This window comes from Caulobacter sp. P1_D6 (assembly GCF_056406095.1).
In genome coordinates this window covers 1-112,093 of record NZ_JBFUAW010000001.1, presented here as the reverse complement: position 1 = coordinate 112,093, position 112,093 = coordinate 1, and the positions used below count along the sequence as shown (strand labels likewise).

General features: G+C 68.7%; 97 protein-coding genes, 2 tRNA genes and 2 pseudogenes (1 of these 101 cut by a window edge). 55 read left to right on the top strand and 46 right to left on the bottom strand.

Annotated elements, in window-relative coordinates; genetic code table 11:
- Both AC1DYP_RS00505 and AC1DYP_RS00500 read right to left on the bottom strand, forming a co-directional pair.
- Positions 1–3,392, bottom strand: the 5' portion of a protein-coding gene (locus AC1DYP_RS00505) for a LamG-like jellyroll fold domain-containing protein (protein ID WP_477044651.1). It extends 2,692 nt beyond the left edge of the window; 3,392 of the gene's 6,084 nt are visible here — the first part of the coding sequence; its start codon is at positions 3,390–3,392; the stop codon falls past the left edge of the window.
- A 512-nt stretch (positions 3,393–3,904) separates the two neighbouring features.
- A complete protein-coding gene (locus tag AC1DYP_RS00500; RefSeq protein WP_477044650.1) occupies positions 3,905–4,555 on the bottom strand; it encodes a Crp/Fnr family transcriptional regulator in 651 nt (216 codons plus the stop codon).
- A 136-nt stretch (positions 4,556–4,691) separates the two neighbouring features.
- On the opposite strand from AC1DYP_RS00500, the gene AC1DYP_RS00495 reads away from it, so the two are divergent.
- The 6 genes from AC1DYP_RS00495 (at position 4,692) to dusA (ending at position 11,285) form a co-directional block, all read left to right on the top strand.
- Positions 4,692–6,755: a TIR domain-containing protein gene (locus AC1DYP_RS00495; RefSeq protein WP_477044649.1), complete on the top strand. Its 2,064-nt coding sequence runs from the start codon at positions 4,692–4,694 to the stop codon at positions 6,753–6,755.
- A complete protein-coding gene (locus AC1DYP_RS00490; RefSeq protein WP_477033360.1) occupies positions 6,752–7,150 on the top strand; it encodes a hypothetical protein in 399 nt (132 codons plus the stop codon). The genes AC1DYP_RS00495 and AC1DYP_RS00490 overlap by 4 nt, the downstream gene beginning before the upstream one ends.
- Positions 7,147–8,928, top strand: a complete 1,782-nt coding sequence (locus AC1DYP_RS00485; RefSeq protein ID WP_477044703.1) for a tetratricopeptide repeat-containing protein — start codon at positions 7,147–7,149, stop codon at positions 8,926–8,928. The genes AC1DYP_RS00490 and AC1DYP_RS00485 overlap by 4 nt, the downstream gene beginning before the upstream one ends.
- A 307-nt stretch (positions 8,929–9,235) precedes the next feature.
- Complete coding sequence (locus AC1DYP_RS00480) at positions 9,236–9,457, top strand: hypothetical protein (RefSeq protein WP_477033358.1); 222 nt, start codon at positions 9,236–9,238, stop codon at positions 9,455–9,457.
- Complete coding sequence (locus AC1DYP_RS00475; protein WP_477044648.1) at positions 9,450–9,845, top strand: hypothetical protein; 396 nt, start codon at positions 9,450–9,452, stop codon at positions 9,843–9,845. Before AC1DYP_RS00480 ends, AC1DYP_RS00475 begins: the two co-directional genes overlap by 8 nt.
- Positions 9,846–10,280: 435 nt before the next feature.
- Complete coding sequence (gene dusA, locus AC1DYP_RS00470; protein ID WP_477044647.1) at positions 10,281–11,285, top strand: tRNA dihydrouridine(20/20a) synthase DusA; 1,005 nt, start codon at positions 10,281–10,283, stop codon at positions 11,283–11,285.
- A 59-nt stretch (positions 11,286–11,344) separates the two neighbouring features.
- Here the strand turns inward: dusA and AC1DYP_RS00465 are convergent, their stop codons facing one another.
- Entirely contained in the window at positions 11,345–11,845 is a 501-nt protein-coding gene (locus AC1DYP_RS00465) for a TIGR02281 family clan AA aspartic protease (protein WP_477044646.1), read from the bottom strand.
- A gap of 275 nt (positions 11,846–12,120) precedes the next feature.
- Between AC1DYP_RS00465 and AC1DYP_RS00460 the strand changes: the two genes are divergently transcribed.
- Positions 12,121–12,480 carry a hypothetical protein gene (locus tag AC1DYP_RS00460; RefSeq protein ID WP_477044645.1) on the top strand — a complete coding sequence of 120 codons (360 nt, stop codon included), beginning with the start codon at positions 12,121–12,123 and terminating at the stop codon, positions 12,478–12,480.
- Positions 12,481–12,487: 7 nt separating this feature from the next.
- Here AC1DYP_RS00460 and AC1DYP_RS00455 read toward each other — a convergent pair whose 3' ends face one another.
- Positions 12,488–12,745 (bottom strand): DUF1289 domain-containing protein, encoded by a 258-nt coding sequence (locus AC1DYP_RS00455; RefSeq protein WP_477044644.1) that lies wholly within the window; start codon positions 12,743–12,745, stop codon positions 12,488–12,490.
- Between the two features lie 106 nt (positions 12,746–12,851).
- Between AC1DYP_RS00455 and AC1DYP_RS00450 the strand changes: the two genes are divergently transcribed.
- The 6 genes and pseudogenes from AC1DYP_RS00450 to AC1DYP_RS00425 all read left to right on the top strand — a co-directional run bounded on the left by AC1DYP_RS00450 (position 12,852) and on the right by AC1DYP_RS00425 (position 17,667).
- A complete protein-coding gene (locus tag AC1DYP_RS00450; protein WP_477044643.1) occupies positions 12,852–13,208 on the top strand; it encodes a hypothetical protein in 357 nt (118 codons plus the stop codon).
- A gap of 51 nt (positions 13,209–13,259) precedes the next feature.
- Complete coding sequence (locus AC1DYP_RS00445; RefSeq protein WP_477044642.1) at positions 13,260–14,162, top strand: nicotinate-nucleotide--dimethylbenzimidazole phosphoribosyltransferase; 903 nt, start codon at positions 13,260–13,262, stop codon at positions 14,160–14,162.
- 126 nt (positions 14,163–14,288) lie between these two features.
- Complete coding sequence (locus tag AC1DYP_RS00440; RefSeq protein ID WP_477044641.1) at positions 14,289–15,503, top strand: acyl-CoA dehydrogenase family protein; 1,215 nt, start codon at positions 14,289–14,291, stop codon at positions 15,501–15,503.
- A gap of 114 nt (positions 15,504–15,617) precedes the next feature.
- The gene (locus tag AC1DYP_RS00435; RefSeq protein ID WP_477044640.1) at positions 15,618–16,775 is read left to right on the top strand and encodes an acyl-CoA dehydrogenase family protein; all 1,158 of its coding nucleotides are present in this window, start codon (positions 15,618–15,620) and stop codon (positions 16,773–16,775) included.
- 148 nt (positions 16,776–16,923) lie between these two features.
- Positions 16,924–17,460, top strand: a complete 537-nt coding sequence (locus AC1DYP_RS00430) for a hypothetical protein (RefSeq protein WP_477044639.1) — start codon at positions 16,924–16,926, stop codon at positions 17,458–17,460.
- Between the two features lie 68 nt (positions 17,461–17,528).
- Positions 17,529–17,667 (top strand): annotated as a pseudogene (locus AC1DYP_RS00425) (hypothetical protein).
- A gap of 43 nt (positions 17,668–17,710) precedes the next feature.
- Here AC1DYP_RS00425 and AC1DYP_RS00420 read toward each other — a convergent pair.
- The 3 genes and pseudogenes from AC1DYP_RS00420 to AC1DYP_RS00410 form a co-directional block, all read right to left on the bottom strand.
- Positions 17,711–18,703: pseudogene (locus AC1DYP_RS00420) on the bottom strand (beta-1,6-N-acetylglucosaminyltransferase); the annotation flags it as partial.
- A 453-nt stretch (positions 18,704–19,156) separates the two neighbouring features.
- Positions 19,157–19,471, bottom strand: coding sequence for a DUF8200 family protein (locus tag AC1DYP_RS00415; protein ID WP_477033348.1), 315 nt, complete (start codon positions 19,469–19,471; stop codon positions 19,157–19,159).
- Between the two features lie 72 nt (positions 19,472–19,543).
- Complete coding sequence (locus AC1DYP_RS00410; RefSeq protein ID WP_477044702.1) at positions 19,544–20,185, bottom strand: LOG family protein; 642 nt, start codon at positions 20,183–20,185, stop codon at positions 19,544–19,546.
- A gap of 118 nt (positions 20,186–20,303) precedes the next feature.
- Here AC1DYP_RS00410 and AC1DYP_RS00405 point away from each other — a divergent pair, with 118 nt between their 5' ends.
- The 4 genes from AC1DYP_RS00405 to AC1DYP_RS00390 all read left to right on the top strand — a co-directional run bounded on the left by AC1DYP_RS00405 (position 20,304) and on the right by AC1DYP_RS00390 (position 23,770).
- Positions 20,304–21,137 carry a hypothetical protein gene (locus tag AC1DYP_RS00405; protein ID WP_477044638.1) on the top strand — a complete coding sequence of 278 codons (834 nt, stop codon included), beginning with the start codon at positions 20,304–20,306 and terminating at the stop codon, positions 21,135–21,137.
- 5 nt (positions 21,138–21,142) lie between these two features.
- Complete coding sequence (locus AC1DYP_RS00400) at positions 21,143–23,002, top strand: ABCB family ABC transporter ATP-binding protein/permease (RefSeq protein ID WP_477044637.1); 1,860 nt, start codon at positions 21,143–21,145, stop codon at positions 23,000–23,002.
- 55 nt (positions 23,003–23,057) lie between these two features.
- On the top strand, positions 23,058–23,237 hold the full coding sequence (locus tag AC1DYP_RS00395; RefSeq protein WP_477033345.1) for a hypothetical protein: 180 nt from the start codon (positions 23,058–23,060) through the stop codon (positions 23,235–23,237).
- A gap of 95 nt (positions 23,238–23,332) precedes the next feature.
- Positions 23,333–23,770 carry a VOC family protein gene (locus tag AC1DYP_RS00390; protein ID WP_477033344.1) on the top strand — a complete coding sequence of 146 codons (438 nt, stop codon included), beginning with the start codon at positions 23,333–23,335 and terminating at the stop codon, positions 23,768–23,770.
- Positions 23,771–23,779: 9 nt separating this feature from the next.
- Here the strand turns inward: AC1DYP_RS00390 and AC1DYP_RS00385 are convergent, their stop codons facing one another.
- Both AC1DYP_RS00385 and AC1DYP_RS00380 read right to left on the bottom strand, forming a co-directional pair.
- Positions 23,780–24,214, bottom strand: a complete 435-nt coding sequence (locus tag AC1DYP_RS00385) for a hypothetical protein (RefSeq protein WP_477033343.1) — start codon at positions 24,212–24,214, stop codon at positions 23,780–23,782.
- A gap of 105 nt (positions 24,215–24,319) precedes the next feature.
- Positions 24,320–25,396, bottom strand: a complete 1,077-nt coding sequence (locus tag AC1DYP_RS00380) for an alkene reductase (protein WP_477044636.1) — start codon at positions 25,394–25,396, stop codon at positions 24,320–24,322.
- A 176-nt stretch (positions 25,397–25,572) separates the two neighbouring features.
- On the opposite strand from AC1DYP_RS00380, the gene AC1DYP_RS00375 reads away from it, so the two are divergent.
- The 3 genes from AC1DYP_RS00375 (at position 25,573) to AC1DYP_RS00365 (ending at position 26,994) form a co-directional block, all read left to right on the top strand.
- Positions 25,573–25,776, top strand: coding sequence for a hypothetical protein (locus AC1DYP_RS00375; RefSeq protein ID WP_477033341.1), 204 nt, complete (start codon positions 25,573–25,575; stop codon positions 25,774–25,776).
- 5 nt (positions 25,777–25,781) lie between these two features.
- Positions 25,782–25,988, top strand: a complete 207-nt coding sequence (locus AC1DYP_RS00370; RefSeq protein WP_477044635.1) for a DUF6582 domain-containing protein — start codon at positions 25,782–25,784, stop codon at positions 25,986–25,988.
- 64 nt (positions 25,989–26,052) lie between these two features.
- On the top strand, positions 26,053–26,994 hold the full coding sequence (locus AC1DYP_RS00365; RefSeq protein ID WP_477044634.1) for a DUF808 domain-containing protein: 942 nt from the start codon (positions 26,053–26,055) through the stop codon (positions 26,992–26,994).
- Between the two features lie 33 nt (positions 26,995–27,027).
- Here AC1DYP_RS00365 and AC1DYP_RS00360 read toward each other — a convergent pair whose 3' ends face one another.
- From AC1DYP_RS00360 to AC1DYP_RS00345, 4 genes are all read right to left on the bottom strand, one after another.
- A complete protein-coding gene (locus tag AC1DYP_RS00360) occupies positions 27,028–27,618 on the bottom strand; it encodes a sigma-70 family RNA polymerase sigma factor (RefSeq protein ID WP_477033338.1) in 591 nt (196 codons plus the stop codon).
- 82 nt (positions 27,619–27,700) lie between these two features.
- Positions 27,701–28,348 (bottom strand): DsbA family oxidoreductase, encoded by a 648-nt coding sequence (locus AC1DYP_RS00355; protein WP_477044633.1) that lies wholly within the window; start codon positions 28,346–28,348, stop codon positions 27,701–27,703.
- A 69-nt stretch (positions 28,349–28,417) separates the two neighbouring features.
- Entirely contained in the window at positions 28,418–29,494 is a 1,077-nt protein-coding gene (locus tag AC1DYP_RS00350; RefSeq protein ID WP_477044632.1) for a tartrate dehydrogenase, read from the bottom strand.
- Positions 29,495–29,754: 260 nt separating this feature from the next.
- Entirely contained in the window at positions 29,755–30,525 is a 771-nt protein-coding gene (locus tag AC1DYP_RS00345; protein ID WP_477044631.1) for a GntR family transcriptional regulator, read from the bottom strand.
- A 146-nt stretch (positions 30,526–30,671) separates the two neighbouring features.
- Here AC1DYP_RS00345 and AC1DYP_RS00340 point away from each other — a divergent pair, with 146 nt between their 5' ends.
- Complete coding sequence (locus tag AC1DYP_RS00340) at positions 30,672–32,009, top strand: CitMHS family transporter (RefSeq protein WP_477044630.1); 1,338 nt, start codon at positions 30,672–30,674, stop codon at positions 32,007–32,009.
- Positions 32,010–32,190: 181 nt separating this feature from the next.
- Here the strand turns inward: AC1DYP_RS00340 and AC1DYP_RS00335 are convergent, their stop codons facing one another.
- Both AC1DYP_RS00335 and AC1DYP_RS00330 read right to left on the bottom strand, forming a co-directional pair.
- A complete protein-coding gene (locus tag AC1DYP_RS00335; protein WP_477044629.1) occupies positions 32,191–33,114 on the bottom strand; it encodes a LysR family transcriptional regulator in 924 nt (307 codons plus the stop codon).
- Between the two features lie 13 nt (positions 33,115–33,127).
- Positions 33,128–34,132 carry a phosphoglycerate dehydrogenase gene (locus AC1DYP_RS00330; RefSeq protein WP_477044628.1) on the bottom strand — a complete coding sequence of 335 codons (1,005 nt, stop codon included), beginning with the start codon at positions 34,130–34,132 and terminating at the stop codon, positions 33,128–33,130.
- Between the two features lie 284 nt (positions 34,133–34,416).
- Between AC1DYP_RS00330 and AC1DYP_RS00325 the strand changes: the two genes are divergently transcribed.
- Genes AC1DYP_RS00325 through AC1DYP_RS00305 form a run of 5 tightly spaced genes read left to right on the top strand, consistent with a single transcriptional unit; the run spans position 34,417 to position 39,165 of the window.
- Positions 34,417–35,802 (top strand): acyclic terpene utilization AtuA family protein, encoded by a 1,386-nt coding sequence (locus AC1DYP_RS00325; protein WP_477044627.1) that lies wholly within the window; start codon positions 34,417–34,419, stop codon positions 35,800–35,802.
- Positions 35,802–36,110, top strand: coding sequence for a DUF4387 domain-containing protein (locus tag AC1DYP_RS00320; protein ID WP_477044626.1), 309 nt, complete (start codon positions 35,802–35,804; stop codon positions 36,108–36,110). The genes AC1DYP_RS00325 and AC1DYP_RS00320 overlap by 1 nt, the downstream gene beginning before the upstream one ends.
- A 12-nt stretch (positions 36,111–36,122) precedes the next feature.
- The gene (locus AC1DYP_RS00315; protein ID WP_477044625.1) at positions 36,123–36,884 is read left to right on the top strand and encodes a class II aldolase/adducin family protein; all 762 of its coding nucleotides are present in this window, start codon (positions 36,123–36,125) and stop codon (positions 36,882–36,884) included.
- Positions 36,856–37,959 (top strand): AbrB family transcriptional regulator, encoded by a 1,104-nt coding sequence (locus AC1DYP_RS00310; protein ID WP_477044701.1) that lies wholly within the window; start codon positions 36,856–36,858, stop codon positions 37,957–37,959. The genes AC1DYP_RS00315 and AC1DYP_RS00310 overlap by 29 nt, the downstream gene beginning before the upstream one ends.
- A 45-nt stretch (positions 37,960–38,004) precedes the next feature.
- The gene (locus tag AC1DYP_RS00305; protein ID WP_477044624.1) at positions 38,005–39,165 is read left to right on the top strand and encodes an alpha-hydroxy-acid oxidizing protein; all 1,161 of its coding nucleotides are present in this window, start codon (positions 38,005–38,007) and stop codon (positions 39,163–39,165) included.
- A gap of 59 nt (positions 39,166–39,224) precedes the next feature.
- Here AC1DYP_RS00305 and AC1DYP_RS00300 read toward each other — a convergent pair whose 3' ends face one another.
- The gene (locus tag AC1DYP_RS00300; RefSeq protein ID WP_477044623.1) at positions 39,225–40,022 is read right to left on the bottom strand and encodes a MipA/OmpV family protein; all 798 of its coding nucleotides are present in this window, start codon (positions 40,020–40,022) and stop codon (positions 39,225–39,227) included.
- A 309-nt stretch (positions 40,023–40,331) separates the two neighbouring features.
- Here AC1DYP_RS00300 and AC1DYP_RS00295 point away from each other — a divergent pair, with 309 nt between their 5' ends.
- The 4 genes from AC1DYP_RS00295 (at position 40,332) to AC1DYP_RS00280 (ending at position 45,702) form a co-directional block, all read left to right on the top strand.
- Positions 40,332–42,497, top strand: a complete 2,166-nt coding sequence (locus AC1DYP_RS00295; RefSeq protein WP_477044622.1) for a TonB-dependent receptor — start codon at positions 40,332–40,334, stop codon at positions 42,495–42,497.
- Positions 42,498–42,938: 441 nt separating this feature from the next.
- The gene (locus AC1DYP_RS00290; RefSeq protein WP_477044621.1) at positions 42,939–44,048 is read left to right on the top strand and encodes a putative urea ABC transporter substrate-binding protein; all 1,110 of its coding nucleotides are present in this window, start codon (positions 42,939–42,941) and stop codon (positions 44,046–44,048) included.
- Between the two features lie 72 nt (positions 44,049–44,120).
- Entirely contained in the window at positions 44,121–44,939 is an 819-nt protein-coding gene (locus tag AC1DYP_RS00285) for an ABC transporter permease (protein ID WP_477033323.1), read from the top strand.
- Between the two features lies 1 nt (position 44,940).
- Complete coding sequence (locus AC1DYP_RS00280; protein ID WP_477033322.1) at positions 44,941–45,702, top strand: ABC transporter ATP-binding protein; 762 nt, start codon at positions 44,941–44,943, stop codon at positions 45,700–45,702.
- Between the two features lie 4 nt (positions 45,703–45,706).
- Here the strand turns inward: AC1DYP_RS00280 and AC1DYP_RS00275 are convergent, their stop codons facing one another.
- The 9 genes from AC1DYP_RS00275 to AC1DYP_RS00235 form a co-directional block, all read right to left on the bottom strand.
- Positions 45,707–46,030, bottom strand: a complete 324-nt coding sequence (locus AC1DYP_RS00275; protein ID WP_477044620.1) for a DUF3892 domain-containing protein — start codon at positions 46,028–46,030, stop codon at positions 45,707–45,709.
- A gap of 180 nt (positions 46,031–46,210) precedes the next feature.
- The gene (atzF, locus tag AC1DYP_RS00270) at positions 46,211–48,076 is read right to left on the bottom strand and encodes an allophanate hydrolase (protein ID WP_477044619.1); all 1,866 of its coding nucleotides are present in this window, start codon (positions 48,074–48,076) and stop codon (positions 46,211–46,213) included.
- The gene (uca, locus tag AC1DYP_RS00265; RefSeq protein WP_477044618.1) at positions 48,073–51,714 is read right to left on the bottom strand and encodes an urea carboxylase; all 3,642 of its coding nucleotides are present in this window, start codon (positions 51,712–51,714) and stop codon (positions 48,073–48,075) included. The genes atzF and uca overlap by 4 nt, the downstream gene beginning before the upstream one ends.
- 7 nt (positions 51,715–51,721) lie before the next feature.
- Complete coding sequence (locus tag AC1DYP_RS00260) at positions 51,722–52,351, bottom strand: urea amidolyase associated protein UAAP2 (protein WP_477044617.1); 630 nt, start codon at positions 52,349–52,351, stop codon at positions 51,722–51,724.
- A 7-nt stretch (positions 52,352–52,358) separates the two neighbouring features.
- Complete coding sequence (locus AC1DYP_RS00255; protein WP_477044616.1) at positions 52,359–53,183, bottom strand: urea amidolyase associated protein UAAP1; 825 nt, start codon at positions 53,181–53,183, stop codon at positions 52,359–52,361.
- Entirely contained in the window at positions 53,183–53,653 is a 471-nt protein-coding gene (locus tag AC1DYP_RS00250; protein ID WP_477033316.1) for a CopG family ribbon-helix-helix protein, read from the bottom strand. The genes AC1DYP_RS00255 and AC1DYP_RS00250 overlap by 1 nt, the downstream gene beginning before the upstream one ends.
- A 241-nt stretch (positions 53,654–53,894) precedes the next feature.
- Positions 53,895–53,969: transfer RNA gene (locus tag AC1DYP_RS00245), tRNA-Asn, on the bottom strand.
- A 206-nt stretch (positions 53,970–54,175) separates the two neighbouring features.
- On the bottom strand, positions 54,176–56,428 hold the full coding sequence (locus tag AC1DYP_RS00240) for a beta-glucosidase (RefSeq protein ID WP_477044615.1): 2,253 nt from the start codon (positions 56,426–56,428) through the stop codon (positions 54,176–54,178).
- A 61-nt stretch (positions 56,429–56,489) separates the two neighbouring features.
- Positions 56,490–57,512 (bottom strand): LacI family DNA-binding transcriptional regulator, encoded by a 1,023-nt coding sequence (locus tag AC1DYP_RS00235; protein ID WP_477044614.1) that lies wholly within the window; start codon positions 57,510–57,512, stop codon positions 56,490–56,492.
- A gap of 676 nt (positions 57,513–58,188) precedes the next feature.
- Between AC1DYP_RS00235 and AC1DYP_RS00230 the strand changes: the two genes are divergently transcribed.
- The 3 genes from AC1DYP_RS00230 to AC1DYP_RS00220 all read left to right on the top strand — a co-directional run bounded on the left by AC1DYP_RS00230 (position 58,189) and on the right by AC1DYP_RS00220 (position 64,463).
- Complete coding sequence (locus AC1DYP_RS00230) at positions 58,189–61,248, top strand: TonB-dependent receptor (RefSeq protein WP_477044700.1); 3,060 nt, start codon at positions 58,189–58,191, stop codon at positions 61,246–61,248.
- A 162-nt stretch (positions 61,249–61,410) separates the two neighbouring features.
- The gene (locus AC1DYP_RS00225; RefSeq protein WP_477044699.1) at positions 61,411–62,937 is read left to right on the top strand and encodes a tryptophan halogenase family protein; all 1,527 of its coding nucleotides are present in this window, start codon (positions 61,411–61,413) and stop codon (positions 62,935–62,937) included.
- Between the two features lie 11 nt (positions 62,938–62,948).
- Positions 62,949–64,463: a tryptophan halogenase family protein gene (locus AC1DYP_RS00220; RefSeq protein ID WP_477044613.1), complete on the top strand. Its 1,515-nt coding sequence runs from the start codon at positions 62,949–62,951 to the stop codon at positions 64,461–64,463.
- On the opposite strand, the gene AC1DYP_RS00215 is transcribed toward AC1DYP_RS00220, so the two are convergent.
- The 4 genes from AC1DYP_RS00215 to AC1DYP_RS00200 are packed head-to-tail and all read right to left on the bottom strand — an operon-like array spanning position 64,460 to position 66,937.
- Positions 64,460–65,149 (bottom strand): class I SAM-dependent methyltransferase, encoded by a 690-nt coding sequence (locus tag AC1DYP_RS00215; protein WP_477044612.1) that lies wholly within the window; start codon positions 65,147–65,149, stop codon positions 64,460–64,462. The genes AC1DYP_RS00220 and AC1DYP_RS00215 overlap by 4 nt on opposite strands.
- Entirely contained in the window at positions 65,149–66,057 is a 909-nt protein-coding gene (locus tag AC1DYP_RS00210; RefSeq protein WP_477044611.1) for an NAD(P)/FAD-dependent oxidoreductase, read from the bottom strand. Before AC1DYP_RS00210 ends, AC1DYP_RS00215 begins: the two co-directional genes overlap by 1 nt.
- Positions 66,050–66,511: an Rrf2 family transcriptional regulator gene (locus tag AC1DYP_RS00205; RefSeq protein WP_477044610.1), complete on the bottom strand. Its 462-nt coding sequence runs from the start codon at positions 66,509–66,511 to the stop codon at positions 66,050–66,052. Before AC1DYP_RS00205 ends, AC1DYP_RS00210 begins: the two co-directional genes overlap by 8 nt.
- Positions 66,512–66,568: 57 nt before the next feature.
- Positions 66,569–66,937, bottom strand: coding sequence for a hypothetical protein (locus AC1DYP_RS00200; protein WP_477044609.1), 369 nt, complete (start codon positions 66,935–66,937; stop codon positions 66,569–66,571).
- A 265-nt stretch (positions 66,938–67,202) separates the two neighbouring features.
- Between AC1DYP_RS00200 and AC1DYP_RS00195 the strand changes: the two genes are divergently transcribed.
- The 7 genes from AC1DYP_RS00195 (at position 67,203) to AC1DYP_RS00165 (ending at position 75,493) form a co-directional block, all read left to right on the top strand.
- Positions 67,203–68,582 carry a DUF6880 family protein gene (locus AC1DYP_RS00195; RefSeq protein ID WP_477044608.1) on the top strand — a complete coding sequence of 460 codons (1,380 nt, stop codon included), beginning with the start codon at positions 67,203–67,205 and terminating at the stop codon, positions 68,580–68,582.
- Between the two features lie 54 nt (positions 68,583–68,636).
- Complete coding sequence (locus tag AC1DYP_RS00190) at positions 68,637–69,143, top strand: hypothetical protein (RefSeq protein ID WP_477044607.1); 507 nt, start codon at positions 68,637–68,639, stop codon at positions 69,141–69,143.
- An 83-nt stretch (positions 69,144–69,226) separates the two neighbouring features.
- The gene (locus AC1DYP_RS00185; RefSeq protein WP_477044606.1) at positions 69,227–69,799 is read left to right on the top strand and encodes a protein-L-isoaspartate O-methyltransferase family protein; all 573 of its coding nucleotides are present in this window, start codon (positions 69,227–69,229) and stop codon (positions 69,797–69,799) included.
- A 141-nt stretch (positions 69,800–69,940) separates the two neighbouring features.
- Entirely contained in the window at positions 69,941–71,431 is a 1,491-nt protein-coding gene (locus tag AC1DYP_RS00180) for a TolC family outer membrane protein (RefSeq protein WP_477033305.1), read from the top strand.
- 117 nt (positions 71,432–71,548) lie between these two features.
- Positions 71,549–72,082, top strand: coding sequence for a pole-organizing protein PopZ (popZ, locus tag AC1DYP_RS00175; protein ID WP_477033304.1), 534 nt, complete (start codon positions 71,549–71,551; stop codon positions 72,080–72,082).
- 149 nt (positions 72,083–72,231) lie between these two features.
- Positions 72,232–74,955 carry a valine--tRNA ligase gene (locus AC1DYP_RS00170; RefSeq protein ID WP_477044605.1) on the top strand — a complete coding sequence of 908 codons (2,724 nt, stop codon included), beginning with the start codon at positions 72,232–72,234 and terminating at the stop codon, positions 74,953–74,955.
- 73 nt (positions 74,956–75,028) lie between these two features.
- Positions 75,029–75,493, top strand: coding sequence for a hypothetical protein (locus AC1DYP_RS00165; protein WP_477044604.1), 465 nt, complete (start codon positions 75,029–75,031; stop codon positions 75,491–75,493).
- A 24-nt stretch (positions 75,494–75,517) separates the two neighbouring features.
- On the opposite strand, the gene AC1DYP_RS00160 is transcribed toward AC1DYP_RS00165, so the two are convergent.
- From AC1DYP_RS00160 to AC1DYP_RS00150, 3 genes are all read right to left on the bottom strand, one after another.
- The gene (locus tag AC1DYP_RS00160) at positions 75,518–75,883 is read right to left on the bottom strand and encodes a hypothetical protein (protein WP_477033301.1); all 366 of its coding nucleotides are present in this window, start codon (positions 75,881–75,883) and stop codon (positions 75,518–75,520) included.
- 115 nt (positions 75,884–75,998) lie between these two features.
- On the bottom strand, positions 75,999–76,679 hold the full coding sequence (locus tag AC1DYP_RS00155; protein ID WP_477044603.1) for a hypothetical protein: 681 nt from the start codon (positions 76,677–76,679) through the stop codon (positions 75,999–76,001).
- Positions 76,680–76,802: 123 nt separating this feature from the next.
- A complete protein-coding gene (locus AC1DYP_RS00150; protein ID WP_477044602.1) occupies positions 76,803–78,032 on the bottom strand; it encodes a serine hydrolase domain-containing protein in 1,230 nt (409 codons plus the stop codon).
- A 344-nt stretch (positions 78,033–78,376) separates the two neighbouring features.
- Here AC1DYP_RS00150 and AC1DYP_RS00145 point away from each other — a divergent pair, with 344 nt between their 5' ends.
- The gene (locus AC1DYP_RS00145) at positions 78,377–80,164 is read left to right on the top strand and encodes a class I adenylate-forming enzyme family protein (protein WP_477044601.1); all 1,788 of its coding nucleotides are present in this window, start codon (positions 78,377–78,379) and stop codon (positions 80,162–80,164) included.
- 27 nt (positions 80,165–80,191) lie between these two features.
- The gene (locus tag AC1DYP_RS00140; RefSeq protein ID WP_477033297.1) at positions 80,192–80,551 is read left to right on the top strand and encodes a DUF1801 domain-containing protein; all 360 of its coding nucleotides are present in this window, start codon (positions 80,192–80,194) and stop codon (positions 80,549–80,551) included.
- Here the strand turns inward: AC1DYP_RS00140 and AC1DYP_RS00135 are convergent.
- Positions 80,548–82,047: an amidase gene (locus AC1DYP_RS00135; RefSeq protein WP_477044600.1), complete on the bottom strand. Its 1,500-nt coding sequence runs from the start codon at positions 82,045–82,047 to the stop codon at positions 80,548–80,550. The two genes, AC1DYP_RS00140 and AC1DYP_RS00135, sit on opposite strands and share 4 nt — an antisense overlap.
- Before the next feature lie 100 nt (positions 82,048–82,147).
- On the opposite strand from AC1DYP_RS00135, the gene AC1DYP_RS00130 reads away from it, so the two are divergent.
- On the top strand, positions 82,148–82,879 hold the full coding sequence (locus AC1DYP_RS00130) for a TlyA family RNA methyltransferase (protein ID WP_477044599.1): 732 nt from the start codon (positions 82,148–82,150) through the stop codon (positions 82,877–82,879).
- Between the two features lie 211 nt (positions 82,880–83,090).
- Here AC1DYP_RS00130 and AC1DYP_RS00125 read toward each other — a convergent pair whose 3' ends face one another.
- On the bottom strand, positions 83,091–83,732 hold the full coding sequence (locus AC1DYP_RS00125; RefSeq protein WP_477044598.1) for a hypothetical protein: 642 nt from the start codon (positions 83,730–83,732) through the stop codon (positions 83,091–83,093).
- Between the two features lie 259 nt (positions 83,733–83,991).
- Here AC1DYP_RS00125 and AC1DYP_RS00120 point away from each other — a divergent pair, with 259 nt between their 5' ends.
- From AC1DYP_RS00120 to AC1DYP_RS00110, 3 genes are all read left to right on the top strand, one after another.
- A complete protein-coding gene (locus tag AC1DYP_RS00120) occupies positions 83,992–85,218 on the top strand; it encodes a class I SAM-dependent RNA methyltransferase (RefSeq protein ID WP_477044597.1) in 1,227 nt (408 codons plus the stop codon).
- A gap of 43 nt (positions 85,219–85,261) precedes the next feature.
- Positions 85,262–86,368, top strand: a complete 1,107-nt coding sequence (locus AC1DYP_RS00115) for a class I SAM-dependent methyltransferase (protein WP_477044596.1) — start codon at positions 85,262–85,264, stop codon at positions 86,366–86,368.
- Between the two features lie 88 nt (positions 86,369–86,456).
- Positions 86,457–86,530, top strand: a tRNA-Cys gene (locus AC1DYP_RS00110).
- Between the two features lie 39 nt (positions 86,531–86,569).
- Here AC1DYP_RS00110 and AC1DYP_RS00105 read toward each other — a convergent pair.
- The 6 genes from AC1DYP_RS00105 to AC1DYP_RS00080 all read right to left on the bottom strand — a co-directional run bounded on the left by AC1DYP_RS00105 (position 86,570) and on the right by AC1DYP_RS00080 (position 95,270).
- The gene (locus AC1DYP_RS00105) at positions 86,570–87,115 is read right to left on the bottom strand and encodes a hypothetical protein (RefSeq protein ID WP_477044595.1); all 546 of its coding nucleotides are present in this window, start codon (positions 87,113–87,115) and stop codon (positions 86,570–86,572) included.
- Between the two features lie 87 nt (positions 87,116–87,202).
- Positions 87,203–88,414 carry a glycoside hydrolase family 27 protein gene (locus AC1DYP_RS00100; protein WP_477044594.1) on the bottom strand — a complete coding sequence of 404 codons (1,212 nt, stop codon included), beginning with the start codon at positions 88,412–88,414 and terminating at the stop codon, positions 87,203–87,205.
- Positions 88,415–88,443: 29 nt separating this feature from the next.
- Complete coding sequence (locus AC1DYP_RS00095; protein WP_477044593.1) at positions 88,444–89,976, bottom strand: tryptophan halogenase family protein; 1,533 nt, start codon at positions 89,974–89,976, stop codon at positions 88,444–88,446.
- Between the two features lie 80 nt (positions 89,977–90,056).
- Positions 90,057–93,335: a TonB-dependent receptor gene (locus AC1DYP_RS00090; protein ID WP_477044592.1), complete on the bottom strand. Its 3,279-nt coding sequence runs from the start codon at positions 93,333–93,335 to the stop codon at positions 90,057–90,059.
- Positions 93,336–93,666: 331 nt separating this feature from the next.
- Positions 93,667–94,644 (bottom strand): S1C family serine protease, encoded by a 978-nt coding sequence (locus AC1DYP_RS00085; protein WP_477033287.1) that lies wholly within the window; start codon positions 94,642–94,644, stop codon positions 93,667–93,669.
- 77 nt (positions 94,645–94,721) lie between these two features.
- Positions 94,722–95,270 (bottom strand): helix-turn-helix domain-containing protein, encoded by a 549-nt coding sequence (locus AC1DYP_RS00080; RefSeq protein ID WP_477044591.1) that lies wholly within the window; start codon positions 95,268–95,270, stop codon positions 94,722–94,724.
- Between the two features lie 362 nt (positions 95,271–95,632).
- Between AC1DYP_RS00080 and AC1DYP_RS00075 the strand changes: the two genes are divergently transcribed.
- Positions 95,633–96,724 carry a PA0069 family radical SAM protein gene (locus AC1DYP_RS00075; protein ID WP_477044590.1) on the top strand — a complete coding sequence of 364 codons (1,092 nt, stop codon included), beginning with the start codon at positions 95,633–95,635 and terminating at the stop codon, positions 96,722–96,724.
- On the opposite strand, the gene AC1DYP_RS00070 is transcribed toward AC1DYP_RS00075, so the two are convergent.
- Positions 96,721–97,377 carry an HAD-IA family hydrolase gene (locus tag AC1DYP_RS00070; RefSeq protein ID WP_477044589.1) on the bottom strand — a complete coding sequence of 219 codons (657 nt, stop codon included), beginning with the start codon at positions 97,375–97,377 and terminating at the stop codon, positions 96,721–96,723. The two genes, AC1DYP_RS00075 and AC1DYP_RS00070, sit on opposite strands and share 4 nt — an antisense overlap.
- A 74-nt stretch (positions 97,378–97,451) precedes the next feature.
- On the opposite strand from AC1DYP_RS00070, the gene AC1DYP_RS00065 reads away from it, so the two are divergent.
- Positions 97,452–97,928, top strand: a complete 477-nt coding sequence (locus tag AC1DYP_RS00065; RefSeq protein WP_477044588.1) for a glycosyltransferase — start codon at positions 97,452–97,454, stop codon at positions 97,926–97,928.
- Here the strand turns inward: AC1DYP_RS00065 and AC1DYP_RS00060 are convergent.
- The 3 genes from AC1DYP_RS00060 to AC1DYP_RS00050 form a co-directional block, all read right to left on the bottom strand.
- Entirely contained in the window at positions 97,925–98,215 is a 291-nt protein-coding gene (locus AC1DYP_RS00060) for a hypothetical protein (protein ID WP_477044587.1), read from the bottom strand. The genes AC1DYP_RS00065 and AC1DYP_RS00060 overlap by 4 nt on opposite strands.
- Before the next feature lie 82 nt (positions 98,216–98,297).
- The gene (locus AC1DYP_RS00055; RefSeq protein WP_477044586.1) at positions 98,298–99,788 is read right to left on the bottom strand and encodes a lytic transglycosylase domain-containing protein; all 1,491 of its coding nucleotides are present in this window, start codon (positions 99,786–99,788) and stop codon (positions 98,298–98,300) included.
- Between the two features lie 143 nt (positions 99,789–99,931).
- Positions 99,932–100,768, bottom strand: coding sequence for a uracil-DNA glycosylase (locus tag AC1DYP_RS00050; RefSeq protein WP_477044585.1), 837 nt, complete (start codon positions 100,766–100,768; stop codon positions 99,932–99,934).
- Between the two features lie 162 nt (positions 100,769–100,930).
- On the opposite strand from AC1DYP_RS00050, the gene AC1DYP_RS00045 reads away from it, so the two are divergent.
- The 3 genes from AC1DYP_RS00045 to AC1DYP_RS00035 all read left to right on the top strand — a co-directional run bounded on the left by AC1DYP_RS00045 (position 100,931) and on the right by AC1DYP_RS00035 (position 105,376).
- Positions 100,931–102,604, top strand: a complete 1,674-nt coding sequence (locus AC1DYP_RS00045; protein WP_477044584.1) for an electron transfer flavoprotein-ubiquinone oxidoreductase — start codon at positions 100,931–100,933, stop codon at positions 102,602–102,604.
- A 104-nt stretch (positions 102,605–102,708) separates the two neighbouring features.
- Complete coding sequence (locus AC1DYP_RS00040; protein WP_477044583.1) at positions 102,709–104,430, top strand: tetratricopeptide repeat protein; 1,722 nt, start codon at positions 102,709–102,711, stop codon at positions 104,428–104,430.
- A gap of 64 nt (positions 104,431–104,494) precedes the next feature.
- Complete coding sequence (locus AC1DYP_RS00035) at positions 104,495–105,376, top strand: 4-(cytidine 5'-diphospho)-2-C-methyl-D-erythritol kinase (RefSeq protein WP_477044582.1); 882 nt, start codon at positions 104,495–104,497, stop codon at positions 105,374–105,376.
- Positions 105,377–105,555: 179 nt separating this feature from the next.
- Here the strand turns inward: AC1DYP_RS00035 and AC1DYP_RS00030 are convergent, their stop codons facing one another.
- Together AC1DYP_RS00030 and AC1DYP_RS00025 are read right to left on the bottom strand one after the other, a co-directional pair.
- Positions 105,556–107,091, bottom strand: coding sequence for an ammonium transporter (locus AC1DYP_RS00030; protein ID WP_477044581.1), 1,536 nt, complete (start codon positions 107,089–107,091; stop codon positions 105,556–105,558).
- A 26-nt stretch (positions 107,092–107,117) separates the two neighbouring features.
- Complete coding sequence (locus tag AC1DYP_RS00025; protein ID WP_007665036.1) at positions 107,118–107,456, bottom strand: P-II family nitrogen regulator; 339 nt, start codon at positions 107,454–107,456, stop codon at positions 107,118–107,120.
- A 323-nt stretch (positions 107,457–107,779) separates the two neighbouring features.
- Here AC1DYP_RS00025 and AC1DYP_RS00020 point away from each other — a divergent pair, with 323 nt between their 5' ends.
- The 4 genes from AC1DYP_RS00020 (at position 107,780) to glyS (ending at position 111,797) form a co-directional block, all read left to right on the top strand.
- On the top strand, positions 107,780–108,130 hold the full coding sequence (locus AC1DYP_RS00020; protein ID WP_477033275.1) for a DMT family protein: 351 nt from the start codon (positions 107,780–107,782) through the stop codon (positions 108,128–108,130).
- Positions 108,131–108,216: 86 nt separating this feature from the next.
- Positions 108,217–108,606 carry a hypothetical protein gene (locus AC1DYP_RS00015; RefSeq protein ID WP_477044580.1) on the top strand — a complete coding sequence of 130 codons (390 nt, stop codon included), beginning with the start codon at positions 108,217–108,219 and terminating at the stop codon, positions 108,604–108,606.
- An 87-nt stretch (positions 108,607–108,693) separates the two neighbouring features.
- Positions 108,694–109,605: a glycine--tRNA ligase subunit alpha gene (locus AC1DYP_RS00010; protein WP_477044579.1), complete on the top strand. Its 912-nt coding sequence runs from the start codon at positions 108,694–108,696 to the stop codon at positions 109,603–109,605.
- Between the two features lie 5 nt (positions 109,606–109,610).
- Positions 109,611–111,797 carry a glycine--tRNA ligase subunit beta gene (gene glyS, locus AC1DYP_RS00005; protein WP_477044578.1) on the top strand — a complete coding sequence of 729 codons (2,187 nt, stop codon included), beginning with the start codon at positions 109,611–109,613 and terminating at the stop codon, positions 111,795–111,797.
- Positions 111,798–112,093: the final 296 nt, after the last annotated feature.

Genomic DNA, 112,093 nt, shown 5'->3' with positions numbered 1-112,093 from the left:
AGCAGGCGGTGGTTGAAGAAGCCCTTGTCGGACTGCACAAAGCCGGCGTTGTTGATCTGGCCGGTGCTATTGCCGGCCAGGTCCATCACGGTCGTGCCGTAGCGGTCGCTCAGCGGCCAGTAGCCGACCAGGCCGCGCTCGCCGCCGTTCAGCTGGGTCATCATGTTCTGACGCACGTCGTCGGTGGTCAGGGCGCGGTTCCAGAGCCGGACCTCGTTCATCAGGCCGCCGAACGCGCTCTGACCGGCCGGGGCGCCCATGCGGTAGGCCGCGCCGCTGGTGATCGGCGGGCCTGACGGCGTGCCGCCGCCCGTGGCCGAATTGGCCAGCTGGCCGTTGATGTAGAGGGACAGGTTTCCGCTCGTGGCGTCGAAAACGCCGGCCAGATGGGTCCAGTCGCCGACCCGCAGGGCGGTGATCCCCGCGACGGTTCCGGTGTTGGCGTCGAACGAGGGGACGTTGCTGTTCAGATAAAGCGACAGCGGAACCGGATCGGAGCCGTTGGTGCTGGCGAACAGGATCTGGGTGGCGGTCGCCACCGCCTGGTCGGTGATCTGGACCCAGGCCTCGACCGTCGCCGACTGGCTGACCGGATGCGTCAGGGCCGGGATGACGATGTTGCTGCCCGAGGCGGCGTTGAACTGCACCACGGTCTGGCGCTTGTAGGCCACGTCGTAGACGCCGGCCACGTGCTTCCAGCTGCCGACGGGCAGCGAGCCGCCCGATACGCTGCTGACCGCGCCGCCGGTGTCGGGAACGCAGGTGACGTCGAAGGTCGGCTTGCCCGAGGCGTCGACATACAGCGCCCAGGTCTGGCCGGTGTCGTCGGCCTTGGCGGCGATCGTCTGCCGGGCGCCCGTGCTGTCGAGCTTGACCCAGCCTTCGATGGTCAGAGCCTCGGGGGTGTCGAGCGTCGTGTCGGCGCCGGCGTCCATGTACTTGGTGCCGCTCAGCATGACCCCGAAGTCGGTCACGTAGCTGGCGGCAACGTGGGTCCAGGTGTTCAACGCCAGGGCGGAGCCGGTGGCGCGCACCATTTTCAGGTCGTTGCCGGCGAACAGCTTGCCGTCCGGATCCAGCGCCAGCAGGTAATTGCACTTGTGGGTGGTGTTGTTGAAGATCAGGACCGTCGACTGGGTGTTGGGCGTGAGCGCGCTCGGCGACAGCCAAGCCTCCATCGTCAGGTCGCGCGTCATCTGCAGCGGACCCAGATAGGTCTGCATCTGGGTGGCGTCGAGGATGCCGACCGAGCCCTGGTCGGCGACCGTCAGGGCCGAGGGCGGGGTGGCGGGGGTCCACCAGGCGTCGACCCCAGCCCGGGTCAGGATCGGCAGCGGCGCCGCGCCGCCCGAAGTGCCGGACACGATCCCGGGATAGCCGTTGGTGGGCAGGGCGTCGGGCAGGACGCTGAAGATGTTGGAGCCCAAGCCCGGAGCCGGGGCGACGCCCTTCTGCACCGGGCCCTGGGTCAGGGTGACGGCGGTGTAGTCGTACATCAGCGCGCCGATGCCGATGGCGACCGGGTCGGTGCTGGTCTGCAGCGCTTCGCCGTTGATCACCTGAGCGCAGGTGGCGATCTCCAGCGGCACCTGCGGCCAGACCTCGACAATGCCGGTGTTGCTGGTGAACGTGACGGTGCCGGTCGGGGTCTTGCCCGAGACGATCGGATTGGGCGTGATCTGCACATAGGCGGGGCTGACGGCCGGGTTGACCATCCCCGTGCCGGGCGTGCGGGCCAGGAAATGCAGCAGGCCCGTTTGGTTGTCCGCGGTCTGGGCGGCGGTCGAGGTCCAGGGCACGGAATAGCGGGCGCGCGCCTGAAGGGTGCTGAAGTGGGCCGCGGTCAGGTTCTTGCCGCCGGCCTGTTGCTGGTAGAGGCGCAGGCTGCCGTCGCTGGCCGCGATCAGGCTGGGGCTGATGCTGCTGAGCGCGAAGTCGAGCAGGCAGGTGGAGACGTCAAGATTGTCGGCGTCCCAGGCCACCGGCGTCATCGACGGCGCTGTGGGGGCGGTGCTGGGCGTCCAGTAGGCGCCCGATAGGACGCCGTCGCCGGCCGTGCCGGTGCCGGCGGTGTTGGCCATGGTGGTCAGGCGAGCGGACTCGCCCGGCTCGATCATCCGCCAGTATCCGATCAGGCTGCTCCACGACGGGTCGTTGCTGGCGATCACGCCGGTCATGTGCGCCAGGATGTCGGCGTGCGTGCGGGCCGTGTTCCACAGTCGGGCCTCCTGCAGATCGCCGGCGAAGCCGCCGGCCCCGCCGAACCGGTAGCCGGCGGTCGGCGCGGTGGGCGCGGTCAGGGTGACGCTCGCGGTGTAAGGCTGGCCGTTGACGTAGAGCGTGACGCCCGAGGCGTCGCGCACGCCGGCCAGGTGGGTCCATTGGCCGACCTCGAGCTGCGGGCCGCCGACGCTGGCGCCGCCGGCCGAGAACACCGGCGCGCCGTTCTGGGTGGCCAGCAGGACGGTCATCGGGCTGGAGGTGCTCTGGAAGATCGGGACGACGCCCGTTCCGCCCTGGCTGGCGCGCACCCAGCACTCGAACGTGGCCGTCGTGGCCGAGGCGCCCGTCAAGGCTCCGACCGTCACCTGCGTCTGGTGGGCGCCGTTGAAGCTGAGGGCCGTGGTCGGGGTCGGGGCCGAGGCGATCGGCAGCACGCCGGTGACTCCTGCGATGCGGCCGTTCTTGCCCACCGCGAAGTCGAGGATGGCGGTCTTGTTGTCCGGCAGGGTGGGGGTGGCGACCATCACCCGGGTGCTGCGGCCGTAGAGCCGGTGCACGCCCTTGTCGTCCTCCAGCCACTCCTGCCGCTGATAGGTCAGCATGGCCGGGCCGCTGGCGAAGGTCAGGCCGGACGGTGGGGTGTAGCTGGCGCTGGCCGTGACCTGCTTGGTCTTCGGATCGATCGAGTCCGTCAGATCGAACAGGCCGTTTTCCGAGCGCAGCAGCGACCAGTTGTCGATCGCCTTGGTCACGCTGTTCCAGGCCAGGATCAGCCAGCGCTCGACCCCGGCGACGTCGGTTGGCAGCACCTGCGCACCGAAGCCGCCCGCCTGCAGGTTGCCGATCATCGTCAGCTCGGTGGTCGGTTCGACGAACCGCTCGCCGTTCATGTTGGTGGTGCCGAAGGTGTCCTTGCGGTCGGCGGGCAGGTCGATCTTCTGGCTGCGCCGGTAGCGGACCTCCCAGGCGAAATCGAGCTTCATCAACACTTCGTCCAAGACGAAACGATCAACCAGCAAGGTGTTCGACGTCGATTGTCTGAACAGGTAAATATACTGGGTGTCGGTGATGACCTGGAACGGCGTGTCGGCCGCGGCGAAATTCGTGTCGCCCGCTTTCAGCGCGATCAGCTGCATGCCGACCGGACGGATCGCGGTCGGAAAGTTCACGAGTTCGAAGTCGCTCCAGAGGTCATCGGTGTTGTGTCCAGGCTCGTCGACTCGAAGTATCGAGTAAGCGATCCTATTTTCCGTGGTGTTGATGGCGGTTTTCACGTAACTGAAGCAAATCAGCACGCCGTTATGGACCACGAATTGCGAGAATTTGGCGTCAGTAGCTGCAAAAGGCATGGTGACGCCCCTTCGTATTTATCTAGGATGAGGTTGTCATTGCAGTCTCTATCAGCATGAACTTCTCACACACCAGAAACGTGCAATGTGAAAATATGCACGTCTACGTGTTTTTGGCGAACAATCGCGATGCGGCGCTGGTGGGGCGGGGCGGGAAATAGGTCCGCGAGCGAAAGAGCTCTGCGAAAGGCGCTAGGCCTTTGCCGGCTCGTCAGCGCCGAGCTCGGGAAATCGGCCGCGTGTGAAAGCAGCCAGTGACGACAGGAGCGTCTCACAATCGCACGATTGGCGCGGGCTCGTTTCTCGGTGGCCGAGTGTCGCTATGGTCGCGACTAAACCTCTCCGCCGATGCGCTCGATCTCGTCGGCCAGGGCCGGCAGGTCGAGGATCCGTAGCGTGCGGCCGGCCTGGGAGACGATCTTGAGACCGGCCAGGCGGTTCAGTTCACGCGTCACCGGTTCGCGCTGGCTGCCAACCAGCACGGCCAGTTCGGCATGGGTGGGGCAGGGGTGGATGACGGCCTGCCGGCCGTCGCCGCCCGCCGAAGCCGCCATGCGCAGAAGCTCGATATCGACGCGACAGGCCACGGAGACGGCGTGCAGCTCGAACAGCCGGTCGGTCAGCGAGCGCGTCAGGCTTGCCAGGTCCTCCAGCATCGCGCGCATGAAGGGGGGCGAGCGCTCGAACAAATCCAGGATCAAGGACTGAGGCAGGCGGGCGACGCGCACGTCTTCCAGCGCCACGATGTTCACGGAGCGGGGCAGTCCGTCGATCGCCGAGATCTCCCCGAAATAGCCGCCCGCCGAAATGCGCCGATAGCCGACCTCGCGGCCCGACCGAGCGTACTGGTTGGCCAACAGCGCGCCTTTCAGCAGCAGATGAACGCCGCCGTTCTCATCCAGTCGTTGGACGATCAGTTCGCCCTTGCCATAGTGAAGATGTTCGATCTGGGGCGCCAAGGCTTCGATCTCGTCACGCGCCATGTAGCGGAACAGCCTGTTGGCGCGATAGTCGCCTTCCGGCGGCGGCGTGACCGACGTATGGCTCGGAGGGGGCGGAGGCGAAGGAGGAATCACGGCCATCGAAAACGCTCCTGCACAGTCGATCTGGGGACGACGAATGGACAGCCGACCGCGCTACCGCGCCTTTATCAGCTATAGCCACCAGGACCGCAAAGCCGCCGAATGGCTGCATCGCGCGCTGGAGACCTATCGTGCGCCGCGCCGCCTGACCACCATCGGCGGCGGGGAGTCGACGCGGCGGCTGACGCCGATCTTCCGGGACCGCGAGGAGCTGAGCGCTTCGCCCGATCTGGGCGGGGTGATCCGCGATGCGCTGGACCGCTCCGACGCGCTGATCGTGCTTTGCTCCCCGGCCGGGGCGGGCTCGCGGTGGGTGGACCAGGAAGTGGCCTACTTCCTGAGGGACCACGGCCTTGGCCAGGTTCTCTGCGTGCTCACGCCCGCGACGCCGAAGAGCGCTCTCCTGGCCGAGGTGTTGCCGCCAGCCCTGCGGGCGGCCCTGCCGAGCGGCGTGGAGCCCCTGGCCGTGGACCTGCGGCGTGACGCCGACGGACCGCGCCTTGCGCGGCTGAAGATCGCTGCCCGGTTGCTGGACGTCGGCCTCGACCAGCTGGTCCAGCGCGACGCCCGCCGCGGCATGCGGTTGATGGCCGCCTTCAGCACCGCGGCCCTGGTGGTGGCCCTGGCCATGGCGGCGATGACCGTCGCCACCCTGAAGTCCCGCCAGGTCGCCCGCGACCAGCGCGACGAGACCGAGGCCCTCGTGGCCTACATGCTGGGTGACCTGCGCGAGCAGTTGGAGCCGGTGGGCCGTCTGGACGTCCTGGACGGCGTCGGCGCCAGGGTGCTGACCTACTACGGCAAGGCGCGCACCGATCAGCTCGACGACAGGGCGCTGGCCCAGCGCGCCAAGGCCCAGACGCTGCTGGGCACCATCCGGGAGCAGCGCGGCGACCTGGCCGGGGCCCGCGACGCCTTCGGTCAGGCCGCCTCCACCACGCACGAACTGGCCGCCCGCGCTCCCAACAACGGCGAGCGGATCTTCGACGAGGCGCAGAACGTCTACTGGCTGGCCTATATGGAATGGCGCCAGGGCAACGCCGTCGGCGCGGAGCGAGGCTTCAAGCGCTACGGCGAGCTCGCCCAGACCCTCGTCAGGCTCGATCCAGCCCGCGCCGACTGGCGGCTGGAAGTCGCCTACGCCAAGAGCAACCTCGGCACCCTGCTGCTGGAGCAAGGGCGGGCGGAAGAGGCGCTGACCACCTTCCGCGCCGCCCTGGCCGCCTTCGAGGCCGAACGCGCCCGGGCGCCCATCGACCAGGACCGCCTGGTCGACGCCGTGGACGCCCACGCCTGGGTGGCCGATTCCCTGGTCCAGCTGGGGCGGCTCCGCGAGGCCCATGACGAGCGTGAAAGCGGGGCCAACCTGCTGGCCCAGGCCTCGGCTAAGGCGGCGGCCGACAAGCCGCTGGTCGCCCGTCATCTGGCCGCCCAATTGGCCCTGGCCCGGCTGGAGCTGGACCTGGGGCGAACGGCGCAAGCCCGCGCGCGGTCGGACAGGGCCATGGAGGGGCTGCGCAAGTTGGCGGCCCTGGACCCGACCAACGCCCGATGGCTGGAATATCTGCTGATCGGGCAAATCGACGCCGTCGACCTGGCGGCCTGGTCGGGCCAACTGCCCGAGGCGCGCGCCGCCCACGCCCGGGCCGCGGTCATGCTGGCCAAGCTGCGCACGGGCGACGAGGCCAAGGCCTGGCGCGCCGACCTGGACGGGCGGCTGGACCAACAGGGCGTCATGCTGGCGCGGCTTGACGGCGACCCCGCACGGACACGGAATCTGGCGCTGGCGCTGCTGGATCATCTGCAGCGCGCCCCGGCGTCGCGCGAAGCCGTGGTTGAGCGGGCGGTGCTCTACGGGGTGGGGCGCCTGGGGGCGGGGCAACCGGCGGAGGCGATCTCGGCCTTGTCACCTCGGCGTGGATCGCTCTCTCCGGCCGGGCGCGACGTCCTGGCGCGCGCCTATCTCGCCCAGGGGCGGCGCGATCTGGCCGACGCGATCGTGCGCGACCTGAAAAAGCAGGGCTACGCCCATCCCGGCTTCCTTGCATTCTGGCGAGAGTCGCCTCTAGCTGGCGCCACCGTCCAAGGGGCCTCCACATGACAGAGTCACTACCGATCATCGAATTGGTCATCGGCATCGCCGACAACATCAACTTCATGAACGTTCTCGATCCCCAGAATCCGGTTCCGCTGTCGTTGAAACTTGATGCTCCGAGCCGACTGGTCTTCCGGCTGAGCGACGACCTCGTCGGAGTCGACTGGACGTTCCAGAAGCGTCCGATCGTCTTCACGGACGACTTCGGGATCAACTTCTCCAGCTATACCTGGATCGAAATGCTTTACGACGTGCCGCAAAAGCCCTTCACGTGCTTCACGCTTGTCTATGAAGACAATCGGGTCGGCGAATACATCTACAGCCTGTACATGACCGACTCGCACAAACAGAACATCATTTTGGATCCAAAGATCGAAAACGGCGCGGGCCACATTCCCTGATCGACCCCGAAGTCTTCGACAAGGACGAGCTCGCCGCGCTGATCCGGCGCGGCGAGATTCTCGCCGCCTACGATCTCGCCCGCGCCGCGCTGGAAACCGGGGAGACTTCGCGCGACGTCGCTCATGCCGCGGTCCTTTGCCTGGCTAGGGCCGGAGCCGTCGATTTCGCGCGGGCCGAATATGTTCGCCTGGGGCTGGACCGGGTTGAAGATGACCCCGACGCCATCGCCTTGGGCGCGCGCCTCCTGAAGGACGTCGCCCTGGCCGCGCGCGGGCCGCGCCGGGCGGCGTTCGCCAAGGCCTCCACGCGCCGCTACCAGGCGCTTTTCCAACGTTTTGGCGGCCTTTACGGCGCGGTCAACGCCGCGACCATGACGCTGGTCGCCGGTGATCGGGCGGGCGGAGAGGCCTTGGCGCAGGCGGCCTTGCGGGTTCCGCCGCCGCGGGGCCTGACGGGGGAGGCGGCCTACTACACGGCGGCCAGCCGCGCCGAGGCGAGGTTCCTGACCGGCGATATGGAGGCGGCGCGGGCGACGATGGTCGAAGCCCTTTCCTACGCGCCGCAGGCCTTCGCCGCCCACGCCTCGACCCTGCGCCAGTTGGAAATGCTGTGTCGTGAGACCGGCGTCGATCCCGCGTGGCTGGCCCCGTTTCGACCGCCGGTCTGCGCTCATTTCACCGGCCACATCCTGAACGCTTCGCGCGAAGGCGCGCTGACCGGCGGATTGGACGGCGACCTGCGTGACGAGGCCGACCGCGTGGTGCGCGAGCAGGGGATCGGCTTTGCCTACGGCGGCCTGGCCGCCGGCGCCGACATCGTCTTCGCCGAGGCCTTGCTGGAGGCCGGCGCCGAACTGCATCTGGTCCTGCCGGTCAATCTTGCCTCATTCGTCGCTGTGTCGGTCGCGCCGTTCGGGCGCGATTGGGTCGAGCGCTTCGAGCACTGCTTCGCCCGCGCCACGTCCGTGCGCTATGCCTCGCAGGATCCCTATGTCGGCGACGAACAGGTCTTCGCCTACGCCAGTCAGATCGCCATGGGCTGCGCGGTGTTGCGCGCCCAGACACTATCGACCGAGGCGATCCAGGTGGTGGTCTGGGACGGGCACGAGACCAAGGGGCTGGCCGGCGTGGCGGTGGATCTAGCCTATTGGGCGAAGGGCGGTCGCCGGCAGGAGGTCATCGCCGTTCGGCGGCCGCCGCCCAGCCCGCCCAAGCTGTCCGATCGAGACGTTGACGCACCGGCCGCACGAGCCATGAAGGCCATGCTCTTTGCTGACGTGAAGGGGTTCGGGGCTCTGCGCGACGACCAGATTCCGGCCTTCGTCGAAACCGTGATGGGCCAGATGGCCAAGGTCGTCTCGGGTCTCGACACGCCGCCGCTCCACGTCGAGACCTGGGGTGACGGCGTGTTCCTGGTCTTCGACCACCCGATCGACGCCGCCGTCGCGGCCCTGGCGCTTCAGGAGGCTCATCGGGCGCTGGACCTTCGGGCCCTTGGCTTGCCGCGCAGCCTGGGCCTCAGGATCGGCGGGCACTACGGGCCGGTGCACCTGAGCACCAATCCGCTGACCAAGGCCCTGGCCGTGATCGGCGCCCATGTGGTGGTCGCCGCGCGTATCGAGCCCGACGTCGCGCCCGGCTCGGCGTGTGTCAGCGAAGCCCTGGCCGGAGCGCTGGCGGTCTTCCACGGCGACCGCGTGCGCTGCGGCTATGTCGGGCGGACCCGGGGACGCAAAGGCTTTTCGGCGACCCCGATCTTCAATCTCACGCGAGCCTGATCGCCCCCCTGCGGCAAGGTGAACTGGCGCCTTTATTTCTGGCGATGTGCAAATCCGCACATCCGCGCGCCGACCCCTTCGGCATCCTTCGAGCGTAGGCCGCGACGATCACAGTCGAGCGGCTGCAAAACGTCTCTGACGATCGCCATCGCTGGAGTGTCGCTACGACCTACACCGCATTCGGCCAAGCACCGTTGGCCGATTAAGCCGCCTCCGGACCCGACTGCCCCATCGGTCGGGTCCGTCTTCCCTTACCTTACGAAATCGCCGACCGAACATCTCTCCACGTTGCATCTGGAACCTCGCCATGTCTCTCGACGCAGCTGTCCTTAGAGGACCTCAGACCGCCCTCGACTCATTCTCCAGCGCGCTCGCCGCCGATCCCGCCGCGGGCATCGTCAGGCACGCCATAAAAATCTGGGCCCGTGATCACGGCGTCGCTGAAGACGACATCTCGGGCCTGACCGACAGGGTCGTGGAATTCGCGACTTCGGTGATCCACGAGCACAAGGTCCGGGCGGTTGCCTAGCTCGACGCCGCTCAAGCGCCTTGGCGCCATCCTGACCCGCGCCAAGAGCCTCATCACCGGCGGCGAGGGGGGCGCCGCGCCGATCCGGACCGGGGAGGCGCTGTCCGCGCCTGAATCCGAGGCCGACGCAGGGAGCGTGTGGGAGCCGGCAAAGCAGGACAAAAGCTTCTGGGTCACCATGGCCGGAGCCGACAGGCGGTTGGCCGAGCTCCGACGCGCGATCGATCTGGCCGCCGCCGAAGCGGACACGCGCGAGCTTGGCGTCGAGGCCCGGTGGAGCAACGTGGGGGATCCTTCCCTCGGCGAACGCCGATGCGAGAAGGCCAACCGGATGATCACCGACGCGCTGGGGCGTGGAGAGATTCTGATCCCGCCGTCGGCCGGATGAGTTGACGATGCGCCGCGCGGCGGCGCCGGAAGGTGTTCTGGCGCCGCGGCACAGGTTGGTGCGGGCGAGAGCGGAGCCTGAAGTGTTTGGCGGGCGGACCGATACCTGTTGACCGCCCCGCCTTGCCCTTGGGGGAGGGCAGTCGGATGGGCGTGAACCCTTCGCCGTTTCGCCCGGCGAACGGTTCGCGCTCATCCGACCCATTTCGACAACATCGCGATCGTCGTTCACCTGCCCGGATATCGGTTTCGGAACCGGCCGTTGCTGAAAGCCCGTGAGAGCTTCGCCCGCCTGCGGCGAGCTCGGTTAAGTTGGGTGATTTCGGGCGTGTTATTGCACGCGAAATCCTGTAACTCGTTGAAATCGCGCAATAGTCGGCCCCAGTTCGACAAAGGCGTGATTCCAGATAAAAATTGTGAATAAAATCAAGTATTTATGACGAAGCTTTCCGTTGCCCCCATGATGGACTGGAGTGATCGGCATTGCCGGTCGCTGCATCGGGTGCTGTCGCGCCGGGCGCTGCTGTATTCCGAGATGGTGACCAGCGGCGCGGTGCTGAACGGCGATCGCGAGAAGCTGCTGGGGTTCGACGCCGGTCAACATCCGGTGGCGCTGCAACTGGGCGGGTCCGAGCCCGCCGACCTCGCCGCCGCCGCGAAGATCGGCGAGGACTACGGGTATGACGAGATCAATCTGAACGTCGGCTGCCCGTCGGACCGCGTGCAGAGCGGCCGCTTCGGCGCCTGCCTGATGCGCGAGCCGCGATTGGTGGCCGACTGCATGGCGGCCATGGCCGCGGCGGTGTCCGTGCCGGTGACGGTCAAGTGCCGGATCGGCGTCGACGACCAGGATCCCGAACAGGCCCTGTTCGAGCTGGTCGACCTGTCGACCCAGGCCGGCGTCACCACCTTCGTGGTCCATGCCCGCAAGGCGTGGCTGAAGGGGCTGTCGCCGAAGGAAAACCGCGACGTGCCGCCGCTGGACTATCCGCTGGTCCACCGCCTGAAGGTCGAGCGCCCGGACCTGACCATCGTGATCAACGGCGGCATCCCCGACCTGGACGTGACGCTGGAGCAGCTGGAACACGTCGACGGCGTGATGCTGGGCCGGGCCGCCTATCACGAGCCGGGCATCCTGGGTCAGGTTGATCGGCGGGTGTTCGGCGAGGATGTCGCCGATGTCGACGCCTTCGAGGCGGTCGAGCTCTACAAGCCCTACATGGCCGGCCAGCTGGCGGCGGGCGTGCATCTGGCGGCGATGAGCCGTCACATGCTGGGTCTGTTCCACGGACTCCCGGGCGCGCGCGCCTGGCGTCGGATCCTGACGGTCGAGGGTGTCGCGACCGGCGCTGGGCTGGAGGTGGTCGACCGCGCCGTGGCGGCCGTGCGCCAGGCGGTCGACGCGCGCGAAGTCCGGACGCTGGAAGCGGCCGCGGGCTAGAGCGTGACAGCCGAAAGTGGATGCCGGTTTCGGCGCCCGTCACGCTCCGAAGGGAAGTCTTAGGAGCGCAGGACCAAGGCGCGGGGCGTGGCCTGGAAGCTGGACAGCCGGCCCAGATAGCTCATGCCCAACAGCGAAGTCTCAAGGCCCTTCTCGACGACCAGGGCCTCGACGTCGCGCACCTGGGCGCCGGCCACCGAAACGCTGGCCAGTTTTACCGAAGCCGCGCGGGTCTCGCCCGAGGCGGTCATGACCTTGTAGTTGTAGTCCAGCGCCTTGGTGTCGATGCCCAGACGCTTGGCGTCGGTCTGGCTGAGGGCGACGGCGGTGGCGCCCGTGTCGATCAGGAAACGCACGGCGCGGCCGTCGACCTTGGCTTCGGCCCAGAAGTGGCCGTCGTCGGCCTTGACGATCTGGGCGGCGCCGTCGTCGACGGAAGCCGCGGCGGGGGCAGGGCCGCGCAGGTCGGGCTGACGCAGATCGTCCAGCGACACGACGGCTTTCGCCGCCCCGACCGCCGAGAGCGCGCCTACGATCGCGATGGTCGCGAACTTGAGCATCGAAGTCACCCCGCCGTACAGGCTTGCTGGCCGTTTCTACGACCGTTGCGGGGAGAATAGTCGCGAATGGGTTTTCAACCGGTGAATCGATCCCGGCGCGACCGTTCGTAGTTAACTAATCGATAATCGATAGGCAAATTAAAAAACTGTAATACTTAGCGATAACATCGTTACATCTGCGTAATGTTCAAGATGACTTCGATTTAACTTAAGGGTCGCAAGTTTTTGCGGCAAATTACCTCTCGCAAGTTCAGTGCTTATCGAGGGAATTAGCCATGAAAACGATCATCGTCGCGACCGTCGTCGCCGTCTCGGCCCTGGCCGGCGCCGCCCAGGCCGGCGCCTCCGCCACCAACTACGAGTTCCTGCAAGCCGCCCGCTGCCGCGGGCTCGCCGCTTCAGAGGGTCTCGGCAAGGTGGACACCGCCAGCATCGACGCGTTCCTGCGGGACCAGAGCGCCAGCCGCGAGGGTCCGGTTCGTGTCTCGGCCAAGAACAAGATCGCCGGCGCCCAGAAGGAAGGCGACAAGGCCGAGGGCGCCAAGAAGGAAAAGCTGCTGGCTGAACGCTCGGGCGCCTGCTCGGCCTGGCTGAGCGGCGCGACGACCGGCGCGGCCGTCAACACGTCGAACTAAGACCCTGCTAGCCCTGGCCGATCGTCAGATTGGCCATCGGATCGGGGCGATGGGGAAGGGCGGCCATGATCGCGGCCCGTTCCTCGTCGCTCAACCGGGCCCAGCCGGCGATCTCCGGAAGGGTTCGCCGACACCCCAGGCAAAAGCCGCTCTGACCGTCCACCGCGCAGACCTTGACGCAAGGCGTCGCGATCGGACGGGGAGGGCGCGGCGCCGAAGTCAGCGTTTCCCCATCCGGGGCTTTCGAGGGCGTGGCCGAGGTCATGACCCGTATGTCGCCGTTCCGGGCCGGCCGCGCAAGACCGGCCGCTTCGGCGTCCTGTTCCAGTGAACCACGTCCTCTCCGTTCCTCGTTTCACAAGGAGATATCCATGCGTATGTCGAACCTGGCGCTGGTCGCCGCTCTCTGCGCCTTCGCCGCCGCTCCGGCCCTGGCCGCCGACCGCATCAGCGACGGCGAACTGGTGCGCGCCTCGCGCTGCCTGGGCCTCAGCAAGGCCGCCAATCTCGGTTCCGTCGACGCCGCGGCGCTGCAGGCCTTCGTGAAGGTCCAGAGCAAGAGCCGCGACATGCTGGTCCAGGATCGCGCCGAGGCCGCCGAGCGCGCGGCCCGCAGCGAAGGCGACCGAGCCAAGGGGCCGCAGAAGGACGCGCTGGTCGCCGAGCGCGACGGGGCCTGCAAGGCCATGGTCACGACCGCTTCGACGGCGGGTCCCGCCGGGGCCTGATCGACCGACCAGGCTTTGCATCGGGCGCGGGCTGGCTTAAGTCCGCGCCTCATGACCTCTTCTTCTCCCGCCGCCTCCCCCTTCGACGACATCCGCCGCCTGGCCGCCGACGCGCCGGCCGCTCCGCCCCCCAGTTTCGAGGGCGGCGACCGCCTGGCCGAGATCTCGGCCTGGCTGACGGACTGGACCGGCAAGACGCCGCCGGCGGTGCTGCGCCCGGTCGTCGCCCTCTACGCCGGCGCGCGCCAGGGCGTGGGCCCGCGCGGCTATGCTCGCGAACGCCTTGAGGCCGTGGCTGCCGGCGGAGCCAATGTCTGCCGCATCGCCGGCGTCCAGGGCGCGGGGCTGGAAGCCTTCGACCTGGCCATCGACCGCCCGACGCCCGACGCGGCCGCCAAGGCCTCGATGAGCGAGAAGGAGTGCGCCGCGACCATGGCCTTCGGCATGGAGGCGCTGGCCAAGCAGCCCGACCTGCTGATCCCCGGCGTGATCGCCGCCGAGACCGACCGCGCCGCCGGCGCCATCGCCCTGGCCCTGTTCGGCGGCGAGGCCTCCGACTGGAGCGATGCGCCCGAGCCGATCGCCGCCGCCGTGGACCGCGCGAAAGGCGAGGGCGACCTGTCCGATCCGCTCGAGGCCCTGCGCCAACTGGGCGGGCGCGAGACCGCCGCCCTGGTCGGCGCGATCCTGGCCGCCCGGGTCCAGAAGATCCCGGTGCTGCTGGACGGCTACGCCGCCTGCGCCGCCGCCGCGGTGCTGCACGCGATCGACCCGGCCCTTGTCGCCCACTGCCAGGCCGGCCATGTCGGAACCGCCAAGGGCCACGCCCGTCTGCTGGAGGCGCTGGGCAAGCGGCCGCTGATCGCCCTCGACATCGTCGAGGAAGAAGGCGTCGGCGGGGTCACCGCCCTGGCCTTGGTGCGGCTGGCCTGCGAGGTCCGCCAGGGCCTCTAACGGTGTCACCTGAACAATGTTTACGTTGACGCTAAGGTCATCTTTCCAAACGCTCGTTCGAACTCTAAGGTGACTCCCGAAAGTCAAAGACGGCCCCCGAAGAGGGCCGATTTCCGGGAGTCCGCCATGAACCTCGATTTCTCGCCCGAAGACGTCGCGTTCCGCGACGAGGTCCGCGCCTTCATCGCCGAGAACTACCCCGCCGGCCTGCGTGAAAAGCAGGAGGAGGGCGAGGAAATGGCCAAGGACGACTTCCTGTCCTGGCACCGCACCCTGGCCAAGAAGGGTTGGGTGGCCCCGGCCTGGCCCGAGAAGTACGGCGGCCCGGGCTGGACCTCGGTGCAGCGCTACATCTGGTCGGAAGAGACCGCCCGCGCCGACTGCGTGCCGATCCTGCCGTTCGGCATCAACATGGTCGGGCCGGTGATCTACACCTTCGGCACCCCCGAGCAGAAGGAACGCTTCCTGCCGCCGACCCTGTCGGGCGACATCTGGTGGAGCCAGGGCTATTCGGAGCCGGGCGCGGGTTCGGACCTGGCCAGCCTCAAGACCAAGGCCGAGCGCTTCACCGGCGACGACGGCAAGGAATACTACCTGGTCAACGGCCAGAAGACCTGGACCACCCTGGCCCAGCACGGCGACTGGATCTTCTGCCTGGTCCGCACCGACCCGGTCGCGAAGATCCAGGAAGGCATCTCGTTCCTGCTGATCGACATGAAGTCGCCGGGCGTCACGGTCCGTCCGATCATCACCCTGGGCGGCGAACACGAGGTCAACGAGGTCTGGCTCGAGAACGTCAAGGTGCCGGTCGAGAACCGCATCTACGACGAGAACAAGGGCTGGACCTGCGCCAAGTTCCTGCTGGCCCACGAGCGTTCGGGCATCGCCGGCGTGGCGCGCTCCAAGCGCGGCATCGAGCGTATCCGCCAGATCGCCTCGACCGAGCTGGGCGACGACGGCCAGCCGCTGCTGACCGACCCGGACTTCAAGCGCAAGGTCGCCGATCTCGAGATCGACCTGACCGCCCTGGAATACACCGAGCTGCGCACCCTGGCCGGTGAAGCGGCCGGCAAGGGCCCCGGTCCGGAATCCTCGGTCCTGAAGATCAAGGGCACCGAGATCCAGCAGCGGATCACCGAGCTGGTCCTGGAAGCCGCCGGTCACTACGACGCGCCGTATTTCCGGGGCTTCCCCAAGGACGGCGACAACGCCCACCCGATCGGCCCCGACTTCGCCCATCGCGCCGCCCCGACCTATTTCAACGTCCGCAAGACGTCGATCTACGGCGGCTCCAACGAGATCCAGCGCAACATCATCGCCAAGATGGTGCTGGGGCTCTAGCGACCCGAACCTGACGGCGGGCGGCCGGGCCGCTCGCCGAGACTTCCGACACGATCACCGCGACCCCGAAGCCGGCCGAGCCGCGCGGGGCAAGACAGAGACGGGAAACCTGGGATGGATTTCAACTTCACCGAAGAGCAGTCGATGGTCCGCGACACGGTCGCGAGCTTCCTGCAGGACAAGTACGATTTCGAGACCCGCCGCAAGATCGTCGCCTCCGAGAGCGGCTGGCGCGCCGACTACTGGAAGGCCTTCGCCGAGGAGCTGGGCATCCTGGGCGCCTCGTTCAGCGAGGAGCTGGGCGGCCTGGGCGGCGGCGCCATCGACAACATGATCATCATGGAGGAGTTCGGTAAGGCGCTGGTCATCGAGCCCTACCTCGGCACCGTGGTGATCGGCGGCGGCTTCATGAAGCACTCGGGCTACGCCGGCGCGGCGTCGGTGATCGAGGGCATCGTGGCCGGCACGACCACCATCGCCTTCGCCTATGCCGAGCCGCAGGGCCGCTACACCTGGCAGGACCTGAAGACCACGGCCAAGAAGGAAGGCTCGGGCTACGTCCTGAACGGCCACAAGGCCGTGGTGGTCGGCGCGCCGTTCGCCAGCCATCTGGTGGTCACCGCCCGCACCGGCGGCGCCCAGCGCGACACCGGCGGCGTGTCGGTGTTCCTGGTCGACAAGACCCTGCCGGGCATCGTCACCCGCGACTATCCGACGGTCGACGGCGGCCGCGCCTCGGAAGTCTATTTCGAGAACGTCTCGATCCCCGCCGACGCCCTGATCGGCGAAGAGGGCGGCGGTCTGCCCCTGGTCAACAAGGTGCTGGACGAGGCTACCGCCGCCGTCGGCGCCGAGGCCGTGGGCGTGCTGCGCAAGCTGCACGAAGGCACCCTGGACTACGCCAAGCAGCGCAAGCAGTTCGGCACCGCCATCTCCAACTTCCAGGTGCTGCAGCACCGGATGGTCGACATGTTCATCGAGGTCGAGCAGGCCGTGTCGATGACCTACATGGCCACCATCAAGCTGGACGAAAGCGACGCCGAGCGCGCCAAGGCCGTCTCGGCCGCCAAGGTCCGCATCGGCCGCGCCTGCAAGTTCGTCGGCCAGAACGCCATCCAGATCCACGGCGGCATGGGCATGACCGACGAGCTGGCGATCGGCCATTACTTCAAGCGCGCCTCGATCATCGAAGGCCTGTTCGGCTCGGTCGACCACCATCTGCGGCGCTACGAATCGCTGTCGTTCGGCCCCGTGAGCGGCAAGGCGGCCTAAACCGCCTACGGACGAGCATCGAAAAGAGCAGGAGCCGCCCGCGACACGCCGTCGCGGGCGGCTTTTCTTTTGCGGTCTTGGCTTTTGTTCACCCTGTTCCTGGGCGCGGGTCCGTTCAACCCGGCAGGACAACTTGCTGGATCTCATCGTGACCGACGCCCGCCTCGAAAACACCGCCCAACTCTTGGCCGAAACCCTGACCGCCATGGACGCCAGCGCCCAGCTTCTGCTGGAGCAGGTGCGCGAGGCCAAGGCCAAGGCGGACCGGCTGGAGGTGGCGCTTTCGCTGGTCGTGGGCGTGGTCGCCAACGATCCGGACCTCGAGGAAGGCTTTGTGCTGCAACGGATCGCGGGTCAGCTGCGGCTGTGCGCCGACCTGCCGGAGATGGCCGCCGAGCTGGTCGGCTGCGAGGTCGCGCGCATCGACGAGGCCATGCTGCGCGCCGCCGCCGCGATCATCGGCGCGGCGGGCAAGCCTGGCCGCTCGGCGCGCCGGAATCTCGGACAATCCACTAGATCGCCCGGCGGGAAAGTGCGGCGCTCCGTGCGCGAACCGTTGCTCCAGCGGGGAAAATCGGGCTTTCCGAACCGTTCGTCCGTACGCGGATTTCGTCAGGGTTCGGATGATTTTTCTTGCGTCCTGTTCCGCTCGGCGCATGCTTGTCGACGACGCGCTGACGACTAGGAGGGTGGGAGCCCCTGTAAGCCGCGCGCGTCTCCTGGTCCAACGGCCTGTTGGTTTTTCAAGCGAGTCTGGGAGACGCCGCCAATGAACGTATCGAGAATGAACCACGCCATGCTGTCCTTCGCCCTGATCGGCGGGATGCTGGTCGGCGGAAGGCAGACGCCCAAGCCGCCGGTCGCCGAGCCGTCGAAGGGTTCGAAGAAGTAGGCGAGAAGGCGGACGGGGCGTTCCCCGTCCGCCCGACGTCTGGCTAGGCGGTCAGCAGTTCGCCCAGGACTGGAGCCCGAACCGGGGTCCGATCGACATTGGCGACGTCCTGGGTGCGCAGGTGGGCCTCCAGGATGTCGAGGATCTCGCTATCGACCTCGGTGTCGAACTTGCGGGCGAACAGATCCGAGCTGGTCGTCAGCGACACGGCGTCGACGGCCGTGAACGTGCGGGGGCGCAGCTTGATGTCGCCGTCCGCAATCCAGTCGATCATCCGCTTGTCGTCATTGACCACCTCGCCATGGGCGATGGTGTTCATGATCACGGTCTGGAAGAAGCCCTCATCGGCGATGAAGGTGTTGCGATAGAACGCCTTGTACCGCTCGACCGACGGATCGTGACAGACGAAGTCGCAGAACGTGCGGCTGACGATCTTCCACTGGGTGCCGATATAGGGCGTGGCGCCGTCGAGGAAGAGGCGGGTGGCCAGGGTGTCGATGATGCGGCCGCCTAGCTCCTCCACATATTGCAGCACCCGGCCCATGGTGTCGGGACGGACCTGGGCCTGGTCGAGCACCCGGATGAACTCCTGGCCCTTGTTGCGGGTCAGAAAGGCCTTGATGCGCTTTTGGGTCATCAGCGGGAAGTCCTGGCCGCTGAGGTTGATGAAGTGGGTCCAGTCCTTGCCCATCTCCAGCAGCTTGGCCATGCCGCGCAGTTCGGCGTCGACCAGGCTGTAGCCGCCCCACAGGGCCTTCTTGCTCTCCAGCACCGCGGCGTTGGGATAGGCCGCCAGGAAGCCGCGGATGTCGGCTTCCAGGGCCGGGCCGGAATTCTTGTCGACATGCACCAGGTAGTGGTTGGCGGGGTCGTGAATGGCCTTGAAGAGGCGCTTGAACTGCTCGGGATAGCGGTGAACAAGGACGAGATAGGCGATCAAGGCTGACGCTCCTGGATGGCGGCCGTGGCGCGCCAAAAATGCTGTGGGTTGAGGCGGTCCGTGACGCGCCGGGGCGGTCTGGACGCCGCTTGGGCGTCGACGGACCTATTTCTTGCGCGGCGCCAGGGTCGACTGCAGAACCGGCGCGGCGGCGGCGATCACCTTGGGCTTGACGGTCTTGGGCTTGCGGATTTCGCGGCTGCCTTTGGACATGGTTTTCCTTTTGAGAGGTCGGGACGCGCGGCGGGGCGGGACGCAAGCGACCGCGAGCGGGCGCTGGCCCGGCGGTGCGTGTTGCGTCCGGCGAAAGGCTCACCGGTTGTCGTTTTTCAGGGTCGGTGCGGAGCGCCCGTATGTCTGGCGCGTGGCGGGCCGTTACGCCTGGAAGGCGCACGAGCCGATGGCGCGTCTGCGCGCCTTGCGGGGAGCCTTACCATGTCTGGAGGTGCGGCGCGGATAAATCGACGCGCGGGCGGGCGATCCAGGGCGAGGAGGCGCAAGCCGTTACGCACGCCGCGTCGTTTCGACACGGCGTGCGAGGAAGTCGATCTACGGCTTGGCGGCCGTGTTGCAGTCGGCGACGCCGGCGGCGTCCAGTTCTTGACCGCGATAGTTGAAGGTGGCGATCGCGCCGAGTTCGGCGGCCACCTTGCGGCAGGCGCGGCCGATCGGCAGCGACTTGACCTGGGGCGCGGCGCAGACGTCGCCGTTGCAGCGCCACATGGCGCCGTCCTGGATCAGGGTGGGGGCCTTGCTGGGGGCCTGCAGCTTGAGAACGGCGCCCTCGGCGGCGAAGGCGCTGGTCGCCATGCCAAGAGTGGACAGGGCGGAGGCCGCGACGAGCGCGGTCACGAAGATACGCATGTTTGTTTCCTATTATCCCCTAGGTCGACATTGGGAGGTCGACTACCGGACATAATGCGTTGCATTTCGCAACTAAGTCAACAAACGAACGTTTGAAGACGCGTCTTCTTGCCCGGTTTCCGCAAGCCAGGCCAGTAGGGCGGGCGTTATGTCGCTGGCTTTTTCCGCCACCCGCCAGCAGTCCGCCAGGGAAGGCGGGGTCAGGCCCTGGTCGATCGTGTGCCGCAGCAGGGCGAACAGCGGATCCCAGAAGCCGTCGGGATTGTGGAAGACGATCGGCTTGCGGTGCAGGTCCAGGCGCCGCCAGGACAGAAGCTCGATGATCTCTTCCAGGGTGCCGATGCCGCCGGGCAGCACGACGAAGGCGTCCGAGCGCTCGAACATCATCATCTTGCGCTCGTGCATCGAGGTGACGATCACCGTCTCGACGTCGTCGAACGGTTGCTCGCGGCCCCGCAGGAATTCCGGGATGATGCCCAGCACCTGGCCGCCGGCCGCGTGGGCTCCGCGCGCCGTCGCGCCCATCAGCCCCACGCCGCCGCCGCCGTAGACCAGCTTCAATCCGGCCTTGGCGAAGTCGCCGCCGATCTCGAAGGCCGCCTCGAGGAAGGCCGGGGCGGCCGCGTTCGACGAGCCGCAATAGACGCAGACCGCGAGCTTGGCGTCCTGGGCGGCCTCCGCGGCGGCGGCTTGGCCGCTGGACAGGTCGGGCATCGTCGTCCACTCCAGAAAAATAAACAGCGCGCCGGTCCTTGTGGAGAAGGTCGGCGCGCCGCACGTGAACACCCAAGCAAAATTGGCCGCCGGGGCGTCGTCGGCCGTTGGATACGCCATGATCAGGATTCGCGAGATCGGTTTCAAGTCAGCCAGCTTCAAGTCGGCATGGGTCGTCGCGGCGGTCGCCACCCTGGCGCTGGGAGCCTGCGGCCGCGAGGACAAGGGCTGGCGGCGCGATCCGGCGGCGGCCAAGACCGAACAGCTTTCGCCCCAGGCCGGCTATCTGAAGCCGCCGCGCGTGGTGTCGGCGATCCTTCAGGGAAACGCCGTGGCGCTGTCGGGCCAGGCCGAGCCCCAGGCCAGCGTGCGGCTGGGCGCCCCCACTGGCGAGGCGCTGGTCGGCAAGGCCGACGCGGCCGGCGCTTGGCGGCTGGTTACGCCCCTGGCCGCCGAGCCCCGGCTCTACGGCCTGTCGATGACGATGGACGGCCGGACCGTGCAGGCCCAGGGCTATCTGATGGTGGCGCCGACCGGCGCCGCGGTGCTGCTGCGGGCCGGGGCCGGGGCCGAGGTGATGGGGCAGACCTCGCTGTCGCCGCGCATCCTGGCGATCGACTACGACCGCGGCGGCGGCGGCGTGGTTTCCGGCGTCGGCACGCCGGGCGCGGGCCTGGGCGTGCGCGTCGACCGCGCCACGCGCGGCGAAGGCAAGATCGGCGAGGACGGCCGTTTCTCGATCTCCCTCGACCAGCCGCTGACCGAAGGCGCCCACACCATCCAGGTGGCGGGCGAGGGCGGCGAGCAGCAGGTGGTCATCGAGGTCAGCCCGCCGTTGCCGCCCACCGACGGACCGGTGCGCTCGACCCTGAAGGCTACGGGCTGGCGCGTCGACTGGATGACGCCGGGCGGCGGCCTGCAGACCACCCAGTTGCTGGGCGGCGCTCAGTGAGAGGCATGGCGTCGCGATCCGGCGCCGCGGCCGGCGCGGTCGCGGCTCCCGAGGTGAAGGCCAACGGCTGGAAGGCCTTGGCCGACCTGTTCAGTTTGGTGATGCGCTCCAAGGCTCCCGGCCTGCGCTGGCGCGTGACCCTGGCCCTGGTGTTCACCTTCGCCGGCAAGTTCCTGGGCGTTATCGCCCCGCTGCTGCTGGGCAAGGCGGTCAACGCGCTGAGCGCGGGGCAGGGGGCCGCCGTCCAGGTCGGCCTGACGTTCGCGGCCCTGGCCGGCGGCTGGGCTCTGATCCGCTTCATTTCCGCCGTCGCCCCCCAGGCGCGGGACGCGGTGTTCACCCCGGTGGCCCAGGCGGCCCAGACCCGGGCGGCGGTCGAGACCTTCGCCCACGCCCTGTCGCTGTCGATCGACTTCCACCAGACCAAGCGCACCGGCTCGCTGTCGCGGGTGATCGATCGCGGCGCGCGGTCGATGGACTTCCTGCTGCGCGGCCTGGTGTTCAACATCGCCCCGACGGCGGTCGAGCTGATCATGGCCGCCATCGTGCTGGCCAAGGCCTATGACTGGCGCTTCGCCCTGACGGCGGTGGTCACGGTGGTGATCTACGGCGTGGTGACCTTCACGATCTCGGACTGGCGGATCGGCCACCGACGGGTGATGAACGAGGCCGACGCGGAAGCCGCCGGCCGGGCCGTGGACGCGCTGCTGAACTACGAGACGGTCAAGGCCTTCGGGGCCGAGGATAGGGCCGTGGGCGGCTACGACGCCGCCCTGACCGCCTACGGCGCGGCCAACATCAAGGCGACCAACTCGCTGACCCTGCTCAACACCGTGCAGTCGGCGGTGATGAGCCTGGGCCTGGGCGTGATGGCCATCCTGGCCGGGGGCGAGGCGGCCGCGGGCCGGATCGGGCCCGGCGACGTCACCGCCGCCATCCTGATCCTGGTCAACCTCTATGGCCCGCTGAACATCCTGGGCTTCGCCTATCGCGAGATCCGCCAGTCGTTCATCGACATGGAGGCCATGCTCGATCTGCGCCGCGCCAAGCCGGACGTGGCCGACGCGGATGACGCCATCGACCTGCCGCCGCCCGCCGACCGGCGCGGCGGGGCCGTGGCCTTCGAGGAGGTGTCGTTCCGCCACGGCGCGCGCTCGGAGGGCCTGCAGGGCGTGACCTTCACCGCCCAGCCGGGGACCACCGTGGCCATCGTCGGCCCGTCGGGCGCGGGCAAGACCACCCTGGTGCGGCTGGCCCTGCGGATGATCGATCCCCAGGCCGGGAGGGTCACCCTGGACGGCCACGATCTGAAGGCCCTGAAGCAGGCCTCGCTGCGCCAGGCGGTGGCCCTGGTGCCGCAGGACGTGGCCCTGTTCAACGACACCCTGATGGCCAATATCGCCTTCGCTCGTCCATCAGCCTCCGAGGCCGACGTCTGGGCCGCCGCCGAGGCGGCGGAACTGGGCGAGTTCATCCGCAATCTGCCCGAGGGCATGGCCACCAAGGTGGGCGAGCGCGGGCTGAAGCTGTCGGGCGGCGAGCGCCAGCGCGTGGGCATCGCCCGGGCCCTGCTGGCCGATCCCCGCGTGCTGATCCTGGACGAGGCGACCAGCGCCCTGGACAGCCGCACCGAGGCCGCCATCCAGGCCACCCTGCGCAAGGCGAGGGCGGGGCGTACGACCCTGGTCGTCGCCCACCGCCTGTCGACCATCGCCGACGCCGACGAGATCGTCGTGCTGCGCCGGGGAAAGGTTGTGGAGCGCGGGCCTCACGCAGCGCTTTTGGAGGCCGGCGGCGAATACGCGGCGTTGTGGCGGCGGCAGACTCGGGAGAAACCTGTGGAGGCGGGGGCGGTCGTCGATTGATATCCGAAAACCGCCATTGTAGAACGAATGTAGAACATCAACGGCGATTACGGACATGCTGACGCGAAAGATCGATCGGGCCCTGGACGCCATGGCCGCCTGCAAGGACCGGGTGCCGGCCCTGCGCGACATCTACCGCGCCGACAGCCCCGAGGGCCTGGCCCTGGGCAATCTGATGGAAGCCGTCGAGCGGGCCCAGCAGGTCCTGCAAGGCCAGGGCGCGCGCGCCGAATAGGTCGTCACGGCCGTTCCAGCCGACAAATGTGGGGTGCGGCCTGGAGGGCCGCCGCTGTATCCTGCCTCAAGCCCATCCGACTTCAGGAGCCGCCCATGCGCTATCTGCACACCATGGTCCGCGTGAAGGACCTCGACGCCTCGCTACGCTTCTATTGCGAAGGCCTGGGCCTTACCGAGGCCTATCGGATGGAGAACGAGAAGGGGCGCTTCACCCTGGTCTTCCTGGCCGCGCCGGAAGACGTCGAACTGGCCAGGGAGCGCAAGGCGCCGCTGGTCGAGCTGACCTACAACTGGGATCCCGAGGACTATCAGGGCGGCCGCAACTTCGGCCACCTGGCCTACAGGGTCGACGACATCTACGAAACCTGCCAGCGGCTGATGGACATGGGCGTGACCATCAACCGCCCGCCGCGCGACGGCCACATGGCGTTCGTCCGCTCGCCCGACAACATCTCGATCGAACTGCTGCAGGACGGCAATCTGGAACCGGCCGAGCCGTGGGCCTCGATGCCCAACACCGGCGCCTGGTAGAGCGGGCGCCTAGACCAGCTTCACCCGGGGCTCCGGCGGCGTGTAGACCGCAGCCAGGGCTTCGAGACGACCGGCCGGGTCGTCGATGATCGCCAGCCAGGCCAGGCGGGCCAACTCCAGCCGGTAGTCGGCGGCGTAGCCGGTCGAGAACGGCGACTGGGTGCTGCCGGGCGGTTCGGCGGCCTTGGCGTTGGCCAGCTTCTGGCGGGTCAGGACGGCGGGCCGGTCGATCAGGACCTGACCTTCTCCGCCCGCCACCCAGCCGTCGACCAGGGCGCACACGGCCACCGCGTGATAGACCATGACGGGCAGGGCGCGCTTCTGGGGCGCCGGCTCGGCGACCATGGTCGGCTTGACGGCGGTGGGCGGGCTGGTGATCCGGAAGGCCAGGGCGTTGGCGCCGCGTTGCAGAACGGTCTTCCAGTGATCGTTGGTCTTGCTCATGGTTAAGCCTGTATCCGCTACGCGGCGCGTGGTGAAGACCCAACGCGGCAATTGGCGCAGCGGATACAGGCTTGGGCGGAAATCCCGCCTTCGGAACGCTTCCGGCTACTCGGCCGCTGCCGTGGCGAGCGTCTTCAGGACCGGGTAGTCGGTATAGCCCCGGCCGTCGCCGCCATAGAAGGTGGTCGGGTCGGGATCGTTGAGCGGCGCGCCAAGTTGCAGGCGCTCCACCAGGTCCGGATTGGCGATGTAGGCCTTGCCGAAGGCGACGGCGTCGAACTTGCCGGCGTCCAGGGCCGCCTGGGCGGTCTCGCGGGTGAACTTCTCGTTGGCGATATAGACGCCGCCGAACGCCTTCTTGAGATCCGCGCCCAGGCTGTCGGGGCCGTCGTATTCGCGGGCGCAGATGAAGGCGATGCCGCGCTCACCCAGCGCCTTGGCGACATAGCCGAAGGTCGCGGCCAGATCGCTGTCGCCCATCGAGTGGCTGTCGGCGCGCGGGGCCAGGTGCATGCCGACCCGGCCGGGGCCGAACACCGAGGCGGCGGCGTCGGCGACGTCCAGCATCAGGCGGGCGCGGTTCTCGATCGAGCCGCCGTAGCGGTCGGTGCGCTGGTTGGAGCCGTCCTGCAGGAATTGGTCGAGCAGATAGCCGTTGGCGCCGTGGATCTCGACGCCGTCGAAGCCGGCGTTCTTGGCGTTCTCGGCGCCCTTGCGGAAGGCCTCGACCACGCCGACCACTTCCTCGGTCGTCAGGGCGCGGGGCGTGGGGTAGGGGCGTTGGGGACGCAGCAGGCTGACGTCGCCCTTGGCCGCGATGGCGCTGGGGCCGACGGGCGCCTCGCCGCCGTGGAACGACGGGTCGGAGACCCGGCCGACGTGCCAGATCTGCATGAAGATGCGGCCGCCCTTGTCGTGCACGGCCTGGGTGACCTGCTTCCAGCCCTCGACCTGCTCCTGCGACCAGATGCCGGGCACGCCCTGGTAGCCGACGCCTTGCGGGACGACGGGCACGCCCTCGGTGATCAGCAGACCCGCCGAGGCGCGCTGGGCGTAGTAGTCGGCCATCAGGGCGTTGGGGATCTGGGTCGGGCCGGCCCGCAGTCGGGTCAGCGGCGCCATGACGACGCGGTTGGGAAGCTCAAGGTCGCCGACGACGAGCGGATCGAACAAGGTGGGCATGAAACGGTCTCTGAAAGGGCTCGCCGACCTCGCGCCGGCGTCTCGAATATCTGGCGTGCCGCCGCCATATCGCAACTGCCACAGGGGCTGATTTTATTCTGACGAAGGTTGCAGGGAATCTGCGGGAACGTCCTGACCACGGCGGTCGTTGGCTCTGGGAGAGATGGAGAACTGCCATGGCCGAACCCGACGTCACCAACGGCGACGAAGTCGACGACACCTATGACCCCTCGACCGTCGAGGCCAACCTCAACATCCAGCACGGCGGGGGCGTCGGCGCCCGCGACCTGGCGCGGCAGGCCGAGCCAGCCGAGATCGTCACCCCCGAGGACGACGACGCGCCGGTCGAGGCGCTGGGGCTGGCCCATCCCAAGGACTGACCGTCATGGCCGAACTGAACACAGAGAAACGCGACAAACTGCCGGACAAGGCCTTCGCGGAGCCCGAGAGGCGGGCCTATCCGATCGAGGACAAGGCCCATGCCCGCAACGCCAAGGCCCGCGCCAGCCAGGCCGTGAAGGCCGGCCGCATGTCCAAGGCCGAGGAAAAGCGGATCGGCAGGAAGGCCGACGCGGTTCTGAACAAGGGTTAGGGCTCGACCGCAGCGCGCGGTCCGGTCTATTCGCGTAGGACGACAACGCGAACAGGAATCCCCCATGCCCTCCGGCCTCGCCGCCCTTCTCGACGACATCGCCGGCATCACCAAGCTGGCCGCCGCCTCGCTGGACGACGTGGGCGCAGCGGCCGGCAAGGCGGGCACCAAGGCCGTGGGCGTGGTGGTCGACGACACCGCGGTCACCCCCGGCTACGCCATGGGGTTCACGCCCGACCGTGAACTGCCGATCGTCTGGAAGATCGCGCTCGGCTCGTTCCGCAACAAGCTGCTGTTCCTGCTGCCGGGCGCGCTGATCCTCAGCGCCTTCGCGCCGTGGGCCGTGACGCCGATCCTGATGGTCGGCGGGGCCTATCTGGCCTTCGAGGCCACCGAGAAGATCATCGAGGCCTTCGCGCACCACGAAGTGGCGGGCGAGGAAATCGAGGACCTGGCGCTGAGCAGCGCCGAGCTCGAGGCCCAGAAGGTGGGCGGCGCGATCCGCACCGATCTTATCCTGTCGGGCGAGATCATGGCCATTGCCCTGGCCGACGTGGCCGACAAGCCGCTGGCCGTCCAGGCCGCCGCCCTGGCGGTGATCGGGGTGGCGCTGACGGTGGCCGTCTACGGCGTCGTCGCGCTGATCGTGAAGATGGACGACATCGGACTGCACATGGCGCAACGGCCAAACCGCGCGACCCGGGCCTTCGGGCGTGGGCTGGTCAAGGCCATGCCGGTGACCATGGAGGCCCTGACCGTGATCGGCACCGCCGCCATGCTGTGGGTCGGCGGCGGGATCATCGTCCACGGGCTGGAGCATTTCCACCTGACCCCCGTGCCGCACTGGGTCGAGGCCGCCTCGCACTGGGCGGGCTCGGTTCCTGGCGTCGGGGCGGTGACCGGCTGGCTGGCCATGGCGGCCTGCTCGGCGGTGGTGGGGCTGATCGTCGGCGGTGTGATCGTCGGTGTAATCCACCTGATCCCACGCAAAAAGGCGGCGCACTAGGCGCCGCCTTCGTTTGCTTTCGAGACTGCCCGGTCAGGCGGCTTGGCGCGCCGTCCGGTAGTCGTCGATCTGCCGGAAGATCGAGGCCATGGCCGCGTGGGCCGGCTTCTGGTCTTCCGTGATGTGGCCTTCGGCGAAGATCAGGGCCAGGCGGTCGCGAGCCCGGCTGACGCGGCTCTTGATGGTGCCCAGCGCCGCGCCGGTCACTTCGCTGACTTCCTCGTACGACATGCCCGCGGCGCCGATCAGGATCAGGGCCTCGCGCTGGTCGGGCGGCAGCATGTCCAGCGCCCGGCGCATCTCGTCCAGTTCCAGGGCGGCCGTCGGATTGGACGTCGACACCAGGGTGCGCTCGGCGACTTCAGGGTCGAGGGCGCAGGAGCGCCACGAGCGGCGCTTTTCCGAATAGAAGACGTTGCGCAAGATCATGAAGGTCCAGGCCTTCATGTTGGTGCCCGGCTGGTAGGAGTTGCGCGAGGCCAGGGCCTTGGCCAGGGCGTCCTGGGCCAGATCGTCGCCGTGGCTGGCGTTGCCGGTCAGCGAGCGGCCGAAGGCGCGCAGGTGCGGAATCAGGCTGACGAGCTCGCGCTCGAAAGTGGTCTGGGCCGAAGTCGGATTGGTCATGCGATAATCCCCGTTCGGAGAGTAAACGCCCCCGACCCACTAAGGCTCCGCTTTGAAGTAAATAAATTTGACCGAACGCCGGTCAGCCTTCGGCGGCGATCTGGCGCAGGGCCTGTTCGAAATACTCCGGCGGCTGACCGCCCGAGATCAGGTAGCGGTCGTTGATCACCACGGCCGGCACCGAATTGATCCCCGCCGCCTGCCAATGGCGTTCGGCCTCGCGGACCTCCCGGGCGTACTGGCCGGAGGTCAGCACCTGATGGGCGGCGTGCGGGTCCAGCCCTGCCTTAATGGCCGCGGCGACCAGCACCTCGTGGTCGGACGGATCCTGGTTGTCGGTGAAGTAGGCCTCGAACAGCGCGTGCTTCAGGGCCTTCTGGTCGCCGACCAGCCCGGCCCAGTGCAGCAGGCGATGGGCGTCGAAGGTGTTGTAGATCCGGCTGTTCTCGTCGGTGACCATCGAGAAGCCCACCGAGGCGGCCCGGTCGTGGATGGCCTGACGGTTGGCCGCCGACTGCTCGCGCGTCGCGCCGTACTTCTCGGCGACGTGCTCGACGATGTTCTGGCCTTCGGGCGGCATGTTCGGATTGAGCTCGAACGGCTGGAAATGGATCTCGGCGTCGACCAAGTCGCCGACCCGCTCGAGCGCGGCCTCGAGCCCACCCAGGCCGACGATGCACCACGGGCAGGAAACGTCGGAGACGAAGTCGATCTTCAGGGGCTTGGTCATGGCGCGGTCCGTGGTGGCGAGACCCGACATATAGGGCAGGCGGCGGCGATTGCACGACGCAAGGCCCGCTCAGACCAGCGCGTCGGCGATCGCCCGCCCGCAGGCCTCCGTGGACAGCGGGCCGCCGAGGTCGCGGGTCCGCAGGGCGGGCTGGGCCAGGGTGGATTCGATCGCCGCGACGATGGCGGCGGCGGCCTGGCGTTCTCCCAGATGGTCCAGCATCAGGGCGGCCGACCAGATCTGCCCCACCGGATTGGCGATCCCCTGGCCGGCGATGTCCGGCGCGCTGCCGTGCACCGGTTCGAACAGCGAGGGGAAGGCGCGCTCGGGATTGATGTTGCCGGCCGGCGCGATGCCGATGGTGCCGGTGCAGGCCGGGCCCAGGTCCGACAGGATGTCGCCGAACAGGTTGGAGGCCACCACCACGTCGAACCAGTCCGGGTGCTGCACGAAATGAGCTGTCAGGATGTCGATATGGTACTTGTCCCAGCGCACGTCGGGATAGGCCGGGGCCATGGCTTCGACCCGCTCGTCCCAGTACGGCATGGTGATGGCGATGCCGTTGGACTTGGTCGCCGAGGTCAGGTGCTTCTTCTCGCGGCGCTGGGCCAGCTCGAAGGCGAACTTCAGGATGCGGTCGACGCCGACCCGCGTCATCACCGTCTCCTGCATCACGATCTCGCGCGGCGTGCCGGGAAAGATCCGTCCGCCGATCGACGAGTATTCGCCCTCGGTGTTTTCGCGCACGACGTAGAAGTCGATGTCGCCGGGCGCGCGGTTGGCCAGCGGACTGGGCACGCCCGGCATCAGCTTGACCGGCCGCAGATTGACGTACTGGTCGAACTCGCGACGGAACTGGATCAGCGAGCCCCATAGCGAAACGTGGTCGGGCACGGCCTCGGGCCAGCCGACGGCGCCGAAGAAGATCGCGTCATGGCCGCCGATCCGGCTCTTCCAGTCGTCCGGCATCATCTGGCCGTGCTTGAGATAGTAGTCGCACGAGGCGAAGTCGAAATGGTCGAACGCGAAGGTGCAGCCGTAGCGCGCGGAGACGGCCTCCAGCACCCGCAGCCCTTCGGGGACGACTTCCTTGCCGATCCCGTCGCCGGGAATGACGGCGATGCGGTAGTGGCGCGCTTGGCTCATGAAAACCCCCTCGGACGAAACCCTGGCTGGTTAGGCCAGGGGCGGAGGGGCAGGGCCAATGCGGAATTCGGATGAAACGATGCCGCGGGTGGCGGATCGAGGACCGTCGAGCGTCGGAACCACTTCATCCGCCCGGAAAGCACGGCCGGAAAGCTGAAAACCGCTCCCGGCGCACGCCCATTCCGCTCCGCCTAAAAATGGATGCAATTGCGAACGTTCTTGGATGACGTTATGGCTGAGGTCCAGAGACTGATGATCGATCAGCGGCGGGTGGCGATCGCATGAAGACGGCGTTTCGTAGAGAGGACATGGTCGGTCATGATCCGGCCCGCCTCGGCGCTGTCCTGGCGTCGGATGGCGTCGAGCAGCCGTTCGTGGTCGCCCTGCGACGACAGCAGGTGCTCCGGCGTGGTCGCCGCGACCTGCCTCAGGCGCAGCGGGACGGCCGCCGCCACGCTGGGGCACAGCCGGGCCGGGTCGCCGAACACCGGATAGATCAGGGTCATCCGGATGGCGTTGCGCAGCACCTTGTTCTGCGACGCGTGATGGATCGAGCGGTGGAAGGCGTGGTTCAGCTCGTACCACTCGATCTCGGCTTTCTCCGACCATTCGCCGCGATCCAGGATGGCGCGCCCCCGGTGGACCAGGTCGGCCAGCCGATCCAGCGCCGGGGCCTCCCAGCCCAGGTCCACCGACATCCGCGCGGCCTGGCCCTCGAGCCCGGCCCGAACCTCGATGGAGTCGAACACGTCGCCGATGGTCACGGCGCGGACGGTGTAGCCGCGATTGATCCCGTAATCGACCAGACCCTCGGCCGACAGCACGGCCAGGGCGCTGCGGATGGGAGTGCGCGACACGGCCAGCTCGGTCGCCAGGCCCTCGGCCCGCAGACGGGTTTCCGGGGGGATCTGTCCGGTGACGATCATTTCGCGCAGGCGCATCAGGACCGTGTGTGTCGCCGGCTCGGTCTGCGGCGGGTCGGCCAGGGGCGTGCTCAGGTCTGGACTTTGGCCTGCCGGTTTCGTCGCCATACGTTCCGTATCTCCCAAGGCCGGCTCGAGTCCGGCCCGCTATTCCTTCCTTACACCGCTACCTCGTCGAACGCGCAAGACTTCGGCCGAGCCTTGACCTCAACTCACCTGAAAAGGCGGCCCCTGGCCGGCCCGGAGATCGCCTCGTGATCGAGCTGCTGCTTCAACCCGCCGTGCTTGGTCTGGCGATGGTGGTCACCTTCATGATCTTGATCATGACCAAGCGGATGTCGGCGATCGCCGCGCTTCTGGTCGTGCCGATCGTGTTCGGACTTCTGGCCGGCGCCGGGGCCGGGCTGGGCGAGATGATCCTCAAGGGGGTAGGGCAGGTCGCGCCCACGGCGCTGATGCTGTCGTTCGCCGTGCTCTACTTCGCGATCATGATGGACGCGGGCCTGTTCGACCCGCTGGTCAACAAGGTGCTGGCGGTCGTCGGCGAGGATCCGATGCGGATCAGCCTGGGCACGGCCATCCTGGCCATGCTGGTCTCGATCGACGGCGACGGCACGACCACGGCGCTGATCGTGATCACCGCCTTCCTGCCGGTCTATCGCCGGGTGGGCATGAACCCGCTGATCCTGGCGACCTTGCTGGGCCTGTCCAATTCGCTGATGAACTACGTGCCCTGGGGCGGTCCCTCGGCCCGCGCCGCCGCCGCCGTCCATGTCGACCTGGCCGACGTCGTGGGGCCGCTGCTGCCGGCCATGGGCGTGGGTCTTCTCGGCGTTCTCGGCTTGGCCTGGCTGTTCGGGAAATCGGAACGCAAGCGCCTGGCGTTCACCGGCGTGGCCGGGACCGCCGACCCCGGCGCCGCTGTCACGGCCTTGCCGCCGACCCTCGACGCCGAGCGCGCCGCCATCCGCCGTCCGAAACTCTTCTGGTTCAACCTGGTTCTGACCGTCGGCCTGATCCTGGGGATGATCCTGGGCCTGGCGCCGCTGCCGGTGCTGATGATGGGCGCCTTCGCGGTGGCCGCGACGGTCAACTATCCCCGGGTCTCGGACCAGAAGGCCCGGTTGGCGGCCCACGCCGACAATGTCGTCAATGTCGTCGTCCTGCTGTTCGCGGCAGGGGCCTTCACCGGCATCCTCAACGGTACGGGCATGTCCAACGCCATGGCCACCGCCGCCCTGGCGGTCATCCCGCCGCAGATCGGTCCATTCCTGGCGCCGATCACCGCTTTGGTCAGCATGCCCCTGACCTTCGTGATGTCCAACGACGCCTACTATTTCGGCGTGGTCCCGGTGATCGCCAACGCCGCCGCCGGTTTCGGGATCGAGCCGGCCGCCATCGCCCGCGCCTCGCTGATCGGCCAGCCCGTCCACTCGATGAGCCCGCTGCTGGCGCCGATCTACCTGGCCTGCGGCCTGCTGGGGGTCGACGTCGCCGACGCCCAGAGGTTCGCGCTGAAATGGGCCGTGCTGACCAGCCTGCTGGTGCTGGGCGTGGCCATGCTGACGGGCGCGATCCCGGTGGTCGCCTGATCCCAGTCTTCTAATCGAAGACCGGCATGGAACCATGCGCGGCAGGCCGTCGTCCGTCCCCGGCTTCCCGCGTAACGTCCAAGGCGTCTCATCGAGACAATCTTGGACTACCTCGTCCTGAACAACTCACCCGGGCGCGCCGTCACCCTCGGTGCGCCCGGCGTCTTTCCGGGCGACCGGCTCAGCCCGGCTCGCCCGAGCGAGCCTTGAGCATCGTCCAGAACGCCTCGGCCGCGGCGGTCTGGCGGGCGCGGGGGCGGTAGAGGCGGATGTCGATGGGGATGTCCCATTGCTCGTCGCCGGCCCGGACCAGCACGCCCAGCTCCAGATCGCGGGCGATCAGGCTCATCGGCATCCAGGCCACGCCGCGCCCGGCCCGGGCCATTTCCGCCAGCACCGTCGCCACATGGGCCGTGAAGGTCGGCGCCAGCCAGACCGACGGCCCCTCCAGGGCGTGGGTCGAGGCGAGGATGCGGCCCATGCCCGAGACCTCGCTGAAGGCCAGGTAAGGCACTGGCGCGCCCAGGTCGCCCGGCAGCACGAAGCGGGGGCGCTGCGGATCGTCCGGAGCCGGGGCGCTGACCGGAACCAGGGTGTCGGTCCCGAGGTCCACCGAGACGAAGTAGTTCGGCTTGAACGACACCGGCGTCGAGGGGTGATGGTGGCACAGCAGGAACTGGGCCTGGCCCTGCAGCATCATCCGCTCGCAGCCGGCCATGTTGTCGGTGACCAGGCTGACCGTGGAGCCCAGGGGATGCTCGGCCTCGATCTCTTCCAGCCATCGGGGGAAGAAGGTGATCGACAGGGCGTGGGTCGAGGCGAAGCGCAGGGTGGTGGTCGAGCCCTCGGCGATGGCCCGGGCCTGCTCGCGTCCCAGATAGAGCCGGCGCAGCAGGTCCTCGGCGTTGGGACGCCATTGTTCGCCCGCCGGAGTCAGGGCGACGCGGTGGGTGTCGCGGTTGAACAGCGGCGCGCCCAGCCAGGTCTCCAGCAGACGGATGCGGCGGCTGAACGCCGGCTGCGAGACGTTGCGCGCCTCGGCCGCGCGCCCGAAATGCTGATGCTCGACGAGCGCGAGGAAGTCTTCGAGCCAGTCGAGCTCCATGATCGTCCTCCGCCTAGCGGCCTTCGCGGCCGTCGGCGACGACACACTCCGGCGCGGGGTCGTCACCGTCAAGAACGGCGACGATGGACCGCGCCGCCACCATGTTGGTCCGGTCCAGGCCCTCGCGCGACGAGGCGGCGGCATGCGGCGTGCCGATCACGTTGGGCAAGTCCAGCAAAGCCTGGGACACCGGCTTGTAGGCGGGGTCGCTCTCGCTGACATAGACATCCAGCCCCGCGCCGGCCAGGCGGCCTGCCCGCAGCGCGTCCAGCAGGTGGGCGTCCTCGACCAGGCCGCCGCGCGCGGTGTTGATCAGGATCGTCGTGGGCTTCATCGCGTCGATAGCCTTCGCGTCGATCAGGAAACGGGTCTCCGGGGTCAGGGGCGCGTGCAGGCTGACATAGTCGCTGCGGGCCAGCAGTTCGTGCAGGTCGACGAACTGGACGCCCGTCGCCCGGGCGTAGTCCGGATCCGGACGCGGGGTATGGACCAGGACCTTGCAGTCGAAGCCGGACAGGCGCTTGACGACGCTCTTGCCGATCCGCCCCAGGCCCACAAGGCCGACGGTCTTCTCGCAGAGGTCCGACCCCATCAGGATCGACCAGTCGCCGTCGAGCATCCGCTGCTGGGACTCGCGCAGCCGGCGGCCGACCGCTAGCATCAGGCTGATCGTGTGGTCGGCCACCGAGGCGTCGTTGCCGCCCGCCGCGATGGTCACGACCCGGCCCAGGTCGCGCGCCGCGGCCAGGTCGACCCGCTCATGACCCACGCCCCGGCGCGAGACGATCCGCAGGTCGGGCAGGGCGGTCAGCAGCTCGCGCGTCACCCGCGCATGGCCGACGATCCAGCCCGCCGCGCCGTCCAGGATCTCGACCAGGGCGTCATGGCTCAGGTCGCCGTCGGCCTTGCCGGGCGGCAGTGGCGCGATCGTCACCTCGCAGCCGTGGGACCGCAGATAGGCGTGGGCGCGGTCGTCGAAGAAGCGCTGGGTGACTACGACCTTGCGGGCGCCGAGCATGTTTTATCTCCAGGCATTGAACAGTCGGCGCAGGGGATGCGCCCGGGTGTTTCCGCGCCAGATCGCGGCGCGCATCATTCGATCCAGGTTTCGCAACACGGGCCCTTGGGAGCGCGTATCGCCGACGGCGTCTCGCCTTTCCGAAGGCGCGCGAGAGAGCGTCTTTCCCATCGCTAGCGAAGTGTCGGCTATTTTGCATCCAAAAACTTGACCCATTGCATCCTGCGGCGCTAGTGGACTCCAGACGGCCGGCAAGGGCCGAAGTTTTGTTGGGTGGGAAGCGCATGTTCGAAGGCCCTATCAAGATCATCGTCCCCGTGGGCTCGCTCGGCGCCGGCGTGGTCGAGGAGGAGGTCCGTCGGGGCGTCGCCCTGGGCGCCCACGCCATCGCCACCGACGCCGGTTCGACCGACAGCGGGGCGGCCTATCTGGCCCTGGGCATGTCGAAGAACAATCGCGGCTCGGTGAAACGCGACCTGACCATCCTGATGAAGGCCGGCGCCGAGGCGGGCATTCCCGTCATCGTCGGCACCAGCGGCCAAGCGGGCGGCGACAAGAACGTCGACTGGACCCGCGACATCGCCGTCGAGATCGCCCGCGAACTGGGCCTCTCGCCCCGCATCGCGCTGCTCTATTCGGAACAGGACAAGGGCGTTCTCAAGGCCCGGAACGCCGCGGGCAAGATCACGCCCCTGGCGCCGCTGGGCCCGCTGGACGACGCGACCGTCGACAGCTGCGATCACATCGTCGCCGCCATGGGGCCGGAGCCCTACATGGCCGCCTTGCAAGCCGGCGCCGACATCATCCTCGGTGGCCGCACCACCGACACGGCGGTCATCGCCTGCTTCGCCCTGCTTCACGGCGCCCCCGAGGGCGCGTCCTGGCACGCGGGCAAGGTCTCCGAATGCGGTTCGCAATGCGCCGTCTACCGGGATCGCGGCTCCGGCGTCCTGCTGTCCATCGGCCAGGACGGTTTCGAGGTCGAGCCGCTGGCGGCGAACAACCGCTGCGACCCCCACAGCGTGTCGGCCCACATGCTGTACGAGAACAGCGACCCCTTCCGCCTGACCGAGCCCGGCGGCGTGCTGGACGTGACCCATGCGGTCTACACGCCCGTCGACGACCGCACGGTCAAGGTCACCGGGTCGGTCTGGGATCCCAAGCCCTACACGATGAAGCTCGAAGGCGCGGCCGGCGGCCGCTACCAGACCCTGATGCTGGTCGGCATCCAGGATCCGGACGTGCTGGGCCGCGTCGACGAGTTCCACGACAAGATGCTGGCCGCCCTCTACGAGCGGGCCCGCAAGTCGACCGGTCTGGACGACGCCGACTTCCACATCTCGCTGCGGATGTACGGCTGGAACGCGGTGTCGGGCGACCGGCCGCCGCCCGGCACGCCGGCCCCGCGCGAGATCGGCGTGTTGTTCGTCGCCACCGCCGACACCCAGGAACTGGCCACCCAGATCGCCAAGGCCTGCAACGCCTACTTCTTCCACTACCCGATCTCGATGGACAAGGAGCTGCCCAGCTACGGCTTCGCCTTCACGCCGGCCGACGTCGAGCGCGGCCAGGTCTACGAGTTCAAGCTCAACCACGTCGTCCAGGTCGACGATCCCATGGAACTGGTCCGCACCGCCTGGATCGACCTGCGCAAAGAGGAAGCCGCCTAATGACGACCGTCAGCGACGTCTGCCATCACGTGCGCTCCAAGAACGCCGGCCCCTACTGGGTGACGTTCGACCTGTTCTTCAAGGGGCCGGACGTCTTCGCCAAGTACGGCGACAGCCCGGCCCTGGGGCCCGACCTGCTGCACCGCCTGTTCGGCGCCGATCCGGCGCTGGTGAAGCGCTTCTCGGTGCCCAGCCTGAACGTGGTCAAGATCTCCTACGCCCGGGCCACGCCGCAGGGTGGGGAGGTCGAGCGCGACATGCACTGCGGCCAGCAGTTCGTGCGGCTGCTCGACGTTCAACTGGACTGAGGAGGCACGACGATGAACGCTTACGCCTTGGACATCACGCCCGATCAGGCCGACGCCCTGGAAGCCGCGGTCCGGATTGATCTCGCCGCGGCCTACCGGCTGGTGGCGCTGTTCGGCTGGGACGACCTGGTCTTCACCCACATCTCGGCCCGCGTGCCGGGGCCCGAGCACCACTTCCTGATCAATCCGTACGGCTGGATGTTCGAGGAGATCACCGCCTCGTCGCTGGTCAAGGTCGACCTGCAGGGCAACGTGGTCGGGGAGAGCCGGGAGATGGTCAATCCGGCCGGCTTCACCATCCATTCGGCGATCCATGACGCGCGGAAGGACGCCGGCTGCGTGATGCACTTGCACACGGTGGCCGGGACCGCCGTCTCGTCCCAGGAGGCGGGCCTGCTGCCGCTGAACCAGACCGCGATGCTGCTGAACGGCCGGGTCGCCTATCATGACTTCGAGGGCGTGGCCCTGAACCACGACGAGCGCCCGCGCCTGGTGGCCGACCTGGGCGACAAGACCGCCATGATCCTGCGCAACCACGGCACCCTGGCGACCGGCCGTTCGGTCGCCGAGGCGTTCACGACCATGTATTTCCTCGAGCGCTCCTGCGAGATGCAGGTGGCGGCCCAGGCGGGCGGTCCGCTGCGCATTCCCCATGACGACGTCCAGGACGTGGTCGAGCAGCAGTCGCAGGGGCTGAGCGTGGTGGCGGACAAGCTGGTCTGGCCGGGCCTGCTGCGCCGTCTGGATCGCCAGAACCCCGGCTACGCCGCCTGATGCGACCCGACGATCGGCGGCCTGGATGAGCCGCCTGCTGGATCGGGCCTGGGCGCAATGGACGCTTCTGGTCGTCGTGACCGCGGTTCTGGTCGTGGGGCTGAAGGCGCTGCACGCGCCCGCCGCCCTTCTGCTGGGACCGCTGGCCGTGGGCATCGCGTTCGGGGTGAGCGGCGCGACGATCCGGCCGCCGCCGCTGCTGCGGGTCGCCGGCTCGACCTTGATCGGCTGCCTGGTGGCCGTGGCGCTGGGGTCGGCCATGGGGCCGGCCTTGCTGGGACGCCTTCCGGCCTTCCTCTATATCGGCCTGTCGACTCTCGGCCTCAGCCTGGGGCTGGGCTGGCTGTTGGCGAGGGCAGGGTGGTTCGAGGGCTCCACGGCCGTCTGGGGCCTGTCGCCGGGCGGCTCGGCCAGCATGATCGCCTTGGCGCAAGAGACCGGCGCCGACGCGCGGATCGTCGCCCTGATGCAGTATTTCCGGGTGCTGCTGGTGGCCAGCTCGGCCATCGCCCTGGCCCATCTGGCGGCGCCGCTGCCTTCGGGTCATCCGCACAACGTGGGTTGGCTGCCGCCTCTGGATTTCCTGGGTCTGCTCGGTGCTCTGGTCCTTTGCGTGGCGGGCGGGATACTGGCCAAGGTCCTGAAGTTTCCGGCCGGCGTCTTCCTTATCCCGGGCCTGACGGGCGCCGCTCTGCTGGCGACAGGCTGGTTCCATCTGCAGGTTCCCCCTGTCCTGGCCGCCCTGGCCTATGCGGTGGTCGGCTGGACGATCGGCCTCAGCTTCACGCGGCCGACCCTGCTGCACAGCGCGCGGGCCCTGCCCAGGATCGTGGGCTCGGCCCTGGCGCTGATCGCCGTCTGCGCGGCGTCCGGTCTGCTGGTCAGCTGGGCCTGCGATGTCGACCTGCTGACCGGCTACCTGGCCACCAGCCCCGGCGGCGTGGACTCCATCCTGATCATCGCCGCCTCGACGCCGGTGGATCTACCGTTCATCCTGTCGGCCCAGGTGGTGCGCATCATCCTGGTGCTGCTGCTGGGGCCCTACGCGGTGGGGTTCCTGGCGCGGCGTACTTGAAAAATCCGTTCGGCGATCAGCGCCGGCAGTCTTGGAGGGAAGCCCGTGGCCTACGGCGACTATCAGAACGAGATCTACTTCAAGGGCCTGCACGGCGTGAAGCCGGCCTGGCCCGTGGATTTCGCGACGCTGGAGCAGCGGGCCGCCGCGGCCCTGCCGCCGTCGGTGCTGTCCTACGTCCAGGGCGGTTGCGGCGACGAGTTCACCCAGAACCATAACGCCCACGCGTTCCGGCACTGGGGGCTGATCCCCCGCATGATGGTCGACTGCACGCGCCGCGACCTGTCGGTGAACCTGTTCGGACTGACGCTGCCGACGCCGCTGTTCATGGCGCCGATCGGCGTGATCGGCCTGTGCACCCAGGACGGCCACGGCGACATCGCCACGGCCCAGGCGGCCGCCGCCACCGGCGTGCCGATGGTCGCCTCGACCCTGACCAACGATCCGATGGAAGACGTCACCGCCGCCATGGGCGATACGCCCGGCTTCTTCCAGCTCTATACGCCCAAGGACAAGGGCGTGGCCGAAAGCCTGGTGCGCCGCGCCGAGGCGGCCGGGTTCAAGGGCATCGTCGTGACCCTGGACACCTGGATCACCGGCTGGCGGCCGCGCGACCTCAACGACGCCAACTTCCCGCAGCTGCGCGGCCACGTCCTGGCCAACTACTTCTCCGACCCGGCCTTCCGCGCGCTGCTGGCCAAGCCGCCGGAAGAGGATCTGCCGACCGCCGTGATGACCTGGGCCCAGACCTTCGGCAAGCCGCTGACCTGGGCCGACCTGCCGTGGCTGCGCTCGCTGACCAAGCTGCCGCTGATCCTCAAGGGCATCTGCCATCCGGACGACGCCCGCCGAGCCATCGACGGCGGCGTGGACGGGATCTACTGCTCCAACCACGGCGGTCGCCAGGCCAATGGCGGCGTGGCGGCGATCGACCTGCTGCCGGGGGTGGTCGAGGCCAGCGGCAAGACGCCGGTGCTGTTCGACTCCGGCGTCCGCTCGGGCAGCGACGTGGTCAAGGCGCTGGCCCTGGGCGCGACGGCGGTCGGGGTCGGACGGCCCTATGCCTATGGCGCGGCCCTCGGCGGCGCGGCGGGCGTCACCCATGTCCTGCGCAGCATCCTGGCCGAGGCCGACCTGCTGATGGCCGTCGACGGCTATCCGACCATCGCCGATCTGAAAGCCGCCGGGCTGGTCCGCGTGGACTGAACGGCGGGGAGGGCGCGCCGGACCGGGCTTCGACGATCCGGCGCGGTAGAGATGGGCGGCTAGAAGCGGTAGGCGACCGCGACGGCGGCCGAGAACTGGTCGGCCGAGCCCTCGGTCTGGACGATCGGGCTGTCGGCGAAATCGCCCATCAGGCGCTTGTAGCTGCCCAGCAGCTGCAGGTCCCACTTGTCGGTCAGGGCGTAGCCGACCTTGGCCGACAGCCCGACATCGCGGACGCCGGCCTTGAGGTTGTAGCCCGGCAGGCCGCTGCGCACCGCGTCGGCGGCGCTGACGCCGAAATAGGTCTGGGCGTACTTCTTGTCGACATAGCTGACCTTGACTCCGCCGCCCACGGTCCAGCGCTTGTCGATGCGCTTGCCGTAGGTCAGCCCCAGGGCCGCCACCGCGCCGTCCGAGGTGTTGGAAGTGTCGGTCAGGTAGCTGGTCTGGAAGCTCAGTTCGTCGTTCTCGGCCAGGATGTCGGGGCGGCTGTAGGCGATGAAGCCGCCCGCCTCGAAGGCGTCGTCGATCTCGGCCATCCGGCCCACGCGGACGCTTTTGACGTCGTCCTTGCGGCCGCTCTCGATGTCCATCATCGGCCCGAAGGCCCAGCCCTTGATCGACGAGACGTTCAGCCGGAGCTGCTCGCCCTGAAAGTCGAGATAGTAGGCGCCGTAGTAGATGCGGCCGGCCACGTAGGGCGTGGCCTCCAGGTCGTCGGAGCCCATGTAGTCGGGACGCGCGCCGGCCCCCGCCGCGACGACGCCGGACCATGCCCGCTCCTGGGCCTCGGCGCTCACCGGTATGGCCAGGGCGGGCAGCAACAGCAGCAGCGGATTGAGGGGGAGAAATTGCATCGAGAACTCCTTGGATGCGGGGCGGCGCGTGCCGGCGATCGGCCGATGACGCCACGGTTCAGCTCAAATTGGATGCAAACGTGGCTATTTATGGATGCCGCAAATAGCGGCGACGCTTGATTGGAGCCGTGAGCTCGCCGATCGGCGGAAAACTCGAGGAAATTCAGGGCTGGCCGGAGAGGGCTTGTCACCACATCATCCAGTGCATCAATTGATTGCATCCAATTTATTGACCCGCGCGATCCAATCCTTCTATGGTTCGATGCCCGGGTCCGCCCGAGGACAAAACAAAAAAGGGGAGGATGCGTGATGACGACCAGTCGAAGGATTCTGGCGTGCGGCGCCGCGATGGCGGCCTTGGCCAGCGCCGGCCAGGCGACGGCCCAGACCGCGCCGGCGGCGGCCGCGACGCCGCCGGAAGCCGTTTCGCTCGACGAGATCGTCGTCACCGCGCAACGGCGCAGCGAGCGCCTGCAGGACGTGCCCGTGACGGTCACCGCCTTCGGCGCGGAGGAAGTGCGCCAGGCCCGGATCCGCGAGATCGACGACGTGGCCACCCGGACGCCCGGCCTGAACTTCGACGCCTTCCCGGCCTCGCAGCCGCGCATCGCCATTCGCGGCATCGGCTCTTCCGATCGCGGCGCGGCGGGCGATCCCAGCTCGGCGGTGTTCCTGGACGAAATCTATCTGGGCCGACCAGCTGCCGTGGCCTTCGACGCCTTCGACGTCTCGCGCATCGAGGTGCTGAAGGGCCCGCAGGGCACGCTCTATGGCCGCAACGTCGTGGGCGGGGCGATCAATGTCGTCACCAACCGCCCCGATTTCGACGGCGTCGACGCCGCGGGCGAAGTGACGGCCGGCAACTACGAGCGCTACGAGGCCGCGGGCTACGTCAACGCGCCGTTCGCCGACGGCAAGGCGGCGTTCCGGGCCAGCGGCAGCTGGCGAACCCATGACGGCTACGTCAAGAACACCTTCACCGGCGGCCGGGTCGAGGATCAGGACACCCGCAGCGGCCGCCTGCAGCTGGCCGTCCAGCCGAAGGAGTCCCTTCGACTGCTGGTGACCGTCGACGGCACGCTCGACCGCGGGGCTGGGCCCGGCCAGCACGTGCTGGATCTGGACGACACCGATCCGCTGTCGGCCTTCTGGACCATCGACCGCGACCGCAAGCACACGGCCGGTTCGACGGACGGCTACCAGAACCGCGACACCTGGGGTGTGCGCGGCCAGATGGACTGGGACCTGTCGTTCGCCACCCTGACCTATCTGGGGGCCTATCGGGACCTGGACTATCACGTCGCCTACGACTTCGACGGCGGCAACCCCAGCACCAACTTCATCGACATCTCGGGCGGCAACGACGAGGACAGCCACTTCGCCAGCCACGAAGTCCGGCTGAGCGCCTTGCCCGACAGCCGCATCCAGTGGGTCGCGGGCTTCTACAAGTACGACAGCAAGACCCTGCGCGACGACATCCTGGCCCTGGACATTGGCGGCCAGGGCGCCGAGATCTACGCCCAGGACGCCAAGCTCGACAGCTACGCGGTGTTCGGCGACGTCACCGTGCCGGTCGGCGACAAGCTCTCGCTGATCGGCGGCCTGCGCTATTCCAAGGACAAGAAGGACTATCGGGTCTCCAACACCGAGGGCGACTCGGTGTTCCGCGCCGACGACGTCTTCGACGTCAGCGTTTCGGGGACCTACGACGCGGTGACCTATCGCGCCGGGGCCAACTACCACCCGGCCGAGGACCAGCTCTACTACGTGATGGTCTCGAAGGGCTTCAAGAGCGGCGGGTTCCAGGACACGCCCAGCTCGGCCGAGGACGCCGCCCAGGGCTTCGAGCCGGAATACGCCACCCAGTACGAGGTGGGCCAGAAGAGCACCTTCCTGAACGGCGCCCTGACCTGGAACAACACGCTCTACGTGATGAAATACAGCGACCTGCAGACCAAGCGCACGGACGGCCTGAACATCATCACCGACAACGCCGGCAAGGCGACGATCAAGGGCTACGAGACCTATCTCAGCTGGCGGCCGTTCGCCCGCGCCCGCCTGGTGGCCAGCTACGGCTACACCGACGCGCGCTTCGACGAGTTCGAGCCGGAGCCGGGCGTGGACTACGCCGGCAACCAGATCTCGCGCACGCCCAAGCACAAGGTGGTGCTGTCGCCATCCTACGACCTGTCGCTGGGCGAGCGGGGCGAACTGCGGTTCGCCGTCGACTACCGCTACGAGAGCCACATCTACGACGACAACTCCAACACCGGTCCCGAACAGCGCCCGGCCACCAACTTCGTCGACGGCCGCATCGTCTACAGCGCGCCCTCGGACAAGCTGGCCCTGTCGCTGTGGGGCAAGAACCTGAGCAACGAAGTGACCCGGACCTATCAGGGCACGTTCCTGGGGGCGAACTTCGGCGCCTACAATCCTCCCCGGACCTTCGGCGTCACCTTGAGCGTCAAGATGTAGGCGCGTTCGGGCGGTCGGCTCCGGGGGGGGGCGACCGCCCGCTTTTCACATGATTTCGTTCGCCACCGCGGGGAGGCCTTCGATCCCCCAAATCCGCGCCTTAGGGCTCGATCAGGTCAGCCAGTATCGGTCGCCCCGCGCCACGAAGCCTTCGCGGACCAGGCGCCAGAGGTTTTTCGCCAGTTTGGAAAGCATGATCGCGACCTCCCTGCGAAGGCCTCACGCTGCGTGATGAAGGGGATGGTGGCAAACCCGGCCTCGGCGCGGCGTGGAAGCGGGGCGAGAACGGCGCGCGATGCGGCGCCCGTGGGCCCTGGGGCCTGCTTTTTTGGCAGATCGGCGTGGTGGAGGGCGCGCCGGCGGCCTGCTGTCGGTATTACGATTGCGACAACTCGTAATATGTCGAACGCTGCCTTCAGCGAATTTGGAGGGAGCCCGCTCATGACTGTCTTGTTCACCCGCAAGCGTTTCATCGCGGCCATGGCCGCGTCCTGCCTGGCCCTGGCCTCGTGCGGGCCCAAGCCCGCCGAGAAGGCGGAAACCGCCCCGGCGGCCGCTCCGGCGAAGACCAGCTACAAGATCGGCTGGACGATCTACGCCGGCTGGATGCCGTGGGCCTACGCCCAACAGTCGGGCATCGTGAAGAAGTGGGCCGACAAGTACGGCGTCGAGATCGAGCTGGTGCAGATCAACGACTACGTGGAGTCCCTCAACCAGTTCTCGGCCGGCAAGCTGGACGGCGTCACCGCCACCAACATGGACGCCCTGACCGTCCCGGCCGCCGCCGGCAAGGACACCACCGTCCTGATGATCGGCGACTATTCCAACGGCAATGACGGGGTGATCCTGAAGAACGGCGCGACGCTGGCCGACATCAAGGGCCGACCGGTCAACCTGGTCGAGCTGTCGGTCTCGCACTACCTGCTGGCCCGGGCGCTGGAGACGGCGGGCCTGAAGATGCCCGACATCAAGACGGTCAACACCTCCGACGCCGACATCGTGGCCGCCTACAGCGCGGCCGACACCAAGGCCCTGGTGACCTGGAACCCGCAGCTGTCGGAAGTGAAGAAGATGCCGGGCGCGACCCTGGTGTTCGACAGCTCCAAGATCCCGGGCGAGATCCTCGACGGCCTGATGGTCAGCACCGAGGAGCTGAAAGCCAACCCCAACCTCGGCAAGGCCCTGACCGGCATCTGGTACGAGACCATGGCCCTGACCGTGGCCCAGACCCCGGAGGGCAAGGCCGCCCGCGAGGCGATGGCCAAGGCGTCGGGTTCGGACCTGGCCGGCTTCGAGAGCCAGCTGAAGACGACCTACCTCTACGCCGACCCCAAGGCCGCCCTGGCCGCGACGGTCAGCCCGGACCTGGTCACCGCCAACGACCGCGTCCGCAAGTTCAGCTTCAGCATGGGCCTGTTCGGCCAAGGGGCGAAGTCGGTGGACGACATCGGCATCAGCTTCCCCAATGGCAAGACGCTGGGCGATCCGGCCAATGTGAAGCTGCGCTTCGATCCTACCTATGTGCAGCAGGCGGCGGACGGCAAGCTGTAGCCTGACACCAAACCGCTCCGTCCCGATCCGGGGCGGAGCGGTCCCCGTCACGACAAGGATCCAATCCGCTTCATGCGCCGCTTGTTGAACGTCAGACCGAGGGGCGGCCTCAGCGTCCTGCTGGGCCTGCTGCCGCTGCTGGCGGTGGCGCTGGTCTATCTGATGGCCTCCCAGGCCCGCCACGCCGAGAACCCGCGCGACAAGTTGCTGCCCACGCCGACCGCCATGGTCGAGGCGGTGCAGATGATGGCCAGCGTCGACCCGCTGACCGGCGACGCGCCGCTGGTGGTCGACACCGTCGCCAGCCTCCAGCGGATCGGGACCGCCCTGGCGATCTCGACCACGCTCGCCTTGGTGCTGGGTCTCAGCTTGGGTCTGCTGCCCATGCTGAGGGCCAAGTTCGGGCCGCTGGTGGCGGCTGTAGCCGTGGTGCCGCCGATCGCGGTGTTGCCGATCCTGTTCATCGTCTTCGGCCTGGGCGAGACCGCCAAGATCGCCTTGATCGTGATCGGCATCACCCCGGTCATGGTCCGCGACCTGGCCGCACAGGTCGGCGCCATTCCCGAGGAGCAGCTGGTCAAGGCCCAGACCCTGGGCGCCAGCACCTGGCAGCTGGCCCTGAGGGTGGCGCTGCCCCAGGCCATGCCGCGCCTGATCGACAGCCTGCGCCTGTCGCTGTGCCCGGCCTGGGTCTATCTGATCTCGGCCGAGGCCATCGCCGCCGATGTGGGCCTGGGCTACCGAATCTTCCTGGTCCGCCGCTATCTGTCGATGGACATCATCCTGCCCTACGTCGTCTGGATCTCGATCCTGGCCGTGGCCATGGACGTGGCGCTGAAGCTGGTCAGCCGCCGCTTCTACCCCTGGGCCCATCCGGTGCGGGGGCGCTGAGATGGACCTGCTGACCTTCCGCAACGTCTGGGTGGAGTACGGCGACAAGGTCGTGCTCGAGAACGTCGACCTGTCGATCAAGCAGGGCAGCTTCGTCTCGATCGTCGGGCCGTCCGGCGCGGGCAAGAGCACCTTCCTGCGCCTGGCCCTGGGCCAGGAGGCGCCGAGCAAGGGCGCGATCGACCTGGACGGCCGCAAGCTGCGCGCCGAGCCGGGTCCAGACCGGGGCGTGGTGTTCCAGAAGTATTCGGTGTTCCCGCACCTCAGCGCCCGCGACAACGTGGTGTTCGGCCTGGACTGCGCGGGCTCGATGTTCCGCGGTCGGCTGTCGGGCGCCAAGCGTCGGGCGGCCGAGGAGCAGGCGAACGCCATGCTGGCCGCGGTCGGCCTAGGCGACAGCGGCGACGTCTATCCGGCCCAGATGTCGGGCGGCATGCAGCAGCGCCTGGCCATCGCCCAGGCCCTGATCAAGAAACCGCGCATCCTGCTGCTGGACGAGCCGTTCGGCGCGTTGGACCCGGGCGTGCGCCTGGACATGCACGAGCTGATCACCGGCCTTTGGCGCGAGCACGGCCTGACCATCATGATGGTCACCCACGACATCAAGGAGGCCTTCAAGCTGGGCACCCGCGTCCTGGCCTTCGACAAGCGCCGCCGCGATCCGCAGGCGCCGCACCGCTACGGCTCGACGGCGGTCTACGACTTCCCGTTGGACAAGCCCGGCGCTGTAGGGCCGGAGGCGCTGGCGGGGCTAGGCGGCTAGGCGGCTAGGCGACCTGCGCGCTGGCGGCGACCAGCTCGGCTTCGAACTGCGGATTGGCCGGCAGCTCCAGCAGCTTGTGGGGCTCGTTGCGGTCATCGGCCGTCTTGAGATAGCGGGCGCCCGTTCGGCTGGTCAGGGCCTCGACCTTCACCTCGACACCGTCGCGCACCACGAAGAACCGCCGCTGACCGGCGTCCAACAGCTTGATCGCCTGCCGGATCGTCAGCGCCCAGGGCTCCGGCGAGTCGCCGCCGATATGGCTGATCCGCTCGTAGGTGGTGTGACGTCCGTTCTGGGCGATCCAGGTGATTTCGGCGGTTTTGGCCATCGTATTTCCGAGTCCGGGCAGGGCGCGCGGCGAGACCCGGCCAGGCGAAGGTCGCGGGGCCGGAACGTCGAAACGATTGTCTGCTGATGCGAAGGCGCCGAGGTCAGCGCGTGGGCGACCATAGCAGACTCTCGCGATTCCTGGGGAAAAATGCGTCGAAAGGGCCGTCGGGGCCCTCGGTCAGCCCGCCAGCGAGGCGATATAGGCCCGCCAGCCGCCCAGTTCGGTGATGTCCGTCGCGCCGTTCAGGGCGCGGGGTTCGGCGACGAAGCCCTTCACCGACGTCCCGTCCTCCAGGGTCACCGTGCCGATCGCCAGGGGCGCGGGAACCTCGGCGGTGAAGCTGCCGAAAGCCTCGAAATCCAGCTCGTAGACCTCGACCAGGATCGAGCTTCCGCCGTCGCCGACATGGATCAAAGCCGGCTTGGGCGGGGTGGTCTCGGCCATGGCGTAGAGCTTGTAGGCCGGGGCGGTCTTGGTCGCCGCAACCAGTCGAGCCTCGCGCGAAGTCAACTGCCAGTGCAGCGGCATTCCGGCCAGGTGGGCGCCGACCACGGCCAGCTTCACGCCGGGCTTGCGGGGCGTCAGGTCGAGGGGCGGCGTGTCGGCCATGGGGAAGGTCTCCAGGTAGCGCTCGGCCAGGGCCAGCAGCGCGCGGTCGGCGAAGGCCGGTCCGATCAGGGTGACGCCGAACCCGGTCCCGTTCTCACGGAAGCCGGCGGGGACGGCGAGGGCGCTCATGTCGAGCAGGTTCACGAAATTGGTGTAGAGGCCGAGGTTGGCGTTCAGCGCGATGGGCTCGGCCAGCACCTCCTTCAGGCGGTAGATGGTCGGAGCGGTGGGCAGCAGCATCACGTCCGCCGCCTCCCAGATCGCTTCGGCCGCGCGACGATAGGCCTCCAGGGCGTAGAGGCCCTTGAAGGTCTCGACGCCGGTGACCGCCACGCCGCCCTGGACGATGGCCCGCACGGTCGGATGGATCGCGCCGGGCGCCTCGCGCAGCAGGTCCTCCACGGCGGCGGTGCGCTCGGCCACCCAGGGACCGCTGTAGAGCAGCTTGGCGCAGTTCAGCAGCGGGGCGATGTCGATCTCGACGGGCGTCCCGCCGGCGCTGGTCAGGCGGTCGATGGCGGCGGCGTAGAGGGCGGCCGATTGCTCATCGCCGAGGAACAGGCGCTGGTCGGGTTTGGGGACGCCGAAGGTAAACCCCCTCCGGCCCTCCGGGCCACCTCCCCCAAGGGGGGGGGATCTGGCGCTCAGATGCTCCCCTTCTGGGGGAGCTGTCGCGGAGCGACTGAGGGGGGCTCGCCGCGAATAGTCGTCCTCGGGATCGAACGCCGTCAGCGCCTCGTCCACCAGCGCCGCGCCGGCCAAGTCGGCGGCGAAGACGCTGATGCAGTCCAGAGAGCGGCAGGCGGGAACCAGGCCGCGCGTGCTCCACCGACCCTTGGACGGCTTCAGCCCGATCAGGTGATTGAACGCGGCCGGCACCCGGCCGGAGCCGGCGGTGTCGGTGCCGAGGGCGAAAGCCACCAGCCCCGCCGCCACGGCCACCGCCGAACCGGAGCTGGAGCCGCCGCTGACATAGGCCTGGTCGAACACGCACAGCGGCGCGCCGTAGGGGCTGCGAACGCCCACCAGGCCGGTGGCGAACTGGTCCAGGTTGGTCTTGCCGATCAGCACCGCTCCGGCGGCGACCAGCCGCTCGACCACGGTCGCCGAACGGTCGGGCACGTAGGCGAAGGCCGGGCAGGCGGCGCTGGTGGGTAGGTCGGCGACGTCGATATTGTCCTTCACCGCGAACGGCACGCCGGCCAGGGCCAGGGTCTCGCCGGCCGCGATCCGGGCGTCCACGGCGCGGGCCTGGGCCAGGACCGTCTCGGCGGGCAGGCGCAGGATCCAGGCCTGGGGCTGGATTTCGTCATAGGCGACGACCGCGTCGAGCGCGGCCTGGGCGACCTCGACCGCGCTGGCGCCGCCCCCTTCCTTCTGGGCGTTCACGGCCTCGGCGATGGCGGTGACCGACAGGCGCTGGAAGTCGCTCACGCGGCGGCCTCCCCAAGGGCGAGCAAGTCGGGCGCGATGGCCACGATCGGCGCGCCGGCGGCGATGGCCTGGGCCGGCTGGGCGTAGACGGCCGTGACCACGCCGGCTGTCGGGCTGTTGACGTCGCATTCGGCCTTCATGGCCTCGATCACGGCGATCACCGCTCCGGCTTCGACCCGCTGGCCGGGCTCGACCAGCACCTTCCAGACATTGCCGCCCAACGGGGCCTCGACCAGGTCGCTGCCGTCGGGGACCGTGACAGCCGCCGCCTCGCCGTCGTCGTCGGCCACGCTGGACAGGGCCTCGACCCGCGCGAACTCGCCCTTGGCCTCCCAGTCGGCGCGCTCGGCGTCGAAGGCGGCCTGGCGCGTGGCCTGGAAGGCGGCGATGCTGTCGGCGTTCTGCGCCAGCATCTTGCGATAGTCCGACAGGCGGAAGGTCTCTTCTTCGACGCGGATCTGGCGACGCCCCAGCGGGAAGTCGCGGCGCCACTCGACCAGCTCCTCGGCGCTGACCGGGAAGAAGCGGATCTGGTCGAAGAACCGCAGCAGCCACGGCTTGCCGTCCACGAAGGCGTCGGTCTGGCGCCAGGTGTTCCACACCTGGATGGTCCGCCCGAACAGCTGGTAGCCGCCCGGACCCTCCATGCCGTAGATGCACATGTAGGCCCCGCCGATGCCCACCACGTTGGGCGGGGTCCAGGTGCGGGCCGGGTTGTACTTGGTGGTCACCAGGCGGTGGCGCGGGTCGACCGGGGTGGCGACCGGCGCGCCCAGATAGACGTCGCCCAGACCCATCACCAGGTAGCGGGCGTCGAAGACGATGCGCTGGACGTCGTCGATGCTCTCCAGGCCGTTGACCCGCCGGATGAACTCGATGTTGTCCGGGCACCAGGGCGCGTCGTCGCGGACGGCCTGCATGTACTTGTCGATGGTCTGGTAGATCGCGGGATCCTTCCAGCTCAGCGGCAGATGCACGACGCGCGACGGGATCTCGAAATCGTCCAGCCCGCCGAGGCGCTCCTCGGCCGTGGTCAGGGCTGCCAGCAGGTCGGCTTGGGTCAGGCGGCGGCTGTCGTAGTGCACCTGCAGCGAGCGGATGCCGGGGGTCAGGTCGATGACGCCGGGCAGGGCCAGCGCCTGCAGATCCAGCAGCAGGGCGTGGATGCGCAGGCGCAGTTCGAGGTCCAGCACGATGGGGCCGTACTCGACGAGCAGGTGCTGGTCGCCCTGGCGGCGGTAGGTGACGTGGGGGCGGTGACCTTGTTCCGGCAGCTCGGCCAGGATGGGGCTATCGAGCGCCTCGGTCGGGGACGGGCCCGGGGTCGCGACGGGGGGCGCGCGCAGCGTCGCAAGCAGCGCTTCCTGCTCGCCCAGCGCCAGGGCCGCCGCCGCGTCGTCCACGACGTCGAACCGCACCGTGTCCCCCGGCGCCAACTGTCCGGCCTTCCAGAGATCTGCCTGGATGATCACGAACGGACAGACGAACCCGCCCAGCGACGGGCCGTCCGGGCCCAGGATGATCGGCATGTCGCCGGTGAAGTCGATCGCCCCGATGGCATAGGCGTTGTCGTGGATGTTGGACGGGTGCAGCCCGGCCTCGCCGCCGTCGCGGCGTGCCCATTCGGGCTTGGGGCCGACCAGCCGCACGCCGGTGCGATTGGAGTTATAGTGCACCTTCCAGTCCGTGCCGCCGATCATCGTCACGTCGGCCGGGGTGAAGAAGTCCGGCGCGCCGTGCGGGCCTGGCAGGACGCGGATGGTCCATGCCTTGGTCGTGGCGGGGCGCAAGGGAGGCGGCAGGGCCGAGGCCGGGGACAGCGTGTCCCCGACAGCCAGTCGCAGCACGTCGCCGGCCGTCAGGTTGCGCCCGGCATGGCCGCCGAAGCCGCCCAGGGTGAAGGTCGAGCGGCTGCCCAGATAAACCGGCACGTCCAGCCCGCCCTGGAACAGCAGATAGCCGCGCAGGCCCGCGCCGACCACGCGGCCGATCTTCAGGGTCTGGCCGGCGGAGACGGCGATCGGGGCATAGGCCTCGACCGGCGCGCCGTCGAGCTTGGCGTCGAACGCCGCGCCGGTCAGGCACACCACGGCGGCGCGGTTGAACTTCAGCGTAGGGCCGAGGACGGTGATCTCCAGCCCGGCCGCGTCCTCGCCGTTGCCCAGCAGGCGGTTGCCCAGTCGGAAAGCGAAGGCGTCCATCGGGCCGGACGGCGGCACGCCGACGTCCCAGTAGCCCTGACGTCCGGGCCAGTCCTGCACCGTAGTGGCCGGACCGCCGCTGAGCACCTGGATGGTTTCGGGCGTCCAGGTCACGCTCTCCAGCGCCCGGGTCGAAACCTCGCCGCTGACGAAGGCTTCGGAGCGGACGACGGTGCGCAGCCAGTCGAGATTGGTCTCCAGTCCTGCTAGCCGCGTCCCGTCGAGCGCTGCCTGCAGGGCCGCGACCGCCGCCGGGCGGTCGGCCGCCGTGACGATCAGCTTGGCCAGCAGCGGGTCGTAGAAGGCGCTGACCTCGGTCCCGTCCACCACCCAGCCGTCGGCCCGGACGCCGTCGGGAAACGACACTTGGGTCAGCACGCCGGAACTGGGTCGATAGTCCTGGGCCGGGTCCTCGGCATAGAGCCGCACCTGGATCGACGCGCCCTTCGGCTCGGGCGGTGGGGCGTCGAGGAAGGCGAAGTCGCCCGCCGCGCCGCGCACCATCCACTCGACCAGGTCCACGCTCGTCACCTGCTCGGTGACGCCGTGCTCGACCTGCAGCCGGGTGTTGACCTCCAGGAAGAAGAAGTCGTCGCGCTCGGCGTCGTAGAGGAATTCCACCGTGCCGGCCGAGCGGTAGTTCGCCGCCGAGGCCAGGCGGACGGCGGCGTCCAGCAGGGCCGCGCGGGTGGCGGCGGGCAGGCCGGGGGCGGGGGTCTCCTCGACGACCTTCTGGTTGCGCCGCTGCAGCGAGCAGTCGCGCTCGCCCAGGGCCATGACCTTGCCGGCCCCGTCGCCGAACACCTGCACCTCGACGTGGCGGGCCTTGCGCACGTAGCGCTCGAGGAACACGCCGCCGTCGCTGAAATTGCCGGTCGCCAGGCGCTGGACGGCGGCGAAGGCCTCGCTGACCGCCTCGGCCGTCTCACAGACCCGCATGCCGATGCCGCCGCCGCCGGCCGTGGCCTTCAGGATGACGGGGAAGCCGATGCGCTCGGCCGCCTCCAGCGCCGCCGCCGGATCGACCAGCAGGTCCGTGCCGGGCGCCAGCGGCACGCCGTGGGCCTGGGCCAGATCCCGGGCGGTGTGCTTGAGCCCGAAGGCGCGGATGTTGTCGGCGGTCGGGCCGACGAAGGCGATGCCCGCCGCCTCGCAGGCCTCGGCGAAGCCCGCGTTCTCGCTGAGGAAGCCGTAGCCGGGATGGATGGCCTGGGCGCCGGTCGCCTTGGCCGCCGCCAGGATCAGGTCGCCGCGCAGGTAGCTCTCGGCGGCCGGGGCCGGACCGATGCGCACCGCCTCGTCGGCCAGGCTGACGTGCAGCGAGCCGGCGTCGGCGTCGCTGAACACCGCCACCGACTTCACGCCCATGGCCTTCAGCGTGCGGATGATCCGGCAGGCGATGGCGCCGCGGTTGGCGATCAGGACCTTGTCGAACATCAGGGGCCTATTCCGAAACGATCATGCGCACGGGCGTCGGGTCGAAGCCGTTGCAGGGGTTGTTGATCTGCGGGCAGTTGGAGACCACGACCACCACGTCCATCTCGGCCCGCAGGTCGACATAGAGGCCGGGGGCCGAGATGCCGTCGACGATGCCAAGCGCGCCGTCGGCCTCGACCGGCACGTTCATGAACCAGTTGACGTTGCTGACCATGTCGCGCTTGCCGCGCCCGTGGCGGGCGTTGGCGGTCAGGAAGTTCTCGACGCAGGCGTGCTGGGCCTTGGTGTGGTGGCCGTAGCGCAGGGTGTTGCTCTCGCACGAGCAGGCCCCGCCGATGGTGTCGTGATAGGCCACGGCCGTGGCGGTGACCGTCATCATCGGCGCGCCCTCGTTGGACAGCAGCACCGAGCCCTCGCGTAGGAAGACGTTGCCCTGGGCGGCGATGGTGTCCTGCGCGCTGTAGCGTTCGGCGTCGTCGGCGGCGCTGTAGGCCAGGAAGTCGACGGCCTGGTTGCCCTCCAGGTCGACGATCCGCAGGGTCTGGCCGGCCTTGACCGTGTGTAGCCAGGGCGCGCGCGCGGGCACGACCTCGTCATGGACGACGGCACCGGGCAGCGGGGGCGGGGAGTGGGTCATGCGGCCCTCAGCGACGGTAATAGTCTTCGACGTTCAGGAAGGCGCGCAGGCCCTCTGGCGTCGCGTTGCGGATCGGGTCGGCTTCCGGCGTGACCGGGCCGCGCCAGGCGGTGGCTCTCAAAGGCGTGACGGCGTAGGCCCGGCGCGGGTCCAGCACGTGCGGGCAGTTGGCCAGCACCACGATCAGGTCCATCTCGGCCCGCAGGGTGACGAACCGGCCGGGCGGGTAGGGGCCGACGTCGATCACCGTCTCGCCGCCCTGGGCGATCCGCACGTCCTTGAACAGGTTCAGGCAGGGGTGGATATCCTTGCGGCCCAGGCCGAACTTGGCCACGCCCAGCGAGAAGCGGTCGCGGGCGTTGGGGTGGGCGCCGTGGTTGAAGCCGTCGCCGTACTTGCGGGCGTTGCTGGCCTGGTTGGACGCGCCGCAGAAGGCGTCGTGGGTCCCGGCGGTGTCCTCGACCAGGCTGGCCAGCACCCGGCCCATGTCGGACAGCAGCAGGCGGCCCTGACCCAGATAGCCGTTCCACTGGACCTTCAGGGTGTCGGCGATGTTCAGCCGCTCGACCGGGCGTTCGGCGTTGAACAGCAGCAGGGACGGGCTGGCGTCGCCGGCCAGGTCGGTCAGGCGCAGGCGGGTCCCGCGCGCGATCTGGCGGCTCGCATAGCCGCCCGGGGCGATCGTCTCGTCCCAGACCACGTCGGCGGCGGAAACGCCCCGCGGCAGGTCGACGGCGTCGGTGGCCGGCACGGTGGGCATGGCCTCGGCGCGGGTTCCGGCCTGGGCGCGGGCGTGGGCCTGGGCGGCGTAGGGATCGGCGGTCTGGCTCATCAGGCCGGCGCTCCGTCTTCGCCGTGGAAATGCAGCGGCGGCAGCAGGGCGGTGGTGGTGACCAGCTTAATCTGCTGGACGCCGCGCACCTTGCGCAGGTCGTCGCACAGCTGCTGCAGGCGCTCGAACGGCCCCTGGACCAGCAGGACCTCCATGGCCTGGTCGTCCTCCAGGAAGACGTTCTGGGCCGAGATCACCTCCTTGACGAAGCTGAGCTGGGTCTGGGCCAGGGCGTGGCGCACCCGGCCGTTCTCGGCGCGGTAGATCAGGGTGATGGTGCCGGCCAGGACGGCGTCGGGACGCTCGGCGCTGTGCTCGGCCAGCTCGTGGCGGATCAGTTCGGCGATCATCTGCGAGCGGCTGGGCAGGCCGCGCTCGGCGACCATGGCGTCCAGCTGCGCCATCAGTTCGGCCGGCAGGCTGATGCTGAGGCGGGCGAGGGTTGAGGAGGGCGTGTCCATGGGAAGCATCCGATCGCGAATATTACGAAGGATGCAATATGTAATACTGGCGGCGGGCCCGGTCGATGCATGGCGCCTCGGTTTTGGGCGGCGCGCGACCGATCGTTACGCAGCCGAAGCGGCGTCAGGGCGCCGCCTGGATCAGACCGGGTCCGCGCGAAGCCGCGAACCTGAACGCAGGCCGGCGAGTGTCTTTGGAGAAGGGGTCTTCCTGCCGTCTGATGGACATTAGCCATCGCGTGAAAAGCGATGGCTCCGCGGGTAGGATTCGAACCTACGACCAGCCGGTTAACAGCCGGCTGCTCTACCACTGAGCTACCGCGGAACAGGTCGCCTCAGGAAGAGGCCGGGTGATAGCCGCCGATTTGACTCGGTGCAAGCGCATTCGGACAAAAAAACAGCCCGGCTTGCGGCCGGGCTGTGGAAAGTCAGTGATGGTGGGGTGTCTTCAAGAAAGACCAGTCGAAATTCGGCCCTTATGGTTAATCGGGTCTTAATTTCGGCTGCGACCAAATAGCCTCAAGGGGTTGCTCAGGGCTTCATCAGGCCGACGGGCAGGGACTTGGCGGCGACCGCGACGTCGGCCTTGGCGGCCGTGTCGCGCGACGAGGCGCCCAGGGTGACGGTGTAGTCGCCGGCCGCGACCGACCAGCCGTGGGCCTGCTCGTTCCAGGTGGCCAGCAGGCGCGGATCGACGGTCAGGCTGACCTTGGTGGCCGCGCCCGGCGCCAGTTCGACCTTCTTGAAGCCGGCCAGGCGTTGGGGCGCTTCCCAGCCGCCCGCCTTGGGCGAGACATAGACCTGCGGCACGGCCTTGCCGGTCCGCTTGCCGGTGTTCCTGACGTCGAAGCTGACGGTCAGGGCGCCGCCCTTGGTCTCGGCCTTGAGGTTGTCATAGGCGAAGGTCGTGTAGGACAGGCCGTGGCCGAAGGCGAACAGCGGCTGGTGGCCCTTCTTGTCGAACCACTTGTAGCCGACCGCCGCGCCTTCGATCGTGTAGTCGACCGCGAACAGGTCGTCGGGCTTCTTGGGATCGCCGTCCAGCACCGGGCGGGGCAGTTGGTCCAGGGCGGCGGGGAAGGTGACGGGCAGGCGGCCCGAGGCGTCGACCTCGCCGGTCAGCACGCGGGCGATGGCCTCGCCGCCTTCCGAACCCGGGTACCAGGCCTCGACCACGCCGCCGACCTTGCCGAGCCACGGCATCAGCACCGGACCGCCGGTCTCCAGCACCACCACCGTCTTGCCGTTGGCGGTGGCGACGGCGTCGATCAGGGCGTCCTGGTCGTTCTCCAAGGTCAGCGGGCTGTCGAACGACTCGCCGTTCCACTGGGTGGCGAACACCAGCACCACATCGCTTTCGGCTGCCAGCTTGGCGGCCGCGGCCTTGTCCTTGCCGTCGGCGAAGCGGATGTCGGCGCCGGGCAGGCGGGCCTTCAGCGCCTTCAGGGGCGAGGAGGGGAAGTAGATCATCGGACCGGGCCAGGTGGCCGGGCCTTCGCCGGTCACCGCCCGGCCGCCGATCGGATAGACCTGAGAGGAGCCGCCGCCCGACAGCACGCCCACGTCGGCGTGGCCGCCGATCACGGCGATCTTCTTGGCCGAGGACAGCAGGGGCAGCAGGCCCTTGTCGTTCTTCAGCAGCACGACGCCTTCCTCGGCGTCGGCGCGGGTGACCTTGGCGTGGGCGGCGTAGTCGATCGTCGTGATCTTCACCGGCTTTTCGACCACGCCGCTGGCGAACAGGCCGCGCAGGATGCGGCGGGCCATGTCGTCAAGACGGGCCTGGCTGACCTCGCCCTTGGCCAGGGCGTCCTTCAGCGGGCCGCGGAAGAAGTTCTGCCGGTCGAAGGCCTCGCCGGCGGATTCCTGATCGAGGCCGGCGTTGATCGCCTTGGCGCTGGAGTGCACCGCGCCCCAGTCCGACATCACGTAGTTCTTGTAGGCCCAGTCCTGCTTGAGGACCTTGTTCAGCAGGAACTGGTTCTCGCAGGCGTAGTCGCCGTTGATCCGGTTATAGGCGCACATCACCGAGTGGGGATCGGAGTCCTCGATGGCGAACTGGAAGGCCAGCAGGTCGGAGGTGCGGGCGTCGGCCTCGCCGATCTTGGCGTCCAGCACGAAGCGGCCGGTCTCCTGGCCGTTCAGGGCGTAGTGCTTGATGGTCGAGACGATGGCGTTGGACTGGATGCCCTTGATCTGGGCCCCGACCATCTTGCCGGCCAGCCAGGGATCCTCGCCGCCATATTCGAAGTTGCGGCCGTTGCGCGGCTCGCGGACCAGGTTCACGCCGCCGGCCAGCATGACATTGAAGCCGGAGTCGCGGGCTTCGGAGCCGATCATCGCGCCGCCGGCCTGGGCCAGTTCGGGGTTCCAGGTGGCGGTGGTGGCCATGCCGGAGGGCAGGGAGGTGCGCTCGCGCTTCTTGGGCTCGCCGCCCTGGGTGGCCACGCCGACGCCGGCGTCGGTCTGGAACTGGGCGGGGATGCCCAGGCGCTCGATCCCCGGCACGTAGCCGGCCGAACCAGCCAGGGCCTCGGGAACGCGCTTGTACTTGGTCCCCATGTCGGCGCCGAAGAAGCCGAAGATGATCGTCAGCTTCTCGTCCTGGGTCATCGCCTTGACCGCGGCGTCGGCGCGCGCGTCGGCGTCCAGCTTGGGGTCGAGCCACGGCTTGGCGGCGGGGGCCGGGGCGGGCGCCTGGGCGCAGGCCGTGGTGGCCAGGGCGCCGGCGGACGCGCCGAGCATGAGGGCCAGGGTCAGGCCCCGCCAGGACTGTCGGTTCATAGTACCTCCCACTCTATTGTTGGCGCGGGCGAGAGCTCGCCGACGCGATAGGACTTCAGGTCTATCCGGCGCGGACCGGGCCGGTGGATTCGCGGATCACCAGGCTGTGCTGGGTGAGGATCGTCGCCGCCGACTTGCCGAGCGCCTCGTTGGCGTTCCAGGCGTTGAGGGCGGTGATGGCCCGCTGGGTCATCTGGTCGAAGGGCTGGCGGATGGTGGTCAGGGACGGCCAGATCGCGGCGGCGATCGGCGCGTCGTCGAAGCCCACCACCGACAGATCGTCCGGCAGTTTCAGGCCGCGCCGTTGGGCCTCCATGCAGGTGGCGGCGGCCATGTCGTCATTGGCTGCGAAGATGGCGGTCGGCGGGTCGGCCATGTCGAGCAGGGCCTGGGCGCCGGCCAGGCCGCCCTTGAAGCTGAAGTCGCCGGGGACGATCAGGGCGGGGTCGGGGCGCGGCTTGCCGGCGGCGGCGTAGGCCTCGTTGAAGCCGTTGCGGCGCAGGGTGCTGGCGGCGTGGTCGGGATGGCCGGCGATGTGGCCGATCCGCTCGTGGCCCAGGCTGAACAGGTGCTCGACCACCTCGCGGGCGGCGGCGCGGTCGTCCATGACGATGCTGGGCGACAGGGAATCGGGGCTGGTCGGCGAGATCAGCACGCAGCGCACGTCGTGCTCGCGCAGCAGGGCCTTGAGCGGGGCGAAGTCGCATTCGGGCGGCAGCAGCACCATTTCGCGGATGCCGCCCTCGGTCACGAAGGCGCGGATGCGGTCCTGCCAGCCGGCCATGTCGCCTTCGACCAGCTCGGCCGACAGGTGACGGCCGTTCTGCAGGCAGGCGACCATCAGGGCGTGGTGGATGCGGGTCTGATAGCCGCCGCTGGGGTCGCCCATCAGGATGCCGACCGCCGGGGCGGCCTGCGAGCGCAGGACGCGCGCCACGGTGTTGGGGTGGTAGTCGAGCGCCTGCATGGCGCCTCGAACCCGTTCGCGGGTCTTGGCGGTGACGCTCTCGTGATCGTTCAGGACGCGCGAGACGGTCTTGGGCGACACGCCCGCTCGCAGCGCCACATCGTGGATCGTCGCCATAACCTTTGCCGCACCCAACACTAGATGATCGCGCCGCCCGCTCCGATCACGCAGATCGCCGCCGCCCCGTTGATCAAAGCCATAGCTCAGCCCGACAACGATGTCATGTGACAGGACATTTATTTTGTCCACAAACGTCATCGATGAGGACATTTCGGGTCATGACGGGACATGCGATTCAGTCGATCCGGTGCGCCGTAAGGGAAATTCGATGCCGAAACATGGTCGATCTCGTAGGTGGGATGTCTTGCCGTGCTCAGCCGTGCTGCACTTGATATCAAGGGCGTATCGAACCTTAGATCCGTAAATTATCCAGGAAAAACAATGATACTTGTCGTTTGACTGCGCTGTCGGTGGTCCGGGCGGAGCGTGTTTTTGTACGTCTTGGCCACAAAATGACAACGTTGACATTTTGATTGACACGAGCGGGACATTTATCAATCTTGGGACACGGCTGGGGAGGGCGTGAGCCAGCGTATGCGTCGAGGGGCGCAGGGGTCGCCACAGGTTTTCACTTGAAAACGGGGCTCGCCGGGCAGGCTGGCGACCTCGGCGACAGGCGAAAAACGGATACAGCCCGCGTCGAAACCGGCGGGGGTGAAGAACGGCCATAAAAATATTTTGGGGAGCGAAGACCTTGTCCAATCCACGAAACCAGTCCGCGTTGGCCCGGGGGATGACCCTGGCGCTGCTGGCGGGCGCCTCGTCCATGGCGCTGGCCACGGGCGCCTACGCCCAGACGTCGGACGCCTCGCAGGTCGAGGAAATCGTCGTCACCGGCATCCGCGGCTCGCAGATGCGCTCGGTCGACGTCAAGCGGCGCGAAGCCTCGATCGTCGACGCGATTTCGTCGGAAGACATCGGCAAGCTGCCCGACACCACCATCGCCGACTCGCTGCAGCGCATTCCTGGCGTGCAGATCAAGCGTGACGCCGGCGAAGGCGCGACCGTCAACATCCGCGGCCTGGCCCAGGTCATCACCCTGTTGAACGGCGAACAGTATCTGAGCGCCGGCAACATGGGCTCGGCCCAGCCGAACCTGCTGGACGTTCCCGCCCAGCTGATGAACCAGGTGCTGGTCTACAAGTCGACCGATCCGACCAACGCCCTGTCGGGCATCACCGGCACGATCGACCTGCGCACCCGTCGTCCGTTCCAGATGGAGCAGGGCTTCTCGGTCGCCGGCGGCCTGGAAGGCCAGCGCGGCGAGCGGACCAAGGAAAACGACTACCTGATCAACGGCCTGGTCAACTGGCGCAACGAGCGCGTCGGCCTGATGATCGCCGCCACCGCCAGCAAGGCCAACCTCGGCAACAACTCGTCGGGCGTCGTGGGTCTGTCGGGCAACAACGACTGGGGCGGTTCGGCCGCCAACAACTTCATCTCGCCGCACGGCTTCGAAAGCTTCCACCGCGAGGTCGAGCGCAAGCGCCTGGGCGTCAACGTGGCCTTCGAGGCTGACCTGGGCGAGGGCTTCACCCTGGTCGCCGAGGGCTTCTACGCCAAGCTCGACGAGTATAACCGCGCCGCCGGCATCAACATCTCCAACCGCTGGGACGGCGGCGCCTTCGGCGTCTGGACGACCCCGACCGTGTTCGATCCCACGGGCCAGAACAGCACCGGCAACGGCCGTCCCTGGGTGGCGGTCGACGAGTACGACATCAACGCCTGGTGGGTGAACAGCTTCTCGGTGAACCGCACCACCAAGTCGGAAACCAAGAACTACAACCTCGAACTGAAGTACGACAACGGCGGCAACTTCACGAGCGAAGTGCGGGCCATCCGCGCCAGCGGCGACCGTCTCAGCATGAACGGCCAGGCCCAGGGCGACCTGAGCAACTGGCAGTACGCCGACGGTCGGTTCAACCTGTTCCGCAACGCGGCCGACCGCACGCGCGGACCGTTCTATCCGGCGGCGATCTGCGCCCAGTATCCGACCTCGCAGCGCAGCAACGCCATCTCCGGCAGCGCCGGCGGCTGCTACCTGAACCCGAACCCGCAGGGCTACGGCGCCAACCCGCAGCTGCACTACAACATCGGTGGCAACAAGGCGGTCTGGAGCGGCTTCGACCGCCCGCTGGTCGGCGGCCTGGGCGCGGGCAAGACGCTCAAAGACTACATGGCCAACAAGGACAGCTACGCCATCGGGGCCTTCTCGTCGGAAGGCAACAACGAGGTCGAGTCCGACATGAACGTGTTCCGCGCCGAGGGACACTACAAGTTCGACGACAAGTTCCTGGGCTTCATCACCAAGATCGACGCCGGCGTTCGCCAGAGCGACCGCTCGGTCGACGTCGAGGCGTTCCACCTGTTCTCGCCGTTCTACGGCGGCGTTCCGGGCGCGGTTCAGGCCAACGGCACGCCGGTGCCGGCCGCGGGCTGCTTCGCCCAGTGGAAGGCCATCGACGTCGTCATGGACCAGAACCAGTGCCAGGCGGGCGAGTTCGTGCCCAACCCGGCCGGCGGCGCGCCGATCTTCCAGGGCTACACCGTCAACCGCCCGACCAAGATCGACGCCTACAACAACGTCATCTGGATGGACGACCTGGGCTCCATCACCCAGGGCATCCCAGGCTTCTGGGTCGTCGATCCCCACGACTTCGACGACGTGAAGTCCTTCCAGGAGAAGGTGTTCGGCGCGGCGGTCCGCTATCAGATCCCCGGCGTGACCTATGACGTGACCCTGAAGGAGCAAAGCGCCTACGGCGCGGCCAACTTCGAGATCGGCAAGCTGTCGGGCGACGTCGGCCTGCACGTCATCCAGACGCACCTGCTGGTGAAGCAGAACCTGACGGGCGACACCCAGAACTACGGCGACACCAACCTGGATGTCGGCGACACGGTCACCAGCCGCAAGTACACCGACTGGCTGCCGTCGTTGAACGCCGTCTACGACGCCACCGACAACCTGAAGTTCCGCTTCGCCTATTCCAAGACGATGCAGCCTCTGGACCTGCAGAACTACGGCGGCGGTCTCAGCATCGCCACCGCGGACTGCGGCACCAAGCCGGGCCGCTGCGTGACGGGCGCCAGCTCTTCGGGCAACCCGTACCTGAACCCGTGGCGTTCCACGAACCTGGACGGCGCGGTCGAGTACTACTTCGGCGGCGCCTCGATGGTGAACCTGTCGGTGTTCAAGCTGAAGATCGACAGCTTCGTCACCGGCGGCACCACCCGCGGCACCTTCAAGGACCAGGACGGCACGCCGCGCGAAGTGAACGTCACCCAACCCATCCAGGGCGACGGCGGTTCGGTGAAGGGTCTGGAAGCCGGCACCAAGCTGGCGTTCAGCGACCTGCTGCACGACGGCGGGTTCTTCTCGAACTTCGGTATCGACGCCAACGCCACCTACTCGCCCAGCTCGGAGTCGCGCCTCGGCCTGGACGGCAAGAAGCTGCCGTTCACCGACAACTCCAAGTACCAGTACAACCTCGTGGGCTGGTACCAGGACGACAAGTGGCAGGCCCGTATCGCCTACAACTACCGGACCGATCGCCTCAACAGCGTCACCGGCAGCTCCGGTGACAACCTGGCGGTCTTCCAGGACGCCACGGGCTTCGTCGACGTGAACCTCAGCTACGACGTTCGCGACAACGTGGTCGTCTACCTGAACGGCTCGAACGTGACCGGCGAGATCGAGAATTACTACGTGCGGTTCGCCGACGGTAAGACTCAGTACTTCAGCCAGAACGAGTTCGAGCCGCGCTACACCATCGGCATCCGCGCCAAGTGGTGATCTAGCCTAATCCTTCCCTGCGGGCCGCCGTGACCCCTGTCACGGCGGCTTCTTTTTTCGAGCGGGGCGGCTAGCATGAGGTTCAAGACGGGCGTTCGAAGTCCGCGACGAGGAGCCGTGAAGCGCTTCGATCAAGGGTAGGAAGCAACCATGCAGGACAGCATGCGGGATCGGCGGATCCGCGACATCGTCATCGTCGGCGGCGGCACCGCCGGCTGGATGGCGGCGGCCAGCCTGAAGCATCATTTCGGCGGCGCGCCGGTCGACATCACCCTGATCGAGTCTTCCGAGATCGGCACCATCGGGGTGGGCGAGGCGACGATCCCGACCATCCGTCGCTTCTATCAATCGTTGGGTCTGTCGGACGTTGACGTGCTGCGGGCCACCGGCGGCACCTGTAAGCTGGGCATCCGCTTCAACGACTGGCTGAAGCCCGGCTCGTCGTTCATCCATCCGTTCGGCCTGTACGGCCAGGACCTGAAGGGCGTGTCGTTCCATCACTACTGGATGCGCCTGCGGGCCTTGGGCGAGGCCGCGCCGATCGGCGACTATTCGCTGGGCGCCAGCCTGGCCGCCGGCGGCAAGTTCACCACGCCCTCGCGCAATCCGCCCTCGACCCTGTCGGTGTTCGACTGGGCCCTGCATTTCGACGCCAGCCTGTTCGCCCGCCTGATGCGTCAGGTCGCCGAGCAGAACGGCGTGCGGCGCATCGACACCAAGATCGTCAAGACCAACCTGCGCGCCGAGGACGGCTTCATCGAGTCCGTGTCGCTGGACACCGGAGCGACGGTGGCGGGCGACCTGTTCATCGACTGCTCGGGCTTCCGCGGCCTGTTGATCGAGGAGGCTCTGCACACCGGCTACGAGGACTGGAGCCAGTGGCTGCTGTGCGACAGCGCCCTGGCCGTGCAGAGCGAAGGGAAGGGCGCGCCGCCGCCCTATACCGACGTCACCGCCCATGAAGCGGGCTGGCGCTGGCGGATCCCGCTGCAGCACCGCTGGGGCAACGGCTACGTCTATTCCAGCCGTCACACCACCGATGAGGCGGCGAGGGCGGTCCTGACCGGCGCTCTGGATGAGCGCTTGCTGCACGAGCCGCGCAAGATCGGCTTCCATCCGGGACGGCGCCTGAAGGCCTGGAACAAGAACTGCATCGCCCTGGGCCTGGCCTCCGGCTTCCTGGAGCCGCTGGAGAGCACCAGCATCGCCCTGATCGAGACGGGCATCGAGAAGATCAAGTCGCTTTTCCCCAACCGGGACTTCGATCCGGCGGTGGTCGACGAGTTCAACGAGATGTCGCGCCTGGAGATGGAGCGCGTCCGCGACTTCATCATCCTGCACTACAAGCTGAACCAGAGAACCGATGACCCGACCGGTTTCTGGACCCATTGCCGCGAGATGTCGGTCCCCGACACCCTCCAGAAGAAGATGGACCTGTGGCGCGCCCAGGGGCACTTCGTCCGCTACCGCTGGGAGATGTTCTCCCAGCCTAGCTGGCTGGCCATCTATGCCGGCTTCGACCTGCTGCCGGAAACCTACGACCTCAGCGTCGACGGTTTCGACCCCGGTCAGCTTACGGAAGCCCTGGGGCAGATGCGCAAGGCCGTGGCCGACACCGTCGCCGCCACCCGCACCCACGGCGAATTCATCGAACAGTACGCCCGTCCCCAGCCGGTCGCGGCCGAGTAGGAACAAGACAGATGGCCCACCTGAACAAGATCGTCATCGTCGGGGGCGGCTCGGCCGGCTGGATCTGCGCGGCCATGCTCAGCCACTATTTCCAGAACGGCCCGACGCAGGTCGAACTGGTCGAGTCCGAGGAGATCGGCACGATCGGCGTGGGCGAATCCACCATCCCGCCGTTCCTCCAGCTGATCCGCACCTTGGGGATCAACGAGCAGGAATTCATTCAGGAAACCCAGGCCGCCTTCAAGCTGGGAATCCGGTTCGAGAACTGGCTGGAGAAGGGCGACGTCTACTACCACCCGTTCGGCCAGATCGGCGGTCCGTTGGAGGTCAACGAGTTCTACCAATGCTGGCTGCGGGCCAAGCAGAACGGCCATCCGTCGAAGCTGCAGGACTTCGCCCCGGCCACGGTGATGGCCGACACCGGCAAGTTCATGCTGCCGGCCAAGGCCCAGCGCACGATGATCGCCAACGCCAACTACGCCCTGCACGTCGACGCCAAGCTGGTGGCGCTCTACCTGCGCCGGTTCGCCGAGGCGCGCGGCGTCAAGCGCACCGAGGGCATCGTCACCGACGTGGCCACCCGTCCCGACGGCGGCGTCGCCAAGGTGATCATGAAGGACGGCCGCGAGGTGGCCGGCGACTTCTTCATCGACTGCTCGGGCTTCCGGGCCCTGCTGATCGGCAAGACCCTGGGCGAGCCGTTCCGCGACTGGGGCGACGTGCTGCTGTGCGACCGGGCCATCGCCGCCCAGACCGAGAACGTCGGCCCGCCCCATCCCTACACCCTGGTCCAGGCCCAGGACTTCGGTTGGCGCTGGCGCATCCCGCTGCAGCACCGTTCGGGCAACGGCTACGTGTTCTCCAGCAAGTATCTGAGCGACGACGAGGCCGTCGCCACCCTGATGAGCCAGGTCCAGGGCGAGGTCGTGCTGGGCCCGGCGATCATCCCGTTCAAGACCGGCGTGCGCGAGCGGCCCTGGGTCAAGAACTGCGTGTCGATCGGCCTCTCCTGCGGCTTCATCGAGCCGCTGGAATCCACGGCCCTGCACCTGATCTACAAGGGCATGGACTATCTGCTGCGGTTCATGCCCGACATGGACGCCGACCCGACCCTGGCGGCCGAGTACAACCGCCGGATGGTCGCCGACTACGAGGAGATCCGCGACTTCATCGTCCTGCACTACGTGACCACCCGGCGCGACGACACGCCGTTCTGGCGCGACTATCAGAAGGTCGATCCGCCGGAGAGCCTCAAGGAGCGCATCGCCCTGTTCAAGGCGGCCGGAGTGCTGCGCGACGGCGTCGACGACATGTTCCGCGCCCCCAGCTGGCAGTCGGTGATGGAGGGCATGGGCGTGCGGCCCGACCGCTACCAGCAGTTGGTCGACCGCATCCCGCTGAGCGTGATCATGAACCTGATGGACAAGTCGGCCCCCATGCTGGCCGACTTCGTGGCGACCCTGCCCAGCCATGAGGAGTTCCTGCGAACCCATTGTCCCGCCGCGCCTTTCAAGCGCTCGGCTTAGGCGGCGTCCGCCTTGCGGGCGACCCAGCCCCGAAAGGTGAAGGCGGCGTAGAACAGGCTGACGTCGACGAACCCCGCCTCGGTCAGCAGCGCTTCGTCTTCCTCGGGCGACAGGATCGGCAGCCTTGCGCCGATGGCCTGGCCGGCGCTTTCGGCCTGGATCGACGGCGTGCCCGAGGCGGCCGCGAACGCGGCGTAGCGTGACAGCCACAGGGCCTGGTCGCCTTCGCCTTGCGGGAAGCTGTGATGCGCCACGACGAAGGGCGCGCCGGGCTTCAGCCGCCGGTGGATCTCGGCCAGCGTCGTCCCGCGGTCTTCCTTCGCGATGAAGTGGAAGGTCAGAAGGCAGGCCGCCGCGTCGAACGGCCCCTCGGGCGCGTCCTGGATGTAGCCCTCGTGCAAGGTGGCGCGTGTGTTCAACGGACCCAGGGTTCGCGTCGCCAGCTTCAGCGTCTCCGCCGACGGATCGACGCCGTCGAAGGTCCAGCCAGGCTGCATCTCGGCGAAGCGCTTCAATTCCAGCCCGCCGCCGGCCCCGAGCACCAGCACGCGCGCGTCGTCCTCGCAGCGCTCGGCGAGCAGGAGGCCCGCCATGCGCTGGAGGTCGAGGAAGCCCGGCACTAGCCTCACGGGGCCCTCGGCATAGCGGGCGACGGCTTCGGGATCGGAGAAGGCCGACACGCTCATCAGGCCGCCAACAGCGCGTCGCGGATCAGCGACTGGTGCGCGCCCACCCCCGCCAGCACGCCGTCGGCCGAGGCCAGGGTGGCGTTCTGCATCGGCCGCGCCGCGTCCCCGGCCGCGAACACGCCGGGCACGGTGGTGGCCTTCCAATCGTCGGCCCGGATGATCGGACCCAGCGGCCCGTCGTCGAAGGCGCAGCCCAGCGATTCCGCCAGCGGGCTGGCCATGCGCTGGGCCGGGGCCACGAACAGGGCGCTCAGCGGCACGACGCGGCCGTCCGCCAACTGGACCGCCGTCAGGTCGGGCGCGTCGCCCATCAGGGCCGTGATCGGGCTGCGCTCGATGGCGACGCCGCGCGCGTCTAGCAGGGCGCGCTGCTCCTGGTCCGGCTCGAACCGCCCCTGGGTGAACAGCGTGGTCGGGCCCCAGTCCGGGATCATCGCCGCCTGATGCGCCGACATCGGATGACTGGCCAGCACGCCCAGCGGCCGGTCCCGATGCTCGTAGCCGTGGCAGTAGGGGCAGTGCACGACGCTGGCGCCCCAACGCTCCTTCAGGCCCGGCAGGTCGGGCAGGACGTCGACGACGCCGGTGGCCAGGACCAGCTTGCGGGCCCGCACCGTCCGGCCGCCGGCCAGGGTCACCACGAAGCCGCCGGGGACGGCCTCGGCGCTCAGCGCCTCGCCCTTGGCGATCTCGGCCGTGGGATAGGCCGCGACCTGGCAGCCGGCCTCACGCACGATCTGGGCCGGCGGCTTGCCGTCCTGGCCCAGGAAGCCGTGCGAGGCGTCGGCGAAGCGGTTGCGGGGCAGGCCGGCGTCGACGACCAGCACCGTGCGTCGGGCGCGGGCCAGCTGCATGGCGGCGGAAAGGCCGGCGAAGCTGCCGCCGACGACGATCACGTCAAGCATGAGGGTGATCCTTGGGCTGGGGAATGCGGGAGACGTCGATGCCCTCGAACAGGTCGGCCAGCGAGATCGTGGCCAGCTTGCGGGCCAGCAGGGCGCGGGCTTCGGCCACCGCCTCGTCCAGGGCGGCGTTGACGGCCTTCTCGATGGCGCAGCCCGGCATTTCCTCGGACTTTCCCCCTCCTGGCGTTCCCAGGGCGATGACCGGCTCGTCCAGCGCGTCCTGGACCTGAGCGAGACTGACGTCGGTGAGCGCTCGGCCCAGCCGCCAGCCGCCGCCGTGGCCCTTGGTCGAGGCGACGATCCCTGCCTCTCGCAGGCCCGCGAAGGTGCGGCGGATGACCACCGGATTGGTCCCCGCGCAGGCGGCCATGTCCTCGGAGGTCATGGGATCCCGACGCTGGGCCATGTGCAGCAGCACGTGCAGGGCGACGGAAAGGCGGCTGTTCGGTTTCATGTAATTTCAAATGTTACATGATGGGGCGCGGCGCAAGAGGGCGGCGAAATTATCGCGTCAGCGCCAGGTCTTGGCCTGGGTGATCGCGGCGGGTTCGGACAGTAGGGCTTCGAGAGGGCGACCGGCCAGGGTGCAGGTCGCGGTCTTCACCGGGCCGCCGCCGGTGATCTTGCAGGTCAGGGACTGGGAGAAGGTCGCGGCCATCAGGCGCTGGCGGTCGACGGGCAGGGCGGGGACGGCCGGCGCGATCCGCAGCGGGATCCACTGGTCGGGCGTCGGACCCCGGGCGACGCAGAGGGTGCGGCCGTCGATGACGTGCAGGACCGGCCCGCTGACGACCTGGCCGGCGGCGGGAGCCGGGGCGCGGCAGGTCTGGGCCAGGGAAGTCTGGGCCAGCGCCGGCGCGCCGAAAGACAGGGCGGCCAAGGCGACGGCCGCCGCTCCCGATCTCGCCCAGCCCCTGGCCATGTGGATAAGTCCTCTGAACGGGGACTCAACACGGTCGACGACTTCGCGTTCCCGGCGGAGCCCGTTGAAACCACTGGCGTTTGTGATCTGTTGCTGAGATGACGCAGGCCGCGCCGACCGCCCGTATCGTCGTGGTCCCGGGCCGTCGTGCTAAAGGAGGCGGACGGTCGCGGCGACTCGGCCGCGGGCGAACGGACACGGACGGAGAACTCCGCTGGCGACGGTGAAGCGTACGGGATCGCGGAAGACGCTGACGACGGCCAATCTGGCCGCCCTGGGCGCGGAGCGGCTGGCCGAACTGCTGATCGACGTCGCCGAGGGGCACGCCCAGATCAAGCGTCGGCTGCGCCTGGAGCTGGCCGGCGAGATCGGCCCCGAGGACCTGGCCGCTGAACTGGCCAAGCGCATCGACACCGTCGCCGACAGTCGGGCCCGCATCCACTGGCGCAAGCACAAGGAGTTCGTGCGCGAGCTCGACATGCAGCGCGCCCTGATCGCCGGGCGGCTGACCGCGCTGGACCCGACCCTGGCCCTGCCGACCCTGCTGCGGTTCCTGGGCCTGGCCGAGGGCGTGTTCCACCGCACCGCCGACGCCAAGGGCGAGGTCGAGGCGGTGTTCGACGCGGCCGTTGACGACGTGGCGGCGATCGCGCCCCTGGCCTTGCCCGATCCGCGAGCGCTCGGAGATCAGCTTCTGGACCTGCTGCTGCATGGCCGGGCGGGGCTGGGGCCGCGTGTGCTGAAGAACGCTCTGCCGGCCTTGGGCGCTCAAGGCGTCGCCACGCTGCGGGGGCAGGTCGAGACGACCATGGCCTCGCAGAAGCGGGTCAGCGGCGCGCTGAAGGCCGCCGTCCAGGTGCTGGCCGACGCCCAGGGCGACGTCGACGGCTACATCGCCCAATTCACCGACTCCCAGGCCGTCCTGCCGCCGATCGGGGCGCAGATCGCCCGACGACTGACCGCGGCGGGCCGCCTGGACGAGGCCGTGAAGGCCTTAGACCGCTCGACGCCGGGCTCGTTCGCCCAGCTGGTTGGGGCGGTGCTCGGCCGGCCTTCGTTGCCTGGGCCGGGCGCCCTGGACTGGGAGGACGCCTATATCGAAGTGCTGGAGGCCCGCGGGCAGGGCGACCTGGCCCAGGACATGCGCTGGGCCAGTTTTGAACGCGGCCTGTCGGTCGAGCGGCTGCGCGACTACCTCAAGCGCCTGCCCGACTTCGACGACGTCGAGGCCGAGGACAAGGCCCTGGCCCATGCCGAGGACTTCCACGACCCGCACGCCGCCCTGGATTTCCTGATCCGCTGGCCGGCCTGGGACCGCGCCGCGCGCCTGGTGCTGCGCCGGTTCGGCGACCTGGACGGCGACCGTCCCGAGTTGCTGGAGCCCGCCGCCCGGGCCATCGAGGGCCGCCACCCGCTGGCCGCCACCCTGCTGCTGCGGGCCATGATCCTGGACACCGCCCGCTACGCCCGCACCGCCCGCTACAAGGACGCCCAGCAGCAACTGCTGGAGGCCGCCTCCCTGGTTCCCGCCATCGCCGACTGGCAGGGCCATGAGGACGCCGACGCCTTCGCCGCGCGGGTGGCCGGGTACAGGCGCTGGTAGTTTTTCCGGCCGGCCCTATGCTCCGGCGCAAGGTCAAGCTTGATGGACGTGCCCATGCGTATTCTGCTCGCCGCGTGTGCGGCGTTGATCTGCGGCGCGGCCAGCGCCGCTGAAACGCCGATGAACCGCGACGCACAGTGGATCTATCGCGAGCGCAACGGGGATGGCCGCGGCGAGCCGTCGGCCACCTTCCTGAGCTGGGCCTACACCAGCGTGCTTTTCCAGGCGCGCTGCCAGCGGTCGACCCACACCGTCACCTTGAGCTTTTCGGACAGCTCCGACACGGACTTCCGCAAGGAATGGGATCATCGCCCGCTGACCGTCGTGCTGGGCAAGCGACGGGTGGCGTTCAAGACGTTCGTGGGCATACCTGAAGACACCAACTCGCCGGAGGCCCGGTCCATGCTGACCGGAACGCTGAAGGTCACCCCCGCCGTCCTGGCCGCCTTCACGCAGTCGGCCGGGACCGAGGTGTCGATCGAGGCCCCGGAAGAGGAGTACGGCGAATGGTTCGTCGGCAAGGCCGAGCCCCTGCGGCGGCTGGTCAAGGCCTGCGCCTGACATTCGACCCAAAGCCCTGATTGCCTAGACGGGAGCGGCGGACCTATAAGCGGGCTGAAAATTCCAGCCCTTCGAGGGAATCCATGAGCTCCGATTTCGCGGCCGCGCGCCTGAACATGGTCGAAAGCCAGATCCGCACGGCCGACGTCACCGATCTGTCCCTGCAGGACGCCCTGCGCGTCGTGCCGCGCGAGGCCTGCGTGCCCGCCGGCAAGGGCTATCTGGCCTATGCCGACGCCGACGTCGAATACGCCCCCGGCCGCTGGCTGCTGCGTCCGCGCGAAGTGGGCAAGCTGCTGCAGCACCTGCGTCCGCGCGAAGGCGACAAGGCCCTGGCCATCGCCGCCCCCTACGCCGCCGCCGTGCTGGAGAAGATGGGCCTGCAGGTCACCCGCCTGGACGGCGAAGACCTGACCGTCGTGCCCGGCGCGAACTACGACGTGATCATCTGCGAAGGCGCGGTGCCGCGGGCTCCGGCCAGCTGGACCAAGGCCCTGGCCCAGGGCGGCCGCCTGGCGGTGATCGAACGCGACGGCCCGGTCGGGCGAGCCATGATCTACGTGCAGGCCGAGGACGGCGTCGGCCGCCGCGCCGTTTTCGACGCCACCCCGCCAATGCTGGCCGGTTTCACCGTCGAACGGGGCTTTGCGTTCTGACGACTTCCAGTCCAGAAACAACGACGCAACGTCTGCGTGAAAAAAGCTTAACTAGCGGCCTATGGTCTCTCGCCTTACAGCCGATCATATAGGTGCGGCGTCGCGCCGGGTCTGGCGAAGGTTTCGTGGGGAATGAACTTGATGTCGAATAGCCGTCGGGCCGCTTTGCTGGCCGCCGCTTGCAGCATGGGCCTCATGGCGGGCCTGGCTTCGGCCGCCCAGGCCGAGACCCTGGCGGACGCCCTGGCCCTGGCCTATCAGACCAACCCGACCCTGCAGGGCCAGCGCGCCAGCCAGCGCGTCACCGACGAGGGCGTGGTCCAGGCCAAGACCGCCTTCCGCCCGACGTTGAACGCGACCGCCGACGCCACGGTCTCGCGCACGGATCTGGCGAACCCGACCACCGCCATCGTGGGCGGCCAGGTCGTCACGCGCGACCACACGACCGGCAGCGGCAGCGGCGCCAGCCTGGCCCTGCAGCAGCCGCTCTATACGGGCGGCCGCGCCAGCGCCAACCTCACCGCCGCCCAGGCCGACGTGCTGGCCGGCCGCGAAGACCTGCGCAGCGTCGAGCAGTCGGTGCTGGGCAACGTCATCCAGAGCTATGTCGACGTCCGCCGCGACCAGGAACGCCTGCGCATCGCCCAGGAGAACGTCAGCGTCCTGAACCGCCAGCTGGAAGAGTCCAAGGCGCGCTTCGAGGTCGGCGAGATCACCCGCACCGACGTGGCCCAGTCGGAGGCCCGCCTGGCCGCCGCCCAGGCCAGCCAGTCCTCGGCCCAGGCCATCCTGGCCGCCAGCCGCGCGGCCTACGCCGCCGTGGTCGGCCAGAACCCGACCAACTTGGCCCCCGAGCCGTCGCTGGCCGCCCTGCTGCCCAGCAGCGTCGAGCAGGCCTTCGACCTGGTCGACAAGAACAACCCGCAGATCCAGGCCGCCCGCTACGCAGAACAGGCCGCCGCGGCCCGCGTCGCGGTCGCCAAGGCGGCCTATCGCCCGACCGTCGGGGCCCGCGCGGGCTTCGACACCGACGCCACCCGCACCAACGGGACAGGACGCGACTTCGGCGACTACAACCGCGGCTACACCGCCTCGCTGACCGCCTCGGTGCCGCTGTTCACCGGCGGCCTGATCAGCTCGCAGGTGCGCGCCGCCCAGGAGCGCGAGAACGCCGCCCGCACCCAGGTCGAGGGCGCCCAGCGCTCGGCCCTGCAGCAGATCTCCACCGCCTGGAACAACCTGCTGGCCTCGCGCGCCAACCTGGTCTCGAACGAGGAACAGGTCCGGGCGACGCGCATCGCCTTCGAAGGCGTGCGCCAGGAGCAGCAGGTCGGCCTGCGCACCACCCTGGACGTGCTGAACGCCCAGCTGGAACTGGCCAACGCCGAGGTCGCCCTGGTCGTGGCCCGCCGCGACGAATACGTGGCCAGCGCCAGCGTCCTGCAGGCCATGGGCGTGCTGAACGTCGCCAACCTGGCCCCCGAGGTCGAGCGCTACGATCCGGTCAAGTCATACGACAAGGTCAACCACGCCTTCGGCTGGGTGCCGTGGGAGCCTATCGTGCAGGTGGTGGACAAGGTCGGCGCCCCCTCGACGGCGGTCAAGGGCGAGCCCAAGCCGGCTGGCAAATAGGGCGAATTGGCGCGCCCGCCATCCTTGAGCTTGCTTAAGGCGCGCAAGTCTGCACCATCGCTGTAAGCGTCCGCCAGGGCGCCTACAGGATTCGTACCCCTTCGAGACGACTCGCACATGTCCGACCAGAGCCCCCAAGAACCGACGATGGAGGAGATCCTCGCCTCCATCCGACGCATCATCTCGGAAGATGACGCGCCGGCGGAGGAGGCGGCGGCGCCCGAAGCGGAAGCCGCGCCCCTCGCCGAGGAAGTCCCGGCCGAGGACGATGTCCTGGAGTTGACCGACCCGATCGAACCGGCCGCGCCGGTCGAGACCATGGGCGACATCGACGTTTATTCGCCGGAGCCCGAGCCGGAACCCGCGCCGGCCCCGCCGCCCGCGCCCGAGCCGGAACAGATCCAGGGCTTCTCGCGCGACGAAGTGGCCGACAACCTGGTGGGCGACCACGCCGCCAGCCTGGCCGCCACCGCGTTCGGCAGCCTGAGCTCGGCCCTGCTGATGCCCAAGGACGGCCGCACCCTGGAAGACGTCGTGCGCGAACTGCTGCGCCCGCTGCTCAAGGAGTGGCTGGACCAGAACCTGCCGCGCATCGTCGAGACCAAGGTCGAGGAAGAAGTCCACCGCATCGCCCGCGGTCGCAGCGTATAATCGACCGTCATCCCCGCCTCGGCGGGCGGTGACGGACCGGAAATTCGAAGGCGGTCGCTCCGGCGACCGCCTTTTTCCGTCTAAAAATCCCAGATGAACCAAGGCCCAAGGTTTCGCCCGGCGGCCGCAGATGGCATATCCCCAGCGCCATGCTTGAAAAGACCTTCGATCCCAAATCCGTCGAGCCCCGTCTGTACGCCGCCTGGGAGGCCTCCGGGGCCTTCAAGCCGAGCGAGGACCCGAACGCCGAGACGTTCACGATCGTCATCCCGCCGCCGAACGTCACCGGCAGCCTGCACATCGGCCACGCGCTGAACAACACGCTGCAGGACGTGCTGACGCGCTTCCACCGCATGCGCGGCAAGTCGGCCCTGTGGCTGCCGGGCACCGACCACGCCGGCATCGCCACCCAGATGGTCGTCGAGCGCCAGTTGGCCGCCGCCGGCAACATCGGCCGTCGCGAGATGGGCCGCGAGGCCTTCGTCGACAAGGTCTGGGAATGGAAGGCCGAGAGCGGCGGGGCGATCACCAACCAGCTGCGCCGCCTGGGCGCCAGCTGCGACTGGTCGCGCGAGCGCTTCACCCTGGACGAGGGCCTGTCGGCCGCCGTCCGCAAGGTGTTCGTCCAGCTCTACAAGCAGAAGCTGCTGTATCGCGACAAGCGCCTGGTCAACTGGGACCCGCAGTTCCAGACCGCCATCTCCGACCTCGAGGTCGAGCAGAAGGAGGTCGACGGCCACTACTGGCACTTCGCCTATCCGCTGGCCGACGGCGTGACGTTCCAGTACCCGGTCGCCTTCGACGACGAGGGCAAGGCCACCGAGTTCGAGACCCGCGACTTCATCGTCGTGGCCACCACGCGTCCGGAGACGATGCTGGGCGACACCGCCGTGGCCGTCCATCCGTCGGACGAGCGCTACAAGGACCTGGTCGGCAAGGATGTGATCCTGCCGATCGTCGGCCGCCGCATCCCGATCGTCGCCGATGACTACGCCGACCCGACCAAGGGCTCGGGCGCGGTCAAGATCACCCCGGCCCACGACTTCAACGACTTCGGCGTGGGCAAGCGCCACGGCCTTCCGGCGATCAACATCCTGACGCCCGACGCGCGCCTCAACGACGAGGTCCCCGAGGCCTATCGCGGCCTCGACCGCTTCGCGGCCCGCAAGGCGATCGTCGCCAAGGCCGAGGAAGACGGCTGGCTGCGCGAGATCGAGAAGACCAAGCACATGGTCCCGCACGGCGACCGCTCGGGCGTGGTCATCGAGCCCTACCTGACCGACCAGTGGTACGTCGACGCCAAGACCCTGGCCCAACCCGCCCTGAAGGCGGTGGAGGAGGGCGCGACGGTCTTCGAACCGAAGCACTGGGAAAAGACCTACTTCGAGTGGCTGCGCAACATCGAGCCCTGGTGCGTCTCGCGCCAGCTGTGGTGGGGCCACCGCATCCCGGCCTGGTTCGGCCCGGACGGCCACATCTTCGTCGAGGAGACCGAGGAAGAGGCGCTGGCCGCCGCCATGCTGCACTATGGCGACGAAGCCCCGATCCTGAAGCGTGACGAGGACGTGCTGGACACCTGGTTCAGCTCGGCCCTGTGGCCGTTCTCGACCCTGGGCTGGCCCGAGAACACCGACGACCTCAAGCGCTTCTATCCGACCAGCACCCTGGTCACCGGCTTCGACATCATCTTCTTCTGGGTCGCCCGGATGATGATGATGGGCATCCACTTCATGGGCGAAGTCCCGTTCAAGCAGGTGTTCATCAACGCCCTCGTCCGTGACGAGAAGGGCGCCAAGATGAGCAAGTCCAAGGGCAACGTGATGGACCCGCTGGTCCTGATCGACGAACTGGGCTGCGACGCGGTGCGCTTCACCATGACGGCGATGTCGGGCCAGGCCCGCGACATCAAGCTGTCGAAGCAACGCATCGAGGGCTACCGCAACTTCGGCACCAAGCTGTGGAACGCCTCGCGCTTCGCCCAGATGAACGAGTGCGTCCGCGTCGAGGGCTTCGACCCCGGCTCGGTCAAGCAGCCGATCAACAAGTGGATCCGCGGCGAGACGGTCAAGACCGCCGCCGAGGTGACGCGCGCCCTGGAAGCCCCGGCCTTCAACGACGCGGCCGACGCGCTGTACCGGTTCATCTGGAACGTGTTCTGCGACTGGTACGTCGAGCTGGCCAAGCCGATCCTGAACGGCGACGACGCCGAGGCCAAGGCCGAGACCCGCGCCACCGCCGCCTGGGCGCTGGACGTGATCCTGAAGCTGCTGCACCCGGTCATGCCGTTCATCACCGAGGAGCTGTGGGACAAGACCGCCGAGTTCGGCGCGCCCCGCACGGGCATGCTGATCGTCGAGACGTGGCCCGAGCTGCCGGAAAGCTGGATCGATCCCGAGGCCGAGGCCGAGATCGGCTGGCTGGTCGACACCGTGGGCGAGATCCGCTCGATCCGCGCCGAGATGAACGTGCCGCCGGGCGCCAAGCCGCCGCTGACGGTGATCGGCGCCAGCGCCGAGACCAAGGGCCGTCTGGCCCGCCACCGCGATCTGCTGCTGACCCTGGCCCGCCTGGACAGCGCCCGCGAGGCCGATGCGGCCCCGACCGGTTCGGTCCCGATCGTGCTGGGCGAGGCGACCGGCGCCCTGGCCATCGCCGAGTTCATCGACCTGACGGCCGAGAAGGCGCGGCTGACCAAGGAGATCGCCAACCTGGTCGGCGAAATCGAAAAGACCGCCAAGAAGCTGAACAACCCCGACTTCCTGGCCCGCGCCAAGGAAGAGGTCGTCGAGGAGAACCGCGAGCGCCTGGCCGAGGCCGAAGCCGCCAAGGCCAAGCTGGAAGCCGCCTTGGCGCGCCTGGAAGCGGTGGGCTAGGGCGCCGTCGATTGTGGTCCTCGCGGTTTGGGTTCACCCTCTTGGGGTGAAGCCTGATCGCGGGGGGACGAATTTGGCGCGTTCGAAGGCAGGATGGATCGCGGCGGCGCTGACCATGACGGCGGCGCAGATCGCGACGCCCGCGACGGCGATGGACCTCACGTCCGATTGCGACGGCGGCCGGCTCGCCGAGGCGTCACGACTGCTCGACCACGCGGAAACGGCCTGGCTGGGCCGGGTCTCCAGCGTCCGGACGGGGCGGACGACCGGCGGCGGCGGCGCGATGATCGTCACCGTCAACGGCAGCTTTCGCGTTCGCCCGACCCTCGCCCTCAAGGGAAAGCCGCCCAAGCCCGTCACGGGGCGGTGGTTCATGACCTGGATCGATGACGGCCAGATCGTCGGCTACAAGCCCGACAAGGACGAGACCTATCTGGTGCTGGTCGGGCGCGGCGGGCCGCTCCTGGAGCGCACCGCCTGCGTCAGCGGGCTGGCCAAGCTGGGCAGCGCGGCCGAACCGGCGCCGTCCTCCCCCTAGGACAGGACGGCGCTCGGCCTTCGGTTACTTCTTCACGCCCAGCATGCCTTCGATCTCGGCCTTGCTGGCGTTGATCAGGGTGGCGCCGTCCTGGACGGCCAGGTTGTTGACGGCGACGGCGAAGGTCTTGTCGTCCATCTTGATGGTGGCCATCGACTTGCCGGTGGCGTCGGGCTTGACCTCAGCGACCGAGCCGATGACCACGCCGGTGTTGTCCTTGACCGGCTGGCCGGCCGTCACGGGCGCGGCGGGGGCGGCCGGAGCCGGCGTGGTGGCCGCCGCGGCGGCCGGATCTTGAGCGGGAGCCGCCGGGGCGGTGGTCTGCGCCAGGGCGGGGGCGGCGATGGCGAGCGCGATCGTGGCGGCGCCGAGGGTCAGAAATGAACGCATGCGGTTTCCCATCTAATCGAAACGTCCCCCGACGTTCCGTTAGGCTGACGCGACTTTGGGGCGTCGGCGGGACGATGATGCGGTCAAAATGGGTCGAGGGTTGAACGCGGTTCGCTCAGCGGCTTTCGGGCGGCGGACGCCAGGATGGAGAGGGAGGCGGGGACTGCGACTGCGACTGCGACTGCGACTGGGGCGGGACCGGGCCCGGGGGCGAGGATGAGCAAGGCATCCAGTAGTACTGGCGGTTCGCGCCATCCCATGCCCACGAGCCGCAGGCCGCCGACGGGGCGTCGCCTTGCGCGGCGGGCCTGTCGCCATAAGCCGGCGGAGGGCCTTCGTCGCGATCGTCGTAGACGGTCTCGGAGCGCTCGATGACCACGGTCGGGGCGGCGTAGTAGCTCGGATAGCCGTAGTAGCCGGGATAGGCGCCCCACCCGTATCCGTACGGATAGGAATAGGCCGACCCCAGGGCCAGACCGAGCCCGACGCCGCCGGCATATCCCCAGTAGCCGCCATAACCGTAGCCATAGCCGCGATGGCCGTAGCCCGCGTAGCCGTAGCCTCCATGGCGGTAGCCGCCATAGCCGCCGTGATAACCGCCTCCGCCGTGATAACCGCCTCCACCATGGCCGCCGCCTCCGCCATGGTAGCCGCCGCCACCGTGGCCGCCGCCGCCGTGATGACCACCGCCGCCCCCTCGGCCGCCGCGCGATTGCGCCTCGGCCGACGACGGCGCGGCCAGCAGGGGAACCGCCAGCAGGCAGACGGACGCGAGCGCTGTCAGAAGGATTTTCATCTGGACCTCTCCGCGAGGCCGAGGGTCATGCGGCCGACGGCCATGTTGTCGGCGCGGCAGGCGTCGCAACCGCTTCAAGATAGGCCCGATCAGGCTCCAGCGAAAGCGTCTCGCGTCGAACCCTCACCGCCCGTAGACGGCGTCGCGCACTTGGGTCGTGAAAGGCCCGTTCATGCCCTCGAACGCGGTGTTGGTCATGATCACCACCGTCAGGCGGTTCTTGGGATCCACGAACCAGTTGTGGCCATAGACCCCGCCCCAGGCCAGCGTGCCGGCGCCTTGCGGGGTCTTGGCGACGGCGGGGTCGTCCAGCACCGCCCAGCCATAGCCGAAACCCCAGCCCGGGCCCTGGGTCGCCGCCTGGACGCCGGCCTGGTCCTTCATCATCTCGGCCACGGTCGAGGCCTTCAGGATCGGCGCGCCGCCCTGGCGCACGGTCTCCAGCAGGGCCAGGACGTCGCCGGCCGTGCCGACCATGCCCGCGCCGCCGGACGGGAAGGCGGTCTTGTCGGTGGCTCGGCTGGGCGCGAAACGCACGGCGCCGGCGCCCAACGAGACGTCCAGATTGTCGGTCATCCGCTTGGGCGCGGGCTGGGCGTTGAAATAGGCGGCGGTCAGGCGGGTCGGATCGCGGGCGACGAAGCCGGCGTCGGTCAGGCCCAGGGGCCGGGTCACGCTCTCGGCCACGACCTGGGGCAGGGGCTTGCCCGTCGCTTTCTCGACCACCGAACCCAGCACGTCGATGGCCAGCGAATAGCGCCAGGTCGAGCCGGGCGGGAAGGCGAGGGGCGCCTGGCCCAGGCGGCGCATGTTCTCGTCCAGGGTCAGGCCCGAATTGTCGATGCCGTCCGAGACGCCGAGCTGATGGTAAGGGTGCGACGCCCGCTCGGCCAGGCCGTAGGTCAGGCCGCTGGTGTGGTTCAGCAGTTGGCGCAGGGTGATGGCCGGCGTGGTCCCGTCGGCCAGCTTCGGCTTGAAGTCCGGCAGCCATCTGGTCACCGGCTCGTCCAGCCGCAGCGTGCCGTCCTCGACCAGCTTCATGACCGCGACGCTGACGAACGGCTTGGTCACCGACGAGAACCGGAAGACCGCGTCCTCGCGCATCGGGCGCCCCGCCTCGCGGTCGGCCAGGCCCGCCGCGCGGTGGTAGACGACCTTGCCGTCGCGGGCGACCAGCACCACCGTCCCGACCAGCCGCTGCTCGGCGACGGCGGCGTCGACCACCTTGTCGAGCCGGGCGGCGAGGGCGGCGTCCGGCGCGGCGGCGACGGGAACCGGCGGCGGGGCGGCCAGGCTGGGAACAGCCAGGGCCAGGCTGGCGGCGACGGCGAGGCTCGAGATCCACGGACGCATGCGGGCGACTCCCTGTTTTGGGAATCTGAGGTAGGGCGATCCGCGAGGCGCGGCAAGCCGGCGCCCAAGGCCCTCCCCCTGTGGGGGAGGTGTCGGCGAAGCCGACGGTGGGGGAGTGATCGGAAGCCGTCGCAACTCGGATCAGCGATCCGTGAACTCCCCCCACCGGCCTTCGGCCGCCTCCCCCACAGGGGGAGGGCCTGCCCGGCGATGCAATCCATGCATCTAACTTATCATTGTTCCCTTATGTTCGAACGGATGTTTGCATCGCGTCGTCGGCTGTGCTTTTCCTTGCGTGAACGTGCCCGTCGAACAAGGCGCGACCACATACCGGGAGAGTAACGATGACCCAGGCCGCTTCAGCGACCACTGGCGCGCCCACCGCCGCTCCGACCACCCCCGCCATCCCCTGGCCCGCCATGTCGGTGCAGCAGGCCTACGCCATGATCACCGCGCCAGGCTCGCCCGGCGAGATGGAGGAGATCGACATCCGGGGCGTGAAGACCCGGGTGTGGAAGAACTGCCCGCCGACCTTGCGCGACACCCTGCTGGTGGGCCGCGCGCACGGCGACAGGATCTACCTGGTCCATGAGGACGAGCGGGTCAGCTTCGAGGCCTTCTACCGCGCCGCGACCGTGTTCGCCGCCGAGCTCGAAGCGGCCGGGGTCAAGAAGGGCGATCGGGTCGCCGTGATCATGCGCAACCTGCCCGAATGGCCGGTGGCCTTCTACGCGGGCCTGTCGATCGGCGCGATCCTGACCCCGCTGAACGCCTGGTGGACCGGCCAGGAGCTGGAATACGGCCTGGTCGACAGCGGCGCTTCGGTGGCGGTCATGGACGTCGAGCGCTACGAGCGTCTCAAGGAGCATTTCGACAACTGCCCCGAGTTGAAGCGGGTCTATGTCAGCCGCTCCAAGGAGGACATCGCCCACCCGTACGTGAAGCGGATGGAGTCGGTGATCGGCTGTCCCAACGACTGGATCAAGCTGGACGAGAAGCCGCTGTCGACCGTCGAGCTGGGCCCGGAGGACGACGCGACGATCTTCTACACGTCTGGTACGACCGGAAAGCCGAAGGGCGCGCTCGCGACGCATCGCGCCGTCAACAGCAACATCTTCGCCGCCGCGGCCGCCGGGGCCCGCAGCTTCCTGCGGCGCGGCGAGGCGCCGCCCCAGCCCGATCCCAGCCTGCCGCAAAAGGGTTCGCTGATCTCGGTGCCGTTCTTCCACGCCACCGGCTGTTTCGCGGTGATGAACCCCTCGCTGTTCGGCGGGGCCAAGCTGGCCATGATCCGCAAGTGGGATCCGGAAAAGGCCATGCAGCTGATCCAGGACGAAAGGCTGACCCAGATGGGCGGCGTGCCGACCATCGCCTGGCAGATCATCGAGCATCCCAGCCGCCCCAACTACGACCTGTCGTCGCTGGAGACCGTGGCCTACGGCGGCGCGCCCTCGGCGCCGGAGCTGGTGCGCAAGATCAAGGAGATCTGGCCCAAGTCGCTGCCGGGCAACGGCTGGGGCATGACCGAGACCTCGGCCACCGCCACCAGCAACTCGGCCGAAGACTACGAGAACCGTCCCGACAGCTGCGGCCCGGCCGTGCCGGTCACCGACCTGAAGATCATGACGTTGGAGGCTCCCTACAAGGAGCTGCCGATCGGCGAGGTCGGCGAGCTGTGGTGCAAGGGCCCGCAAGTGGTGAAGGGCTACTGGAACAAGCCCGAGGCCACCGCCCAGACCTTCGTCGACGGCTGGGTGCGGACCGGCGACCTGGCGCGGCTGGACGAAGAGGGCTTCTGCTACATCATCGACCGGGCCAAGGACATGCTGATCCGCGGCGGCGAGAACATCTACTGCATCGAGGTCGAGAACCTGCTGTACGAACACCCGGCGGTGATGGACGCGGCCCTGGTCGGCATTCCGCACAAGACCCTGGGCGAGGAACCGGCGGCCGTCGTGACGCTGAAGCCTGGCGCCGAGGCCTCGGAAGCAGAACTGCGCGCCTTCGTCGCCGATCGCCTGGCCGCCTTCAAGGTGCCGGTGAAGGTGGTGTTCTGGCACGAGACCTTGCCGCGCAACGCCAATGGCAAGATCATGAAGAACGAGCTGAAGAAGGTGTTCGTCGAGGGATAGGCGAACGCCCCTGGTCAGGAGGCGGCGATGGTCCAGTCGAAAGCGGTGAGCGTCGACGCCTTCATGGCCGAGGTCGGCGACGATCGCCGGCCCGCTCTCGAGCGCCTTCGCCAGCTGTGCCGCGAGGAACTGGCCGGCTGGGGCGAGGGCATGACCTATGGCATGCCCGGCTACGGCCCGCCGGGGCCGCCGGTGATCTGCTTCAACAATCAGAAGCAGTACGTCGCCTTCTATGCCGGCGAGACGGCCGTGACCAAGTTCGCCGACCGCCTGGCGGGCGCCGCCGACTGCGGCAAGGGCTGCATCCGCTACCGCAAGCCGGGCGCCATCGACTTCGACCTGGTGCGCGACATCCTGCGGGACGTGCGCGCCAGGAACGAAGCCTAGACGCTCACCGGCGGTTTCCGCCAAGCCCAGGGCTGGGCCGCTTCCAGTTCGTAGGCGAGCTGGAGCAGCGTCTTCTCCGCTCCGACCCGCCCGGCGAACTGCACGCCCACCGGCAGGCCGTCGGCGGTCCAGTGCAGGGGCACGCTCATCGACGCCGCCCCGGCCACGTTGTGCAGGGTGGTGTAGCCCACATAGGCGTTCAGGCGCTCGGTCAGGTGGGGGATGTCGACCGTCCCCGACACCCAGCCCAGCGGGGCCGGCGGCAGGCCCAGGACGGGCGAGACGATCACGTCGTACCGGTCGAACCAGCGGTCATAGGCCTGGCCCGCCGCGTTCAGGTCGGCCACCGCCTTGCGCAGGCCGTCCGGCGGCATCTGGCCGACCAGTTCGGCCATGGCCAGGGTGAACGGCTCCAGCAGAGTGTCATCCGGCCGCTTGCCGATCGCCTTGCCGACCGCGTCGACCAGTTCGGCCGCCCCGCTGGCCCACAAGGCGAGAAAGTCCTGGGCGTAGGCGGCGCCGTCCACCGGCCACTTCGTCGTCTCGACTTTGTGGCCCAGCGACTCCATCAGCTTGGCGGCGTTCTCGGTGGCGGCGCGCACTTCGGGATGGGGCTGGGCGCCCAGCATGGTCTCGACCACCAGCCCGACCCGCAGCCGTCGCTTGTCGGGACCCGTCACCACGCCGATCGGCGGCAGGATCGCCTCGGGCCCCTGGCGCTCGGTCGCCGCCAGCAGGGTGGCGCTGTCGCGGACGCTGTGGCTGACGCAATGATAGACCGACAGGTCGACCCCGCGCTGCGCCGGACGGCCCAGCACCATCCGGCCGCGCGAGGGCTTCAGGCCGAACAGGCCGCAGTTGGAGGCCGGGATGCGGATCGAACCGCCGCCGTCGCTGGCGTGGGCGAAGGCCGTGACCCCGGCCGCCGTCGCCGCCGCCGCCCCGCCGGACGAGCCGCCGCTGGAATGGGCCGGGTTCCAGGGATTGCGGGTCGGCGGGAAACCGACCGGTTCGGTGGTCGGCAGGAAGCCGTATTCCGGCGTCGACGACTTGCCGATGACGATCAGCCCGGCCTTGTCGAAACAGTCGACATAGCCGTCCTGGGTCTTGGCCGGCGGATTGCGCAGCATGGCGCGCGAGCCGCTGTAGGTGGGCAGGCCGACATAGTCGTCCAGGTCCTTGACCAGGAACGGCACGCCCGCGAACGGGCCGGCCAGCGGGGCCGTGCCTGCGTCCAGGCGCTTGGCCTTGTCGATGGCGCGGTCGAAGTCGGGGGTGACCAGGAAGCCCAGCCTGGGCTGCAGAGCCTCGGCGTCGCGCACGGCCTTTTCCGTCACCTCCAGCGCGCTGACCTCCTTGCGGCGGATGCGGCCGGCGATCTCGACGGCGTCGGGCGTCCAGGGGGCGGAGGATGCGGCCGGCTTGGCGGCGGCCTCGGAAGCGGCGGCGGCGATCGCGGCGGCGCCGGCCACCAGGCCCTGACGTCTGGACATCATGAGTTTCCCCCTCTGGGTCCGACGTCTGGAGCGCGTCGGTGATCAGTGTTCACTGTGAACCCAAGGGCGCCGGCTCCGCAAGTCGTGCTACAGCCCCCGGATGAAACGCAAACGCGCCGACGTACTGCTGGTCGAGACCGGCCTGTTCGACAGCCGGGCCAAGGCCCGGGCCGCCATCGAGGCCGGAACCGTCAAGGCCGACGGCAAGGTGATCACCAAGCCCTCGCAGGAGCTCGAGCAGACCGCCGTGCTCGAAGGCGTCGCCGCCTTCCCGTGGGTGGGACGCGGGGCCCTGAAACTGGTCCACGCCCTGGAGCTGTGGCCCATCGTCGTCGAGGGCAAGATCGCCCTGGACGTCGGGGCCTCGACGGGCGGCTTCACCGAGGTGCTGCTGTCGAAGGGCGCGGCCAAGGTCTACGCCGTCGACGTCGGCCGTGAGCAGCTGCATCCCCGCATCGCCGCCGATCCGCGCGTGGTCGACCGCTCGGGCGTCGACGCCCGGGTGCTGGACGAAGGTCACCTGGACGAGGCGCCGGGCCTGGTCGTCAGCGACGTCAGCTTCATCTCGGTGGAGAAGTGCCTGCCCGTGGCCCTGGACCTGGCCGAGCCGGGCGCGGACCTGGTCAGCCTGATCAAGCCGCAGTTCGAGGCCGGCCGCGACCGGGTGGGGAAGGGCGGGCTGGTCAAGGATCCGGCGATCATCGACGACTGCATCGCCTCGGTCCGCGCCTTCGTCGAGGCGTCGGGCTGGACGGTGAAGGCCGTGGCGCCCAGCCCGATCACGGGCGGCGACGGCCAGGTCGAACATTTATTGTGGGCTATCAAAAACTAGCATCTCACCCGCTCTTCCCGGCGAAGGCCGGGACCCAGATCCCGTGGCGATGTGGCGGGTTGGATAAGCTCAGCGCCTTTGGCGTCAGCCTTAAAGCCATTCCATCTGGGTCCCGGCCTTCGCCGGGAAGAGCGGCGTTTTGGGGCAAGAAAAAGGGCCGCCGATCCAAAGATCAGCGGCCCCAAGAAGATCGAATGAGAAATCGGGTCGGTTAGTCGACGACCTGGTAGCGGCCCGAGGCGTCCGGGCAGACGCGGACGAAGCGCTTCTGGGTCCGGCCGTCGGGCAGATAGATCGGGCTTTCGGCCAGGGTGCAGCCGGCGGCGTCGGCCCCACCGGCGGTTCTGCTGTCGGTCACGCTGTAGGAGCGCTCGGACTCGTAGGTGTAGCCGTCGCGACGGTCGCCATAGCGGCTGTCTTCGTAGCGGCCGCGATCGTCGTAGCCGCGGTCGGCGGGCTCGTTATAGGCGCCCTGGTTGTAGGCGGGCGGGGGAGGCGGGGGCGGATTGGCGCCCGGCGAGCAGGCGGCCGAGTTGCGGCCGATGGCCGAACCGGCGATCGCGCCCAGCAGGCCGCCGAGCACGGCGCCTTCGGTGCGGGCGCCCTTGGCGGCCACGCCGCTGCCGATCGCCGCGCCGATGCCGGCCCCGGCCAGGCCGCCGCCCGTGCCGCGCTGCGTCGTGCTGCGGCGGCAGGGATCGTAGTAGTAGCCGTTGTTGTCATAGTTGCCGCCACCGCCATAGGCGCCGGCGTTGCCGTAGGCGCCATAGGCTTGGGCCGAGGCCATCGTCGGGGCCAGCGCGCCGGCGAGGGCGGCCGCGGCGGCGACGCCGAGAACGGTCTTGAACATCATGAAAGAAACTCCTCCGACCGGGCCCGGAGATTCACCGCGACCCGCCTTACCGACCCAACTTGCCAAGCTCTTCATGAACGGCTGTTGAGCGACCCGTTCATCTTCGTTCACGCGCATTCGCTTCGAATGCGCTATGAGCGTCCGAAATCTTGTCTGCGTCGATGATGGCGCGGGCATGGCGGGCCTCGCGCCCCTTGAAAATCATCACCAGAAATGGCCGGCGCCCGGTGAAGGTTCCGCCAGACGAATTGGACTATTTATGCGTGAACTGAGGATCCAGGCGGTCGGCGCCCAGGGCGACGGCATCGCCGAGGGCTCTTTCGTCCCCCTGACCCTGCCCGGCGAGCTGATCACCGCCGAGATGGCCGGCAATCGCGGCGAACTGGTCGAGGTGCTGGAGCCCAGCGCCGATCGCGTGATCCCGCCGTGCCGGCACTTCGGCGTCTGTGGCGGTTGCGCCTTCCAGCACTGGGACGCCCAGCCGTATCTGGATTGGAAGCGCGAGCAGATCCAGTTCCAGCTGGCCCGCGAAGGACTGGAGACGGAGGTCCTGCCGACCTTCGCCTCGCCGCCGGCCTCGCGCCGCCGCGTCGCCCTGCACGCCCGGGGCGGCAAGGGCGGGGCGCGGCTGGGCTTCAAGGAGCGCCGCTCCTGGAACTTGGTGAAGATCGAGGAATGCCCGGTCACCCATCCCAAGCTGGTCGCGGCCTTTCCGGCCCTGGCCCGCCTGGCCGCGCCGTTCCTGGAGCACCCCAAGTCGGCCCCGACCCTGCACGTCACCCTGACCGCCACGGGTCTGGACATCGACATCACCGGCGTCGAGGCCAAGAGCGGCGGTCTTTCGGCCGACGCCCGGGTTCGCGCCGCGATGATCGCCGGCGAGCATGACTTCGCCCGGGTCACCATGGCCGGCGAGATGATCTACATGGCCCGCCAGCCGATGGTGAAGCTGGGTCCTGCCGTCGTCTCGCTGCCGGCCGGCAGCTTCCTGCAGGCCGTGCCCCAGGCCGAGAAGGCCATGGTCGAGTTCGCTGTCGAGGCGGCCCAGGGCGCCTCGCGGATCGTCGACCTGTTCAGCGGCGTGGGCACCTTCACCTTCCGCCTGGCCGAGATCGGCGGGGTGCACGCCGCCGACAGCTCGGCCCTCGCCATCGCCGCGCTGAAGGGCGCGGTCGGTACGGCCAACGGCCTGAAGGCGATCACCGCCGAAGCCCGCGACCTGACCCGCCGGCCGATGCTGTCGACCGAGCTGAACAAGGTCGACGTGGCCGTGCTCGATCCGCCCCGGGCCGGGGCCTACGAGCAGCACGTCGAGATCGCCAAGTCCAAGGTGGCCCGCGTGGTCGGCGTATCGTGCAATCCGGCGACCTTCGCCCGCGACGCCAAGCTGCTGACCGACGCCGGCTTCCGCCTGGAGCGGGTCTTGCCGGTGGACCAGTTCCTGTGGTCGCCGCATATTGAGCTGGTCGGAGTGTTTTCGCGGTAGGACGACGCCTCTTCCGAAAGGCGGACCGTCCTTGGAGACGGCCATGGACGAGCGATCGGGCAAGTCGGGCGAGCCCCGGGAAGAGATTCCCAAGGGACTGGGCCCCAAGGGGCGCGGCGCCTTCGCGTTCGACGGGGCCAGCCAGCGGGCCAAGGCCGCCGTCAAGGCCGCCTGGTGGACCGCCGCCGGCGGCGTGACCCGCGCCCTGGCCCAGCCCACCCGCGGCGCGGCCAAGACCCGGTTCGAACCCCAGGGCCCGCCGGTCTCGGCCGCCCGGTTGCGCAAGGCCTATCTGACCGCCTTCGACAAGGACGCCGCCGACGTCGCGGCCGGCCTTTATCCGCCGACCGGGGACGGCCCGCGCAATCCCGCGGACGCCTTCCGCGAAGCGCTGGACGTCATCGCCGACGCCCGGGCCGTCGACCAGCGCCGCCGCCGGGGCGACGGCGTCGAGGTGCGGGACGAGCCCGAGAGCGAAGGCTATCCCAACTACTACCGGCAGAACTTCCACTATCAGTCGGGAGGCTGGTTCACCGACGCCAGCGCCCGCCGCTACGAGGCCCAGGTCGAGGCGCTGTTCTCCGGCGCGGCCGGGGCCATGCGCCGCCGGGCCCTGTCGCTGCTGGCCCGCCACTGGCGCGGCAAGGACCAGCGGGGCTTGAGGGTGCTCGACCTGGCCTGCGGCTCGGGCGCGTTCCTCGGCGACCTGGACGCGGCCTTTCCCCGCGCCGCCATCGGCGGGCTGGACCTGTCGCGGGCCTATCTGGCCGCCGCCCGCAGCCGCTCGGGCCGGGGCGGGGTGCAGGCCAATGCCGAACAGCTGCCGTTCGCCGACGCCAGCCTGGACGCCGTGACCTGCGTCTATCTGTTCCACGAGCTGCCGCCGCGCGTGCGTCCGGTGGTGGTCGCCGAGATCGCCCGGGTGCTCAAGCCCGGCGGCGTGCTGGCCTTCGCCGATTCCGTGCAGCCCGCCGACGAGCCCGACCTGTCGCGGCTGCTGGAGGCCTTTCCGGCTTATTTCCACGAACCGTATTATTCAACCTACGCCCAGGCCGACCTGCCGGCCCTGTTCGGCGCGGCGGGGCTAAGCGTGGCCGGACAGGACCAGGCCTTCCTGACCAAGGCGCTGCTGCTCGAAAAGACCCTGTGACCAACCGGCTCATGGCCATTGCCTAGCGCGGCGGGCTCCTGTATTCGAACCGACCTCTTCGCCGACGCTTCTTTGCGTTGACCCGGATGGCCCGGTGGCGGAGTGGTGACGCAGCGGATTGCAAATCCGTGCACCCCGGTTCGATTCCGGGCCGGGCCTCCATTTCTTCAGCCTATCGGTGCTTTCGAGACGCCGGCGGCGTCAGCCGCCCGGACCGATCCCATGCGCCAGGCCGTAGAGCGTCAGGGCCCAGAGGGTTTCCGAATCGAGTCCGCCGGTGACCGGGGCGGCGAGGAAGTCGACCAGCAGGATGCCCAGCGGAGCCACCCAGGCCTGGGCCGAGCCGGCGCGGGTGTCCAGGGCCTGGCCGCAGATCTCGAGATAGCGCCGTGCGCGCCGCGCGGCGGGATAGGCCAGCAACGACAGATCCAGCCAGACCCCGCGCTCGATCTCGAACCGCGCCTCGGACAAGGCCTTGAGGTCGAGCTGCGCCAGGGTGAGGGCGAGCTTGCGGCGGACGGGAGCGGCCAGGGGCAGTTTCAGCCCGCCCATGACGGCCACGAACGGCGCGGCGAACTCGGGGAGCAAGCGCAGGGCAGGGTGGCGGGCCCGGCCGGCGTCCGCCACGAGGACCCGCCCCGCCATCGCGCGGTCGGCCACGCTCTGAGGCAGGTCGGCCAGCAGGGCCACCTCACGCCGGGAGAAGACTTCGCCAGAGCGCTCGGGGCGCCGGACGATGCTGGGCATGGACTTAGGACCCTTCGGTGCGCCTGGAGGACAGAACTATAACGTCATGCCCGGCCCCCGACCTCATTCCCAGCCCCTAGAGGCCGTCTAGGGCGCGATCCTGACCATCACCACGCCGTGCGAGGGCACGGACGCGGCGAAGCGGCCCTTCATCTTGCCCAGGCCCTTCTTGGCCCAGAGGTCGCGGACTTCGGCCGACAGGCTGGCGGGGTAGCCGAGTTCGGTCCAGTTCACGGCGATCGACTGGCTCCCGGCGCTCCGATTGAACAGGATCACCGCGCGGCCGCCGTCGGCCAGCGGCTTGGACCAGACCTCCAGGTCGCCGTCGTCGCGGATGCGGCGGCCTTGCACGCCCATCGCGTCCTGGTTCACGGCGATGACCTCCTTGTTCAGGAGGATGGCGCGGGTGGCCTCATCCATGTTGGCGATGTCGTTGCCGGCGATCAGCGGGGCGGCCATCAGGGCCCACAGGCTGAAGTGCGACTGGTACTCGGTGGTCGTCAGGCCGCCGTTGCCGACCTCCAGCATGTCCGGATCGTTCCAGTGGCCAGGGCCGGCGAACGGGTAGAGCGGCTCGTTGAGGTCGACGATGCGCAGGACGCCCAGGGCGTAGTCGTGCTTGCCGTCCCATTTGTCGGTGATGTCGCCGGTGGTGCGCCACAGGTTGCCGACGTTTTGGGCCCATAGCCAGGGCTTGGCCGTGCCCCACTCGCACATCGAGAAGACGATGTCGCGGCCGGTCTCGCGCAGGGCGTCAGCCATCAGGGTGTAGGCCTCCTCGGCGTTGCGCGTGCCGGTCGAGCACCAGTCGTATTTGAGGTAGTCCACGCCCCAGTCGGCATAGGTCTTGGCGTCCTGGTACTCGTGCCCCTGGCTGCCCGGCCGGCCGCCGCAGGTCAGCCGGCCGGCGTCCGAATAGATGCCGAACTTCAGCCCCTTGGCGTGCACATAGTCGGACAGCGCCTTGATCCCGCCGGGAAACCGCTTGGCGTCGTAGGTGATGAAGCCGCCGGCGTCGCGGGCGCCGTGCCAGCAGTCGTCGATCACGATGTACTCGTAGCCGGCCGCCTTCATGCCGTTCGAGGCCATGGCGTCGGCCATGCGGCGGACGGTCTGTTCGTCGATGTTGCAGGCGAACTTGTTCCAGCTGTTCCAGCCCATCGGCGGCTTCTGGGCCAGGCCGTTGGCGACGCGCGGCGGCGGATCCTTGTCGGCGGCCATGGCGAGCGGAGCGCTGGCCAGGGCCAGGGCGCTGGTCATCAGGCAGACGGCGGCGAAGCGCTTGAGCGGCGTGGACATGGGTGTTTCCTCTTGGGGCGGCAGGCCTGTCAGGCCGTGACGGTCTTGTTCGCGTAGCGCTCCAGCACCTGAGCGTGGAGCGGCATCTGGTCGACGACCTGACGGCAGATCGCGCGGACGTGCTCGATGTTTCCGGCCAGGGTTCCGTCGTCCATCAGGTCGGCCAGCGGGTCATAGCCCTCCGGCTCCGGGCCCTGACCCATCATGATCGCCAGCCAGTTCGGCTCCTGGAAGATCGTCTGGCCGGGGAAGATGGTCAGGCCCCGGGTGCGGAACAGCTCGATCTTGTCCCGCAGCGACTCCGGGATCGGCATGTGGCGCATGCGGTCCCAGAACGGCTCTCCGACCCGTCCGTTGACATGGTAGTGATAGACGAGGAAGTCGCGGATCTGCTCCATCTCCTCGCCCATGATCCGGTTGTAGAGATCGGCGGCGGCCGGATCGTTCTTCGCTTGCGGGAAGCTGGCCGCCAGCTTGATCAGGCCATGCTGGATCAGGTGGATCGAGGTCGATTCCAGGGGCTCCAGAAACCCGCTCGACAGGCCGATGGCCGCGCAGTTCTTGAAGCGCGACTGCCTGCGCCGCCCGGTCTTGAACCTTAGGAAGCGCGGATCGGCCTCGGGTTTGTTGTCGGGGTGCTCGCGCGCCAGGTTGGCCAGCAGGGTCTCGGCGGCCTGGTCGTCGCCGATGTGCTCGCTGGAATAGACATAGCCGTTGCCGGTGCGATGCTGCAGCGGGATGCGCCACTGCCAGCCGGCGGCCAGGGCGGTGGCGCGGGTGTAGGGGATGGGATCCTCGTACCGGGTCGATGGGACGGCCACCGCGCGATCGGCCGGCAGCAGCGCCGACCAGTCCTCGTGCCCGACCCCCAGCGCGCCCTCGATCAGCAGCGCCCGGAAGCCCGAGCAGTCGATGAAGAAGTCGCCCTCCAGCGCCTGGCCGTCGTCGAGCAGCAGCGAGGCGATCGCGCCGTCCAGCGGATCGAGGTTCACCTCGCGGATGGTCCGCTCCAGGCGCTGGACCCCACGGCCCTCGGCGACCCGCCGCAGCAGCCTGGCGTAGAGCGAGGCGTCGAAGTGGTAGGCGTGGGCCATGGCCGCGCGGGGATCGCGCGGGTCGTCCACGCGCCAGTCGAAGCGGCCGGCCTTGGCGGCCAGGGCGCTGAGCGAGAACTCCGCCAGATCGGGCCGGTAGCCGAGCTTGCGCGCCCGCAGCCAATAGGCGTGGAAGGACACCCCGTTGATCGGCCCGCCAAAGGACCCGAACGGGTGGATGTAGCGGTGGTCGGGTTCGCGCCAGCCGACGAACTCGATGCCCAGCTTGAAGCTGCCCTGGGTGGCCGACAGCATGTCGGCCTCGTCGACGCCGATCACCTGGTTGAAGAAGGTGATCGGCGGGATCGTGGCCTCGCCGACGCCGATCGTGCCGATCTCGGCGGACTCCACCAGGGTGATCCGCATGTGGTGCGGCGGGAAGATCTTGGAGAAGAAGGCCGCGGCCATCCATCCGGCGGTGCCGCCGCCGGCGATCACCAGGTGCGAGATTTTCCCAGGGTTTCCCATGCCGCCTTCTTGTGTCGTTGGAAGTCGGCCCCGCCGGCGGCGAGCCGGCGGGGCCTTTGGTCCAGAAGATCAGCCTGGGGCTAGAAAGTCCCGCGGACGATGAACGACACGCGGCGATCGCTCACGGTCCAGCTGTGCTTGCGGACCAGGGACTCCGAGAAGTTCCCCTGCGTGCCGAGGAACCAGGAATCCCGCTGGTCCATCTCCAGCTCGTACTTGGTGTTGAGCAGGTTGACCGCCTGGATTCCCACCTTCACCTGCGGCGTGACCGAGTAGAGGATCGAGCCGTCCAGCTGGCCGTAGTCCTCGGCATAGACCGGCACCATCAGGTTCGAGGCCGAGGCGCTCATCAGGTAACGCGAGCGCCAGTTGTAGGCCAGGCGGGCGTCGATGCCGTATTTGCTGTACAGAAGCGTGGCGTTGTAGGTGTAGCGCGACAACTGTTCCAGCGGCAGGTCCAGCTTCGAGGCGTTGATCTGCGAAGCGTCGGTGGTGCTGCTGGTGGCGTTCGCGGTTCCCTTGCTGTCCAGGATGGTGGCGTTGAGCTCCGTGCCCAGGCCCCCTAAGGCGCCCGGCAGGAAGTCATAGAACTGCTGATACTGCAGCTCGACGCCGTAGATTTCGCCATGGCCCATGTTCTGGGGCACGGTCCCGACCGCCTGGACGGACTCGCCGTTGTCCTTGGTGATGGTCATCAAGGTCTGGGTCGACTGGATGTAGTCGTAGACGTCCTTCTTGAAGAGACCCGCCGACAGCATGCCGCCGCGGAAGTACCACTCGCCCGACAGGTCGTACGAGTTGGCGCGCATCGGCTTGAGGTTGGGATTGCCCGAGTAGAAGCCGAAGGCGACGTCGGTGTGGTACTGCACCGCCTGGCCGCCGGCCGCCGCCGTGTCCAGCTGGGCCTGGGTGTAGGGCGTTCCGGTCGTCGGGTTGATGATGTTGTCGGCCGCGGTGGCGTTGCGCGACTGCAGGGTGGCCGACATCGAGACCGACGGGTCCAGCTGGAAGAAGTCGGGTCGGACGATGTTCTTCGAGGCGGCGAAGCGGAAGAAGACGTTGGGCTTGGCCTTCAGGCGCAGGTTCAGGCTGGGCAGGACGTCGGTGTACTCGCTGCCGCCGACCGAGGCGAAGGGCTGGCCGTCGGCGAAGTCGATCTTGGCCTGGGCGGCGGGCGAGGCGAAGCGCTTCTGGGCGGGGTCGATATAGCCGACCGTCCCATAGCCTTGGCCGTCCACCTTGGACTTGACGACCCGCAGGCCGAAGTTGCCGTCCCAGCTCATCGCCTCGCCGCCCCAGGTCATGGGCAGGTTGTCGCCGCCGAAGCGGACCTTGGCGTAGATCGCGCCGGTCTTCTCCCACTGGCGGTTGGTGCCGCGACCGCCGGAATTGGCGTAGCTGGAGTTCACGCCGTCGAGCGGCTGCCAGTAGTTGATGCTGCCGGTCGGCGCGGCCCAGATGGGCATGTAGCTCATCATGGTGCCCTGCTTGAACGGGCTGTACGTCCCGCCGGCCGCGCCCCAGGACGGGATCGTGCCGTTCGGGCCGCCCGGCGGGTAATAGCCGTACTCGCCGTCGTTATAGGCCGGCCCGCCGCCGGGGACGGGGCCGTTCCACACCACCTGGTCCAGATAGGTCGCCAGCCCCGAGGTGCTGCGCGCCAGGTCGAACCCCGGCATGATCAGGCCCGGCACCGAGACGTCGCCCTTGAAGAAGTTGTCGAAGGCCACCGTCTCCTGGTGCTGGGTGTACTTGTCGGCCGTGGCGGTGACCCGCGTGGCCCACGGCGCCGAGATGAGCGCCCAGTTGTAGCCCGCGTCGCGCGAAGTCGCGTCGCGCGAGGTGGCGCGGGCGCCGATCTTGAAGTCCTTGATCAGCGAGTCGTCGTCGAAGGTGTAGGTGGCGTCGAACTTGCCCGCGTATTCCCGGGCGTCGTTGTCGTCGAGGTGGTCCATCGCGGCGTAGAGATTGAAGATCGACGGATTGCCCGTGGCGTTCGTCATGGTGATCTTCGGCAGCTTGCCGGTCAGGTCCAGGCCGAACCCGCCGGGCTGGGTGATGGTGTTGTAGACCGTCAGGTCCTTACCTTCGCGGTGCGAATAGACGTACTGCAGGTCGCCGTTCACGACCCACCGGTCGTTGGACCAGGTGAAGCCCGCCGAGACGTCGTTGGTGTTGTCCTCGACGGTCCCGTAGCGGGTGCCCAGGTTCAGCAGGAACGAGTTGGCCACGCCGTTGCCGCCGCCGCCGCCGTCGACCAGCTGGCCGCTCAGGAAGTTGCCGTCAGCGTCGTACTTGAACGTGGTGCCGGCCGCCGGTCCCACCACGAACGACTGGTTGTTGGTCGCCGAGCAGCAGGCCGAGGTCTGGGCGAAGCGGTCCTGGAAGGTCTGCTTGGCCTCGGTGCGAAAGAAGGTGGTGTAGAACTCGAGGTTCTCGTTGGGCCGGTACTGGAAGGCCGCGTAGTAGCCCTCGCGTTTCCGGTCCTGGAGGTTGTTGCGGTACTGGATGCCGACCGGCACGAAGACGCGGCTCAGGGGCTGGCCGGCGATCGAGTTGTCGCCGTTGAAGTTGAACGTGCTTCCGCCGTCATAGGACGATTGGACCCCGACCCCGTGGGCGTCGTACGGGTCGATGGCGATGGTGTTCACCGCCGTCTTCAGCTTCGAGCTGGAAAGGCTGAGCAGCACGCCGAACTCGCCGCCGTCCGGGGTGTCGAAGCGGTCGCTGTAGAGCAGGCTGCCCGACGGCGTGCCTTCCTTGCGCAGGTCGCCGCGCGTGTAGTCGGCCGAGAAGGCCAACTGGCGCTTGGTCTGGTCGAACGGCATGCGCGTGCGCAGGTTCACCGTGCCGCCCAAGCCGCCTTCGACGATGTCGGCCGACGGGTTCTTGTAGACGTCCACGCCGGCGAACAGCTCGGGCGTCACGTCTTCCCACGAGATGGCCCGGCCGCCGCGCGCGGAGAAGATGTCGCGTCCGTTGAGCTCGGAGCGGACCCAGGTCAGGCCGCGGATCTGGATGCCGGAGCCTTCGGCGTTGAGGCGGTCGACGTCGCGGGGCTGGGTGGTCCGACCGATGGTCACGCCGGGCACGCGCTGCAGCGCCTCGGTGACCGAGCGGTCTGGCAGGCCGCCGATGTCCACGGCGGTGATCGAATCGACGATCTGTTCGGAATTCTTCTTCAGTTCCTGCGCCGTCTGGATGGCCTTGCGTTGGCCCACGACGACGACTTCGGAAATCTGTTCGGCGGAGTCCTTGGTTTCGCCCCCGCTGGTCTGGGCCTGCGCCGCCGCCACGAACAGGCTGGACGCCCAGGCCACCGTTGCGGTCGAGACCAGCAACATCTTCTTCTTATTCACTTTTTCCCTCTCCCAATTTCAGCACGCCTTTGGCTGTGCTCGCCCGGTGTTTTTTTGACCCTGGGCGCGGTGGTCGACACTGGGTCGCCGCTGCGCTGCCGGGAACACACTTTAATTAACTTGTTTTATTAAACCGGCCCGAATTGTCATACAAGCCACAACATTCAACAATCGTGAGCGGCGGGTCGGGACGACCGCGCGGCGGCGGTCGCGGCCTGTCTCTCGAGCGATCGCAAACGCCCGCCGACAGGCGCTGTCGGGCGGCCGAAAGCGTTTAGCGCCCTCGCGAAGGCGGGGCGGATTTCAGGTCGTGAGGAGGCGGTCGAGCCGGCTAGTTGAGCCTGGGCTTCTTCAGCAGCGCGTTGCGGTCGACCGAGCGGATCTCGACCTCGAACACGTCGTGCTCGCGCTGGATGCGCAGCGGGACCGTGACGCCCGCCGGTCCCTGGTCCCAGAGGGCGGTGTAGAACTCCGTCAGGTCGGAGACCTCGTCGCCGGCCACGGCCAGGATCAGGTCGCCGGCGTGCAGTTCGGCGCGGGCGGCGGGGCTGCCCGGCGACACGCCGACCAAGATGACCTGGGATTCGGTCTCCTGGGCGAACACGCCCAGCCAGGGGCGGGGCGGATGGGCGGGGCGGCCGCGCGCCAGGTCGTCCAGGATCGGCGGCAGCAGCTCGGCGGGCACGAACATGTTCATGGGCTTGGCCAGGCCGTCGCGCGACTGGCCCGACAGGCTGAGCGAGCCGACGCCGACCAGTTCGCCTTCGGGGCCGATCAGGGCCGCGCCGCTCCAGTGCGGATGGGCCGGTTCGGTGATGATCGCCTCGTCCAGCAGATACTCCCAGTAGCCAGCGAACGGCATGCGGGTCAGCACCCGTCCGGCGGCCGCGTGCGCGCGTCCGCCGGCCCCGGCGATGACCACCGGACTACCCGACTCCAGGACCTTCGACGAGCCGATCCGCAGCGCCGGCAGACCCAGGGGCTCCAGCGCCTGGACCAGGCCCAGCCCGGTCTGGCCGTCGAAGCCCAGGACATGGGCCTGCACGCGCTTGCCGTCGTTGAGCGTCAGGACGACTTCGCTGGCCTCGGTGATCAGATAGGCCATGGTCAGCACCAGGCCGTTCTCGCTGATCACCACGCCGTTGCCCAACCGCTCGGTCCCGAGGATGCGCGCCGTGAAGGCGTCGGCCGGAACCCGGGATTCCAAGGCGACGACCGAAGACAGCGTGTGATCGAGGTCGAAAGCATAGGCGCTGGCGGCGGGGCGCAGCCGCGCTTCGACCTCGTGCCCTTGGAACGGTGAAGACAAGTCGATCTCCTCTAGGAGATTCAAATCTGGTGCGCGGTGCGCCTTGGACAAGAGGAAAGGAGCAAAGACGGGCGCATTCAGGCGGCCATGGCGGGGGCGTCGGTCGGGCGATCCAGGTGGCTGCGACGCCAGCGGCTGGGCGGCTGGCCCACCAGCCCGCCGAAGGATCGGCAGAAGTGGGCCTGATCGGAGAAGCCGCAGGCCAGGGCGATCTGGGCCAGGCTGTCGCGGGTGGTCAGCATCAACTGCTTGGCCCGGGCGATGCGCCGCTGGATGATGTAGCTCTTGGCCGACAGGCCGAAGCTTTCCTTGAAGGCGTGCGAGAAGTAGCTGGGGCTCAGGCGAACCGCCGCGGCCACGTCCCGGACCTGCAGGTTGCGGTCGCTGTTGCGGTCGATGAAGTCGGTCGCCGTGCGCACCTGCCAGGGCGCCAGCTTGCCCGTCTGCTGGTCGCGGGTGAGGCGCTGGACCTCTTCCTCCAGCAGCTGGCTGGCGCGTTGCACCAGTTCCCGCGCCGTATCGGGGTCGCGGTCGAAGGCGCGCGAGGCGGCGGTGACAAGGCCGGCCAGGATCAGGGTCTGGTCGCGGGGCAGGGTGGAAGTCCGGTTCGTGCCTGTGGAAGTCATGATCCGCTCGCCGCCTCTCGTCCGAAACCTTTCGCGGTCGATCGCGTCAGGTCCAGTTTCGATTTTGCTAGCATTGACGATACTAGGCCGCAATGGCGCGGGTAGAACGTAGTTGTGGTCAAGCTCCAGAGCTCACGGGGGCTGTGCTGTATTGTCATTTTTTGTGACTGCCGGGATTATTTTCTAATCGAAACCGTAGTTATTTGAACTCTTGAACACCGTGCCTTTCCTTGCCTCGACGAGAACCGGCTCTAGGGGATACGGCCCCGAGGCGACACGAGCGCGCCGGGCATGCTCGCGTTAGGCGTTGTCTTGCGATATATGTTCTTGAAATGTTCTGGTTTGCGGTTCATGATCTGGCCATGGTCGCTCCCGCCAATCTTCCTGGTCACCCGCCGTCCAGCGCGCGTGGGCGCGGGGCCAAGTCCAACCGCACCGGTCGCTTCGAATCCCAGGTCAGCGAGGCCTTCGACGACGGCTGGGGCGAGGAGGAGGAGCCGGCCCAGATCGCCACCACGGTCCAGCCGATGAAGTCGCGGACCATCATCGCCCGCAACGACAGCCCCGACGTCGGCTTCGAGAGCTCGATCAATCCCTATCGGGGGTGCAGCCACGGCTGCATCTACTGCTACGCCCGGCCGGCCCACGCCTATCTGGGCCACTCGCCGGGCCTGGATTTCGAGACGAAGATCTATTTCAAGCCCGAGGCCGGCAAGCTGCTGGAGCGCGAGCTGTCCAAGCCGAAGTACGTCCCCAAGGTCATCCATATCGGCGGCGACACCGATCCCTACCAGCCCGACGAGCGCAAGCTGCGGGTGACGCGGGCGGTGCTCGAGACCCTGCAGCGGTTCCGCCACCCGTTCACGATCATCACCAAGTCGAACCTGATCACCCGCGATCTCGACATCCTGGGACCGATGGGCCAGGCGGGGCTGGCGCGGGCGGCGGTGTCGATCACCAGCCTGGACCATCGCCTGTCGCGCAGCATGGAGCCGCGCGCCGCCACGCCCAAGCGCCGGGTCGACGCCGTGCGCCAGCTCGTGGCGGCCGGCGTGCCGACCACGGTGATGTTCGCCCCGTCCATCCCGTCGCTGAACGACCACGAGATGGAAGGGGTGCTGGAAGCGGCCGCCGCGGCTGGGGCGACCACGGCCGGCTATGTCGCCGTGCGCCTGCCGCTGGAGATCAAGGACCTGTTCGAGGAATGGCTGGCGGCCGAGCATCCCGACCGCGCCAAGCGGGTGATGTCGCTGGTCCGCCAGATGCGCGGCGGCGCGGCCTACAGCTCCGAATGGGGCAAGCGCATGACCGGCGAGGGGCCCGTGGCCCAGGTAATGAGCCAGCGGTTCCACCTGGCGCGGACCCGGTTCGGGCTCGACAACAAGCTGCCCCCGCTGGACCTGACCCAGTTCGCCGTGCCGGCCAAGGCGGGCGACCAGCTTTCGCTGTTCTAGGCCGGAGCGACCGTCAGGCGCAGGCCGTCCTGATCGACCACGACCTTGACGCCTTCGTAGCCGGCGAGGACGGGGTGGGAGGTTTCGAACGGGTGACGGTGCGTGGCGGTGATCACGACCACCTCGGCTCCGGCCGCTTCGCCGGCCAGCAGGCCGGCGGGGGCGTCCTCGAAGACCAGGCAGGCGTCGGCCGCGACGCCCAGGCGCTGGGCGGCGAGGGCGTAGCCGTCCGGCGCGGGCTTGCCGCGCGTGACGTCCTCGGCGGTGATCAGCACGGCGGGGAGGGGCAGGCCGGCGGCGGCCATCCTCCGTAAGGCCAGTTCGCGCTGGGCGGAGGTGACGACGGCCCAGCGATCGGCCGGCAGGGCGCGCAGGAAGGCCTCGGCGCCCGGGATCGCGATCACGCCCTCCACATCGCCGAGCTCGCCCCGCAGGATGGCCTCGGTCTCCAGCGCGATATCGATGTCCGTCAGGTTCTGGCGGCGGATCGTCTCCTCGGCGCGCACGCCGTGGATGGTCGGCAGGAAGGCCTCGACGTCCAGACCGTGACGCAGCGCCCAGGCGCCCCAGACCCGTTCGGCCACCGCGATGGAGTCGAGCACGGTGCCGTCCATGTCGAACAGGAAGGCGGCGTAGGTCTTGGAAGGCGTCATGGGCCGCCTATGCCATGCTTCGCCGCGCCAAGTCTCGGCTTGACCTGCACCGCGCCGGATCGGAAGCAGGACCCATGATCACCGTCGTCCTGCCGACCCATGACAGCGCCGCGCGCCTGGTCCACGTCCTGCCCCTGCTGGTGCCGGCCGCCGTCGACGGCCTGGTCAAGGCGGTGGTGTTCGCCGACGCCGGTTCGACCGACGCCACCCTGGCCATCGCCGAGGACAGCGGGGCGCGGGTGGTCCAGGCGTCGGGCGACGCGGGCCAGCGCCTGGCGGCCGGCTGCGCGGCGGCCAGGAGCGCCTGGATCCTGGCCCTGGGCGAGGGCCTGGTCCTGCCCGAGGCTTGGCGCACGCCGGTCGAGGCCCACCTGGCGGGCGGCGGCGGCAAGCCGGCCTGGATCGCGGCTCCGGGCCTGTTCGGTCGCCCCCTGGCGGTCCTGGCGTCACGCGAGGCCGTCGAGGCGGCCGGGGGCTTCAAGCCCGGCGGTGATCCGCTGAAGACGCTGCTGGGGCGGCTGAAGCCGAAGTCCGTGCGCCTTCGGGTCTAGCGGTCGACCGTGGCGCAGGCCCGCCCCTGGACGGCATAGCGCGGTCCAAGCGGGAACCGCGCCTTCCGCAAGGCGATGGAGCTGCCGACCGAGCAGTCGTTATTGCCCGGAAGTTCCACCAAGATCGGACGTCCTTCGACGTCGACGGCCGCATAGACCTCCGTGCCCGTCTCGGAGCTCACAGGGCGAAAACCGGTGACCCGACCGGTGTGCAGGGTAACGGAACCGAGAGGTATAAGCAGCAGGCCGAAAAGCAGGATCGCCAAGCCGCCCAGGCCGAGACCCACGGTCCCACCGTGGTCGAGCCACCAAAGACGCAGGGTTTGTCTGAAGGCTGGAGTGCGACGCGGTGTCGGCGTCGCCAAGTCCCTACTGATCCAGCCGGAAGTCGATCACCCGCGCGCCGCTGGCCACGGCGTCCAGGGTCTTGGTCTCGGCGCCCATCAGCTTGCGATAGGTCCAGTACGAGGCCATGACCTTTTCGACGTAGTTGCGGGTTTCCTGGGCCGGCAGGCTCTCGATCAGCAGCAGCGGGTCGCAGTCGGCGCCGCCCAGCTGCTCCTGGGTCCTGATCAGGGTGCCAGGGCCGCCGTTATAGGCCGCCACGGCGCGGAACAGGTCGGGGCTCTGCAGGCCCCGGTCCATCAGCCAGGTGAAGTAGTCCTGGCCGACCCGCAGGTTGAAGCTGGGGTCGAGCAAGGGCGTGGTGTCGGCCAGCAGCTTGTCGTCGCCGGCGGCGCGGGCGGCGGCGATCGGCATCAGCTGCATCAGGCCCACGGCCCCGGCGCCCGAGGTGGCGTAGGGGTCGAAGCGGCTTTCCTGGCGCACCAGGGCGTAGACCATGGCCTTGTCGATCGTGAAGCCGCCTCGGGGCTCCAGCAGGGGCAGGGGATAGTCCTCGCCGCCGACCCGCTTGACCGCGCGCCCGGCGTTCAGCGGGGCCTTCTCGTTCAGGGCCAGGGCCAGGTCGGTCCAGTCACCGCGGGCCTTGGGATCGTCGCTGGCCAGGGACAGGCCGGCGCGCAGTTCCTGGCCGGCCTCGGCCCAGCGGCCGATCTGGGCCAGGGCGGCGGCGCGGCGGGCGCGGGGATCGGCGGTCAGCAGGCGGGCCAGCGAGGCGGTGTCGGGACCCTCGTAGGCAACCTTGGTCAGCAGGGCGGCGATCGGGTCGTCCTGGGCCAGGGCCAGGCCGGACAGGGCCAGCTGGCGGGCGGCGATCATGCCGTAGAAGGTGTTGGGCGCGCGGGCGGCGGTGCTGAGCAGGTCCTCGACGTCGCGGGCCTGGCCGCCGGACGCCGCCGAGCGCGCGGCCCAGAAGGCGGCGGCCGAGCGCAGCCATTCGTCCTGGTTGTCGTCGTCGGCGACGCGTTCGAAATAGGTCCGGGCCTGGGCATAGGACTGCAGGCGAAAGGCCGCGAGGCCGGCGATCCAGGGCTCGCCCGCGGCCTGGGCCAGGGTCAGGGCCTTCTTCACGTCGCCGGAATAATAGGCTTCGCGGGCGGCGCGGGCCCTGTCGGCGGGGGCGGGACCCTTGGCGCCGGCCACGAACAGGGCCGGGATCTTCGGCGCGGCGACGCGGGCCGGCTTGCGCTTGACGGCCAGGGCGTAGACCCGGTCCGCGCCGGCCTGGTCGCCATAGGACGCCAGCCAGTCGGTCAACTCGTCATAGCTGGCCGCATAGGCGCGCGGATGCATGATCTTGGAGAATTCCAGCCGGCCCCGCAGGCTGCGGTCGCGGGCGTTGGCCGCGGCGGCCTCGGCGGCGTCGAAATCACCGTGGTCGGCGGCGGCGAAGGCGGCGCGATAGAAGCGGGCGTCGGCCTCGGACAGCGGCTCCAGCGCCGAGGCGCGGGCGCTCATGGGGGCGCTGAAAGCGACCGCGAGACAAAACACGAAGGCCGAGAAAACGGCCAGAGGGCGAGCAAGAAGCTGCAATGCGTTTCCGCGCCCTAGCCCCGAAAGGCTCCCCGACGCGTCCCGTGTCCAACTGGTCGCCCGAATCTCTAGTTGGGACGCTCCGGACGATCAAGCCTCTCGCTGAGCATAAGCATGTCGGCCCAGGCCTTCTTCTTGGCCGCCGGCTGACGCAGCAGGAACGCCGGATGCAAGGTGGGCAAGGCCGGGAGCTCGTTGGCGCCGTCGCTGGAGGTCCATTCGAACCAGCGCCCACGCAGCGACAATATGCCTTCGTCACGACGAAGCATGCTCTTTGCCGAGGCGCCGCCCACCAGCAGCAGGATCTTGGGCTGGACCAGTTGAATCGCCCGCTCGAGGAAGGGCGCGCAGACGGCCTGCTCCTGCGGGGTCGGCGTGCGGTTGCCCGGCGGACGCCAGAACACGGTGTTGGTGACGAAGGCGCGGTCGAGCACGCCGGCCGCCTTGAGCATGCGGTCCAGAAGTTGGCCGGCGCGGCCGACGAACGGCGCGCCCTGCAGGTCCTCGTCGGCCCCGGGAGCCTCGCCGATGATCATCAGGGGCGCGTCGGCCGGCCCGCGCGAAACCACGGCCTGGCGCGCGCCCTGGGTCTTGAGCAGGCAGCCGTCGAAGGCGGCGATGGCGGCGGCCAGGGCGGGCAGGTCGGCGCAGGCGGCGGCCAGGGCCTGGGCCTCGGCGACGGCGGCGCCCAGGTCGGGTCCGCGTCCGAAGGCCGGGGTGGCGCCATGACCACCAAGAATGGGCGTGACGGCGACAGGGGCGGGGGGCTCCTTGCGGGCCCGCAGCAGGGCCGCGCCCTCGGCCAGGCGGTCGATCGGATCGTCCGCGTACGACGCCTCGACGCCCGCATCGGCCCAGAAGGCGAGCAGGCTTTCGGCGGCGCGCGGGTCGACGGCGAGGTTCATACGCTTCTCTTAGTACGAAGTTTCGCGGGTCGCCACGCCGGGCCTGCGCTGCATCGCAGCAAAAAACATCTGTTTATTCTTGACCACCTCCGCGTCACCTCACGATAAGCTGCGATTCAAACAGCAAGAACGCGGGCAGCGTGCGCCCGGGCGGGAGATGTTATGAGCGAAGAGCTCGAACGCGAGTCGATGGAATACGACGTCGTCATCGTCGGCGGCGGACCGGCGGGCCTTTCGGCCGCCATCCGACTCAAGCAACTGGCGGCCAGGGCCGGGACCGAGGTTTCGGTGGCCGTGCTGGAAAAGGGCTCGGAAGTCGGCGCCCACATCCTGTCGGGCGCGGTGATCGATCCCAAGGGCCTGGCCGAGCTGTTCCCCGACTGGAAGGAACGCGGCGCGCCGCTGGAGACCCCGGTCACCAAGGACGTCTTCCGGCTGCTGGGCCCGTCGGGCGATCTTTCGCTGCCGATGTTCGCCATGCCGCCGTTCATGCACAACCACGGCTGCTACATCGCCTCGCTGGGCAATGTGAGCCGCTGGCTGGCGACCCAGGCCGAGGAGCTGGGCGTCGAGATCTATCCGGGCTTCGCCGCCTCGGACATGGTCTGGAACGACGACGGCTCGCTGAAGGGCGTCGTGGTCGGCGTGGTCGGCGTGGCCAAGGACGGCCACCACAAGCCCGACTACCAGCCGGGCATGGAGCTGCACGGCAAGTACGTGTTCATCGCCGAGGGCGTGCGCGGCTCGCTGGCCAAGCAACTGATCGCCAAGTTCGACCTGTCGGCGGGCAAGTCGCCGCAGAAGTTCGGCATCGGCATCAAGGAGCTGTGGCAGGTGCCGGCCGACAAGCACCAGCCGGGCCTGGCCGAGCACACCACCGGCTGGCCGCTGGACAACCAGACCGGCGGCGGCAGCTTCATGTACCACTTCGGGGACAACTACGTGGCCATCGGCTACGTCGTGCACCTGAACTACAAGAACCCCTGGTTGTCGCCGTTCGACGAGTTCCAGCGCTTCAAGCACCATGCCGCGGTCAAGCCCCACCTGGAAGGCGGCAAGCGCATCGCCTACGGCGCGCGGGCCATCACCGAGGGCGGCTATCAGTCGGTGCCGAAGCTGACCTTCCCGGGCGGGGCGCTGATCGGCTGCTCGGCCGGCTTCGTCAACGTGCCGCGCATCAAGGGCAGCCACAACGCGGTCAAGACCGGCATGCTGGCCGCCGACGCCGCCTTCGAGGCGCTGGGCGCGGGCCGGGCCAGCGACGAGCTGGTCGCCTACCAGGACCTCTACGAGAAGTCGTGGGTGGCCAAGGAACTGAAGGTCGTCCGCAACGCCAAGCCGCTGCTGGGCAAGTTCGGAACCGCGCTGGGCGGCGCGCTGGGCATGTTCGACATGTGGTGCACGCACCTGTTCGGCGGCTTCTCGTTCTTCGGCACCCTGAAGCACGAGAAGACCGACGCGGAATCGACCGGCCTGGCCAAGGACTACAAGCCGCTGGTCTATCCCAAGCCCGACGGCGTGATCAGCTTCGACAAGCTGAGCTCGGTGTTCATCTCGGCCACCAACCACGAGGAAGACCAGCCGGCCCACCTGACGCTGAAGGACCCGGCCGTCCCGATCGCGGTGAACCTGCCCAAGTACGGCGAACCGGCCCGGCTGTACTGCCCGGCGGGCGTCTACGAGGTGCTCTACAACGATCAGGGGACCGATCCGCGCTTCCAGATCAACGCCCAGAACTGCGTCCACTGCAAAACCTGCGACATCAAGGATCCGTCGCAGAACATCGTCTGGACCACGCCCGAGGGCGGCGGCGGGCCGAACTACCCGAACATGTAGCGGCAGGCCTTCGAAAGGCCCCGATGAAAGCCTAGGAGGCGCGGTCCGAACTTGGACCGCGCCTTTTTCTTGCGGCGCGACGGGAAACCGATGAGGGTGCGGACATGACGCGTATCAAGCTTCTCCTCGCCCTCGTTTCGGCCTCGGCCCTGACCGCCTGCGCCGCCGCCAAGCCGGCCCCGGACCTGCGCGGCCAGCTCGTCATGGGCTCCGCCTGGGGCTCGAGCCGGTCGGCCTACGGCCAGTTCCTGGCCGGGCAGGCGGCTCTGCTGAACGGCTCGAACGCCCAGGCCGCGACCTATTTCGACGAGGCGCGCCAGCTGGACGAGGATCCGGGCGTGCTGGCCGACCGGGCCTTCACCGCCGCCCTGCTGGCCGGCGACGTGCAGCGCGCCGCCGCCATGGCCCCGCGCGGAACCGACTCCAACGAACAGGTCCGCCGGCTGGGCGTCCTGACCCGGGTGGTCGACCTGATGGCCAGCGGCAAGGGCCGCGACGCCCAGACCCTGCTGAAGACCGAGACCCTGGGCTTCCCCCATCGTCCGGCCGCCGTTCTGCTGGCCCCCTGGCTGGCCGCCGCCGCAGGCGATAACAACGGCGCCGTGACGCGGCCGGAGCTGCAGGGCGACCGGTTCGTGCAGTATTTCGGCCAGCTGAGCCAGGCGCGGCTCTACGAGCGCGCCAAGCGCTATGACGAGGCCGAGACCGACTACAAGGCGCTGATGGCGATCGAGAACGCCCGTGGGCTGTTCGTCGAGGACTACGGCGCGTTCCTGGAGCGTCGCAAGCGTCACGCCGACGCCGTGGCGCTGTACGACGCGGCCCTGGCCCGCGATCCCGACGATCAGGGTCTGAGGATGGCCCGGGCCCGGGCCGCGGCGCGCGGCTCGGTGCCGGCCATGGCGACCGACAAGCAGGGCGCCGCCCACATGCTGGTCGCCTGCGCCGCCACCTTCGCCAGCGAGCGCCAGAGCCAGTTCGGCCTGGCCTATCTGCGCCTGGCCCTGAGGTTGGACCCCAAGCGCGACGACGCCTGGCTGCTGGTCGGCGACCTGCTGGCCCAGGACGACGACCATGCCGGAGCCCGCGAGGCCTACGCCAAGGTGGCGCCGACTTCGGCCCGTTATGTCGCGGCCCAGTCCAAGCTGGCCTGGAGCTACCAGACCGCCGGCGACAAGGAGAAGGCCGTCGCCCTGGCCCAGCAGTCGGCCGCCGCCGCGCCCAAGGACCGCGACGCCCAGATCACCTATGCCGACCTGCTGCGGGCCAACGAGCGCTGGGCCGAGTCGGCCGCCGCCCTGGACCCGCTGATCGCCGGCGAGGGCGACAAGCCCGACTGGCGGCTGCTCTACATGCGCGGCATCGCCCTGGAGCGGGCCGGCCGCTGGGACGACGCCGAGCATGACCTGCTGACGGCGGTCAAGATCAGCCCGGACGAGCCGGACCTGCTGAACTATCTCGGCTATTCGTGGATCGACCGCGGCCTGCACCTGCCCGAGGCCATCGCCATGGTCCAGAAGGCGGTCGACGCCCGGCCGCAGTCGGGGGCCATGCTCGACTCCCTGGGCTGGGGCTACTACCGCCAGGGCGACTACAAGACCGCCGTGGCCAAGCTGGAACAGGCCGTCGAGCTGGAGCCGGGCGACCCGGACGTCAACGGCCACCTGGGCGACGCCTACTGGCGGGTCGGGCGCACGGTCGAGGCCCGCTACCAGTGGCAGCGCGTGCTGAGCCTCGAACCCGACGCCAAGCAGAAGGCCGAGGCCGAGGCCAAGTTGAAGGACGGCCTGAACGGTCCGCCCGCCAGGATCGCCTCGACCCAGTAGCGCCGCTTGAGCCGCCCGGATAAACCGGGCGACCACGACTTCCAGACGCTTTCAAAGGCCCGCCATGCGCCTCGACGCCTTCGCCCCGGCCAAGGTCAATCTGTTCCTGCACGTCGGCGGGCCCGACGCGGCCGGCTATCATCCGATCTCCAGCCTGATGCTGTTCGCCGACGTCGGCGACCGGGTCAGCCTGCGGGCGGCCGACGCGCCCAGCTTCGAGACCACGGGGCGGTTCGGCGGCGAGATCCCGCTGGACGACGGCAACCTGGTGGTGCGGGCCGCCGACGCCCTCCACGCCCGGCTCGGCGGACCCTTGCCGCCCTTCCGCCTGATCCTCGACAAGGCCCTGCCGATCGCCGCCGGCCTGGGCGGCGGGTCGAGCGACGCCGGCGCGGCCCTGCGGCTGCTGCGCGAGGCCCTGGCTCCCGACCTGTCCGACGCCGACCTGGAAGCCGTGGCGGGAAGCCTGGGCGCGGACGGCGCGGCCTGCCTGTGGGGCGCGCCGGTGATGGCGCAGGGCAGGGGCGAACGCCTGTCGCCCGCGCCGGCCCTGCCGGAGCTGCACGCCGTGCTGGTCAACCCGCTGGTCCCGTCGCCGACCGGCGCGGTCTACCGGGCCTACGACGCGGCCGTCGCGCCGGAGGGCGAGGCCCCGCCGCCGTTGCTGGACGGGCTGGAAAGCGTCGAGGAGGTCTGCGCCTGGCTGGCCGGCTTCACCCGCAACGACCTGCAGGCGCCGGCGGTGGCGCTGGAACCGCGCATCGGCGAGGTGCTGGACCTGTTGGCCGACGAGCCCGAGACTCTGCTGGCCCGGATGTCCGGCTCCGGCGCCACCTGCTTCGCCCTGTGCGCCGGCGACATCGAGGCCGAGGGGCTGACCGAGCGGCTCGAGCGGATGCGGCCCGACTGGTGGGTGAAGCGCTGCCGGCTGGGCGGGCCGTTCTAGAACGCTGCAGCGCCGTGGATGGCGTTGGGGACACGCACTCACCCCAACTTCGTGACCCGATTGGCCGAGGCCTTGCCGTGAGAGCATGTCCTCCGGGGCGTCGACCCAAAAGAAAAGCGCGGAAGCCGAAGCTTCCGCGCCCTCCCGATCCGAACGTTTGGACCGAACCTGCCTCAGCCTTAGCTGTGGTAGGCGCGTTCGCCGTGTTCGGAGATGTCCAGACCTTCTTCTTCGGCTTCCGGCGAGGCTTTCAGGCCGATCACCAGCTTGATGACGAAGAAGACGATGGCCGAGGCGACCGCCGACCACAGGACGGTCAGGCAGACGGCCTTGGCCTGGATGATCAGCTGGCCGATCGGCGTGTAGGTGGCCAGCGCATCGCAGGTCGAGATGTCGCCGTCCTTGGCGCAGGTGGTGTAGTCGACGATGCCGGCGCCGCCCCAGACGGGGTTGACCAGCAGGCCGGTGCCCAGGGCGCCGACGATGCCGCCGATGCCGTGGATGCCGAAGGCGTCCAGGCTGTCATCGTACTTCAGCGCGTTCTTCACGACCGAGCAGAAGAAGATGCAGATCGGCGAGACGACCAGACCCAGGATCACCGCGCCCATCGGGCCGGCGAAACCGGCGGCGGGGGTGACGGCGACGAGGCCGGCGACCACGCCCGAAGCCAGGCCCAGGGCCGACGGCTTCTTCTTGGTGATCCACTCCACGACGATCCAGGACAGGCCGGCGGCGGCGGTGGCGACGAAGGTGTTGATCATCGCCAGCGAGGCGTAGCCGTTCGATTCCAGGTTGGAGCCGGCGTTGAAGCCGAACCAGCCCACCCACAGCAGGCCGGCGCCCACCAGGGTCAGGGTCAGCGAGTGCGGGGGCATCGGCTCCTTGCCGTAGCCTTGGCGCTTGCCCAGGATCAGGGCGCCGACCAGGGCGGCGATACCGGCGTTGATGTGCACCACGGTGCCGCCGGCGAAGTCCAGCGCGCCCCAGGTCCAGATCTGACCGGCCTTGATGGCGGCGGTCGGCGCTTGAGCGATGGCGTCAGGACCCGGCCACCACCAGACCATGTGGGCCATCGGATAGTACGACAGCAGCGGCCACAGGACGGCGAAGGCGACGATGGCGGCGAACTTCATGCGCTCGACCAGCGAACCGACCACGAGGGCGGCGGTGATCGCGGCGAAGGTCGCCTGGAACGAGATGAAGGTGAACTCGGGGATCACCACGCCGGTCGAGAACGTCGCGACGTTGCTGGCCGGTGTCACGTCCTTGAGGAACAGGCGTCCCAGGCCCCCGACGAAGAGGTCCCAGCTGCCGCCGTCGGTGAAGGCGAGGCTGTAGCCCCACAGCACCCAGGCGACGAAGCCGATGATGGCGACGGTCGAGACCTGCATCATCACCGACAGCATGTTCTTGGAGCGGACCAGGCCGCCGTAGAACAGGGCCAGGCCGGGCAGGATCATCAGCAGGACCAGGACGGTCGAGGTGAGCATCCAGGCGTTGTCGCCCTTGTCGTTCTTGTCGACGATGGCGGCGGGAGCGGCCTCGGCCGGAGCCGGAGCGGCGGCGACGGGCGCGGCCGGAGCCGGCGCGGCCTCGGCGGGCGCGGCGGCGGCCGGAGCCGCTGTCTCCTGAGCGAAGGCGACGGCGCCCAGAGGGGCCCCCGCCAGGGTCGCGGCGAGCACAAGCCCGGCCAGCGGTTTAAAGTGCAGTTTCATCGTTGGTATCCCCTTTTCCCGACGAATTACAAAGCGGCCGGGCCGGTTTCGCCGGTCCGGATGCGAACGGCTTCCTCGACATTGAGGACGAAGATCTTGCCGTCGCCGATCTTGCCCGTGGCGGCGGCGGCCTTGACCGCCTCGACCGCCTTGGCGGCCGACGCGTCGTCGACCACGGCTTCCAGCTTCACCTTCGGCACGAAATTCACTTGGTATTCCGCGCCGCGATAGATTTCGGTCTGGCCCTTCTGCCGGCCGTAGCCCTTGACCTCGGACACTGTCAGGCCTTCGACGCCCGCGGCGACGAGCGCCTCGCGGACCTCGTCGAGCTTGAAGGGTTTGACGATCGCTATGATCAGTTTCATCCGCCTTGCTCCGACCCGCCGACTGAGCGGGCTCCCCTTGAATTGGTTTTAGAGCGCGTTGCTCACTCGCACCGCGACGCGGACCCATGGGCCCTCATCGTTTCCCCGGCGCCGTTCACGCTATCGGTCGCGCTTCGGACATGGCTGTCGCGCGGTAGGGAATTGGAAACGAAAGGGGCGTGGCGCCTAAAATCCGGGCATCGACGACCTTGGGCGCTCGGAAACGCGGCGTTTCGCCCTCCGGAGGGGAGGGCTGGCCCAGCTTGTCGCGAAGCGAATACAATCAGCGGCTCTCGCATCGCGATTTGGAGTTTCCGCCGCCCATGCCCTCATTCTGGTTCAAGATCGCGCCCTGGGGGCTGCTGATCGCCTCGAACGTCTTCATGACCTTCGCCTGGTACGGGCACCTGAAGAATCGCTCGACGACGATGCTGGTCGCCATCTTCACCAGCTGGCTGATCGCCTTGCCGGAATACTTGCTGGCCGTGCCCGCCAACCGCCTGGGCCACAACGTCTATTCGACCGCGCAGCTGAAGACCGGCCAGGAGGCGATCACCCTGATCGTCTTCACGCTGTTTTCGGTCTTCTACCTGGGCGAGGCGATCAGCTGGAAGACGCTGGTGGGGTTCGGATTCATCTTCATGGGCGTGGCGATCGTGATGTTCTTCAAGTAAAGCGTTCACGAACCCGTGATCGGCGCAACGGAGTCCAAGGTTTGAACGCTGATGTGGCTGTATTTCCTCCAAGAAGGATCAGCCCCATGTTTGTGCGTATCGCTACCGCCGCCGCCGCCCTGGCGCTGATGTCCGGCGCGGCCATGGCCCAGTCGACGGCTCCCCAAGCGGGCGCTCCGGTGAATCCGGACCCGACCGCCGCCGCTCCGGCCGACCAGACCATGCCCGCCGACCCGGCGACCGCCGCCACTCCGGCCGACCCGACGGCCGCGACCACCACGCCGGCGCCGACCGGCACGGCGACCGACACCGCCGGCCGCGTCTCGTCGATGCCGGCCGAGCAACAGTCGGCCCTGAAGGCCGGCGACCCCAACGTCGTCTCCAACCCGCCGATCGCCGACACCCCGGAAAACCGCAAGGCCTACGGCGCGCCGCTGTCGAACGCCGGCAAGCGCTCCTCCGCCAAGGGCAACTAAGCCTCTTCAACGGTCTGACTAAGCTTGAAGCACCAGTCGGCGGGCCCTATGGTCCGCCGACTTTTTTCTGGCCCTGTTCGGACCCTGATGTCTTCTGAAAAGCCCCAAGAAAAACCCAGGTCGTTCCAAGACCTGATCCTGACGCTCCATGACTATTGGAGCGCCCAGGGCTGCGTGATCCTGCAGCCGCACGACGTCGAGGTGGGGGCGGGGACCCTGCACCCGGCCACGGTGCTGCGCGCGCTGGGTCCCAAGCCCTGGAACGCGGCCTACGTCCAGCCCTCGCGCCGTCCGGGCGACGGCCGCTACGGCGAGAACCCCAACCGCCTGCAGCACTACTACCAGTACCAGGTGATCCTGAAGCCGAACCCGCCGAACATGCAGGACCTGTACCTGGGTTCGCTGGAGGCCATCGGCCTGGACCTGCGCACCCACGACATCCGCTTCGTCGAGGACGACTGGGAGAACCCCACCGTCGGCGCCTGGGGCCTGGGCTGGGAAGTCTGGTGCGACGGCATGGAGGTGTCGCAGTACACCTACTTCCAACAGGTGGGCGGCCTGGACGTCTCGCCGGTGGCCGGCGAGCTGACCTACGGCCTGGAGCGCCTGGCCATGTACGTGTTCGGCGTCGACAACGTCTACGACCTGCCGTTCAACGACCCGAACGCGCCGCTGGGCCACCTGACCTATGGCGACGTGTTCCTGGAGAACGAGCGCCAGCAGTCGGAAGCCAACTTCCACGGTTACGACGTGGCCGTGCTCAAGCGCCAGTTCGAGGACATGGAGCAGCAGGTGCCGCTGATGCTGGCCCGTTCGTACCAGGGCAAGTCCCTGGTGCTGCCGGCCTACGATATGGTCCTCAAGGCCAGCCACCTTTTCAACCTGATGAACGCCCGCGGCGCGATCGCCGTCGCCGAGCGCGCCAGCTACATCGGCCGCATCCGCGACCTTTGTAAGATGTGCGCCAGCGCCTGGGTCGAGCAGCAGGAAGCCGCGTAAAGTCGATGCCCCAACTCCTTCTTGAACTGTTCTCCGAAGAGATCCCCGCCCGCATGCAGGCCGGCGCCGCGCGCGACCTGGAGCGCATGGCGCGCGAACATCTGGCCGCCGCCGGCTTCCTGCCCGAGGCGCTGAAGACCTTCGCCGGTCCGCGCCGCCTGACCCTGGTGGTCGAGGGCCTGCCGATCGCCCAGGCCGACCGCAAGGAAGAGCTGAAGGGCCCCCGCGTCGGCGCCCCGCCCCAGGCCATGGAAGGCTTCCTGCGCAAGGCGGGCCTGACCCAGGACCAGCTGGTCGAGCGCGACGGCGTCTGGATGGCCTTCATCGAGAAGACCGGCCGCGCGACCACCGAGATCGTCGCCGAGATGGTGGAAGCCATCGTCCGCGGCTTCCCGTGGCCCAAGTCGATGACCTGGGGCGCCTCCAAGCTGCGCTGGGTGCGGCCGCTGAAGCGCATCCTGTGCGTGTTCGATCGCGAGGTCGTGCCGTTCGCCGTCGAGGGCATCGAGGCCGGCGACATCACCGAGGGCCACCGCTTCATGCGCGTCGGCTTCGGCTGGGGCGGCCAGCCGTTCAAGGTTCGCGACTTCGACGAATACGCCAAGGGCCTGCTGGAGCACTTCGTCGTGCTGGACGTCGAGGAGCGCAAGGCGCGCATCCTCGAGGGCTGCAAGACCCTGTGCTTCGCGCGCAATCTGGAGCTGGTCGAGGACATCGGCCTGCTTGAGGAAGTCGCGGGCCTGGCCGAATGGCCGACCCCGGTGCTGGGCGACATGGACCCGGCGTTCCTGGACCTGCCGGGCGAGGTGATCCGCACCTCGATGCGCACCCACCAGAAGTACTTCGCCGTGCGCAAGCCGGACGGGGAGGGGCTGGCCCCGCATTTCATCACCATCGCCAACGTCCAGTCGGCCGACGGCGGCAAGGTGATCGCCGAGGGCAACGCCAAGGTGCTGTCCTCGCGCCTGTCCGACGCCCGGTTCTTCTGGGACGAGGACGTCAAGGTCGGCTTCGAGCCGTGGCTGGAAAAGCTGAACGGCGTCACCTTCCACGCCAAGCTGGGGACCATGGCCGAGCGTGTGAAGCGCATCATGACTTTGGCTCGTCAGATCGCATCTTTGATCGACGCAGATGCCAACAAGGCGGCTGAGGCTGCACGTCTGGCTAAGGCCGATCTCGCCTCGCAGATGGTCGGCGAGTTCCCGGAACTGCAAGGCCTGATGGGCGGCTACTATGCCCGCACCGCCGGCTTAGACCCCGAAATTGTCGACGCCATCCGCGATCACTACAAGCCGCAAGGCCCCTCCGATGCGGTTCCGACGGCGCCTTTGAGTTTAGCCGTGGCTCTGGCTGACAAGCTGGACACCTTGGTTGGCTTCTTCGTGATCGACGAAAAGCCAACGGGTTCGAAGGATCCCTTTGCGCTACGTCGAGCGGCGTTGGGCGTAATTCGCAGTGTTCTGGAAAATTCTTCTCGTCTGCCTTTGGCAAGGTTGCTCGAAGAGCATCGGGACTTGGTCGAAGTCGCCAACATGATGCGAAAGCTGAATGCTGATGCGATTGCTGCCAACGAAGCTGTGCAGCGTTTTGACCTTGATCGACCGATTGCGGTCGTTGGGGGTATGGCGATTTCCAAAGTTCGCGTTGGTTCGAAAGAAGTTGGCGCAAGCGTCGCTGATCTCCTCGCCTTCTTCGCCGACCGCCTGAAGGTCACCCTCAAGGACCAAGGCAAGCGTCACGACCTCGTCGACGCCGTGTTCGCGCTTGGCGACGACGACCTGGTGCGGATCGTCGCCCGGGTCGAGGCGCTGGACGGGTTCCTCAAGACCGACGACGGCAAGAACCTGCTGGCCGGCTACAAGCGCGCCTCCAACATCCTCAGGGCCGAGGAGAAGAAGGGCTGGAAGGCCGAGGGCGGTCGCGAGATCCTGCCCGACGCCTCCGCCCCGGAAGTGCAGCTGCACGACGCCCTGCGGATGATCGAAAAGCCGCTGGCGTCCGCTCTGGAAGCTGAAGACTTCACCGCCGCCATGCAGGAACTGGCCGGCCTGCGCGGCCCGGTCGACGCGTTCCTGGACGGCGTGTTCGTCAATTCGGACGTCGCCGCCGAACGCGACAGCCGCCTGAAGACCCTGGCCGCCGTCCGCGACGCCATGGGCCAGGTGGCGGACTTCTCGCTGGTCGGCGGGTAGGGGCGGTTTCTTGAACCCTTTCCCTCTGGGAGAGGGTTCAAGGGTGCTTATGCTCGGCGGATAGCGAACAAACCCCGGCGATTTCAACGCCCTGAACTTTCTCGACCCGATTTGGTCCTCACCCTTTCGCGGCGCCCGTATCCTTGACCCACCTCGTCGCAGGGAAAGGGCGCAAGGCCAGCGACCGATGCGGCGGCGGGGGGCGATCGAGCGGGACTGGGCTGGAGGGGGTTACTTCAGCGTGTCCGGGGACTCCTGTCGTTGGGGAGCCCGCCCGCCGTCGGCGTCGAACGGGG

What these genes read in the sequence shown, in the direction of transcription:
- AC1DYP_RS00125 (WP_477044598.1), bottom strand. Translation starts at nt 83,732, where the DNA reads ATGATGTTCAAGACCGTTCTCGGCGTCGCCGCCGCGGCCGCCCTCGCC.
- AC1DYP_RS00455 (WP_477044644.1), bottom strand. Translation starts at nt 12,745, where the DNA reads ATGACCTCGGCCACGCCCTCGAAAGCCCCGGATGGGGAAACGCTGACT.
- AC1DYP_RS00325 (WP_477044627.1), top strand. Translation starts at nt 34,417, where the DNA reads ATGTTCGAAGGCCCTATCAAGATCATCGTCCCCGTGGGCTCGCTCGGC.
- AC1DYP_RS00330 (WP_477044628.1), bottom strand. Translation starts at nt 34,132, where the DNA reads ATGCTCGGCGCCCGCAAGGTCGTAGTCACCCAGCGCTTCTTCGACGAC.
- AC1DYP_RS00355 (WP_477044633.1), bottom strand. Translation starts at nt 28,348, where the DNA reads ATGACCAAGCCCCTGAAGATCGACTTCGTCTCCGACGTTTCCTGCCCG.
- AC1DYP_RS00240 (WP_477044615.1), bottom strand. Translation starts at nt 56,428, where the DNA reads ATGAACCGACAGTCCTGGCGGGGCCTGACCCTGGCCCTCATGCTCGGC.
- AC1DYP_RS00120 (WP_477044597.1), top strand. Translation starts at nt 83,992, where the DNA reads ATGCGTGAACTGAGGATCCAGGCGGTCGGCGCCCAGGGCGACGGCATC.
- AC1DYP_RS00360 (WP_477033338.1), bottom strand. Translation starts at nt 27,618, where the DNA reads ATGACCAATCCGACTTCGGCCCAGACCACTTTCGAGCGCGAGCTCGTC.
- glyS (WP_477044578.1), top strand. Translation starts at nt 109,611, where the DNA reads ATGCCCCAACTCCTTCTTGAACTGTTCTCCGAAGAGATCCCCGCCCGC.
- AC1DYP_RS00070 (WP_477044589.1), bottom strand. Translation starts at nt 97,377, where the DNA reads ATGACGCCTTCCAAGACCTACGCCGCCTTCCTGTTCGACATGGACGGC.
- AC1DYP_RS00115 (WP_477044596.1), top strand. Translation starts at nt 85,262, where the DNA reads ATGGACGAGCGATCGGGCAAGTCGGGCGAGCCCCGGGAAGAGATTCCC.
- AC1DYP_RS00140 (WP_477033297.1), top strand. Translation starts at nt 80,192, where the DNA reads ATGGTCCAGTCGAAAGCGGTGAGCGTCGACGCCTTCATGGCCGAGGTC.
- AC1DYP_RS00490 (WP_477033360.1), top strand. Translation starts at nt 6,752, where the DNA reads ATGACAGAGTCACTACCGATCATCGAATTGGTCATCGGCATCGCCGAC.
- AC1DYP_RS00210 (WP_477044611.1), bottom strand. Translation starts at nt 66,057, where the DNA reads ATGCTTGACGTGATCGTCGTCGGCGGCAGCTTCGCCGGCCTTTCCGCC.
- AC1DYP_RS00465 (WP_477044646.1), bottom strand. Translation starts at nt 11,845, where the DNA reads ATGCTCAAGTTCGCGACCATCGCGATCGTAGGCGCGCTCTCGGCGGTC.
- AC1DYP_RS00320 (WP_477044626.1), top strand. Translation starts at nt 35,802, where the DNA reads ATGACGACCGTCAGCGACGTCTGCCATCACGTGCGCTCCAAGAACGCC.
- popZ (WP_477033304.1), top strand. Translation starts at nt 71,549, where the DNA reads ATGTCCGACCAGAGCCCCCAAGAACCGACGATGGAGGAGATCCTCGCC.
- AC1DYP_RS00030 (WP_477044581.1), bottom strand. Translation starts at nt 107,091, where the DNA reads ATGAAACTGCACTTTAAACCGCTGGCCGGGCTTGTGCTCGCCGCGACC.
- AC1DYP_RS00250 (WP_477033316.1), bottom strand. Translation starts at nt 53,653, where the DNA reads ATGCTTCCCATGGACACGCCCTCCTCAACCCTCGCCCGCCTCAGCATC.
- AC1DYP_RS00075 (WP_477044590.1), top strand. Translation starts at nt 95,633, where the DNA reads ATGGTCGCTCCCGCCAATCTTCCTGGTCACCCGCCGTCCAGCGCGCGT.
- AC1DYP_RS00010 (WP_477044579.1), top strand. Translation starts at nt 108,694, where the DNA reads ATGTCTTCTGAAAAGCCCCAAGAAAAACCCAGGTCGTTCCAAGACCTG.
- AC1DYP_RS00380 (WP_477044636.1), bottom strand. Translation starts at nt 25,396, where the DNA reads ATGCCCACCTTGTTCGATCCGCTCGTCGTCGGCGACCTTGAGCTTCCC.
- uca (WP_477044618.1), bottom strand. Translation starts at nt 51,714, where the DNA reads ATGTTCGACAAGGTCCTGATCGCCAACCGCGGCGCCATCGCCTGCCGG.
- AC1DYP_RS00415 (WP_477033348.1), bottom strand. Translation starts at nt 19,471, where the DNA reads ATGCGTATCTTCGTGACCGCGCTCGTCGCGGCCTCCGCCCTGTCCACT.
- AC1DYP_RS00230 (WP_477044700.1), top strand. Translation starts at nt 58,189, where the DNA reads ATGACCCTGGCGCTGCTGGCGGGCGCCTCGTCCATGGCGCTGGCCACG.
- AC1DYP_RS00095 (WP_477044593.1), bottom strand. Translation starts at nt 89,976, where the DNA reads ATGGGAAACCCTGGGAAAATCTCGCACCTGGTGATCGCCGGCGGCGGC.
- AC1DYP_RS00180 (WP_477033305.1), top strand. Translation starts at nt 69,941, where the DNA reads ATGTCGAATAGCCGTCGGGCCGCTTTGCTGGCCGCCGCTTGCAGCATG.
- AC1DYP_RS00255 (WP_477044616.1), bottom strand. Translation starts at nt 53,183, where the DNA reads ATGAGCCAGACCGCCGATCCCTACGCCGCCCAGGCCCACGCCCGCGCC.
- AC1DYP_RS00410 (WP_477044702.1), bottom strand. Translation starts at nt 20,185, where the DNA reads ATGCCCGACCTGTCCAGCGGCCAAGCCGCCGCCGCGGAGGCCGCCCAG.
- AC1DYP_RS00290 (WP_477044621.1), top strand. Translation starts at nt 42,939, where the DNA reads ATGACTGTCTTGTTCACCCGCAAGCGTTTCATCGCGGCCATGGCCGCG.
- AC1DYP_RS00345 (WP_477044631.1), bottom strand. Translation starts at nt 30,525, where the DNA reads ATGGCGACGAAACCGGCAGGCCAAAGTCCAGACCTGAGCACGCCCCTG.
- AC1DYP_RS00225 (WP_477044699.1), top strand. Translation starts at nt 61,411, where the DNA reads ATGCGGGATCGGCGGATCCGCGACATCGTCATCGTCGGCGGCGGCACC.
- AC1DYP_RS00275 (WP_477044620.1), bottom strand. Translation starts at nt 46,030, where the DNA reads ATGGCCAAAACCGCCGAAATCACCTGGATCGCCCAGAACGGACGTCAC.
- AC1DYP_RS00135 (WP_477044600.1), bottom strand. Translation starts at nt 82,047, where the DNA reads ATGATGTCCAGACGTCAGGGCCTGGTGGCCGGCGCCGCCGCGATCGCC.
- AC1DYP_RS00190 (WP_477044607.1), top strand. Translation starts at nt 68,637, where the DNA reads ATGCGTATTCTGCTCGCCGCGTGTGCGGCGTTGATCTGCGGCGCGGCC.
- AC1DYP_RS00155 (WP_477044603.1), bottom strand. Translation starts at nt 76,679, where the DNA reads ATGAAAATCCTTCTGACAGCGCTCGCGTCCGTCTGCCTGCTGGCGGTT.
- AC1DYP_RS00185 (WP_477044606.1), top strand. Translation starts at nt 69,227, where the DNA reads ATGAGCTCCGATTTCGCGGCCGCGCGCCTGAACATGGTCGAAAGCCAG.
- AC1DYP_RS00480 (WP_477033358.1), top strand. Translation starts at nt 9,236, where the DNA reads ATGTCTCTCGACGCAGCTGTCCTTAGAGGACCTCAGACCGCCCTCGAC.
- AC1DYP_RS00385 (WP_477033343.1), bottom strand. Translation starts at nt 24,214, where the DNA reads ATGAGCAAGACCAACGATCACTGGAAGACCGTTCTGCAACGCGGCGCC.
- AC1DYP_RS00160 (WP_477033301.1), bottom strand. Translation starts at nt 75,883, where the DNA reads ATGCGTTCATTTCTGACCCTCGGCGCCGCCACGATCGCGCTCGCCATC.
- AC1DYP_RS00025 (WP_007665036.1), bottom strand. Translation starts at nt 107,456, where the DNA reads ATGAAACTGATCATAGCGATCGTCAAACCCTTCAAGCTCGACGAGGTC.
- AC1DYP_RS00035 (WP_477044582.1), top strand. Translation starts at nt 104,495, where the DNA reads ATGCGCCTCGACGCCTTCGCCCCGGCCAAGGTCAATCTGTTCCTGCAC.
- AC1DYP_RS00040 (WP_477044583.1), top strand. Translation starts at nt 102,709, where the DNA reads ATGACGCGTATCAAGCTTCTCCTCGCCCTCGTTTCGGCCTCGGCCCTG.
- AC1DYP_RS00105 (WP_477044595.1), bottom strand. Translation starts at nt 87,115, where the DNA reads ATGCCCAGCATCGTCCGGCGCCCCGAGCGCTCTGGCGAAGTCTTCTCC.
- AC1DYP_RS00065 (WP_477044588.1), top strand. Translation starts at nt 97,452, where the DNA reads ATGATCACCGTCGTCCTGCCGACCCATGACAGCGCCGCGCGCCTGGTC.
- AC1DYP_RS00205 (WP_477044610.1), bottom strand. Translation starts at nt 66,511, where the DNA reads ATGAAACCGAACAGCCGCCTTTCCGTCGCCCTGCACGTGCTGCTGCAC.
- AC1DYP_RS00055 (WP_477044586.1), bottom strand. Translation starts at nt 99,788, where the DNA reads ATGAGCGCCCGCGCCTCGGCGCTGGAGCCGCTGTCCGAGGCCGACGCC.
- AC1DYP_RS00100 (WP_477044594.1), bottom strand. Translation starts at nt 88,414, where the DNA reads ATGTCCACGCCGCTCAAGCGCTTCGCCGCCGTCTGCCTGATGACCAGC.
- AC1DYP_RS00220 (WP_477044613.1), top strand. Translation starts at nt 62,949, where the DNA reads ATGGCCCACCTGAACAAGATCGTCATCGTCGGGGGCGGCTCGGCCGGC.
- AC1DYP_RS00500 (WP_477044650.1), bottom strand. Translation starts at nt 4,555, where the DNA reads ATGGCGCGTGACGAGATCGAAGCCTTGGCGCCCCAGATCGAACATCTT.
- AC1DYP_RS00435 (WP_477044640.1), top strand. Translation starts at nt 15,618, where the DNA reads ATGGATTTCAACTTCACCGAAGAGCAGTCGATGGTCCGCGACACGGTC.
- AC1DYP_RS00050 (WP_477044585.1), bottom strand. Translation starts at nt 100,768, where the DNA reads ATGAACCTCGCCGTCGACCCGCGCGCCGCCGAAAGCCTGCTCGCCTTC.
- AC1DYP_RS00300 (WP_477044623.1), bottom strand. Translation starts at nt 40,022, where the DNA reads ATGCAATTTCTCCCCCTCAATCCGCTGCTGCTGTTGCTGCCCGCCCTG.
- AC1DYP_RS00150 (WP_477044602.1), bottom strand. Translation starts at nt 78,032, where the DNA reads ATGCGTCCGTGGATCTCGAGCCTCGCCGTCGCCGCCAGCCTGGCCCTG.
- dusA (WP_477044647.1), top strand. Translation starts at nt 10,281, where the DNA reads ATGACGAAGCTTTCCGTTGCCCCCATGATGGACTGGAGTGATCGGCAT.
- AC1DYP_RS00215 (WP_477044612.1), bottom strand. Translation starts at nt 65,149, where the DNA reads ATGAGCGTGTCGGCCTTCTCCGATCCCGAAGCCGTCGCCCGCTATGCC.
- AC1DYP_RS00460 (WP_477044645.1), top strand. Translation starts at nt 12,121, where the DNA reads ATGAAAACGATCATCGTCGCGACCGTCGTCGCCGTCTCGGCCCTGGCC.
- AC1DYP_RS00400 (WP_477044637.1), top strand. Translation starts at nt 21,143, where the DNA reads ATGGCGTCGCGATCCGGCGCCGCGGCCGGCGCGGTCGCGGCTCCCGAG.
- AC1DYP_RS00390 (WP_477033344.1), top strand. Translation starts at nt 23,333, where the DNA reads ATGCGCTATCTGCACACCATGGTCCGCGTGAAGGACCTCGACGCCTCG.
- AC1DYP_RS00495 (WP_477044649.1), top strand. Translation starts at nt 4,692, where the DNA reads ATGGACAGCCGACCGCGCTACCGCGCCTTTATCAGCTATAGCCACCAG.
- AC1DYP_RS00450 (WP_477044643.1), top strand. Translation starts at nt 12,852, where the DNA reads ATGCGTATGTCGAACCTGGCGCTGGTCGCCGCTCTCTGCGCCTTCGCC.
- AC1DYP_RS00395 (WP_477033345.1), top strand. Translation starts at nt 23,058, where the DNA reads ATGCTGACGCGAAAGATCGATCGGGCCCTGGACGCCATGGCCGCCTGC.
- AC1DYP_RS00080 (WP_477044591.1), bottom strand. Translation starts at nt 95,270, where the DNA reads ATGACTTCCACAGGCACGAACCGGACTTCCACCCTGCCCCGCGACCAG.
- AC1DYP_RS00020 (WP_477033275.1), top strand. Translation starts at nt 107,780, where the DNA reads ATGCCCTCATTCTGGTTCAAGATCGCGCCCTGGGGGCTGCTGATCGCC.
- AC1DYP_RS00440 (WP_477044641.1), top strand. Translation starts at nt 14,289, where the DNA reads ATGAACCTCGATTTCTCGCCCGAAGACGTCGCGTTCCGCGACGAGGTC.
- AC1DYP_RS00370 (WP_477044635.1), top strand. Translation starts at nt 25,782, where the DNA reads ATGGCCGAACTGAACACAGAGAAACGCGACAAACTGCCGGACAAGGCC.
- AC1DYP_RS00375 (WP_477033341.1), top strand. Translation starts at nt 25,573, where the DNA reads ATGGCCGAACCCGACGTCACCAACGGCGACGAAGTCGACGACACCTAT.
- AC1DYP_RS00335 (WP_477044629.1), bottom strand. Translation starts at nt 33,114, where the DNA reads ATGGAGCTCGACTGGCTCGAAGACTTCCTCGCGCTCGTCGAGCATCAG.
- AC1DYP_RS00350 (WP_477044632.1), bottom strand. Translation starts at nt 29,494, where the DNA reads ATGAGCCAAGCGCGCCACTACCGCATCGCCGTCATTCCCGGCGACGGG.
- AC1DYP_RS00145 (WP_477044601.1), top strand. Translation starts at nt 78,377, where the DNA reads ATGACCCAGGCCGCTTCAGCGACCACTGGCGCGCCCACCGCCGCTCCG.
- AC1DYP_RS00170 (WP_477044605.1), top strand. Translation starts at nt 72,232, where the DNA reads ATGCTTGAAAAGACCTTCGATCCCAAATCCGTCGAGCCCCGTCTGTAC.
- AC1DYP_RS00235 (WP_477044614.1), bottom strand. Translation starts at nt 57,512, where the DNA reads ATGGCGACGATCCACGATGTGGCGCTGCGAGCGGGCGTGTCGCCCAAG.
- AC1DYP_RS00280 (WP_477033322.1), top strand. Translation starts at nt 44,941, where the DNA reads ATGGACCTGCTGACCTTCCGCAACGTCTGGGTGGAGTACGGCGACAAG.
- AC1DYP_RS00015 (WP_477044580.1), top strand. Translation starts at nt 108,217, where the DNA reads ATGTTTGTGCGTATCGCTACCGCCGCCGCCGCCCTGGCGCTGATGTCC.
- AC1DYP_RS00445 (WP_477044642.1), top strand. Translation starts at nt 13,260, where the DNA reads ATGACCTCTTCTTCTCCCGCCGCCTCCCCCTTCGACGACATCCGCCGC.
- AC1DYP_RS00130 (WP_477044599.1), top strand. Translation starts at nt 82,148, where the DNA reads ATGAAACGCAAACGCGCCGACGTACTGCTGGTCGAGACCGGCCTGTTC.
- AC1DYP_RS00365 (WP_477044634.1), top strand. Translation starts at nt 26,053, where the DNA reads ATGCCCTCCGGCCTCGCCGCCCTTCTCGACGACATCGCCGGCATCACC.
- AC1DYP_RS00045 (WP_477044584.1), top strand. Translation starts at nt 100,931, where the DNA reads ATGAGCGAAGAGCTCGAACGCGAGTCGATGGAATACGACGTCGTCATC.
- AC1DYP_RS00285 (WP_477033323.1), top strand. Translation starts at nt 44,121, where the DNA reads ATGCGCCGCTTGTTGAACGTCAGACCGAGGGGCGGCCTCAGCGTCCTG.
- AC1DYP_RS00315 (WP_477044625.1), top strand. Translation starts at nt 36,123, where the DNA reads ATGAACGCTTACGCCTTGGACATCACGCCCGATCAGGCCGACGCCCTG.
- AC1DYP_RS00405 (WP_477044638.1), top strand. Translation starts at nt 20,304, where the DNA reads ATGATCAGGATTCGCGAGATCGGTTTCAAGTCAGCCAGCTTCAAGTCG.
- AC1DYP_RS00295 (WP_477044622.1), top strand. Translation starts at nt 40,332, where the DNA reads ATGACGACCAGTCGAAGGATTCTGGCGTGCGGCGCCGCGATGGCGGCC.
- AC1DYP_RS00260 (WP_477044617.1), bottom strand. Translation starts at nt 52,351, where the DNA reads ATGACCCACTCCCCGCCCCCGCTGCCCGGTGCCGTCGTCCATGACGAG.